Annotated in this window: 108 protein-coding genes and 3 tRNA genes (2 of these 111 only partly in view); 52 read left to right on the forward strand and 59 right to left on the reverse strand. The window is 71.9% G+C overall.

Translation table 11 applies throughout. The features are described from left to right. From ACZ7MY_RS24230 to ACZ7MY_RS24240, 3 genes are all read left to right on the forward strand, one after another. Positions 1-1514: the 3' portion of a transglycosylase domain-containing protein gene (locus tag ACZ7MY_RS24230; protein ID WP_499604651.1), read on the forward strand. The gene continues 1183 nt to the left of window position 1, outside the view; only the last 1514 of its 2697 coding nucleotides appear in the window; its start codon lies off the left edge, out of view; it ends in the stop codon at positions 1512-1514. Positions 1515-1647: 133 nt separating this feature from the next. Next, positions 1648-2109: a hypothetical protein gene (locus tag ACZ7MY_RS24235; RefSeq protein ID WP_499604652.1), complete on the forward strand. Its 462-nt coding sequence runs from the start codon at positions 1648-1650 to the stop codon at positions 2107-2109. A 96-nt stretch (positions 2110-2205) separates the two neighbouring features. Next, a complete protein-coding gene (locus ACZ7MY_RS24240) occupies positions 2206-3753 on the forward strand; it encodes a glycosyltransferase family 87 protein (protein ID WP_499604653.1) in 1548 nt (515 codons plus the stop codon). Positions 3754-3766: 13 nt separating this feature from the next. Here ACZ7MY_RS24240 and ACZ7MY_RS24245 read toward each other — a convergent pair whose 3' ends face one another. The 3 genes from ACZ7MY_RS24245 to ACZ7MY_RS24255 form a co-directional block, all read right to left on the reverse strand. Further along, a complete protein-coding gene (locus tag ACZ7MY_RS24245) occupies positions 3767-4798 on the reverse strand; it encodes an alanine racemase (RefSeq protein WP_499604654.1) in 1032 nt (343 codons plus the stop codon). Between the two features lie 51 nt (positions 4799-4849). Beyond that, complete coding sequence (locus tag ACZ7MY_RS24250; RefSeq protein WP_499604656.1) at positions 4850-5971, reverse strand: lipid II:glycine glycyltransferase FemX; 1122 nt, start codon at positions 5969-5971, stop codon at positions 4850-4852. Positions 5972-6118: 147 nt separating this feature from the next. Next, positions 6119-6451: a hypothetical protein gene (locus ACZ7MY_RS24255; RefSeq protein WP_499604658.1), complete on the reverse strand. Its 333-nt coding sequence runs from the start codon at positions 6449-6451 to the stop codon at positions 6119-6121. Between the two features lie 290 nt (positions 6452-6741). Here ACZ7MY_RS24255 and rpsF point away from each other — a divergent pair, with 290 nt between their 5' ends. From rpsF to rplI, 4 genes are all read left to right on the forward strand, one after another. Beyond that, positions 6742-7032: a 30S ribosomal protein S6 gene (gene rpsF, locus ACZ7MY_RS24260; protein ID WP_319131975.1), complete on the forward strand. Its 291-nt coding sequence runs from the start codon at positions 6742-6744 to the stop codon at positions 7030-7032. Positions 7033-7093: 61 nt separating this feature from the next. Next, positions 7094-7675: a single-stranded DNA-binding protein gene (locus ACZ7MY_RS24265; protein WP_499604660.1), complete on the forward strand. Its 582-nt coding sequence runs from the start codon at positions 7094-7096 to the stop codon at positions 7673-7675. 41 nt (positions 7676-7716) lie between these two features. Further along, a complete protein-coding gene (gene rpsR / locus ACZ7MY_RS24270) occupies positions 7717-7953 on the forward strand; it encodes a 30S ribosomal protein S18 (protein WP_026250812.1) in 237 nt (78 codons plus the stop codon). A 17-nt stretch (positions 7954-7970) separates the two neighbouring features. Next, the gene (gene rplI / locus ACZ7MY_RS24275) at positions 7971-8420 is read left to right on the forward strand and encodes a 50S ribosomal protein L9 (protein ID WP_089225418.1); all 450 of its coding nucleotides are present in this window, start codon (positions 7971-7973) and stop codon (positions 8418-8420) included. Positions 8421-8502: 82 nt separating this feature from the next. Here the strand turns inward: rplI and ACZ7MY_RS24280 are convergent, their stop codons facing one another. Then, positions 8503-9846: an MATE family efflux transporter gene (locus ACZ7MY_RS24280; protein WP_499604662.1), complete on the reverse strand. Its 1344-nt coding sequence runs from the start codon at positions 9844-9846 to the stop codon at positions 8503-8505. 438 nt (positions 9847-10284) lie between these two features. On the opposite strand from ACZ7MY_RS24280, the gene dnaB reads away from it, so the two are divergent. Beyond that, a complete protein-coding gene (dnaB, locus tag ACZ7MY_RS24285; protein WP_499604663.1) occupies positions 10285-11754 on the forward strand; it encodes a replicative DNA helicase in 1470 nt (489 codons plus the stop codon). 131 nt (positions 11755-11885) lie between these two features. Here dnaB and ACZ7MY_RS24290 read toward each other — a convergent pair whose 3' ends face one another. Beyond that, positions 11886-12788 (reverse strand): GNAT family N-acetyltransferase, encoded by a 903-nt coding sequence (locus ACZ7MY_RS24290; RefSeq protein WP_499604665.1) that lies wholly within the window; start codon positions 12786-12788, stop codon positions 11886-11888. A gap of 84 nt (positions 12789-12872) precedes the next feature. Between ACZ7MY_RS24290 and ACZ7MY_RS24295 the strand changes: the two genes are divergently transcribed. The 4 genes from ACZ7MY_RS24295 (at position 12873) to ACZ7MY_RS24310 (ending at position 16817) form a co-directional block, all read left to right on the forward strand. Further along, positions 12873-13826, forward strand: coding sequence for a LysR family transcriptional regulator (locus ACZ7MY_RS24295; RefSeq protein ID WP_499604667.1), 954 nt, complete (start codon positions 12873-12875; stop codon positions 13824-13826). Next, positions 13787-14419: an HAD family hydrolase gene (locus ACZ7MY_RS24300; RefSeq protein ID WP_499604669.1), complete on the forward strand. Its 633-nt coding sequence runs from the start codon at positions 13787-13789 to the stop codon at positions 14417-14419. The genes ACZ7MY_RS24295 and ACZ7MY_RS24300 overlap by 40 nt, the downstream gene beginning before the upstream one ends. Before the next feature lie 254 nt (positions 14420-14673). Next, on the forward strand, positions 14674-16113 hold the full coding sequence (locus ACZ7MY_RS24305; RefSeq protein ID WP_499605033.1) for a globin domain-containing protein: 1440 nt from the start codon (positions 14674-14676) through the stop codon (positions 16111-16113). A 44-nt stretch (positions 16114-16157) separates the two neighbouring features. Further along, on the forward strand, positions 16158-16817 hold the full coding sequence (locus tag ACZ7MY_RS24310) for a pyridoxamine 5'-phosphate oxidase family protein (protein WP_499604671.1): 660 nt from the start codon (positions 16158-16160) through the stop codon (positions 16815-16817). Between the two features lie 75 nt (positions 16818-16892). Here the strand turns inward: ACZ7MY_RS24310 and ACZ7MY_RS24315 are convergent, their stop codons facing one another. The 6 genes from ACZ7MY_RS24315 to ACZ7MY_RS24340 form a co-directional block, all read right to left on the reverse strand. Further along, a complete protein-coding gene (locus tag ACZ7MY_RS24315; protein WP_499604673.1) occupies positions 16893-17420 on the reverse strand; it encodes an NUDIX domain-containing protein in 528 nt (175 codons plus the stop codon). 101 nt (positions 17421-17521) lie between these two features. Further along, positions 17522-18418 carry a LysR family transcriptional regulator gene (locus tag ACZ7MY_RS24320; protein WP_499604675.1) on the reverse strand — a complete coding sequence of 299 codons (897 nt, stop codon included), beginning with the start codon at positions 18416-18418 and terminating at the stop codon, positions 17522-17524. Positions 18419-18644: 226 nt separating this feature from the next. Continuing rightward, a complete protein-coding gene (locus ACZ7MY_RS24325) occupies positions 18645-19781 on the reverse strand; it encodes a cystathionine gamma-lyase (protein WP_499604677.1) in 1137 nt (378 codons plus the stop codon). Positions 19782-19862: 81 nt separating this feature from the next. Then, the gene (locus tag ACZ7MY_RS24330; RefSeq protein ID WP_499604679.1) at positions 19863-20735 is read right to left on the reverse strand and encodes a fructosamine kinase family protein; all 873 of its coding nucleotides are present in this window, start codon (positions 20733-20735) and stop codon (positions 19863-19865) included. Beyond that, positions 20732-21271 (reverse strand): low molecular weight protein-tyrosine-phosphatase, encoded by a 540-nt coding sequence (locus tag ACZ7MY_RS24335; protein ID WP_499604680.1) that lies wholly within the window; start codon positions 21269-21271, stop codon positions 20732-20734. Before ACZ7MY_RS24335 ends, ACZ7MY_RS24330 begins: the two co-directional genes overlap by 4 nt. A gap of 24 nt (positions 21272-21295) precedes the next feature. Next, entirely contained in the window at positions 21296-21673 is a 378-nt protein-coding gene (locus tag ACZ7MY_RS24340; protein WP_499604681.1) for a phage holin family protein, read from the reverse strand. Between the two features lie 57 nt (positions 21674-21730). Here ACZ7MY_RS24340 and ACZ7MY_RS24345 point away from each other — a divergent pair, with 57 nt between their 5' ends. Then, complete coding sequence (locus ACZ7MY_RS24345) at positions 21731-22048, forward strand: cupin domain-containing protein (protein ID WP_499604683.1); 318 nt, start codon at positions 21731-21733, stop codon at positions 22046-22048. A 122-nt stretch (positions 22049-22170) separates the two neighbouring features. Beyond that, positions 22171-22383 carry a DUF5326 family protein gene (locus tag ACZ7MY_RS24350; protein WP_499604685.1) on the forward strand — a complete coding sequence of 71 codons (213 nt, stop codon included), beginning with the start codon at positions 22171-22173 and terminating at the stop codon, positions 22381-22383. Between the two features lie 43 nt (positions 22384-22426). Here ACZ7MY_RS24350 and ACZ7MY_RS24355 read toward each other — a convergent pair whose 3' ends face one another. The 3 genes from ACZ7MY_RS24355 to ACZ7MY_RS24365 form a co-directional block, all read right to left on the reverse strand. Beyond that, entirely contained in the window at positions 22427-23902 is a 1476-nt protein-coding gene (locus ACZ7MY_RS24355; RefSeq protein WP_499604687.1) for a flotillin family protein, read from the reverse strand. A 120-nt stretch (positions 23903-24022) separates the two neighbouring features. Continuing rightward, positions 24023-24223 (reverse strand): NfeD C-terminal domain-containing protein, encoded by a 201-nt coding sequence (locus ACZ7MY_RS24360; protein WP_499604689.1) that lies wholly within the window; start codon positions 24221-24223, stop codon positions 24023-24025. A gap of 19 nt (positions 24224-24242) precedes the next feature. Beyond that, positions 24243-25541 (reverse strand): YibE/F family protein, encoded by a 1299-nt coding sequence (locus ACZ7MY_RS24365; protein ID WP_499604690.1) that lies wholly within the window; start codon positions 25539-25541, stop codon positions 24243-24245. 180 nt (positions 25542-25721) lie between these two features. On the opposite strand from ACZ7MY_RS24365, the gene thiC reads away from it, so the two are divergent. Further along, positions 25722-27467 (forward strand): phosphomethylpyrimidine synthase ThiC, encoded by a 1746-nt coding sequence (gene thiC / locus ACZ7MY_RS24370; RefSeq protein ID WP_499604692.1) that lies wholly within the window; start codon positions 25722-25724, stop codon positions 27465-27467. 57 nt (positions 27468-27524) lie between these two features. Here thiC and ACZ7MY_RS24375 read toward each other — a convergent pair whose 3' ends face one another. From ACZ7MY_RS24375 to ACZ7MY_RS24390, 4 genes are all read right to left on the reverse strand, one after another. After that, positions 27525-28103, reverse strand: coding sequence for a DUF4240 domain-containing protein (locus ACZ7MY_RS24375; protein WP_499604694.1), 579 nt, complete (start codon positions 28101-28103; stop codon positions 27525-27527). A 47-nt stretch (positions 28104-28150) separates the two neighbouring features. Beyond that, the gene (locus ACZ7MY_RS24380) at positions 28151-29011 is read right to left on the reverse strand and encodes a hypothetical protein (RefSeq protein WP_499604696.1); all 861 of its coding nucleotides are present in this window, start codon (positions 29009-29011) and stop codon (positions 28151-28153) included. 161 nt (positions 29012-29172) lie between these two features. Next, a complete protein-coding gene (locus tag ACZ7MY_RS24385) occupies positions 29173-30210 on the reverse strand; it encodes a metallophosphoesterase (protein ID WP_499604698.1) in 1038 nt (345 codons plus the stop codon). 168 nt (positions 30211-30378) lie between these two features. Beyond that, the gene (locus ACZ7MY_RS24390; RefSeq protein WP_499604699.1) at positions 30379-31479 is read right to left on the reverse strand and encodes a LacI family DNA-binding transcriptional regulator; all 1101 of its coding nucleotides are present in this window, start codon (positions 31477-31479) and stop codon (positions 30379-30381) included. Positions 31480-31817: 338 nt separating this feature from the next. On the opposite strand from ACZ7MY_RS24390, the gene hisC reads away from it, so the two are divergent. From hisC to ACZ7MY_RS24415, 5 genes are all read left to right on the forward strand, one after another. Then, positions 31818-32891 (forward strand): histidinol-phosphate transaminase, encoded by a 1074-nt coding sequence (gene hisC / locus ACZ7MY_RS24395; protein ID WP_499604700.1) that lies wholly within the window; start codon positions 31818-31820, stop codon positions 32889-32891. Between the two features lie 154 nt (positions 32892-33045). Then, positions 33046-34551: a cytochrome ubiquinol oxidase subunit I gene (locus tag ACZ7MY_RS24400; protein ID WP_499604702.1), complete on the forward strand. Its 1506-nt coding sequence runs from the start codon at positions 33046-33048 to the stop codon at positions 34549-34551. An 11-nt stretch (positions 34552-34562) separates the two neighbouring features. After that, positions 34563-35564: a cytochrome d ubiquinol oxidase subunit II gene (gene cydB / locus ACZ7MY_RS24405; RefSeq protein WP_499604703.1), complete on the forward strand. Its 1002-nt coding sequence runs from the start codon at positions 34563-34565 to the stop codon at positions 35562-35564. Positions 35565-35577: 13 nt separating this feature from the next. Further along, on the forward strand, positions 35578-39045 hold the full coding sequence (gene cydD / locus ACZ7MY_RS24410) for a thiol reductant ABC exporter subunit CydD (RefSeq protein WP_499604705.1): 3468 nt from the start codon (positions 35578-35580) through the stop codon (positions 39043-39045). Between the two features lie 27 nt (positions 39046-39072). Then, positions 39073-40218, forward strand: a complete 1146-nt coding sequence (locus ACZ7MY_RS24415; protein WP_499604707.1) for a GAF domain-containing sensor histidine kinase — start codon at positions 39073-39075, stop codon at positions 40216-40218. Between the two features lie 15 nt (positions 40219-40233). Here the strand turns inward: ACZ7MY_RS24415 and ACZ7MY_RS24420 are convergent, their stop codons facing one another. Further along, positions 40234-41094, reverse strand: coding sequence for an HAD family hydrolase (locus tag ACZ7MY_RS24420; RefSeq protein WP_499604709.1), 861 nt, complete (start codon positions 41092-41094; stop codon positions 40234-40236). 109 nt (positions 41095-41203) lie between these two features. On the opposite strand from ACZ7MY_RS24420, the gene ACZ7MY_RS24425 reads away from it, so the two are divergent. After that, complete coding sequence (locus ACZ7MY_RS24425; RefSeq protein WP_499604711.1) at positions 41204-41620, forward strand: DUF6083 domain-containing protein; 417 nt, start codon at positions 41204-41206, stop codon at positions 41618-41620. Here ACZ7MY_RS24425 and ACZ7MY_RS24430 read toward each other — a convergent pair. Continuing rightward, the gene (locus tag ACZ7MY_RS24430; protein WP_499604713.1) at positions 41613-42503 is read right to left on the reverse strand and encodes an LLM class flavin-dependent oxidoreductase; all 891 of its coding nucleotides are present in this window, start codon (positions 42501-42503) and stop codon (positions 41613-41615) included. The genes ACZ7MY_RS24425 and ACZ7MY_RS24430 overlap by 8 nt on opposite strands. 382 nt (positions 42504-42885) lie before the next feature. Between ACZ7MY_RS24430 and ACZ7MY_RS24435 the strand changes: the two genes are divergently transcribed. The 8 genes from ACZ7MY_RS24435 (at position 42886) to ACZ7MY_RS24470 (ending at position 49094) form a co-directional block, all read left to right on the forward strand. Beyond that, entirely contained in the window at positions 42886-43575 is a 690-nt protein-coding gene (locus ACZ7MY_RS24435) for a DUF6344 domain-containing protein (protein ID WP_499604715.1), read from the forward strand. Positions 43576-44458: 883 nt separating this feature from the next. Beyond that, complete coding sequence (locus ACZ7MY_RS24440) at positions 44459-45373, forward strand: ABC transporter ATP-binding protein (RefSeq protein WP_089225385.1); 915 nt, start codon at positions 44459-44461, stop codon at positions 45371-45373. Next, the gene (locus ACZ7MY_RS24445; RefSeq protein WP_499604717.1) at positions 45360-46265 is read left to right on the forward strand and encodes an ABC-2 transporter permease; all 906 of its coding nucleotides are present in this window, start codon (positions 45360-45362) and stop codon (positions 46263-46265) included. Before ACZ7MY_RS24440 ends, ACZ7MY_RS24445 begins: the two co-directional genes overlap by 14 nt. Further along, the gene (locus ACZ7MY_RS24450; RefSeq protein WP_499604719.1) at positions 46262-47179 is read left to right on the forward strand and encodes an ABC transporter ATP-binding protein; all 918 of its coding nucleotides are present in this window, start codon (positions 46262-46264) and stop codon (positions 47177-47179) included. The genes ACZ7MY_RS24445 and ACZ7MY_RS24450 overlap by 4 nt, the downstream gene beginning before the upstream one ends. A gap of 22 nt (positions 47180-47201) precedes the next feature. Further along, on the forward strand, positions 47202-47921 hold the full coding sequence (locus ACZ7MY_RS24455; protein ID WP_499604721.1) for an ABC transporter permease subunit: 720 nt from the start codon (positions 47202-47204) through the stop codon (positions 47919-47921). Between the two features lie 108 nt (positions 47922-48029). Further along, positions 48030-48287: a hypothetical protein gene (locus ACZ7MY_RS24460; RefSeq protein WP_499604723.1), complete on the forward strand. Its 258-nt coding sequence runs from the start codon at positions 48030-48032 to the stop codon at positions 48285-48287. A 26-nt stretch (positions 48288-48313) separates the two neighbouring features. Next, complete coding sequence (locus ACZ7MY_RS24465; RefSeq protein WP_499604725.1) at positions 48314-48922, forward strand: YceI family protein; 609 nt, start codon at positions 48314-48316, stop codon at positions 48920-48922. Between the two features lie 40 nt (positions 48923-48962). After that, positions 48963-49094 (forward strand): hypothetical protein, encoded by a 132-nt coding sequence (locus tag ACZ7MY_RS24470; RefSeq protein ID WP_499604727.1) that lies wholly within the window; start codon positions 48963-48965, stop codon positions 49092-49094. Between the two features lie 348 nt (positions 49095-49442). Here the strand turns inward: ACZ7MY_RS24470 and ACZ7MY_RS24475 are convergent, their stop codons facing one another. The 9 genes from ACZ7MY_RS24475 to ACZ7MY_RS24515 all read right to left on the reverse strand — a co-directional run bounded on the left by ACZ7MY_RS24475 (position 49443) and on the right by ACZ7MY_RS24515 (position 59196). Continuing rightward, on the reverse strand, positions 49443-50258 hold the full coding sequence (locus ACZ7MY_RS24475; protein ID WP_499604728.1) for an HAD family hydrolase: 816 nt from the start codon (positions 50256-50258) through the stop codon (positions 49443-49445). Continuing rightward, positions 50255-51532: a serine--tRNA ligase gene (serS, locus tag ACZ7MY_RS24480; protein WP_499604730.1), complete on the reverse strand. Its 1278-nt coding sequence runs from the start codon at positions 51530-51532 to the stop codon at positions 50255-50257. Before serS ends, ACZ7MY_RS24475 begins: the two co-directional genes overlap by 4 nt. Positions 51533-52116: 584 nt before the next feature. Next, on the reverse strand, positions 52117-53046 hold the full coding sequence (gene pheA / locus ACZ7MY_RS24485) for a prephenate dehydratase (protein ID WP_499604732.1): 930 nt from the start codon (positions 53044-53046) through the stop codon (positions 52117-52119). A 228-nt stretch (positions 53047-53274) separates the two neighbouring features. Then, positions 53275-54510 (reverse strand): iron uptake transporter deferrochelatase/peroxidase subunit, encoded by a 1236-nt coding sequence (gene efeB / locus ACZ7MY_RS24490; protein WP_499604734.1) that lies wholly within the window; start codon positions 54508-54510, stop codon positions 53275-53277. Further along, positions 54507-56390: a copper resistance CopC/CopD family protein gene (locus ACZ7MY_RS24495; protein WP_499604736.1), complete on the reverse strand. Its 1884-nt coding sequence runs from the start codon at positions 56388-56390 to the stop codon at positions 54507-54509. The genes efeB and ACZ7MY_RS24495 overlap by 4 nt, the downstream gene beginning before the upstream one ends. A gap of 10 nt (positions 56391-56400) precedes the next feature. Continuing rightward, the gene (locus ACZ7MY_RS24500; RefSeq protein WP_499604738.1) at positions 56401-56853 is read right to left on the reverse strand and encodes a copper chaperone PCu(A)C; all 453 of its coding nucleotides are present in this window, start codon (positions 56851-56853) and stop codon (positions 56401-56403) included. Continuing rightward, on the reverse strand, positions 56850-57515 hold the full coding sequence (locus ACZ7MY_RS24505; RefSeq protein ID WP_499604740.1) for an SCO family protein: 666 nt from the start codon (positions 57513-57515) through the stop codon (positions 56850-56852). The genes ACZ7MY_RS24500 and ACZ7MY_RS24505 overlap by 4 nt, the downstream gene beginning before the upstream one ends. A 79-nt stretch (positions 57516-57594) precedes the next feature. Beyond that, entirely contained in the window at positions 57595-58356 is a 762-nt protein-coding gene (locus tag ACZ7MY_RS24510; RefSeq protein WP_499604742.1) for a YcnI family copper-binding membrane protein, read from the reverse strand. Positions 58357-58452: 96 nt separating this feature from the next. After that, positions 58453-59196: a hypothetical protein gene (locus tag ACZ7MY_RS24515; protein ID WP_499604743.1), complete on the reverse strand. Its 744-nt coding sequence runs from the start codon at positions 59194-59196 to the stop codon at positions 58453-58455. A 212-nt stretch (positions 59197-59408) separates the two neighbouring features. Between ACZ7MY_RS24515 and ACZ7MY_RS24520 the strand changes: the two genes are divergently transcribed. After that, positions 59409-59855: an ATP-binding protein gene (locus tag ACZ7MY_RS24520; protein WP_018558220.1), complete on the forward strand. Its 447-nt coding sequence runs from the start codon at positions 59409-59411 to the stop codon at positions 59853-59855. Positions 59856-59937: 82 nt separating this feature from the next. Here ACZ7MY_RS24520 and ACZ7MY_RS24525 read toward each other — a convergent pair whose 3' ends face one another. Together ACZ7MY_RS24525 and ACZ7MY_RS24530 are read right to left on the reverse strand one after the other, a co-directional pair. Further along, positions 59938-61395, reverse strand: a complete 1458-nt coding sequence (locus ACZ7MY_RS24525; RefSeq protein ID WP_499604745.1) for an aminopeptidase P family protein — start codon at positions 61393-61395, stop codon at positions 59938-59940. A gap of 75 nt (positions 61396-61470) precedes the next feature. Then, a complete protein-coding gene (locus ACZ7MY_RS24530) occupies positions 61471-62874 on the reverse strand; it encodes a PP2C family protein-serine/threonine phosphatase (protein ID WP_499604747.1) in 1404 nt (467 codons plus the stop codon). A gap of 589 nt (positions 62875-63463) precedes the next feature. Here ACZ7MY_RS24530 and ACZ7MY_RS24535 point away from each other — a divergent pair. After that, positions 63464-64117: a bifunctional DNA primase/polymerase gene (locus tag ACZ7MY_RS24535; protein ID WP_499604748.1), complete on the forward strand. Its 654-nt coding sequence runs from the start codon at positions 63464-63466 to the stop codon at positions 64115-64117. Between the two features lie 148 nt (positions 64118-64265). Next, the gene (locus tag ACZ7MY_RS24540) at positions 64266-64796 is read left to right on the forward strand and encodes a hypothetical protein (protein WP_499604750.1); all 531 of its coding nucleotides are present in this window, start codon (positions 64266-64268) and stop codon (positions 64794-64796) included. Between the two features lie 202 nt (positions 64797-64998). On the opposite strand, the gene ACZ7MY_RS24545 is transcribed toward ACZ7MY_RS24540, so the two are convergent. The 3 genes from ACZ7MY_RS24545 to ACZ7MY_RS24555 all read right to left on the reverse strand — a co-directional run bounded on the left by ACZ7MY_RS24545 (position 64999) and on the right by ACZ7MY_RS24555 (position 67636). Next, positions 64999-65970, reverse strand: a complete 972-nt coding sequence (locus ACZ7MY_RS24545; RefSeq protein ID WP_499604752.1) for a DUF5926 family protein — start codon at positions 65968-65970, stop codon at positions 64999-65001. A 110-nt stretch (positions 65971-66080) separates the two neighbouring features. Further along, positions 66081-66689 carry an ATP-binding protein gene (locus tag ACZ7MY_RS24550; protein ID WP_499604754.1) on the reverse strand — a complete coding sequence of 203 codons (609 nt, stop codon included), beginning with the start codon at positions 66687-66689 and terminating at the stop codon, positions 66081-66083. Positions 66690-66760: 71 nt separating this feature from the next. Next, positions 66761-67636, reverse strand: coding sequence for a glycerophosphodiester phosphodiesterase (locus ACZ7MY_RS24555; RefSeq protein ID WP_499604756.1), 876 nt, complete (start codon positions 67634-67636; stop codon positions 66761-66763). Between the two features lie 154 nt (positions 67637-67790). Here ACZ7MY_RS24555 and ACZ7MY_RS24560 point away from each other — a divergent pair, with 154 nt between their 5' ends. Then, positions 67791-69380 carry a S1C family serine protease gene (locus ACZ7MY_RS24560; protein WP_499604758.1) on the forward strand — a complete coding sequence of 530 codons (1590 nt, stop codon included), beginning with the start codon at positions 67791-67793 and terminating at the stop codon, positions 69378-69380. Between the two features lie 60 nt (positions 69381-69440). Continuing rightward, positions 69441-69527: transfer RNA gene (locus tag ACZ7MY_RS24565), tRNA-Ser, on the forward strand. A 147-nt stretch (positions 69528-69674) separates the two neighbouring features. Here ACZ7MY_RS24565 and ACZ7MY_RS24570 read toward each other — a convergent pair. Next, complete coding sequence (locus ACZ7MY_RS24570) at positions 69675-70160, reverse strand: DUF4265 domain-containing protein (RefSeq protein ID WP_499604760.1); 486 nt, start codon at positions 70158-70160, stop codon at positions 69675-69677. Between the two features lie 301 nt (positions 70161-70461). On the opposite strand from ACZ7MY_RS24570, the gene ACZ7MY_RS24575 reads away from it, so the two are divergent. The 3 genes from ACZ7MY_RS24575 to pip all read left to right on the forward strand — a co-directional run bounded on the left by ACZ7MY_RS24575 (position 70462) and on the right by pip (position 73672). Beyond that, positions 70462-71076, forward strand: a complete 615-nt coding sequence (locus ACZ7MY_RS24575; RefSeq protein ID WP_499604762.1) for a hypothetical protein — start codon at positions 70462-70464, stop codon at positions 71074-71076. A gap of 183 nt (positions 71077-71259) precedes the next feature. Beyond that, positions 71260-72627 carry an FtsK/SpoIIIE domain-containing protein gene (locus tag ACZ7MY_RS24580; RefSeq protein ID WP_499604764.1) on the forward strand — a complete coding sequence of 456 codons (1368 nt, stop codon included), beginning with the start codon at positions 71260-71262 and terminating at the stop codon, positions 72625-72627. An 88-nt stretch (positions 72628-72715) separates the two neighbouring features. Further along, complete coding sequence (gene pip, locus ACZ7MY_RS24585; RefSeq protein WP_499604766.1) at positions 72716-73672, forward strand: prolyl aminopeptidase; 957 nt, start codon at positions 72716-72718, stop codon at positions 73670-73672. A gap of 36 nt (positions 73673-73708) precedes the next feature. Here the strand turns inward: pip and ACZ7MY_RS24590 are convergent, their stop codons facing one another. Further along, positions 73709-75196, reverse strand: a complete 1488-nt coding sequence (locus ACZ7MY_RS24590; protein WP_499604767.1) for a multicopper oxidase family protein — start codon at positions 75194-75196, stop codon at positions 73709-73711. Positions 75197-75677: 481 nt separating this feature from the next. Here ACZ7MY_RS24590 and ACZ7MY_RS24595 point away from each other — a divergent pair, with 481 nt between their 5' ends. The 7 genes from ACZ7MY_RS24595 to ACZ7MY_RS24625 all read left to right on the forward strand — a co-directional run bounded on the left by ACZ7MY_RS24595 (position 75678) and on the right by ACZ7MY_RS24625 (position 82254). Further along, positions 75678-75983, forward strand: a complete 306-nt coding sequence (locus ACZ7MY_RS24595) for a hypothetical protein (RefSeq protein ID WP_499604769.1) — start codon at positions 75678-75680, stop codon at positions 75981-75983. A 198-nt stretch (positions 75984-76181) separates the two neighbouring features. Then, a complete protein-coding gene (locus ACZ7MY_RS24600; RefSeq protein ID WP_499604771.1) occupies positions 76182-77093 on the forward strand; it encodes a bifunctional MaoC family dehydratase N-terminal/OB-fold nucleic acid binding domain-containing protein in 912 nt (303 codons plus the stop codon). A 19-nt stretch (positions 77094-77112) separates the two neighbouring features. Continuing rightward, on the forward strand, positions 77113-77499 hold the full coding sequence (locus ACZ7MY_RS24605) for a MaoC/PaaZ C-terminal domain-containing protein (protein WP_499605035.1): 387 nt from the start codon (positions 77113-77115) through the stop codon (positions 77497-77499). Further along, positions 77496-78686, forward strand: coding sequence for a lipid-transfer protein (locus ACZ7MY_RS24610; RefSeq protein ID WP_499604773.1), 1191 nt, complete (start codon positions 77496-77498; stop codon positions 78684-78686). Before ACZ7MY_RS24605 ends, ACZ7MY_RS24610 begins: the two co-directional genes overlap by 4 nt. 129 nt (positions 78687-78815) lie before the next feature. Then, entirely contained in the window at positions 78816-79829 is a 1014-nt protein-coding gene (locus tag ACZ7MY_RS24615) for a DUF1906 domain-containing protein (protein ID WP_499604775.1), read from the forward strand. Positions 79830-80001: 172 nt separating this feature from the next. Beyond that, positions 80002-80526, forward strand: a complete 525-nt coding sequence (locus ACZ7MY_RS24620; protein WP_499604777.1) for a SigE family RNA polymerase sigma factor — start codon at positions 80002-80004, stop codon at positions 80524-80526. A gap of 78 nt (positions 80527-80604) precedes the next feature. Next, entirely contained in the window at positions 80605-82254 is a 1650-nt protein-coding gene (locus ACZ7MY_RS24625) for a long-chain fatty acid--CoA ligase (protein ID WP_499604779.1), read from the forward strand. A gap of 72 nt (positions 82255-82326) precedes the next feature. On the opposite strand, the gene ACZ7MY_RS24630 is transcribed toward ACZ7MY_RS24625, so the two are convergent. Both ACZ7MY_RS24630 and ACZ7MY_RS24635 read right to left on the reverse strand, forming a co-directional pair. Further along, positions 82327-85692, reverse strand: a complete 3366-nt coding sequence (locus ACZ7MY_RS24630) for a hybrid sensor histidine kinase/response regulator (protein ID WP_499604781.1) — start codon at positions 85690-85692, stop codon at positions 82327-82329. Between the two features lie 220 nt (positions 85693-85912). After that, the gene (locus ACZ7MY_RS24635; protein WP_499604783.1) at positions 85913-86356 is read right to left on the reverse strand and encodes an SSI family serine proteinase inhibitor; all 444 of its coding nucleotides are present in this window, start codon (positions 86354-86356) and stop codon (positions 85913-85915) included. Positions 86357-86542: 186 nt separating this feature from the next. Between ACZ7MY_RS24635 and ACZ7MY_RS24640 the strand changes: the two genes are divergently transcribed. After that, a tRNA-Ser gene (locus ACZ7MY_RS24640) sits at positions 86543-86633 on the forward strand. A gap of 181 nt (positions 86634-86814) precedes the next feature. Beyond that, positions 86815-86887, forward strand: a tRNA-Arg gene (locus ACZ7MY_RS24645). 80 nt (positions 86888-86967) lie between these two features. Here ACZ7MY_RS24645 and ACZ7MY_RS24650 read toward each other — a convergent pair. From ACZ7MY_RS24650 to ACZ7MY_RS24670, 5 genes are all read right to left on the reverse strand, one after another. Next, entirely contained in the window at positions 86968-88242 is a 1275-nt protein-coding gene (locus ACZ7MY_RS24650) for a site-specific integrase (RefSeq protein WP_499604784.1), read from the reverse strand. Then, positions 88242-88439 (reverse strand): helix-turn-helix domain-containing protein, encoded by a 198-nt coding sequence (locus tag ACZ7MY_RS24655; RefSeq protein ID WP_499604786.1) that lies wholly within the window; start codon positions 88437-88439, stop codon positions 88242-88244. Before ACZ7MY_RS24655 ends, ACZ7MY_RS24650 begins: the two co-directional genes overlap by 1 nt. 183 nt (positions 88440-88622) lie before the next feature. Beyond that, entirely contained in the window at positions 88623-89762 is a 1140-nt protein-coding gene (locus ACZ7MY_RS24660; protein ID WP_499605038.1) for a DUF3631 domain-containing protein, read from the reverse strand. 170 nt (positions 89763-89932) lie between these two features. Continuing rightward, a complete protein-coding gene (locus tag ACZ7MY_RS24665) occupies positions 89933-90838 on the reverse strand; it encodes a bifunctional DNA primase/polymerase (protein WP_499604788.1) in 906 nt (301 codons plus the stop codon). Positions 90839-90927: 89 nt separating this feature from the next. Further along, positions 90928-91323: a deazapurine DNA modification protein DpdA family protein gene (locus tag ACZ7MY_RS24670; protein ID WP_499604790.1), complete on the reverse strand. Its 396-nt coding sequence runs from the start codon at positions 91321-91323 to the stop codon at positions 90928-90930. A gap of 247 nt (positions 91324-91570) precedes the next feature. Between ACZ7MY_RS24670 and ACZ7MY_RS24675 the strand changes: the two genes are divergently transcribed. Further along, a complete protein-coding gene (locus tag ACZ7MY_RS24675) occupies positions 91571-91729 on the forward strand; it encodes a hypothetical protein (RefSeq protein ID WP_499604791.1) in 159 nt (52 codons plus the stop codon). A 190-nt stretch (positions 91730-91919) separates the two neighbouring features. Here ACZ7MY_RS24675 and ACZ7MY_RS24680 read toward each other — a convergent pair whose 3' ends face one another. The 6 genes from ACZ7MY_RS24680 to ACZ7MY_RS24705 all read right to left on the reverse strand — a co-directional run bounded on the left by ACZ7MY_RS24680 (position 91920) and on the right by ACZ7MY_RS24705 (position 96559). Further along, positions 91920-92387: a hypothetical protein gene (locus ACZ7MY_RS24680; protein WP_499604793.1), complete on the reverse strand. Its 468-nt coding sequence runs from the start codon at positions 92385-92387 to the stop codon at positions 91920-91922. A 204-nt stretch (positions 92388-92591) separates the two neighbouring features. After that, positions 92592-94703, reverse strand: a complete 2112-nt coding sequence (locus ACZ7MY_RS24685) for an ATP-binding protein (RefSeq protein ID WP_499604795.1) — start codon at positions 94701-94703, stop codon at positions 92592-92594. Positions 94704-94798: 95 nt separating this feature from the next. Continuing rightward, complete coding sequence (locus tag ACZ7MY_RS24690) at positions 94799-95026, reverse strand: hypothetical protein (protein WP_499604797.1); 228 nt, start codon at positions 95024-95026, stop codon at positions 94799-94801. Between the two features lie 17 nt (positions 95027-95043). Next, complete coding sequence (locus tag ACZ7MY_RS24695) at positions 95044-95430, reverse strand: RRQRL motif-containing zinc-binding protein (RefSeq protein ID WP_499604799.1); 387 nt, start codon at positions 95428-95430, stop codon at positions 95044-95046. Continuing rightward, the gene (locus ACZ7MY_RS24700) at positions 95430-96299 is read right to left on the reverse strand and encodes a DUF2637 domain-containing protein (protein WP_499604801.1); all 870 of its coding nucleotides are present in this window, start codon (positions 96297-96299) and stop codon (positions 95430-95432) included. The genes ACZ7MY_RS24695 and ACZ7MY_RS24700 overlap by 1 nt, the downstream gene beginning before the upstream one ends. Further along, positions 96296-96559, reverse strand: a complete 264-nt coding sequence (locus ACZ7MY_RS24705) for a DUF6284 family protein (protein ID WP_499604802.1) — start codon at positions 96557-96559, stop codon at positions 96296-96298. The genes ACZ7MY_RS24700 and ACZ7MY_RS24705 overlap by 4 nt, the downstream gene beginning before the upstream one ends. Positions 96560-97047: 488 nt before the next feature. On the opposite strand from ACZ7MY_RS24705, the gene ACZ7MY_RS24710 reads away from it, so the two are divergent. Together ACZ7MY_RS24710 and ACZ7MY_RS24715 are read left to right on the forward strand one after the other, a co-directional pair. Further along, positions 97048-97806, forward strand: coding sequence for a GntR family transcriptional regulator (locus tag ACZ7MY_RS24710; protein ID WP_499604803.1), 759 nt, complete (start codon positions 97048-97050; stop codon positions 97804-97806). A gap of 23 nt (positions 97807-97829) precedes the next feature. Continuing rightward, on the forward strand, positions 97830-98369 hold the full coding sequence (locus tag ACZ7MY_RS24715; protein WP_499605040.1) for a P-loop nucleotide/nucleoside kinase family protein: 540 nt from the start codon (positions 97830-97832) through the stop codon (positions 98367-98369). A 30-nt stretch (positions 98370-98399) separates the two neighbouring features. Here the strand turns inward: ACZ7MY_RS24715 and ACZ7MY_RS24720 are convergent, their stop codons facing one another. Next, the gene (locus ACZ7MY_RS24720; RefSeq protein WP_499605042.1) at positions 98400-99965 is read right to left on the reverse strand and encodes a PIN-like domain-containing protein; all 1566 of its coding nucleotides are present in this window, start codon (positions 99963-99965) and stop codon (positions 98400-98402) included. A 99-nt stretch (positions 99966-100064) separates the two neighbouring features. Next, positions 100065-101249, reverse strand: a complete 1185-nt coding sequence (locus ACZ7MY_RS24725) for an XRE family transcriptional regulator (protein ID WP_499604805.1) — start codon at positions 101247-101249, stop codon at positions 100065-100067. Between the two features lie 1284 nt (positions 101250-102533). Between ACZ7MY_RS24725 and ACZ7MY_RS24730 the strand changes: the two genes are divergently transcribed. Continuing rightward, positions 102534-102746, forward strand: a complete 213-nt coding sequence (locus ACZ7MY_RS24730) for an EF-hand domain-containing protein (protein WP_499604807.1) — start codon at positions 102534-102536, stop codon at positions 102744-102746. 15 nt (positions 102747-102761) lie between these two features. Here the strand turns inward: ACZ7MY_RS24730 and ACZ7MY_RS24735 are convergent, their stop codons facing one another. Together ACZ7MY_RS24735 and ACZ7MY_RS24740 are read right to left on the reverse strand one after the other, a co-directional pair. Beyond that, a complete protein-coding gene (locus tag ACZ7MY_RS24735; RefSeq protein WP_499604809.1) occupies positions 102762-103607 on the reverse strand; it encodes an MEDS domain-containing protein in 846 nt (281 codons plus the stop codon). A gap of 110 nt (positions 103608-103717) precedes the next feature. After that, complete coding sequence (locus ACZ7MY_RS24740) at positions 103718-104599, reverse strand: LLM class F420-dependent oxidoreductase (RefSeq protein ID WP_499604810.1); 882 nt, start codon at positions 104597-104599, stop codon at positions 103718-103720. Between the two features lie 206 nt (positions 104600-104805). Between ACZ7MY_RS24740 and ACZ7MY_RS24745 the strand changes: the two genes are divergently transcribed. After that, positions 104806-105546 carry a response regulator transcription factor gene (locus tag ACZ7MY_RS24745; protein ID WP_499604812.1) on the forward strand — a complete coding sequence of 247 codons (741 nt, stop codon included), beginning with the start codon at positions 104806-104808 and terminating at the stop codon, positions 105544-105546. Between the two features lie 125 nt (positions 105547-105671). On the opposite strand, the gene ACZ7MY_RS24750 is transcribed toward ACZ7MY_RS24745, so the two are convergent. From ACZ7MY_RS24750 to ACZ7MY_RS24770, 5 genes are all read right to left on the reverse strand, one after another. Further along, positions 105672-106136, reverse strand: coding sequence for a PPOX class F420-dependent oxidoreductase (locus ACZ7MY_RS24750; RefSeq protein ID WP_499604814.1), 465 nt, complete (start codon positions 106134-106136; stop codon positions 105672-105674). 25 nt (positions 106137-106161) lie between these two features. Next, the gene (locus ACZ7MY_RS24755) at positions 106162-106995 is read right to left on the reverse strand and encodes a YceI family protein (RefSeq protein WP_499604816.1); all 834 of its coding nucleotides are present in this window, start codon (positions 106993-106995) and stop codon (positions 106162-106164) included. 145 nt (positions 106996-107140) lie between these two features. Next, on the reverse strand, positions 107141-109546 hold the full coding sequence (locus ACZ7MY_RS24760; RefSeq protein ID WP_499604817.1) for an MFS transporter: 2406 nt from the start codon (positions 109544-109546) through the stop codon (positions 107141-107143). A gap of 77 nt (positions 109547-109623) precedes the next feature. Further along, positions 109624-110079, reverse strand: coding sequence for a MarR family winged helix-turn-helix transcriptional regulator (locus tag ACZ7MY_RS24765; RefSeq protein ID WP_499604819.1), 456 nt, complete (start codon positions 110077-110079; stop codon positions 109624-109626). 146 nt (positions 110080-110225) lie between these two features. After that, entirely contained in the window at positions 110226-111170 is a 945-nt protein-coding gene (locus tag ACZ7MY_RS24770) for an aldo/keto reductase (RefSeq protein ID WP_499604820.1), read from the reverse strand. 106 nt (positions 111171-111276) lie between these two features. Here ACZ7MY_RS24770 and ACZ7MY_RS24775 point away from each other — a divergent pair, with 106 nt between their 5' ends. Further along, complete coding sequence (locus tag ACZ7MY_RS24775; protein WP_499604821.1) at positions 111277-111456, forward strand: hypothetical protein; 180 nt, start codon at positions 111277-111279, stop codon at positions 111454-111456. 95 nt (positions 111457-111551) lie between these two features. Here ACZ7MY_RS24775 and ACZ7MY_RS24780 read toward each other — a convergent pair whose 3' ends face one another. Beyond that, positions 111552-111564, reverse strand: partial view of a helix-turn-helix transcriptional regulator gene (locus tag ACZ7MY_RS24780; RefSeq protein WP_499604822.1) — the 3' end only. Its footprint extends 2756 nt past the window's final position; only the last 13 of its 2769 coding nucleotides appear in the window; its start codon lies beyond the right edge, outside the window — the gene reads right to left on this strand; its stop codon occupies positions 111552-111554.

A 111564-nucleotide genomic window follows, 5' to 3' on the forward strand; every position in this document is an offset into this window, starting at 1 on the left:
AGTACCCGGAGCCGCAGGGCCTGAAGGCCACCAAGGGCATGACCGGCCAGATCAGCTACCTGGTCGACACCGCCCAGAACTACGTGCTGGCGCACTCCGACATAAGCCGCGCGGAGCTCGACCGGGGCGGTTACGAGATCCGCACGACCTTCGACAAGAAGAAGGTCGACGCCCTGGAGAAGGCCGTGCGGAAGGTCGAGAAGGCCAACATCAATCCGAAGAAGGAGAAGGACAAGCACGTCCAGTTCGGCGCCGCTTCGGTGAAGCCCAACGACGGGGCGATCGTCGCCCTCTACGGCGGTGCGGGCTTCGAGAACAACCACTTCACGAACAACGCCGACACCAAGGGTGTCCCCGTCGGTTCGACGTGGAAGCCGTTCGTCCTGGCCGCCGCCATGGAGTACGGCACGTACCGCTCCGACGGCGAGGGCGTCTCGCCGCTGAGCGAGTACAACGGCAACGACCACATCAAGATCAAGAACCAGGACGGGACCTACGTCCTGAAGAAGGACAACACGCCCTTCTTCCAGGAGAACGAGAGCCCGACGCCCTGGGGCTACATCACCCTGCGCAAGGCGATGGAGCAGTCCATCAACACGCCGTTCGTGCAGCTCGGCATGGACGTCGGCATGGAGAAGGTGGCCGACGTCGCCGAGAAGAGCGGGATCCTCAAGGCATCCATGGAGACCCGGAACGCGTCGTTCGCCCTCGGTACGTCCACCCCGAGCGCCATCCGCATGGCCGACGCCTACGCGACCTTCGCCGCCTCCGGCAAGCACGTGGACCCCTACTCGGTCGTGTCGGTGAAGAAGGACGGAGCCGAGGTCCCCGGCTTCGACAAGCCCAAGGTCACCCGGGTCATGCCGGCGGAGGTGGCCGACAACGTCACCGACGTCCTGGAGAACGTGATCCAGAACGGTACGGGTTTCCGCGCCAAGGAACTCGGCCGCAAGGCGGCCGGCAAGACCGGTACGACCGACAGCAACAAGTCGGCCTGGTTCGTGGGCTACACGCAGCAACTGGCCACGTCCGTGGCGATGTTCCGTGAGGACCCCAAGACCCACGGACTGCTGTCCATGAACGGCACCGCGGGCGTCGAGTCCATCCACGGTGGTGACATCCCGACCGAGATCTGGACCGCCTACATGAAGGGCGCCGTGACGGGGCCCGACACCGGCTTCCCCGACGCCCCGAAGATCGGTGACATCCACGACGGGCCGGGCGCCCCGTCGGCGAGCCCCTCGGTCTCGGCCACCCCGACCGAGTCGGCGACGGCGACGCCGACCCCGACCATCTCGCGGCCGCAGGCCCCGCCGACCCCGACCGAGTCGGAGACGTGCAAGCCCTGGCAGTGGGATTGCCAGCAGGGTGGCGGTGGGAACGACGGCGGAACCTCCGACGGAGGGACCGGCGGGACACCATCGGGGACCCCGTCCTCCAGCAGCACCGGAAAGGGCAACGGGGGCAACGGCAACGGCGGGCTCCTGGGGTCCGGAGGCAACGGGGGCAATTGACCGCCCCGCGTTGCGCAGAGCAGTGGATCCGCGGCCGCGGAGGGCTAGTGCCCTCCGCGGCCGCGGTGGTCTCACGTTCAAGCCGGTGCAGCCCCTGTACTTGCCGGAAGCACCATCGAAAGATTATGTGTACATGATAGAAACGATCATTGAACTCTGGTTGTTCTATGATTGGTTGGAGAAGATTCGTATGAGCATGCGAACTGTGGCGGCCCGTCTTGGAGTGATTGGCGTGACGGCTGCGGCTGCCTTGAACTTCGGGCTAGCACCGCAGGCTTCGGCTCTGGAGACCTGCGTGAGCACAACCGGGGCGCGGGTGTGTTTTGAGTCGTACGGAGACCACTTCTTCGTGTACGACACTGCCGGAGACGGACACCGCGCTGGCGTCGCCTTCTACTACGGATTCAGCGGGTGGTCTTACTGCGACAACGCGGGCGGCGCCAGCTCTACCCCGAAGGATTGCAACTACGACCTTCCTGAGTCCGAGACCGTGACCTTCCGGGCCGAGGTGTGCGAAGGGCCGTGTTCCAGTGCCGGAGGCGAGAGCGGGAACCTTATCCGATACTCCGGCTGGCAGAACGCTTTGACCTCCTGAGCGGAGCACGAGGATCCAGTCGGTCCGCGGGCGGACGGGCGGGCGCCATGGGGATCCGACGCTCCGCACGCGCGGATGTAGGGCAGGATGTGGCCCATGACGATCGTGCGCGAAGACCCCCACCACGAGGCCTCGGAGGCCGAGGCGGTCGTGCCCCCGACCCGCGAGGACCCGGTCGCGGTGGCGGGGAGCGAGGTCATCGGCGGTCCGCTCGGCCGCTTCGCGGCCGTGGGTCGGCGGGGCTGGTGGAACCCCCTGCGCGTGGTCGTGCTCGTGGCGATCGGGATGTTCGCGCTCGGCATGGTCCAGAAGGTGCCTTGCTACGACAGCGGCTGGTTCTTCGGGGCGAACGCCCAGTACAGCCACGCCTGCTACTCCGACATCCCGCACCTGTACTACGGCCGCGGCTTCGCCGACGACCTGGTGCCCTACTTCGACCGCATCCCGGACACGGTCTCCGGCGGCATGGGTTACCTGGAGTACCCGGTCCTGACCGGGCTCTTCATGGAGGTCGCCTCATGGCTGACCCCGCACGGCGGCACGATCCAGCACCGAGAGCAGGTCTACTGGCTGGTCAACGCCGGGATGCTGATGGTCTGCACGGCCGTCATCGCGGTCTGCGTGGCCCGTACCAACCGGCGCCGCCCCTGGGACGCGCTGCTGGTCGCGCTGGCGCCGGCGTTCGCGCTGACCGCGACCATCAACTGGGACCTCTTCGCGGTCGCCCTCGCGGCCGCCGGGATGATGCTGTGGTCGCGCAACCGTCCGCTGGCCGCGGGCATCCTGATCGGGCTGGCGACGGCCGCCAAGCTCTACCCCCTCCTGTTGCTCGGGCCGCTGTTCCTGCTGTGCCTGAGGGCCGGGAGGCTCAAGGCCTGGAGCGCGGCCCTGGGTGGTGCCGCGGGGGCGTGGGTCGTGGTGAACCTTCCGGTGATGCTGCTCGCCTGGGACGGCTGGGCGAAGTTCTACACCTTCAGCCAGGAGCGGGGCGTCGACTACGGCTCGGTCTGGCTGATCATCTCCCAGCAGACCGGCACGTCCCTCGACGGGGCGAACGCGTACGCGATCGCCCTCATGCTGCTGTTCTGCGCCGGCATGGCCGCGCTCACCCTGTACGCCCCGAGGCGCCCGCGCTTCGCGCAGCTGGCCTTCCTCGTCGTGGCCGCGTTCATCCTGACGAACAAGGTCTACTCGCCGCAGTACGTGCTGTGGCTGGTGCCGCTGGCGGCGCTCGCCCGGCCGCGCTGGCGGGACTTCCTGGTGTGGCAGGCCGCCGAGGTCATGTACTTCCTCGGGATCTGGTCGTACCTGGCGTACACGACGGGCGGCAACAGCAAGGGACTGCCGCAGGACGGCTACCACCTGGCCATCGCGGCGCACCTGATCGGGACGCTGTACCTGTGCGCGGTCGTCGTCCGCGACATCCTCTTCCCCGAGCGCGACGCGGTGCGCCAGGACGGCTCGGACGACCCCTCCGGGGGCGTGCTGGACGGCGCGGAGGACGTTTTCGTGCTGGGGAGGCCCTCGCACCGGCCGCGGCACGCCGCGTCGCTGCTGGGCGGCCCCGAGGACGGCCACGGCTACGGCGAGGCGCGCCCGGTGCAGTGGGGCGTGGACCCGGCGCCGCCGGCGCAGCCCCACTGACCCGGGGAGGGGCTCAGCGGTCGACGACGCGGTCGAACTGGGTCGTCGTGTGCCGCAGGTGCGCGACCAGCTCGTCGCCGACGGCCGGGGGCGCCACGTCGCCCGGCAGGAAGAGGATCGACACCTGCATGTGCGGGGGCTCGGCGAACCACCGCTGCTTGCCGGCCCACACGAAGGGCGACAGGTTGCGGTTGATGGTGGCCAGACCGGCCCGCGCGACGCCCTTGGCGCGCGGCATGACGCCGTGCATGGCCTTGGGGGCCTCCAGGCCCACCCCGTGCGACGTACCGCCCGCCACGACGACCAGGTGGCCGTCCTCGGAGGCCTTGTTCTGGCGGTAGCCGAAGCGTTCGCCCTTGGCGATGCGGGTGACGTCCAGGACGGCGCCCCGGTACTCGGTCGCCTCGTGGTCGCCCAGCCACAGCCGGGTGCCGATCCGGGCGCGGAAGCGGGTCTGCGGGAACTGGTTGCGCAGCTGGGTCAGCTCGCCCGCCTTCAGGTGGCTGACGAACATGGTGTGCAGCGGCAGCCGTGCCGCGCGCAGCCGCTCCATCCAGCCGAAGACCTCCTCCACCGCGTCGGACCCGTCGGTGCGGTCCAGCGGCAGGTGGATGGCGAAGCCCTCCAGGCGCACGTCGTCTATGGCCGAGTGCAGCTTGACCAGGTCGTCCTCGCTGACGCCGTGGCGCTTCATGCTGCTCATGACCTCGATGACGACCCGGGCCCCGACCAGGCCGCGCACGCCCTCCACGGAGGAGACCGAGCGGATGGCGCGGTCAGGCAGCGGCACCGGCTCCTCGCCCAGCCGGTACGGGGTCAGCACCAGCAGGTCCCCGCCGAACCAGTCCTTGATCCGGGCGGCCTCGTACGTCGTGCCCACCGCGAGGATGTCCGAGCCGAGCCGGATCGCCTCCTCGGCCAGGCGCTCGTGGCCGAAGCCGTACCCGTTGCCCTTGCAGACGGGTACCAGCCCGGGGAACTGCTCCGCCTCGGACTGCTGGTGCGCACGCCAGCGCGCGGTGTCGACGTACAGGGTGAGCGCCATGGCCGGAACGGGGACCTTTCTGCGGTGTCTGCGGTCAGTCGGGCACGCGGGTCAGCGACGGGACATGTAGATGTCGAGCGCCTTGTGCAGCAGCTTGTTGAGCGGGAAGTCCCACTCGCCCAGGTATTCGGCAGCCTGCCCACCGGTGCCCACCTTGAACTGGATGAGACCGAAGAGGTGGTCGCTCTCGTCCAGCGAGTCGCTGATGCCGCGCAGGTCGTACACGCTCGCGCCGAGGGCGTAGGCGTCCCGCAGCATCCGCCACTGCATGGCGTTGCTCGGCCGGACCTCGCGCTTGTGGTTGGCCGAGGCGCCGTACGAGTACCAGACGTGCCGGCCGACGACGAGCATCGTCGCGGCGGCGACCGCCTCGCCCTCGTGCTGCGCGAAGTACAGCCGCATGCGGTTGGGGTCCTCCGTGTTGAGGACCTGCCACATGCGCTGGAAGTAGGAGAGGGGCCGCGGGCGGAAGTGGTCGCGCTCGGCGGTGACCTCGTAGAGCTGCTGCCACACGGGGAGGTCGTCGTAGCCGCCCTGGACGACCTCGACGCCGGCCTTCTCGGCCTTCTTGATGTTGCGGCGCCACAGCTGGTTGAAGCCCTTCTGGACGTCGTCCAGGCTGCGGTTCTCCAGCGGGACCTGGAAGACGTAGCGGGGCTGCACGTCGCCGAAGCCGGCGCCGCCGTCCTCGCCCTGCTGCCAGCCCATGCGGCGCAGCCGGTCGGCCACCTCGAAGGCGCGGGGCTCGATGAACGTCGCCTCGACGTCGCGCAGGCGCTTGACGTCCGGGTCGGCGATGCCGGACTTGATGGCGGCCGCGTCCCAGCGGCGGATGACGACGGGCGGGCCCATCTTCACGGAGAACGCGCCCTGCTGCTTCAGGTGCGCCAGCATCGGGCGCAGCCACTCGTCCAGGTTGGGGGCGTACCAGTTGATGACCGGGCCCTCGGGGAGGTAGGCGAGGTAGCGCTTCACCTTGGGCAGCTGCCGGTAGAGCACCAGGCCGGCGCCGACCAGCTCACCGGTCTTGTCGTCGAACCAGCCGAGGCTCTCCGAGCGCCACTCGGTCTTGACGTCCGCCCAGGCGGGAACCTGGCAGTGGCTTGCCGAGGGCAGGCTCTGGATGTACGCCAGGTGCTGTTCCCGACTGATGGTCCTCAGGGTCAAGCTCATGCGGGGCGCTCCCCATCGCTGCGGCTACGGCATTGCTGACTGCATTACTGCGCCGAAGCCTACTGCGAACGGCGAACGCCCCCACGGGGGCTGTGGACAACTCGGTCCGCGGCTTCGCCCGGCGGGTGCCGGGTGGGGGACGGCCGGCTACACCACCCCGCCGAAGAGGCCGCCGTGGGCCATGCCGATGTAGAAGCCGATCGCGGCCAGCCCCATCCCGATGATGAAGAGGAAGCGCTCGGCCGTGGTGGCGGAGCGGTACTGCCCGAAGGCCCCCACGAGGATGCCCACCAGCCCCGCCCAGGAGCTCAGCAGGTGGAGGTGGTCCCAGATCGCCGCGATGGCGGCGAGCAGGCCGAGTACGAGCGTCACGACGGCCAGGGTGTTCTCGACCGGGTGGGGCCTGCCGTCGGAGTTGAGGGTGCTGAGGGCTCGCTGGTAGAGACGGCTGCCGGTCGTGGGTCGCACTGCCTGTGCCATGAGGCACCTCCGTGATGGAGAGGTGGCGCATCGTAGCGCCGGACACACCCGATGTGTACAGATTGAGGGCTTCCGGGGGCGGATTTCAACCGGAAGCCACGAGCCGGGTAGTGTGTACCGTCTGCACCGGTGTCTGTGCAGGTCCACACGAAGGTCCCACGGGGCCTGCGGGGAGTGATCCCCGGAACGCCCGGGCGTTGTCGGTGGGCCGCGATACCGTTGCGACGCGATGCAAACCCTCCTGCCACGGAAACGCCGTGGCCGCTGAGTCCAAAGGAGGTGGGTTCCACATGCGTCACTACGAGGTGATGGTGATCCTCGACCCCGATCTCGAGGAGCGCGCTGTCTCCCCGCTGATCGAGAACTTCCTCGGCGTCGTCCGCACCGCGGGCGGCAAGGTCGAGAAGGTCGACACCTGGGGCCGTCGTCGTCTTTCGTACGAGATCAAGAAGAAGCCCGAGGGCATCTACTCGGTCATCGACCTCAACGCCACTCCTGAGGTCGTCAAGGAGCTCGACCGTCAGATGAACCTGAACGAGTCGGTTCTCCGGACCAAGGTCCTCCGTCCCGAGACCCACTGAGCCTGCGGGCTCAGGCAGTCGGGAAACCGAGAAGCCAAGCAACGCCGAGAGGTCACTCACCATGGCAGGCGAGACCGTCATCACGGTCGTCGGCAATCTCGTCGACGACCCCGAGCTGCGCTTCACCGCATCTGGTGCGGCGGTCGCGAAGTTCCGTGTCGCGTCCACTCCCCGCACCTTCGACCGGCAGACCAACGAGTGGAAGGACGGCGAGAGCCTCTTCCTCACGTGCTCGGTCTGGCGGCAGGCGGCGGAGAACGTGGCCGAGTCGCTCCAGAAGGGCATGCGCGTCATCGTGCAGGGCCGTCTGAAGCAGCGCTCGTACGACGACCGCGAGGGCGTCAAGCGGACGGTCTACGAGCTGGACGTCGACGAGGTCGGCGCCAGCCTGCGCAGCGCGACCGCCAAGATCACCCGCGCCAGCGGTGGCGGCGGCGCCTCGCGCGGCGGCCAGGGCGGTTACGGCGGCGGTGGCGGCCAGGGCGGCGGCTGGGGCGGTGGCCCCGGTGGCGGTCAGGGCGGCGCGCCCGACGGCGACCCGTGGGCGACCGGCGCTCCGGCCGGTGGCGGCCAGGGCGGCGGTGGCGGCAGCTGGGGCGGTGGCTCCGGCGGCGGCGGTTTCTCGGAAGAGCCGCCCTTCTAAGGGCAGCGCACCAAACTTCTTGATCACACTGGAGAGAGACAATGGCGAAGCCGCCTGCTCGCAAGCCTAAGAAGAAGGTTTGCGTGTTCTGCAAGGACAAGATCACGTACGTCGACTACAAGGACACGAACCTGCTGCGGAAGTTCATCTCCGACCGCGGCAAGATCCGTGCCCGCCGGGTCACCGGCAACTGCACCCAGCACCAGCGCGACGTCGCCACGGCCGTGAAGAACAGCCGTGAGATGGCGCTGCTGCCCTACACCTCGACCGCTCGCTAAGGAAGGGTGACTGAGCAATGGCGAAGATCATCCTCACCAACGAGGTCAGCGGCCTCGGTGCCGCCGGCGATGTCGTCGAGGTCAAGAGCGGCTACGCCCGCAACTACCTGATCCCGCGCGGTTTCGCGATCGCGTGGACCAAGGGTGGCGAGAAGGACGTCGAGCAGATCCGCCGCGCGCGCCGGATCCGTGAGATCGCGACCGTCGAGCAGGCCAACTCCTTCAAGGCCCAGCTCGAGGGCGTCAAGGTCAAGCTGTCGACCCGCGCGGGCGACGCCGGCCGCCTCTTCGGCTCGGTGACCCCGGCCGACATCGCCGCCGCCGTCAAGGCCGCGGGCGGTCCGGACGTGGACAAGCGCCGGATCGAGATCGGTTCCCCGATCAAGACGCTGGGTTCGCACAAGGTGTCGGTGCGTCTGCACCCCGAGGTCGAGGCCGCTCTCGACGTCGAGGTCGTCGCTTCCTGACCCTCGCGCGCCGCGTGAACGCCGGGCCCGGAACCGCGAGGTTCCGGGCCCGGCGTCTTGCCGTCCGCGGCGGGGCCGCGGTTCAGGCGCGTACGGCGCCGGTGACGGCCCACTTCCCCGAACGGGCGCGCCAGTGCAGGCCGGCCAGCCGGGTGAGCATCATCAGCCCCATCGCCCACCACAGGGCGGTGAGCCCGCCGCCCAGGGCCGGTACGGCCAGGGCGACGGGGGCGAAGACGGCGAGGGTGACGACCATCGACCAGGCCAGGTAGGTGCCGTCGCCGGCGCCGATGAGGATTCCGTCGAGGACGAAGACCACGCCGCAGACGGGCTGGGAGAGCGCCGCCACCAGCAGGGCGGTCATCAGTGCGGAGCGTACGGCCGGGTCCGAGGTGAACAGCGGGGCGATCAGCGGCCGGGAGACGGCCAGGACGAGGCCGATGACCACGCCCGAGGCGATGCCCCACTGCACCATGCGGCGGCACGCGGCCCGGGCCCCGGCCACGTCGCCGGCGCCGAGGTACCGGCCGATGATGGCCTGGCCCGCGATGGCGATGGCGTCCAGCGCGAAGGCGGCCAGCGACCAGAGGGTGGTGGTGATCTGGTGGGCGGCGATCGAGGCGTCCCCGAGCCCGGCCGCGACCGCGGTGGCGATCAGCAGGACGGCCCGCAGGCTCAGTGTGCGGATCAGCAGCGGCGTCCCGGCCTGGGCGCAGGCGCGGATGCCGGCCAGGTCGGGCCGGAGGGAGGCACCGTGCCGTCGGGCGCCGCGAACCACGACGGTCAGGTAGACGGCGGCCATCGCGTTCTGGGCGATCACGGTGCCCCAGGCGGAGCCGGCGATGCCGAGACCGGCGCCGTACACCAGCGCCAGGTTGAGCACGCCGTTCACGGCGAAGCCGCCGACGGCGACGTAGAGCGGGGTACGGGTGTCCTGCAGCCCGCGGAGCACACCGGTGGCCGCGAGGACGACGAGCATCGCGGGGATGCCGAGGGCGCTGATCCGCAGGTAGGTGACGGCGTACGGCGCCGCGGTGCCCGAGGCGCCGAACAGTTCGGTGAGGGCGGGTGCCGCGGGGACCGCGACGGCGACCGCCGCGGCACTGATGAGGAGGGCGAGCCAGATGCCGTCCATGCCCTGGCGGATGGCGGCGGGCAGGTCGCCCGCGCCGACCCGGCGGGCGACGGCCGCGGTGGTGGCGTACGCGAGGAAGACGAAGACGCCGACGAGGGTGGTGAGCAGGGCGCCCGCGACGCCGAGGCCGGCGAGTTGCGAGGTGCCGAGGTGGCCGACGATCGCGCTGTCGGCCATGAGGAAGAGCGGTTCGGCGACGAGGGCGCCGAAGGCGGGCAGCGCGAGGGCGATGATCTCGCGGTCGTGGCGGCGTACGGCCTGCTGGGGGGAGAGTTCGGCGACCTGGGGCACCCGGCCAGGGTAATCATCCACATGTAAGGGACGCAAGGAGATACTGACTCTTACTCGTGGCTGCGTAGGGTGATCTCCTCCGTGCCGTTTGTCGTGATCTTGGGCCGAGCGGGCAAGTTTTTCTTGTCCACAGCGGGTGGATGAAGAAAGCGCAGGTCAGTGGCGTGATCATTGGGTGATTGTGTGCTTGTCCACCGCGCTGTCCCCCGCCCTGTACACAGCTGGAGCATGCTTCTCCACAGGTAGGGGCGGTTCATCAACAGGTCATCCCCAGCCCCTGTGGATAACCGTCTTGGCTGTGAGCCCCGTGGACCCCTACCGTGGGGCGTCGCCCGACGCGCCACAGGTGTGTCCGGGCGGCAGATTGTCAGAGCCGTGGCGTAGGAAAAGGGACACGACGCAGCGGTCAGCGCCGGACGGGGAGGAGGTGGCAGGGGGGTGAGCCAGCCCGAACCCGCGGACGACCACTGGGGGAGCGAACCGCCGTTCCCGCCGGACGGACCCGGTGACCGCCTGCCCGTCTCGCGCTTCCGCCGCAGGGACGAGCGGGACCGCGACCGCGACGAGGACCGCGGGGGGTCCGGCTTCGAGCGCGTACCGCCGCAGGACCTGGACGCCGAGATGTCGGTGCTCGGCGGCATGCTGCTGTCCAAGGACGCCATCGCCGACGTCGTCGAGGTGCTCAAGGGCGCCGACTTCTACCGGCCCGCCCACGAGACCGTCTACGCCGCGATCCTCGACCTCTACGCCCGCGGTGAGCCCGCCGACCCCATCACCGTCGCCGCCGAGCTGACCAAGCGCGGTGAGCTCGCCCGTGTCGGCGGGGCCCCCTACCTGCACAGCCTCGTCAACGCGGTGCCCACCGCCGCCAACGCCGAGTACTACGCGGAGATCGTGCACGAGCGCGCGGTCCTGCGCCGGCTCGTCGAGGCCGGCACGCGCATCACGCAGATGGGGTACGCCGCCGACGGCGACGTCGACGAGATCGTCAACTCCGCCCAGGCGGAGATCTACGCCGTCACCGAGCAGCGCACCAGCGAGGACTACCTCCCGCTCTCCGAGATCATGGAGGGCGCCCTCGACGAGATCGAGGCCATCGGCTCGCGCAGCGGCCAGATGTCCGGGGTGCCCACCGGCTTCGCCGACCTGGACTCCCTCACCAACGGCCTGCACCCGGGCCAGATGATCGTCATCGCCGCACGTCCCGCGATGGGCAAGTCCACGCTCGCGCTGGACTTCGCCCGCGCCTGCTCGGTCACCAACGGCATGCCCAGCGTCTTCTTCTCCCTCGAAATGGGCCGCAACGAGATCGCGATGCGCCTGCTGTCCGCCGAGGCCCGGGTCGCCCTGCACCACATGCGCTCCGGCAACATGACCGACGACGACTGGACGCGGCTGGCCCGCCGCATGCCCGACGTCTCGGCGGCCCCCCTCTACATCGACGACTCCCCGAACCTGTCGATGATGGAGATCCGTGCCAAGTGCCGCCGGCTCAAGCAGCGCAACGACCTCCGCCTGGTCGTCATCGACTACCTCCAGCTGATGCAGGCGGGCGGCTCGCGCCGGCCCGAGAGCCGTCAGCAGGAGGTCTCCGACATGTCCCGGAACCTCAAGCTCCTGGCGAAGGAGCTGGAGGTGCCGGTCATCGCGCTCTCCCAGCTGAACCGTGGTCCCGAGCAGCGCACGGACAAGAAGCCCATGGTCAGCGACCTGCGCGAGTCGGGCTCCATCGAGCAGGACGCGGACATGGTCATCCTGCTGCACCGCGAGGACGCCTACGAGAAGGAGTCCCCCCGCGCGGGCGAGGCCGACCTGATCGTCGCCAAGCACCGCAACGGCCCCACGGCCACCATCACCGTGGCCTTCCAGGGCCACTACTCGCGCTTCGTGGACATGGCCCAGACCTGAGCCATGGGGTGCGCGGAGCCGGCTCGGCACCGGACGCACCCGGTCGTGTCCTCGTGGCCGTCGTCCGGGACCGACAGCGGTCCGGCGCGGGCCCGTTCCGGGATTCCGCAGGTCGGCCGGCCGCCCCGCGGTCAGCCCAGGGCGACCATCAGGGGCGCGTGGCGGCGGTGTTCGTCGCCGGGGAGGTCGCGGTCGCCCAGGACCATCAGGGTGTTGGGGAAGAAGGGCGCCACGCCGTGCTCCGCGGCCCAGCCGTCGAGGGCGTCGGGGGTGCCGGTGCGCAGGTCGAGGCGGACCGGGGTGCCCGCGTCCCGGGCGACCGCGGTGACCAGGCGCCGGGCCGTGGCGGCGTCCCCGGCAACGACCGGGCCCACGACCAGGGTGTCCGCGTTCAGCCAGGCGGCGGCGTAGCCGGTCAGGACGCCGTCCTCCCCGGCGGCCACCACCACGCGCTCGGCGAACCGGGGCAGGTCGCGCAGCAGGGTTGAGCGGTCGGCGCCGAACACCTGGGCGTCCAGGGCGAGCAGGGCCGGCAGGTCGGTTTCGGTGAAGGGCCGCGGCTCCGGCGTACCGGAGGGGACGGCGGTCGCGGCGGTCGCGGCGGGCGCGGCGAAGTGGCCGCGGTGCGTGACGACGGTGCCGATCGCCCGGAAGCCGAGCTTCTCGTAGAGCGGGCGGCCGCGTTCGGTGGCGTGCAGGGTGACGGTGTCGTCGCCCGCCTCGGCCAGCACGTGGGTCATGACGCGCCGTCCGAGGCCCCGTCCCTCGTACCGGGCCGCGACCAGGACCATGCTGACCGCCGCCAGGCCGCCCTCGTAGCGGGTGAGGACGGTGGTGGCGGCCAGGCCGTCGCCGTCGGGGGCGTCGACGCCGTAGCCGGTGCCGTGGGTGAGCAGGAAGTGCCACTTGTGCTCCTCGGCGCCCCAGCCGCGGCTGACGGCCAGCGCGCTGCAGGCGGGGAGGTCGGCGGGGGTGAGGCGGCGCACGGGGGCCGAGGGGGGCGAGGGGGCCGCGGGGATCGTCGGGGAAGTCATGCGGGCAGCGTGCCGTGGCGGCGGCGGGCGGCGCCCATAGTTTTCCCCTATGGTCATCGGCCGGTGCCTGGCTATCCTCCCGGGGTGACGCTGACCCTGCCCGCCCTGCGGGCGTTCGTGGCCGTGGCGCGCACGGGCTCGTTCTCGGCGGCCGCGCGCCGGCTGGACGTACGGCAGCCGACGGTGAGCGAGTCGGTGCGCCGCCTGGAGGCCGCCGCGGGGCGGCCGTTGCTGGTCCGCACCCGTGAACGGGCCGAACTGACCGACCTGGGACGGCGGATCCTCGCCCACGCGGTGGCGGCGGTCGACGCCGCCGACGAGCTCGAGGGGCTGCTGGCCGGGACGTCGAGGCCGTTCACCGTGGGCTTCCTGGGCGAGGCGGCGGCCGGCCGCACCCGGGAGCTGCTGGACCTTGTCCAGGCCCGCGTACCGGGTGAGGTACGGCTGCGCCGCTACGACTTCGACGACCCCTCCTGCGGGCTGCTGGACGGGCACTCCGACCTGGCCATCGTGTGGCCCCCGCTGGACGCCCCGGGCCTGGGGACGGTGACCGTCTCCAGTGACCGGCGCTGCGTGGCGCTGCCCGCGACGGACCCGCTGGCCCGCCGGAGCGAGGTCGCGCCCGCCGAACTGGGCGGCAGGACCTGGGTGGTGCCGCGGACCGGGGACGCGGCCTACGCCGGTTTCCGGCACCCGTCGGCCGTGGGCGTCGTCCACGTGGCGGGGACGGTGGAGTCCGGCTCGCTGGAGGAGACGCTCGAACTCGTCGCGGCGGGCCGCGGCTGCGCGCTGGCGAGCACGGCGACCGACGAGCACTACGCGCGGTCCAACGTGGTGATCGTGCCGCTGGCCGGGGACGTGCGCTGCACGGTCGCGCTGGCCTGGCGGGCCGCCGACCGCCGGCCCGCGGTCCGGGGGGCGGCGGAGGACGCCGCCCGGCTGTACGGAGGGACGCCGCCGGGCACCGGCCGGGCGGCGGGCGACGAGGGAGGGACCGCGTGGGACGGCTGCACATCTTCGACATGGACGGGACGCTGATGCACGGCTCCTCGGCGAGCATGGAACTCGCCCGGGAACTGGGGCTGGTGGCGGAGTTCCGCGAGCTGGAGCACGCGCTCGGGCGGGGCGTCCTGGACTCGCCGGGCTACGCGGAGCGCGCGTACGACCTGTGGCGGGCGCTCACCCCGGCGCAGGTGGCCGCGGCCTTCGAGGGCGCCCCGTGGCTGGCCGGGATACGGGAGGTGTGGGCGGACATCGCGGACCGCGGGGAGCACTGCGCGGTGGTGTCGCTCTCCCCGGACTTCTTCGTGCGGCGGCTGCTGGAGTGGGGGGCGCACGCGGTCCGGGCGTCGGTCTTCCCCGAGGTCCCGTTCGGCCCGGCGGCGGGGCTGGACGTGGCGGGGATCCTGGTGCCGGAGACGAAGGTGACGGCGGCGGACGAGCTCTGCGCCCGCTACGGCGTCAGCCGCCGGGAGTGCGTGGCCTACGGGGACTCGCTGTCGGACACGGCGCTCTTCGCGGCGGTGCCGGTGTCGGTGGCGGTCAACGGGGACCACCATGTGAGCGGGCTGGCGAGCCACGCGTACACCGGGCGCGATTTGCGTGAAGCGTATGCGCTGGTCGTGGGCTGAATACGTGACGATTGAAGGGTGATGATCGTCAGGGAATTGAGTGACGGCTGTGAAAGCGGTGACTCGGGGTAGGGTCGACAGGGTTCCGCGGCAGCGGGGCTCCACATTCGGCTGAGCTTAACGGGATCGGTATCGCCGTTTCCCGTACTTCCGGCTATTTGTCCGGGCGGCGGGAAGCCCTGGCAGGCTTTCCGCGCAGGATGTGTGGCCGACGTACGGACACCGACCGGGAGAAGCTCGAGGCGAAGCTGACCATGGACGCTCTGACCACGAACGCGGCCGAACCGGGCAAGGGAGCGGGGGCTGGGTCCCCCCGATGGTTCACGCCGCACACACCCCCTGACGGGCCGAGACCCCACCACGAGGGCGACGGTGCCGCCGCGCCGAGCCGCCCGGTACGGCCGATAAGGCCGGTGGGCACGGGAGCCGGGCGGACCGCCGACCCGGGACCCGCGCTGCCGAGGCCTGGCCCCGCGCAGGACACGGCGGGGCCGCGGCACCATCCCGAGCCGCCGGCCCAGCAGCCCCCGCCCAGGGCGGAGGCCCGGCCGCGGTCGGCGCCGCAGAGCGCGGACGCGCAGCTGATCCGGCGCACGATGGAGGAAGTCGCGCCCGTCGCTGACAAGACGACGTCGTATTTCTATGCACTTTTGTTCATACGACATCCGGAGTTGCGCGAACTTTTTCCCGCCGCGATGGACTCGCAGCGCGACCGTTTGCTGAAAGCACTCCTGACCGCCGCGGAGCACATAGACGACGCCGAGATACTCACCGAATACCTGTCCCACCTGGGCCGCGGCCACCGCAAATACGGCACGCGCCCCGAGCACTATCCGGCCGTGGGGGAATGCCTGATCGGGGCGTTGACCCGGTACGCGTCGGCCGTCTGGAACGACCAGGTCGAGGCCGCCTGGGTGCGCGCCTACACGGTGATCTCGCAGATCATGATCGACGCGGCGGCGGCCGACGAGAAGCACGCGCCGCCGTGGTGGCAGGCCGAGATCGTCAGCCACGAACCGCGCACCTCCGACATCGCCGTGGTCAGCGTCCGCCCCGACCAGCCCTATCCCTTCCTCGCGGGCCAGTACACGACCCTGGAGACCCCCTGGTGGCCCCGGGTCTGGCGGCACTACTCCTTCGCCTGCGCCCCCCGCTCGGACGGCCTGCTGGTCTTCCACGTCAAGGCCGTCCCGGCCGGCTGGGTCAGCGGGGCGCTGGTGCACCGCGCCCGGCCGGGCGACGTCCTGCGGCTCGGCCCGCCGGCCGGCTCCATGGTCGTCGACCACAGCACCGACAACGGGCTGCTCTGCCTGGGCGGCGGCACCGGCATCGCCCCCATCAAGGCGCTGGTCGAGGACGTCGCCGAGCACGGCCGCCGCCGGGCCATGGACGTCTTCTACGGCGCCCGCAGCGACCACGACCTGTACGACCTGGACACCCTGCTGCGGCTCGCGCAGCGCCACCCCTGGCTCTCGGTGCGCCCCGTGGTCTCCCACGGCCGCGGCGAAGGGGGGCTGCACGGCCCGCTCCCCGAGATCGTGCAGCAGTACGGCCCCTGGCCCGAGTACGACGCGTACCTGAGCGGGCCGCCCGGGATGATCCGCAGCGGCGTCGACACCCTCGTGCGCGGCGGCATGCCGTCCCGGCGCATCCGGCACGACCTGATCGAGGAACTGGTCGCGGCGGGCCCTTGAGTCCGCCCCCACACGTCCCCACCCCACCCCCACGAGGAGAAACGTTGCCGCAGGAACGTCCCGGCAGTGCGGGCGAGCACCGTGTCCAGGAGGAGATGGGCACGGCCGACCGCGCGGACCGCTTCTACGCCGAGCAGGTGCTGGACCACCTCAACCCGCGGATGCGGGAGTTCACCGAGCGGCAGGAGATGTTCTTCCTGTCCACGGCGGACGCCCGGGGGGAGTGCGACAGCACGTTCAGGGCAGGTCCGCCCGGCTTCCTGACCGTCCTGGACGAGCGGACGCTGGTCTACCCCGAGTACCGGGGGAACGGCGTGATGGCGTCGGTCGGCAACCTGCGCGAGAACCCGCACGTGGGCATCCTGATGGTCGACTTCACCCGGGACCGGATCGGGCTGCACGTCAACGGCCGCGCCCGGCTGGTCCCGGACGGCGCCATGCGGGCCCTGTACCCCTCGCTCCCGGTGGACGCGGTGCCCGGCCGCAGGCCGCAGCTGTGGGTGCGGGTGAGCGTCGTCGAGGCGTACGTGCACTGCTCCAAGCACATCCCGCGGATGGCGAAGGTGCCCCTGCAGGGCGGCCGGGCCTGGGGCACCGACGACGTGCGGCGCAAGGGCGGCGACTACTTCGGGGCCGCGGCCGACGCCGCGCACACGCGTCCGGCCCGGCCCGGTGGCGGCCGCCCGGGCTGGTTCGGCGCCTGAGGGTGCCCGAGGGGCCCGAGGTGGGCCTGGCGGCGCCCGGGGACGTCCGACGCCGCCCGCGCGCCCGCCCGCGGGTCAGCCGAGGTCGGCCGAGAGCAGTCCCAGCACCCCTTCGATGTTGCCGTCGAGGTAGTGCCGCAGGGTCAGCGGCACGATCTCGACGGAGGCGAGCCCGACCCGGCTGAAGGGCACGCGGACCACGTCGTAGGTGCCCGAGGGTTCGTCCACCTCCGGGCCGTGCCGCCGCGAGGGGTCCATGGAGGCCAGCCGGCACACGAAGAAGTGCTGCACCTTCACGCCGTGCGAGCCGTCCTCGCCGATGTGCTCGACGGTGTCGACGAAGGCCGGGACCACATCGGTGACCTTGGCGCCCAGCTCCTCGTCCAGTTCTCTGTGGAGCGCCTCGACGATGGTGGCGTCCTCGGTCTCGACGCCGCCGCCGGGGGTGATCCAGTACGGGTTGAGCCCTGGCTTGGTGCGCTTGATGAGCACCAGGGCGTCGCCGTCGAGCAGGATGGCACGTGCGGTGCGCTTGACCACCGGCCGGGTGGCCGGGGCGGTCGCTGCACCGGGTGTGGCAGGTGCTTCGATGTCCGGGGGCATGCCAGAGATCTGCCGCGGCGCGGGAGGCGGCAAACGCCTCCGGGACGGCGAATCGGAACGTCCCGTTCTCACGGAGGCCACCCGCCGTACGCCGGGCGCGGTCACCAGGCCGCGGAGGAGCGCATCAGCTGCTCGTGCACCCGCGCGATGTGCGGCAGCGCGAGCGTCCCGGCGCGCACCGAGACGAAGTACGTGCGCAGGGGCGGCACCGGCGGCTCCAGGAGCGCACGCGCGGCGCCCGCCGTGATCGCCTCGCAGCACAGGTAGCGAGGCAGGACGGCCATGCCGACCCCGGCGACCACGCACTCCAGGACGGCCCTCAGGTCGGGCACGACCACGGCGGGGACGATGGCGGGGGTGGCGTCGAAGACCGCCGACCAGTAGTGGTCGATCAGCGGCATGCCCTCGTCGTAGGAGATCACGGGGACGTCGTCGAGGACCCGTGCCCCGTGGGTGCGTACCGCGAGCGGGCCGCCGATCCGCTCCTGCCAGGCGGGGGCGGCCACGAGTATCTGCTCCTCGTCCCACAGGGCGGTGGCGGTCAGCAGCCGGTCGCGCGGCCGGACGGTGCCGATGGACAGGTCGTGGTGGCCCGCGGCGAGGCCGGCCAGCGCCTCGTCCTCGCCGGCCAGCGCGATGCGCAGCTGCAGGCCCTCGGCGATCAGCGGGGCGAGGGCGGGGAGGGCGCGCAGGGAGGTGAAGGTGGGCGGCCCGGCGAGGTGCAGGGTGCGGTTGCCGGACTCCTCGTCGAGGTCCGCCTCGGTTATCTCCAGCAGGGCGTCGAGGTGCGGGGCCACCCGGTGGGCCAGGTCGTCGCCGACGGGGGTCGGGGCGACGCCGCGCGGCAGGCGCAGGAAGAGGGGGCGGCCGACCTGCCGTTCCAGGCTGCGGATCTGGCTGGTGACGGCGGGCTGCGACAGTCCCAGCAGCTGGGCGGCCCGGGTGAAGGAACCGGCTCGGTGCACGGTGACGAACGTGCGCAGCAGAGCCAGATCCATGGAACCGCTCCCTCCCAGCCACCGGTACGACCGCAACATATAAATATATCGATAGGTCTGTATCGCAACTGTGATTGGACACTGACGCAGAGTCAACTAGCCTTGTTCGGGCGGATCTCCGCGCGTAAAGCCAGGGTGGTCCGAGCCACGAGGGGGGAGGCTCGGACCACCCATTCTGCGTAGGGCCCTCTACGTAGATATATCTGTTCGAAATGAACGGACGGGGTCAGCGCGCCGCGGCGTCCAGTGCCTGCGTCACGTCCCGCACGATGTCGGCCGCGTCCTCGACGCCGACCGAGAAGCGGACGAAGCCCTCGGGAACGGCGTCGCCGCCCCACCGCGCCCTGCGCTCGGCGGTGCTGGTCACACTGCCGAAACTGGTGGCCTCTGTGGTCAGCAGCAGCGCCGACAGGAAGCGCTCGGCGTGCTCCTTGTCGGGCAGCGTGAAGGACACCACACTGCCGAACCGGCCCATCTGCGCGGTCGCGACGGGGTGCGCCGGGTCGTCCACCAGGCCGGGGTGACGTACGTCGGTCACCTCGGCACGCCGGAGCAGCGCGGCGGCCAGTTCCAGGGCGTTGGCGGCCTGCCGGTCCACCCGCAGCGCGAGCGTGGACAGCGAACGGTGCGCCAGCCAGGCCTCCATGGGGCCGGGGATCGCACCGACGGTCTTGCGCCACAGCCGCACCCCGGCGGCGAGTTCGGGCCGACGGGTGGTCACGTAGCCCAGCAGCAGGTCGCCGTGGCCGGACAGCGCCTTGGTGCCGCTCGCCACCGAGAAGTCCGCGCCCAGCTCCAGCGGGCGTTGGCCGAGCGGGGTGGCGAGGGTGTTGTCGACCGCCACGAGCGCGCCCGCGGCGTGCGCGGCGTCGGCGAGCCGGCGGATGTCGCACACGTCCAGGCCCGGGTTGGACGGCGTCTCGATCCACAGCAGCTGTGCGCCCTCCAGCGCCTCCAGTTGGCCGTCGCCCGCGGTGGGCGCCAGCCGCACCGCGATCCCGTAGTCCTCCAGGCGGCTCTGGAGCGAGCGGGTGGCCTGGTAGCTGTCGGAGGGCAGCACCACGGTGTCGCCGGAGCGCACCTGGGAGAACAGCACGGAGGAGACGGCGCCCATGCCGGAGGAGAAGACCAGCGTCTCGGCGGGGACGTCCGGGGACTCCAGCGCCGAGATCGCCTCCTCCAGCCGGGTCCAGGTGGGGTTCTCGTCACGGCCGTAGGTGTACGGGCCGGTGACGTCGCCCGGCAGGTGGAAGTGCGCGGCGAACACCGGGCCGGGCAGCGCCGGCTCGTGGGGCCGGGCCGGCGGCCGGCCCGCGTGCACGCTGCGGGTGCTGTCCCCCGGCCTGCTCTCGTACTCCGTCATCGCCCTCTCCTCGTTCTCCCCGTCGTCGCGAACGTACAGGCGGAAGATACCGGTGTACGGGCCAACGAACACGGGCGTCCGCTAGGCGGACGCCAGCACCGCCCGCGCGGCACGACCCGCGGCGGCCCCGTAGCCCGCGCCGAACAGGACGGCGTGCACCAGCAGGGGGTGCAACTGGTGCAGGGGCACGCGTTCCCGGCGCCCGGGCAGCGGCCGGACCTCCTCGTACGCGGCGAGCACCCGCTCCAGGTGCGGACAGCCGAACAGCTCCAGCATCGCCAGGTCGGCCTCGGGGTGCCCGCCCTGCGCCGCCGGGTCGACGACCCGGGCGCGGCCGTCGGCGGCGAACAGGACGTTGCCGGACCACAGATCGCCGTGGATCACCGCGGGCGGCCGGGCGGGGCCGCCGATCCGCGGCAGCAGTTCGCAGACCCGCTCCACCGCGCGGACGTCCGCCGGTGCCATGGCCCCGCCGTCGGCGGCCCGCCGCAGGAAGGGCAGCAGCCGGCCGGCGGCGTGGAAGGCCGCCCAGTCCCCTGAGCCGGGCGACGGCGACGGCAGGGGGAGCGGCCCGATGAAGGCGGGGTGCGCCGTCCCGAACCCCGGGGCGGGGACCCGGTGGAGCGCGGCGAGTTCACGGCCGAGGCGCTCCGCCGCGGCAGGAGTGGCCGGACCCGGCTCGACCCACTCCAGCACGAGCGTGCGGTCGTCGGCGGCCAGCACCTCCGGCACGGCCACCGTCCCCGTGCCGCCCAGCAGCCGCAGCCCCGCGGCCTCGGCGGCGAAGAAGCCCGGCGGCGCGTCCGGGAGGGTCTTGGCGAAGACCGGGCCGCCCGAGCGGCGCAGCAACCGGACGGAGTGGCAGACGGAACCTCCGCCCACCGGGCCGGCCTCGGTCACCGGCTCCCCCAGCAGGGCGGCGACCCGGTCCGCGAGCCCGGCCGGAGCGGTCACGGCGCGGGCGCGGGCTCGCTGCGGAGGGCGTCGCGCACGGCGTCCACGAGGCCGTCGGCGGCGGCCTCGCACATCTCCAGGCACTCCTCGAAGCCGCTCAGGTCCCCGTAGTACGGGTCGGGGACGTCCAGGCCCCCGCCGTCCGCGCCGCCGTCCGCGGCGGGGTCGTAGGAACGCAGCAGCCGCACCTTGGCGGCGTCCTGCGGGGTGGGCGCCAGCCGGCGCAGGTCCCGCAGGTGGCCCGAGTCGAGGGCGATCACCAGGTCGAGCCCGGCGAACCACTCGGGCTGGAACTGGCGCGCGATGTGCTCGTACCCGTAACCGGCCGCGCGGAGCACGGCCACCGTACGGTGGTCGGCGCCGTCACCCTCGTGCCAGGAGCCGGTGCCCGCGCTGTCGGCGACGACCAGGCCGCCGAGCCCGGCGTCCTCGGCGCGGGCGCGGAAGACGGACTCGGCCATCGGCGAACGGCAGATGTTGCCGGTGCAGACGAAGCACACCCGCAGCGGGTTGGTGCGGGAGGACGGAGCGCTCATGGGCTCCATGATGCAGCCCCCGGGTCAGTCCTCGTCGGGGAGGACCATGTTCAGGGCCCACGAGACGATGCTGATGATCAGGCCACCGAGGAACGCCGCCCAGAAGCCCTCGACGTGGAAGTCCAGGTCGAGCTTGCCGGAGATCCAGGAGGTCAGCAGCAACATCAGGGCGTTGACGACCAGCGTGAACAAGCCGAGCGTCAACACCAGCAGCGGCAGCGACAGCAGCTTCACCAGCGGCTTCACCAGCCAGTTCACCACGCCGAAGACCAGGGCGACGAGGATCAGGGTGAGGGCCCTGTGGCCGGTGTCGTCACCGGTGAGCGTGATGTTGCCCACGAGCCAGATGGCCACCAGCAGGGCTCCGGCGTTCGCGAGCGTCTTGACGACGAAGTTCATCATGGCTGAGATCGTCGCAGAAGTGATCCCGCAGGCACAGTGGTGAGAGGGAGCGGCCAAGTGAAGGTGTTCCGGCTGGACGACCTGGAGGCCGAGCGGGCCGCCAACGAGGGCGCGTACCTCAGCTTCCTGCGCGGGCGGAACATGTCCGCCGGGCTCTACGCCCTCCGGGCCGGCGAGCTCGACCCGCAGAAACCGCACGCCCAGGACGAGATCTACCTGGTCGTGAGCGGCCGGGCGCTGATCACCGTGGGGGAGGAGACGACCCACGTCGCGCGCGGCAGCGTGGTCTACGTCCCGGCGGGGGCGCCGCACCGCTTCCACCACGTCACCGAGGACCTGAAGGTGCTGGTGGTCTTCTCGCCCCCCGAGGCCTGAGCGCCGCCGCCCCCGGTTTCCCGTAGGGGGAGGGTCAGGGACGGATGGGGACCGCGGGGCCTCCGCACGGGGCCGTCGCGGCCCTAGCCTGGGAGCGGAAGGACGACAAGGAGGAGGAAACGGTGAAGCTCTTCGAGGGCCTGCCCTGGTGGGTCAAGCGGGTCGCGGTGCCGGTGATCGCGATCGTGGTCTTCGGCGGCATGATCGCCAGCGCGATCGGGTTCCTGTTCTGGCTGCTGTTCAAGGTGCTGGTGTTCGTGGCGCTGGTCGGCGGCCTGGTGTACGTGGTCAAGAAGTTCACCTCGTCCTCGTCCGACTCCCGCGACAAGTGGTGACCCCGTGGGGCCCGGTGGCCGGGCCCCACGGGAGGCGCGCCGCTCAGTCCTGGAGCCGGACGCGCTCGGGGCCCCGCGGCGCCGCACCGTTCGGTGGGGCGTCGCCGCCGGCGCCGGTCGCGCCGTTCATCTGGGCGAGCAGCTGACGGGCCAGACCCAGGCCCGTCCCGCCCATGGTGAGCGCCTTGGCGAACATCTCCGACATCCCGTCGGCGCCGTTGAGCAGCACCATGTGGTCGACGTTGCCGAAGGCCTCGGCGCCCGCCCGGACGATCTCCGGCCAGTTCTCGGCCAGCTGCTGGGCGACGACCGCCTCCTGGTTCTCCGCCAGGGCCGCGGCCCGCGCCTTGATCGCCTCGGCCTCCGCCAGGCCCCTGGCCTTCGCGGACTCGGCCTCCGCCAGACCCCGCGCCTGCGTCGCGGCGGCCTCCGCCTCACCCGTGGCCCGGGTGGCCGCGGCGGTCGCCTCACCGCTGACCCGCGTCTGCTCCGCCTGCGCGGCAGCGGCCGTCTTGACCCGGTTCGCCTCGGCGGCGGCGGCCAGTTCGGTCTCGCGGGCCTTCGCCTCGGCCGCCGAGATGCGCGCGTCGCGCTCGGCCTCGGCCAGCGTCCGCTTCTCGTACGCGGAGGCGTCCGCCGGCTTGCGGACGTCCGCCTGCAACTGCTGCTCGCGCCGCTGCGCCTCCAGCTCCGCGACCCGGGTCTCCTGCACGACGACCTCCTGCCGGGCCGCCGCCTCCGCGAGCGGGCCCGCCTGCCGGGAGGACGCGGTGGCCTTGTCCCGCTCGGCCATGTAACCGGCCTGCAGGATCTGGCTGTCCCGGGTCGCCTCGGCCATGCGGGCGGCGGCCTGCTGCTCGGCCTCGGTCGCCAGCCGGTCCGCCTCCGCCTGCGCGATGCGGGCGTCGCGCTGGACGGCCGCGGCGTGCGGCGCGGCCAGGTTGTTGATGTAGCCGGTCGGGTCGACGATCTCGTGGATCTGCAGCGAGTCGATGATCAGCCCGAGCTTCTCCATCTCCGAGCCCGACGCGGCCCGGGTCTCGGCGGTGAGCCGTTCCCGGTCCCGGATCATCTGCTCCACCGTCAGCCCGCCCACGATGGACCGCAGATGACCCGCGAAGACGTTGTGCACCCGCTCGGGCATGAACTTCTGCTGGTCCAGGAAACGCCGCGCGGCGTTGGCGATCGACACCATGTCGTCGCCGACCTTGAAGATGACCACGCCGTGCACCTTCAGCGGGATGCCCTGCTGGGTGACGCAGTCCACGTTCAGCTCGGCCTCGTTGAGGTCGAGCGAGAGCCTGCGCACCGCCTGGACGCCGGGCAGGACCAGGGTCCCGCGTCCCGTGACGATGCGGAACCCCATCCCCTCCCCCACCCCGTCCGTACGGTGCTTGGAACCGGAGATCACCAGTGCCTCGTTGGGCTCGGCGACCCGCCACATGAGCCGGAACAGGCCGACCAGAATGATGATCGCGACGAGCGCCCCGCCCGCCGCAACGCCGATCAGCATCGGCATACGCCCCCTTACGGATGGCCCCGTTCGGGGCCGCGTACGGGAGTGTGCGCCCGTGGTTGACGGTGCGGTAGGTCCTGGCGGATCCTTGTCGCTTTCTTGACGTGGAGTGGAGCGCTCCGCTCAGCCGTACGCGGGCGCCACGTACACGGTGCGCGGCGGCAGGTGTTCCACGACCACCACGACCGTGCCCTTCTCTATGCGCTCCCCCTCCGTCGCCGGGTACGCCAGGAACGCCTCCGCACCGCCCCGGACGGGCACGATCACCTCACCGACCAGCCCCGGCCCGACCGTTCCGGTCACCCGGCCCTGCAGTCCCACCACGTCCCCCGCCCCCCTGCGGTCACTTGGCGCGGCGCCGGTGCCCGCGACCGGAGCCCACGGGAACAGTGTCGCCGCTGCCGCGGTCCGCCGACACCACCAGGACGGCCAGCGCGGTCGTCAGCGGCACCGCCACCACCAGGCCGATGCTGCCCACCAGGGTCCGCACGATCTCCTCGGCGACCAGCTCGCTGCCCGCCACCGCCAGCACCCCGCGCTCCGCGATGGAGAAGAGCAGCAGCAACGGCAGCGCCGCGCCCGCGTAGGCCAGCACCAGCGTGTTGACGACCGAGGCGATGTGGTCCCGCCCGATCCGCATCGCCGCCGAGTACAGCCGCCGCCGGCTCGCCGCCGGGTCGGCCTCGCGCAGCTCCCACACCGCCGAGGTCTGGGTGACCGTCACGTCGTCCAGGACGCCCAGCGAACCGATGATGATGCCGGCCAGCAGCAGGCCGCGGATCTCGATGTCCGGGTACAGGGAGTGGATCAGCCCCGTCTCGTCGGAGGTGTTGCCGCTGAGCAGCGCCCAGTCGATGAACACCGAGCCCAGGACGCCGATCAGCAGCAGCGAGCAGAGCGTGCCCAGGACCGCCACCGAGGTGCGGGCGTTGAGGCCGTGGCACATGTAGAGCGCGATCAGCATGATGGCGCTGCCGCCGATCACCGCCACCAGCAGCGGATTGCTGCCGTGCAGGATCGCCGGGAGGATGAACTGCGTCAGCACCGCGAAGCTGATGACCAGCGCGACCAGCGCCAGCACCCCGCGCAGCCGGCCGACCACGACCACCACCAGGGCGAAGATCCCGGCCAGCAGCCACAACGGGAAGGCCCGGTCGACGTCGGTCACCGAGTACTGCAGTTCGCGCGGCGCCTGCGGCGCGTACGCCAGCAGCACCTTCTGGCCCTTGGTGTAGTGCCGCGTCTGGGTCGGCTGCACGATCTCGGTGAAGGTGCGGCCCGCGTCCTTGCCCGAGGTGACCTCGATGGTCGCGCGTTCGCAGATCGCCGGACCGGACGGCGCCTGCGCCGGCCCGGGGGAGGGCTCGGCGCCGGCGCCCGGTTCCGCGTTGACGTCGGCGCACTTGACGTCCTCGACCTTCACCACCCGCCCGGACTGCGTCTGCTGGTCGAAGCCGACACCGGTGCGCGCGTGCTCCGGCACACCGCCCGGCCACAGCACGACCAGACCGGCCACGACGGCGGCGACGAACGGGATCAGCACCGCGGCGATGACCTTGCGCAGGTGCCGGGAGACCGGCGGTACCGGGCCGTGGGCGTGGCCGTGACCGTGGGCGTGTGCGTGCGGCTGTTGGGAGTCCACGACCCGATCATCGCAACACCCTCTGGTGTGCGTCAGCGAGGACCCGCTAGCGTTGAGGCACCTTTGCAAACGCGGGAGCTCGGAGCACCGGGCTGAGAGGGCGCTGACCGGCCGAAGGGCCGCAGCTGCGCCGACCGCTGAACCTGTTACCGGGTAATGCCGGCGTAGGGAGTGGGTCTCATGACCATGCAGGATGCACGCGCGCGCGAAATCGGCTGGCACAAGGGCTACGTGACCGGGTCCCGCCCGGACATCGCGGTCCCCGTCCGCCGGGTGCACCTGACCAACGGCCGGGACGTGACGCTGTACGACACGTCCGGCCCGTACACCGACCCGAACGTGACCACCGACGTCCGCCGCGGCCTCCCGCCGCTGCGGGAGAACTGGATCGTCGCCCGCGGCGACACCGAGGAGTACCCCGGTCGCCCCGTCCGCCCCGAGGACGACGGCCTCAAGCACACCTCACCGCGCGGCGGCCTGCGCAACCTGGACGCCGTCTTCCCCGGCCGCCCCCGCCTGCCCCGGCGCGGCCGTCCCGGAGAACCGGTCACCCAGCTCGCGTACGCGCGGCGGGGCGAGATCACCCCGGAGATGGAGTACGTCGCCCTCCGCGAGGGCGTCTCCCCCGAGGTCGTCCGCGAGGAGATCGCGGCGGGACGCGCCGTCCTGCCGGCGAACGTCAACCACCCGGAGATCGAGCCGATGGTCATCGGCAAGCGGTTCCTGGTGAAGGTCAACGCCAACATCGGCAACTCGGCCGTCACCTCCTCCATCGAGGAGGAGGTCGACAAGATGACCTGGGCCACCCGCTGGGGCGCCGACACGGTCATGGACCTGTCCACCGGCCGCAACATCCACACCACGCGCGAGTGGGTGCTGCGCAACTCCCCCGTGCCGATCGGGACCGTCCCCCTCTACCAGGCCCTGGAGAAGGTGGACGGCAAGGCCGAGGAGCTGACCTGGGAGATCTACAAGGACACCGTCATCGAGCAGGCCGAGCAGGGCGTCGACTACATGACGGTCCACGCCGGCGTGCTGCTGCGCTACGTCCCGCTGACCGCCCGCCGCAAGACGGGCATCGTCTCCCGCGGCGGGTCGATCATGGCGGCCTGGTGCCTGGCCCACCACAAGGAGAGCTTCCTCTACGAGAACTTCGAGGAGCTCTGCGAGATCCTCGCCGCCTACGACGTCACCTACTCCCTGGGCGACGGCCTGCGCCCCGGGTCCATCGCGGACGCCAACGACGAGGCACAGTTCGCCGAGTTGCGCACGCTCGGCGAACTCAACTCCGTGGCCAAGCGGCACGGCGTGCAGACCATGATCGAGGGGCCGGGGCACGTCCCCATGCACAAGATCAAGGAGAACATCGACCTCCAGCAGGAGATCTGCGAGGAGGCGCCGTTCTACACCCTCGGCCCGCTCACCACCGACATCGCGCCCGCGTACGACCACATCACCTCCGGCATCGGCGCCGCGATGATCGCCTGGTGGGGCACGGCCATGCTCTGCTACGTCACCCCCAAGGAGCACCTGGGCCTGCCCGACCGCGACGACGTCAAGACCGGCGTCATCACCTACAAGATCGCCGCCCACGCCGCCGACCTGGCCAAGGGCCACCCCGGCGCCCAGGACTGGGACGACGCGCTCTCCGACGCCCGCTTCGAGTTCCGCTGGGAGGACCAGTTCAACCTGGCCCTCGACCCGGACACCGCACGGGCCTTCCACGACGAGACGCTCCCGGCGGAACCGGCCAAGACCGCGCACTTCTGCTCCATGTGCGGTCCGAAATTCTGTTCGATGAAGATCTCCCAGGACATCCGCCGCCAACACGGCGGCACCGCAGAGGAGATCGAGGCGGGCATGGCGGAGAAGTCCCGCGAGTTCGCCGCCTCCGGCAACCGGGTGTACCTGCCGCTGGCGGACTGATCCGGGGTGCTCCGGCGGCCCGCCCACCACGGGCCGCCGGAGCCACCGGTACGCCGGTCACCCGTGGGCGGTGTCCGGGCCCAGGAACAGGCGCGCCAGGCGGGGCAGGCGGCGGTGCATCTCGGCGTCGTCGTCGAAGTCGAAGTCCTCGCCCATGTCGGGCTCGGAGGGCGTGCCCGCACCGGTGGGGCGGTGGGCGGCCCAGGCGGTCCAGAAGGAGTTCCGGTCGCCCGTGAGCCGCTCGAACGCCTGGGCGGCCACGTAGTTCATGTCCTCGTCGAAGAGGGCGTGGTCGTCCCCGTTCCGGGCGGCCGCGACCACGGTGGGGTGACCGGCCAGGCTGTCCGGCTGGGCGGCGACGCGGTCGTACCACGCGCGGCCCTGGGCGATGACCCCGGCGCGGAAGTCCATGAAGGAGTCGTCGGAGCAACCGCCGCCCACCAGGTAGGCGGCGGCCCAGACGTCCCAGCGGTACAGGGCGTCGTGCACTGCGTCGAAGCGTTCCGCGTAGCCGAGGACCTCCCGGGCCGGGAACTCGGTGAGCAGGCCGGCCAGCACCTCGTCGACGGGCTCGCCGCTCGTCGCCGCGGTGGAGCGGGCGGATTCGATCAGGGACCAGAACCGGTCGATGTCCATGGTCCGTACTGTGGCACCGGGGTACGACAGCGCCTCGGCGCGGCGGGTCAGTCCGGGCCGTGGTCCGGGCCGCCGAAGTCGGGGCTGGAGAAGTCGGGGCTGGAGAAGTCCGGGCTGGTGAAGCGGTCGCCGGGTTCGGGGGAGGACTCGTGGCCGGGGCTGGAGAAGTCCGGGCGGGAGTAACCGAGCCGCGGCATCCGGGGGTTGGCGCCGCCGGTGGTCGCGGTGGGGGCGGTGGGGGCCGCGTCGGCGGCCTTGGCGAGGGCGTCGTCGAGGAAGGGCTGCAGCCCGCGCTCCACCAGCGCCCGGCGCCACACCTCGCGGGCGAGCGCGACGTCGCGGGGCTCGTCGCCCGGAGGGTCGTGGAGGGCGGTCGAGCCGTTGCGCAGCGCGGTGAGCAGCAGCCCGACCATTCCGATGACGATGCCGCAGACGGCGACGGCCGCGAAGAGCCAGCCGGCCTGCCGCAGCGGCGGGGCGATCGCCGGCTCTGGGTGCCCGAAACGCAGGGCGTACCCGAGCACGAGGAAGATGACGGCGGCCGTGCCCGCCAGGATCGGTGTGAGCACGGCGACGACGGCGAACAGCCCGGCGCCGGAGCCGTCCGCGGCGACCGGGGCCGCCGCGGCCGCGTAGCCGAGGCCCGGCACGGCCGCGGTGCGTGCCTCGCGGCGTTGTTCCGCGAAGGCCTCGCGGACCTTGACGAACTGCTCGTACTCGGGCGCGGCGCAGCCCGAGATGGACTCGGCCGCGTTGAGCGCCATGGTGCGCAACTGCTCGGCGTTCAGGCGGTTCCGCGTGCCGGCGAGGGCGGCCCGCGTGCCCTCCGAGTGCAGAGCCGTGTCGAGGGCTCGCTCGAACTCCGGGCGGTCCTCGGTCAGCAGGTGTGGAGCGCTGTTCATGTGCATCCCCCGATGCTCCGTCTCCGGTTCCTCCCGGGGTTCACGAAGGACGAAGGTCCGGTCCGGCTGGGCGGAAGCGGAGGAGAAGCTGCCTACGGATATCCCGATGGTAGAGCGCGGAGGTGACGCGGTGACAGAGTGTTTCCGGAAAATGGGGGTTTCGGGGTCTACAACGGCAGCTGTGCGACCAGGAGTTTGCCGTCCATGGTCACCCCGCCGTCCATGGCCACCGCCAGGTCCTCCGCGTACACGTGCGGTCCCTCGACGACCGCGGAGCGGTCCGGCTGTTCGGTGCCGGGCTCGGCCCCCGGTTCGCCGAGCAGGTACGGGATGGGGCTGTGGCCGTGGACGACGCGGTGGCCGCCGTAGGTGTCCAGCAGTTCGCGGGCGGCCTGCGGCCCGGCGTCGCCACGGAAGGCGAAGCGCCGGGTGAACTTGCGGAACAGCTCCCAGCACTCGTCGGCGTCGCCGCGCTGCAGGATGCCGGTGACGGCGTCGTTCATCGCGTCGATGGTGGTGCCGTACTCCAGGTACGCGGTCGTGTCGGAGTGCAGCAGCAGGTGGCCGTCGGTGAGGGCGGCGGCGTCCAGCCGGGACATCCAGGCGACGTGGTGGTCCTGCAGCCGCTCCATGTCGGTGGTCTGGCCGCCGTTGAGGCGCCAGGCGGCCAGGAAGGAGGCGGTGCCCGCGACGGAGTTCACGGGGGTGTCGCCGAAGCGGTGGGCGCCGAGCAGCAGCAGTTCGTGGTTGCCCATGAGGGCCCTGGCGTAGCCGCCGGCCGCGGCGGCCTCCGCGGACAGCTGCATGACCAGCTCGATCACGCCGATGCCGTCGGGGCCGCGGTCGGTGAAGTCACCGAGGAACCACAGGCGGGCGTTGCCGGCCGCCCAGTGGCCCTCGGAGTCGATCAGCCCGGTCGCGTACAGGGCCTCGCACAGCCGGTCCAGGTAGCCGTGGACGTCGCCGACCACGTAGAGCGGGCCCAGCGCCTGCGTGTCGGCCACCGTGACCACCGGGAGGTCACGCTGCGTGGGCGTGTACTCCGGCGGCATCATCTGCTCGTCGATCATGGTCGGTTCGTGCCCGGCCGGATGTCCCGGTGGGGCCCCGACGGCATCGGCGGGGTGCGCCGACGGCGTCATGGGCGCACCGTGCGCCACTGCCTCCGCGGGGTCCTGAGACCAGCCGTACGAGGTACCGGGCATGGGTCCCTGACCTGCCCCCTGAGTCATCGACCCCTCCACCGTCGCGCCACCATCCGCCCATCATAGGAATGACGATGTCGTGGCGTGACACACCTGCTGATAGCGATTTCATCCGGTGCGGACAAATCCCCCCGGGGCGGGCCGTTCTCGCCCCGGAAGTGTCCGTTCCTATTCTCCCGCGGGCCCGCGGGGCGGGCTGACGGTGGTGCGCGGCGAGCGTCGCTGCGAGGAGGTGCGGACGATCAGGTCGGTCGGCATGACCTGCTGCACGGGGCGTCCCGCGTCCACCCCCTCGATGGCGTCGATGAGCAGCTGGACGACGGCGGTGCCGATCCGGCCCGGTTTGAGGGAGAGCGTGGTGATCGGGGGCTCGGTCGTCGCGTAGACCGTGCTCTCGCTGCAGCAGACCAGCAGGAGGTCGTCGGGTACGCGCAGCCCGTAGCGGCGGGCGGCGGCGAGCAGGTCGGTGCCGTTGGGGTCGAAGAGGCCGTAGACCGCGTCGGGGCGGTCGGGCCGGGCGAGCAGGCGGTCCGCGGCGACGGCGCCCGCGCACGGGTCGTGGGCGGGGTAGGCCTCGACGACGGGTTCCTGGCCGATCCGCTCGCACCAGTCGAGGTAGGCGGTGGTGGACAGCCGGGTGTAGGTGTCGGTGCTGGTGCCGGTGAGCAGGCCGATCCTGCGCGCGCCGGCCTCGGCGAGGTGTTCCAGGATGCCGAGCACGGCGGCCTCGTGGTCGTTGTCGACCCAGGCCTGGACGGGCAGGCTGCCGGTCGGGCGGCCGTCGCTGACCACGGGGATGCCCTGCCGCACCAGTTCGGTGACCATCGGGTCGTGGTCGGAGGGGTCGATCACGACCGTGCCGTCCAGTGCGACGTTGCTCCACACGTCGTGCCGGGAGGAGGCCGGCAGGATGACCAGGGCGTAGCCGCGGGCGAGCGCGGCGGAGGTGGCGGCCCGGGCCATCTCGGCGAAGTAGGCGAACTCCGTGAAGGTGAAGGGCTCTTCCCCGTACGTCGTGACGGTCAGGCCGATCAGCCCCGAGCGCCCGGTGCGCAGCGTGCGGGCGGCGGCGGAGGGGCGGTACCCCAGCCGGTCGGCGACCTCACGGACGTGACGGCGGGTGGCGTCGGGCAGTCGGCCCTTGCCGTTGAGCGCGTCGGAGACGGTGGTGATCGATACCCCGGCCGCGGCGGCCACGTCCCTGATGCCGGCCCGCTCCAGCCGGCGTCCGACGGGCCGGCTCGCCTGGTGCTTCCCTGCTGCTGTCATGGCGTGGTGATAGTAGGGGTCGGGTGGTCCGTTCGCGGGGTGCCGGACAGGGCGTTGACAGATACGTTTCCCCGCCAGCGGTCCCTGGTGCGGCAGGGAAAGCGCAGGTGACGGTGGGTGCCTACCGGGGGTTACGGCTCCGTCACGGGGTGCGGCCGGGGCCGTGCCCCGCGCTGCGCGCGGCCATCAACTCACCCCTACGAGGGATGCGCGCCACCGCGTGCGCCACCGGCGCGCAGGGTGCGACACCACCTGCTCCGTTCGCCGTGAGCCCCTGCCTCACGCCCGTGTGCCGCAAGGCCTCCCCCGGCCGGGCGGGCGCTCGTATGGTGTGGGGCATGAGCCCCAAACTGCGCCGCGAACTGGACGGCATCCCCACGTACAAGCCGGGCAGACCCCCGGCCGTGGAAGAGGGAGTGACGGCTTACAAGCTGTCCTCCAACGAGAACCCCTACGCGCCGCTGCCGGGTGTCCTGGAGGCGGCCACCGCCGCCGCGGAGAACTTCAACCGCTACCCGGACATGGCGTGCACGGCCCTCCACGCCGAGCTGGCGCACCGCTTCGGCGTGCCGGTGGAGCACATCGCGACGGGCACCGGCTCGGTCGGTGTCGCACAGCAGTTGCTGCAGTCGACCGCGGGGCCGGGCGACGAGGTGATCTACGCCTGGCGGTCCTTCGAGGCCTATCCGATCATCACGCAGATCAGCGGGGCGGCCTCGGTGCGGGTGCCGCTGGACGCGGACGACGTCCACGACCTGGACGCGATGGCCGAGGCGATCACCGACCGGACGCGGCTGGTCTTCGTCTGCAACCCCAACAACCCCACCGGCACGGTGGTGCGCCGGGCCGCGCTGGAGCGCTTCCTGGACCGCGTCCCGCAGGACGTGCTGGTCGTGCTGGACGAGGCGTACAAGGAGTTCATCCGCGACCCCGAGGTCCCGGACGGCGTCGAGGTCTACCGCGACCGCCCCAACGTGGCGGTGCTGCGCACCTTCTCCAAGGCGTACGGGCTCGCCGGACTGCGCGTGGGGTTCGCGATCGCGCACGAGCCGGTCGCCGCGGCGCTGCGCAAGACGGCCGTCCCCTTCGGCGTGAGCCAGCTCGCCCAGGACGCGGCGGTGGCCTCGCTGCGCGCGGAGGCGGCGCTGCTGGAGCGGGTGGAGGCGCTGGTCACCGAGCGGACCCGGGTGTTCGACGGGCTGACCGCGCAGGGCTGGACGGTGCCGGAGACGCACGCCAACTTCGTGTGGCTGCGGCTGGGGGAGCGCACGACCGACTTCGCCGCGGCCTGCGAGCGGGCCGGCGTCACCGTCCGTCCGTTCGCGGGGGAGGGCGTGCGGATCACGGTCGGCGAGGAGCCCGCCAACGACGTCCTGCTCCGTACCGCGGAGGCCTTCCGGAAGGAGCTGTGACCGTCCTGGCGCAGTGTTCCGGGTACCACCGGGTGTCGTAGGACGCGCCTTTTCGCCCCCTCCCACCCCCCGGTGTGAGGGGGCGAAAACGTGTGCGGCATACTGAGCTTGTGAATGCGTTCACTTTCACAAGCTCGATGTAAGGAGGCGTGACGTGGACCTGGCACTGGACTCCGTGGCCGTCGCGCGATGGCAATTCGGCATCACGACCGTCTACCACTACCTCTTCGTCCCCCTCACGATCTCCCTCGCCGCGCTGACTGCGGGCCTCCAGACGGCCTGGGTGCGCACGGGCAAGGAGAAGTACCTCCGGGCGACCAAGTTCTGGGGCAAGCTCTTCCTGATCAACATCGCCATGGGCGTCGCCACCGGCCTGGTCCAGGAGTTCCAGTTCGGCATGAACTGGTCGGACTACTCGCGCTTCGTCGGCGACGTGTTCGGTGCCCCGCTCGCCTTCGAGTCGCTGATCGCCTTCTTCTTCGAGTCCACCTTCATCGGCCTGTGGATCTTCGGCTGGGACAAGCTCCCGCAGAAGCTCCACCTGGCCTGCATCTGGCTGGTCTCGCTGGGCACGATCCTGTCCGCGTACTTCATCCTCGCCGCGAACTCCTGGATGCAGCACCCGGTCGGCTACCGCTACAACAAGGTCACCGGCCGCGCGGAGCTCACCGACTTCTGGGCGGTGCTCAGCCAGAACACCACCCTCGTCGTGGTCTTCCACACGCTCGCCGCGGCCTTCCTGACCGGCGCCGCGTTCATGATCGGCATATCGGCCTACCACCTGGCCCGCCGCAAGCACGTCGCCGTCATGCGGACATCGCTGCGCCTCGCCCTGGTCACCGCCGTCGTCGCCGGCCTGCTCACCGCGATCAGCGGCGACCGGCTGGGCAAGGTCATGTACGAGCAGCAGCCCATGAAGATGGCCGCCGCCGAGGCCCTGTGGGACGGCGAGTCCCCGGCCCCCTTCTCGATCTTCGCCTACGGCGACGTCGAGAAGGGCCACAACACCGTGGCCGTCGAGGTCCCCGGCCTGCTGTCCTTCCTCGCCCACGACGACTTCGACTCGTACGTCCCGGGCATCAACGACGTCAACAAGGCCGAACAGGAGAAGTACGGCCCGGGCGACTACCGGCCCAACATCCCGGTCGCCTACTGGGGCTTCCGCTGGATGATCGGCTTCGGCATGACCTCCTTCGCGGTCGGCCTGGCGGGACTGTGGCTCACCCGCCGCAGGTTCTGGCTCGCCGAGGAGCGGCGCACCGCCGACGACGAGCCGCCGCACCTGATGCTCACCAGGAACGCCGCCCTCTCCCCGGCGCTGTCCCGCTGGTACTGGCGGATCGGCCTGCTCACCATGGGCTTCCCGCTGATCGCCAACTCCTGGGGCTGGATCTTCACCGAGAACGGCCGCCAGCCGTGGGTGGTGTACGGGCTGCTGCGCACCGAGGACGCGGTCTCCCCCGGTGTCTCCACCGCCGAGATGCTGACCTCGCTGATCGTCCTCACCACGCTCTACGCCGTCCTCGCCGTCGTCGAGGTGAAGCTGCTGGTCAAGTACGCCAAGGCCGGGCCACCCGAGCTCACCGAGGCGGACCTCAACCCCCCCACGAAGATCGGCGGCGACGCCGACGCCGACCGCCCGATGGCCTTCTCGTACTAGGGAGAGACGGCATGCACCTCCACGACGTCTGGTTCGTCCTCATCGCGGTCCTGTGGACCGGCTACTTCTTCCTCGAGGGCTTCGACTTCGGCATCGGCGTCCTCACCCGGCTGCTCGCCCGCGACCGGCCCGAGCGGCGGGTGCTGATCAACACCATCGGCCCGGTCTGGGACGGCAACGAGGTCTGGCTGATCACCGCCGGCGGCGCCACCTTCGCCGCCTTCCCCGAGTGGTACGCCACCCTCTTCTCCGGCTTCTACCTGCCGCTGCTGGTGATCCTGCTCTGCCTGATCATCCGGGTCGTCGCCTTCGAGTACCGCGCCAAGCGCCCGTCCGAACGCTGGCAGACGGCCTGGGAGCAGGCCATCTTCTGGACCTCCCTGCTCCCCGCGTTCCTCTGGGGCGTGGCGTTCGCCAACATCGTGCACGGGGTGGAGATCGACGCCTCCGGCGAGTACACCGGCGGGGTCCGGGAGCTGTTCGGCCCCTACGCCCTGCTCGGCGGGCTCGTGACGCTCAGCCTCTTCACCTTCCACGGCGCGGTCTTCGCGGCACTGAAGACCCTCGGCGACATCCGCGCCCGCGCCCGCCGCTTCGCCACCCGGGCCGGAGCGCTCACCGCGGTGCTCGCACTCGCCTTCCTGGCCTGGACGCAGGGGCACGGCGGCGACGCCTGGAGCCTAGCGGCCGCGGCGGTCGCCGTGCTCGCGCTGCTCGCCGCGCTGTGCGCCAACCTGCGGGGCCGCGAGGGCTGGGCCTTCACCTTCTCCGGAGTCACCGTCGTCGCCGCGGTGGCGATGCTCTTCCTGGTGCTCTTCCCGGAGGTCATGCCCTCCACGCTCGACCCGGCGTGGAGCCTGACGGTGGAGAACGCCTCCTCGACCCCGTACACGCTGAAGATCATGACCTGGTGCGCCGCGATCGCGGCCCCGCTGGTCGTGCTCTACCAGGCCTGGACGTACTGGGTGTTCCGCAAGCGGATCGGCACCCAGCACATCGCCGAAGCGCACTGAGGAGCTGTTTCACGTGAAACCCGTCGACCCCCGGCTGCTGAGGTACGCCCGCGCGACCCGTGTGTTCCTCGCCGTCTCCGTCTTGCTCGGGCTGGCCGGCGCGGGCCTGGTCATCGCGCAGGCGATGATCGTCGCGGAGATCGTCGTCGGGGGCTTCGAGGACGGTCTCGACGCCGGGGCGTTGCGTATCCCGCTGCTGCTGCTGCTCGCCGGCGTCGCGGCCGGCCGGGCGGCCGTCTCCTGGCTCACCGAGCTGTGCGCGCACCGCGCCTCCGCCGCCGTCAAGTCCCAGCTGCGCACACGACTGCTGGAGCACGTCACCGCCCTGGGCCCGGCGGGGCTCACCGAGCGGCGGACCGGCGAGCTCACCACGCTCGCCACCCGGGGCGTCGACGCCCTCGACGGCTACTTCGCCCGCTACCTGCCCCAACTGGGCCTGGCCGTCGTGGTGCCCGCCGCGGTCCTCGCCCGCATCGTCACCGAGGACTGGATCTCGGCGCTCACCATCGCCCTGACCCTCCCCCTCATCCCGGTCTTCATGGTCCTCATCGGCTGGGCCACCCAGGCCCGCATGGACCGTCAGTGGCAGCTGCTCACCCGGCTGTCCGGCCACTTCCTCGACGTCGTCGCGGGCCTGCCCACCCTCAAGGTCTTCGGCCGGGCCAAGGCCCAGGCCGAGTCCATCCGCGCCATCACCGCCGACCACCGGCGCGCCACGATGCGGACGCTGCGCATCACCTTCCTCTCCTCCTTCGCCCTGGAACTGCTCTCCACCATCTCCGTCGCCCTGGTCGCCGTCGGCGTCGGCATGCGGCTGGTCCACGGCGAACTCGACCTCTACACCGGGCTGGTCATCCTCGTCCTGGCACCCGAGGCGTACTTCCCGCTGCGCCAGGTGGGAGCGCACTACCACGCGGCCGCCGAGGGGCTCTCCGCCGCCGACGAGGTCTTCGCCGTCCTGGAGACCGCCCCGCCCCGCCGCGGCACGACCCCGGCCCCCGACCTGCGGACCGCCGTCCTCGAACTGGACGGGGTCGCGGTCGAGGGCCGCCTCGGCCCGGTCTCCCTGCGGGTCTCCCCCGGCGAGACGATCGCCCTCACCGGACCCAGCGGGATCGGCAAGAGCACCCTGCTCTCCGTGCTGCTGGGCTTCACCGAGCCGACCGCGGGACGGGTGCTGGCCGACGGCACCGACCTCGCCGCCCACGACCCGGCCGGCTGGCACCGGCAGATCGCCTGGGTCCCCCAGCGGCCGCACCTGTTCGCCGGCACCATCGCCGACAACGTACGGCTGGCCCGGCCGGACGCGGGCCCGGCCGAGGTCCGTGCCGCGCTCCTGGACGCCGGCGCCCCCGACCTCGACCCCGCGACGGCCGTCGGCGAGGGCGGGGCCGGGCTCTCCGCCGGGCAGCGCCAACGCGTCGCCCTCGCCCGGGCGTTCCTCGCCGACCGCCCGCTGCTGCTGCTCGACGAGCCCACCGCGGCCCTGGACGGCGAGACCGAGGCGGCCGTCGTCGACGCCGTCCGGCGGCTCGCGGCCGGCCGTACGGTGCTCCTCGTCGTCCACCGCCCCGCGCTGCTCGCCGTGGCGGACCGCACGCTACGGTTCGACGGCCCCCCGCAGCGGGCCGTACCGGCCGTCGCGGAGCGCCCTGCCCGGGCCGCGGCACCCGCACTTGCGCCCGAACCCCTCGGCGCCGGTCTCGCCGTCGCCCCCGCCGCGTCCGTCCCCTCCGCCGCCCCGCTGACCCGGGTGCGCCGGACCGCCTCGCCGCTGCGGCCGCGGTTCGCCCTCGCGCTGCTGCTCGGCGCCCTCGCCCTGCTGAGCGCCGTCGGCCTGATGGCGACCTCGGCCTGGCTGATATCCCGGGCCTCCCAGCAGCCGCCGGTGCTGTACCTGATGGTCGCGGTCACCGCGACCCGGGCCTTCGGCATCGGCCGGGCGGTCTTCCGCTACGCCGAGCGCCTGGTCTCGCACGATGCCGTCTTCCGCGCCCTCGCCGACCTCAGGGTCGCGGTGTACGGCCGGCTGGAGCGGCTCGCCCCCGCCGCGCTGCGCGACGCCCGGCGCGGCGACCTGCTCTCCCGCCTGGTCGCCGACGTGGACGGCCTCCAGGACTACTTCCTGCGCTGGCTGCTCCCGGCCGGTGCCGCCGCGCTCACCGGAACCGCGGCGGCCGGGTTCACCGCGTGGCTGCTGCCCGGGGCCGGAGCGGCCCTGGCGGTGGGCCTGCTCACGGCCGGCGTGGCCGTACCGGCCGCTTCCGCGGCACTCGCCCGGCGTGCCGAGCGCGCCCTCGCCCCCGCCCGCGGCGAACTCGCGGCCCAGGTGGCCGAGGTGCTCACCGGCACCGCGGAACTGACGGTCGCCGGGGCGCTGCCCGGACGCCGCGCCCGGGCGGCCGGGGCGGACCGCGTGCTCACCGGGATCGCCGCCCGCTCCGCGTCCGGCGCGGCCCTCGGCGCCGGACTCGGCGCCCTGGTCAGCGGACTCACCGTCACCGTCTGCGCCTGGGCGGGCGTACGGGCGGTGGCCGCCGGCGAACTGTCCGGGGTGGCGCTCGCCGTCGTGGTGCTGACCCCGCTCGCGGCCTTCGAGGCGGTGGCGGCCCTGCCGCTCGCGGCGCAGTACCGGCAGCGCAGCGGGCAGGCGGCGCGGCGCGTGTACGACGTGCTCGACACCCCCGCGCCCGTACGGGAGCCCGAGCACCCGGCCCCCGCGCCCGCCGGGCCCCACCCCCTGGTGCTGCGCGGGCTCACCGCCCGCCACCCGGGGCAGCCCCGGCCCGCGCTGGACGGCGTCGGCCTGGAACTGACGCCCGGACGCCGGATCGCCGTCGTCGGCCCCTCCGGGTCGGGCAAGACGACCCTCGCCCATGTGCTGCTGCGCTTCCTGGACGTCGAGGAGGGCACGTACACCCTCGCGGGCACCGACGCCACGGCCCTCGACGGCGACGCCGTGCGCCGTATGGTCGGCCTGTGCGCTCAGGACGCGCACGCCTTCGACAGCACGGTCCGGGAGAACCTGCGCCTGGCCCGCCCCGGCGCGGACGACGCGCGGCTGCGCGAGGCGCTCGCCGCCGCCCGGCTCGACCTGGACCTCGACCTCCCGGTCGGCGAGCACGGCACGCGCCTGTCCGGCGGCCAGCGCCAGCGGATGGCGCTGGCCCGCGCGCTGCTCGCCGACTTCCCCGTGCTGGTGCTCGACGAGCCCGCCGAACACCTCGACCTGGCCACCGCCGACGCCCTGACCGCCGATCTGCTGGCCGCGACCACGGGCCGGACGACCGTGCTGATCACCCATCGCCTCACCGGTCTGGAGGAGGTCGACGAGATCCTCGTCCTCGACCGCGGCCGGATCGTCCAGCGCGGGACGCACCGTGCGCTGTCCGCGGCCGACGGCCCGTACCGCCGGGGCCTGGAGCGCGAGCGCGCGGCCGACGCACTGGGCGCGCCGGAGCCGGAGTCGATCACGGCGTAGGACGCGGCACCGTCCTAGGCTCGCCGTATGGCAGAACCACTGGCCAGACTGCTGGACGCCGTCGGCTCGGTCACCACCGCGCTGCTGGCCGACGAACAACCGGGCGACGAGCAACCGGGCGACGACGCGCTCGACGTCGTCGCCGAGCAGGCCCGCGCGCTCGTGGGGGCCGACGCGGGGCTGCTTCTGCTGCCGACCGTCGAGGGCGGCCTCGAGGTGGTCGCGGTCTCGGCCGAACAGCCCGCGGGCCTGGTCGGCACGGTGCTCGAGGCGAACAGCCCGCCCGTGGTGCCGCTGATGGCGGGCGAGCCGGTGTTCGTGGAGGACGCGTCGACCGACGAACGGATGTCCTCGGCGATCGCCCCCCGCTTCGGCGCCTGCATGATGCTGCCGCTGCAGAGCAGCGGCCACGTGATGGGCGCGCTCGCGCTGCCCAGGACCCACGGCGCGCCGGGCTTCACCGAGGACGAGCGCTTCGTGGCCACCCAGTTCGCCGCGCAGGCGGCGCTGGCCCTGCTCATCGCCGACGCCCAGCGCGACCGCAACCGGCTGGCCGTCTACGAGGAGCGCGACCGGATCGCCCGCGACCTGCACGACCTGGTCATCCAGCGGCTCTTCGCGACGGGCCTGATGCTCCAGGGGGCCCGGCGCAAGGCGCTGCCGCCCGACGCCGAGGAGGGCATCGCGCACGCGGTCGAGGAGCTGGACGCCACCATCCAGGAGGTACGGACGGCGATCTTCGCGCTGCAGCAGGAGCCGCGGGACGACGCGCCGTCGGGACTACGCGCCCAGGTGCTCCGCGAGACCGGCTCCGCCGCCCGCGGCCTGGGCTTCCCGCCCTCCGTCCGCTTCGTCGGACCCGTCGACCACCGGGTCGGCGCGCTCAGCGCCCGCAACCTCGTGGCGGCGCTGCGCGAGGCGCTGTCCAACGTGCAGCGGCACGCCGACGCCACGTGGGTGGAGGTGGTGCTCGACGCCACCGCCGTCCTCGCCGACGGCCGCGAGGGGGTGCGGCTCATCGTCTCCGACGACGGCGTCGGCATCCCCGAGACCGGGCGGCGCAGCGGCCTGCGCAACCTCGCCCGCCGCGCGGAGTCGCTGGGCGGCGAGTCCACCTTCGGGCCGGGGCCGGACGGCAAGGGCACCACGCTCGCCTGGGAGGCGCCGTTGTGAGCCGCCCGGCCGACGTCAGCGGGCGGCGAGGATCCGCTCGATGACGCGGGCCACGCCGTCCTCCTCGTTCGCCCCGGTGCGGTGCGTCGTGGCGGCCAGCACGTCGGGGTGAGCGTTGGCGACGGCGTAGGAGGTGCCCGCCCACGACAGCATGGCGAGGTCGTTGGGCATGTCCCCGAAGGCCACCACCTCCTGGGCGGAGATGCCGAGGTCCGCGCAGCAGCGCGCGAGCGTCGTCGCCTTGCTGACGCCCGTGCCGCTGATCTCCAGCAGCGCCGAGGCGCTGGACCGGGTGATCTCGGCGTGCTCCCCGGCCACCGCCCGCGCGGCGCGCAGGAAGACGTCCGGGTCGATGGAGGGGTGCTTGGCCAGCAGCTTCAGCACGGGCTGGCCCTGCCGCGCGGTGTCCAGCAGCTCCTCCACCGGGGCGACCACCGCGTCGGGGGCGGGGGCGTACGGCGGGTACTCCGGCTCGTAGGCGAAACCGCCGGTCAGCTCGACGGCGAAGGTCGTGCCGGGGACGGCGGTGCGCAGGGCCGCGACGACCGCGAGGGCGTCCCGCGGGTCGAGGGGGTAGGCCGCCAGTAGCCGCCTGCCGCGGTGCAGGTCGTAGACGGCGGCGCCGTTGGCGCAGATCGCCATGCCGTGGCCGGCGGTGTGCGCGGCGACGACGTCCATCCACCGCGCGGGACGCCCGGTGACGAAGAAGACCTCGATGCCCGCGGCCTCCGCGTCCGCCAGCGCGGCGATCGTCCGGGCCGAGACGGTCTTGTCGTCGCGCAGCAGCGTGCCGTCCAGGTCGGTGGCGATCAGCCGCGGCGCGGGGGCCGCGAGGGTGGCGTCCGGGGTCCGGGGATGCTGGGTGGCTGAGGTCACCGACCCATGGTCCCCCATGTGCCTGCATATGACAGCAGGCGGGTGCGGAGTGCGAGCACCGCCACACTCTGCGCAGCCGGTTGTCAGTGCCGGGTGCCACGATCTCGCCATGGCCCTTGTGCGTTGTGAAGAACGGCCCGACCGGGAACCGGTGCTCCTGGCCGACGCTTTGCCGACCGTCGTGGACGGCATCCGCCTGGCCGCGCGCACCGCGATACCCGTCGCCGACCCGTCGGCCGGCACCCCCACGACCTGCGGCCGGTGCGCCTGCGCCGCGTACCGCCACCGCACCGCGGGCGGTCACTGGATCCTGGTGGAGCCCGGTGAGTGGCCGCCGGCCGCCGTCCCGGCCGGCCGCCGCTGGCGCGTCGCGGGCGACGGCACGGCGGTCAACCTGCGTGCCACCGTGCCCTCCGACACCTGCCGGATCAGCCACGTCGACGTCTGCCCGGCGGGCCCGCCGCCCGTGGCGTCGCCCGCGCTGCTCGTCCAGTGGCGGCGCAACGCCCGCCGCCGGCTCAACTGAGCTGGGCCGGCGCCTCGGTCGCGATGCGCTCGAAGACCTTCTCGTCCGCCGCGTAGACGGAGTCCGGCACCGGCCAGTGGAGCACGATCTCCGTGATGCCGGCCTCCGCGTAGCGGCCCGCGAAGTCGACGAACGCGTCGAGCGACTCCAGCGGGCGCTCGGCCGTCGAGCCGGTCAGTAGGACGCGGTCGAGCTCGCCCGGGTCGCGGTCGATCTCGGCGCAGGCGATCTCCAGCTGGTCGTACTGGCGCGAGACGACCTCGGGGCACTTGTCCACCGGCACGTCCGCCGGGCCCTTCGGGTCGCCGTAGGTCACCCAGGCCTGGCCGTAGCGTGCCGCCAGCCGCAGCCCGCGCGGGCCCGTCGCCGCCACCGCGAAGGGCAGCCGCGGCCGCTGCAGGCAGCCGGGGATGTTCCGCACCTCGTGCGCCGAGTAGAACTCGCCCTCGTAGCTCACCACCGGCTCCGTCAGCAGCCGGTCCAGCACGTCGACGAACTCGCCGAAGCGGTCGGCCCGTTCGCGCGGCGACCACGCCACCTGGCCCAGCGCCGTCGCGTCGAAGCCCACCCCGCCGGCGCCGATGCCGAGCGTCACCCGTCCGCCGCTGACGTCGTCGAGGGTGATCAGCTCCTTGGCGAGCGTCACCGGGTGCCGGAAGTTCGGCGAGGTCACGAGCGTGCCCAGCCGGATCCGCTCCGTCGTCGCGGCCGCCGCCGTCAGCGTCGGCACCGCCCCGAACCACGGGAGGTCCCGGAAGCTCCGCCACGACAGGTGGTCGTAGGTGTAGGCGGTGTGGAAGCCGAGCTCCTCGGCCCGGTGCCAGACCTTCCGCCCCTGCTCGTGCCAGCGGTAGATCGGCAGAATCACAGTGCTCAGGCGCATGTTCCCCACCCTACGGGGTGGCTCCGCGCCGGCCGGCCCGGTGCGGTCCGATGATCGGGACGGCAGCCGCCGTCCGGTGGAAACCCTTCGGCGAGCCGTGCCCGTCCGACCGGTGGCCCCGCACGCCACGGGAACCTGGGAGCGCCCCGCAGGGCGCCCCGGCCGGTTCACAGGGCCGCTACCCCGGGAGGGGGAGGGCCGCAACTCGGGGCGGCGCGGGCCGGAAGACCGGCGCCGGAGGGGCCGGCCGGGGCACGGCTGGGCCACCCGGGTGGTGTTGATCGGAATATCGGCACCCTCGGGGTGCGGCACCGAGGATTTCGTGCTCACTTCCGCATCATCGGATTAGTCGCTCCCGACTCACCGAAGGAAGTGAGAGGTCATGGCTGCCAACAACCGCGTCAGGACGTTCTGGGACGTCTTCGTGACGCTCCTGCTCAAGATGGTCGCGTACTTCGGGTTCGCCGTCCCGGTCTCGCGTAACACGGCTCCGGCCGCGCCGCGACCGGAGACCGTCCCCGGCACCCGGTTCCTCCCGACCGCCGAGGCGGTGCGCCACTGGGCGCCGGCTCCGCGTACGGAACCGGCACCACAACCGGTGGCCGTGGGAGCCGCCGCATCCGGATCGGGACTCCGTGCCGAACCGGGCGGCCGCACACCCGAGGTCCCGTCGTCGCGCAGTTTGTCCCGCCGGTCGTCGCTCACACCCACGCGCAGTTCGTCCCGCCGGTCGTCGCTCACACCCACGCGCAGTGCCTCCAGCCGGTCCTCCCTCACGCCCTCGCGCGGCTCGTCCAGCGGGTCGTCCCTCAGGCCGTACCGCGACGAGCCCGCCGTGGCCGAGCCGTCCGTTCCGTTCGAGTCCGCGCCCTGCCTCGCGGCGACCGGTTCCGGTGGACTGTCCCTGCCGCCGACGATGAAGCAGCGCATCCGCGCCGAGGCGCACGGCGCCTCGCCCGTGGCCCGTGTGCGCACCCGTCCGATCGGCGACGCGGGTCTCGACCCCGTGCTGAGCGACGCGACCGCCGCCCCGGCCCGTACCCCCCGCCGCGAGTGGGCGCTCTGCGCATGACCGCCGCGGACGCGCGTGACCAGTCCGTACGGCGTGCCGCACGGCCCCCGTTGACGGAACGTCAAGCCGCCCCGACCCCGCAGGCCGCGGAGGACCGCGACGAGCGGAACCCCCGAGGCGCAGCGCACCGGCACCACCACGGCGCCGGACACGGCACCCGCTCCAGCGGAACCGTCCGGACCCCCAGGACGACGGGCGCGCACGAGGGCCCGGGCCGGAGCACGGCGCAGAGCACGACTCCGAGCACCACCCCGAGCAGGAACCCAAGCACGAACCCAAGCACGAACCCGAGCACGACCGCGAGGACGAGGACGACGATGCCGGAGACGACCCGCACCCCCGAGGTTGTGCCGGTCACCGCCGGCTCGAACCGGCCCCACCCGTGGGCCACGTACCCTCCGGTCGCCGGCCCGCCCGAGCACGACGGCGGCCGACACCGCCGCATCCGCGCGTACGGCGGAGCAGGCGCGCCCCCGCCCCGCACGGCTGAGCACCGCACAGCCGAGCACCGCAACGCCGAACACCGCACAGCCGAACACCGCACACCCACGAACCCCCCACGCGGGCCCCGCACACGCGCATCCGCACGCCCGCACCCGCACCCGTATCCCCACCCCCACCCGCACCCGCACGCGCACCGCACGACCCGGCGCAGCGCCACGCAGCACCCCCGCGGGGTCCGGCCCGTCGAGGTCGACCGGTGGAGCCGACCGTGCTCCCGGACGACGCCCCGGCACGGCTGAACCGTGCGACCCGCAGGAGGAACCCCGGCAAGACGGACGCACCGCACCACCTCCCCTACGGGAAGGTCAACCCCAAGGACTACGCACAACCGCCCCCCAGACTGACGACGGGGTGTGGCCCGCGCCACTAGGTTCGTGGCGTGACTGTGATCGCTACCGAAAGCCTGACGAAGCGGTACCCGAGGGTGACCGCTCTGGACCGGCTCACCGTCGACATCGCACCCGGCGTGACCGGGTTGGTCGGTGCCAACGGAGCCGGCAAGTCGACCCTGATCAAGATCCTCCTCGGGTTGGCGCCGGCCACGGAAGGCCGGGCCGCCGTCCTGGGCATGGATGTGGCGACAGAGGGCGCGGCGATCCGCGCCCATGTGGGCTACATGCCGGAGCACGACTGCCTGCCCCCTGACGTGTCGGCGACCGAGTTCGTCGTCCACATGGCCCGTATCTCGGGGCTGCCGCCGTCCGCCGCGCGTGAGCGCACCGCGGACACGCTCCGCCACGTCGGCCTGTACGAGGAGCGGTACCGCCCCATGGGCGGGTACTCCACGGGCATGAAGCAGCGGGTGAAGCTGGCCCAGGCACTGGTCCACGACCCGCGGCTGGTGCTGCTCGACGAGCCGACGAACGGGCTGGACCCCGTCGGCCGCGACGACATGCTCGAGCTGATCCGGCGCGTCCACACCGAGTTCGGCATCTCCGTGCTGGTCACCTCCCACCTGCTGGGTGAACTGGAGCGCACCAGCGACCACATCGTCGTCATCGACGGCGGCTCCCTCCTGCGCTCCTCCTCGACCAGCGACTTCACGCAGGCGACCGCCTCGCTCACCGTCGAGGTCACCGAGCACGAGGACGAACTGGTGGAGAAGCTGACCGCCGCCGGGCTCAACGCGCACGCGGACGGCCGGCTGATCATGGTCGACATCGACGGGGACGAGACGTACGACGCGGTCCGCGACGCGGTCGCGGAGCTCGGCACGGGCCTGGTGCGCATGGAGCAGCACCGGCACCGCATCGCCGAGATCTTCCGGGGAGGGGACGAGCATGACGCAGCTTGAGGGCAGGCCGCCCGCCGCCGACGTCATCCATGACATCGGCTACCGGCACTACGACGGCCCGCGGCTGGGCCGGGGCTACGCGCGCACGTCGCTGTACGTCCAGAGCCTGCGCAGCGCGTACGGGCTCGGCCGCTCGGCGAAGTCCAAGGTGCTGCCGATGATCCTGCTGGCCGTGATGTGCGTGCCGGCCGGGATCATGGTCGCGGTGGCGATCGGCACCAAGGCGACCAAGCTGCCGATCGAGTACACCCAGTACGCGATCATCATGCAGGCGGTCATCGGCCTCTACCTGGCGGCCCAGGCCCCGCAGTCCGTCTCGCTGGACCTGCGGTTCAAGACGACGCCGCTGTACTTCTCCCGCCCGATCGAGGCGGTCGACTACGTCGCGTCGAAGTTCGCGGCGCTGACCACCGCGCTGTTCATCCTCACCGCGACGCCGCTGCTGATCATGTACGTCGGGGCGCTGCTGGCCAAGTTCGACGTGGGCGACCAGAGCGCGGGCTTCGCCAAGGCGATGCTGGCCGCCCTGCTGCTGTCGCTGCTGTTCTCGGGCATCGGCCTGGTGATCGCGGCGCTGACGCCGCGCCGGGGCTTCGGCGTCGCCGCGGTCATCGCGGTCTTCACGCTCTCGTACGGTGCGGTGACCAGCGTTCAGGGCGTGGCCTCGATCAACGGCAACGCCGACGTGATCGGCTGGCTGGGCCTGTTCTCGCCGATCACGCTGATCGACGGCGCGCAGACCTGGTGGCTGGGCGCGACCTCCAGCTTCCCCGAGGGCGCGGGTCCGAAGGACGCGGTCGTCGGTACGGTCTACCTCCTCGTCCTCCTCGCCGTGATCGCCGGCTCCTTCGGCCTGCTGATGCGCCGCTACCGAAAGGCCGTACTGTCGTGACCACCCTGTCCATCGACCACGTGTCCCGCTGGTTCGGCAACGTCGTCGCCGTCAACGACGTGACGATGACGATCGGCCCCGGCGTCACCGGCCTGCTCGGCCCCAACGGCGCGGGCAAGTCCACCCTGATCAACATGATGGGCGGCTTCCTGGCCCCCTCGGCCGGCACCGTCACCCTCGACGGCGCCACGGTCTGGCGCAACGAGCAGGTGTACCGGCACATCGGCATCGTCCCCGAGCGCGAGGCGATGTACGACTTCCTGACGGCCCGCGAGTTCGTGGTCGCCAACGCCGAGCTGCACGGGCTGCCGGACGCGGGGGCGGCGGCGCAGCGCGCCCTGGCCACGGTCGAGATGGAGTTCGCGCAGGACCGCCCGGTCTCCACGTACAGCAAGGGCATGCGGCAGCGCGCCAAGATGGCCTCCGCGCTGGTGCACGACCCGTCGGTGCTGCTGCTGGACGAGCCGTTCAACGGCATGGACCCCCGGCAGCGGCTGCACCTGATGGAGCTGCTGCGGCGGATGGGGGCCGAGGGCCGCACGGTGCTGTTCTCCTCGCACATCCTGGAGGAGGTCGAGCAGCTGGCGAGCCACATCGAGGTGGTCGTCGCCGGCCGGCACGCCGCCTCGGGCGACTTCCGCAAGATCCGCCGGCTCATGACGGACCGGCCGCACCGCTACCTGGTGCGCTCCAGCGACGACCGGGCGCTCGCCGCCGCGCTGATCGCGGACGGCTCCACGGCCGCCATCGAGCTGGACTGGAAGGAGCGGGCGCTGCGCGTCCAGGCGATCGACTTCGCCGGCTTCACCGAGCTGCTGCCGCGCGTCGCGCGGGAGCGGGGCATCCGGCTCTACACGGTCTCGCCGTCCGACGAGTCCCTGGAGAGCGTCTTCTCCTACCTGGTCACGGCGTAGGCAACGGCTGCAAGGAGTTCCGATGTTCAATCCCACCGTGGCCAGGCTGACCTACCGGGGGCTGCTGGGCCGCCGCCGGGCCCTGGTCCTGTTCGCCCTTCCCGCGCTGCTGATCCTGATCTCCGTGGCGGTGCGGGTGCTGGTCGGCGCCGACGACTCCATCGCGAGTTCGGTGCTCGGCGGCTTCGCGCTGGCGACGATGGTGCCGCTGGTCGGCGTGATCGCCGGCACCGGCGCCATCGGCCCGGAGATCGACGACGGCTCGATCATCTACCTGCTGGCCAAGCCGGTGCGGCGGCCGACGATCATCGTCACGAAGCTGCTGGTCGCCATCGCGGTGTCGGCGGTCTTCTCGGCCGTGCCGACGCTGATCGCCGGGTTCATCCTCAACGGCAACAGCCAGGGCATCGCGGTCGCGTTCACCGTCGCGGCGGCGGTCGCCTCCGTCACGTACGCGGCGATCTTCCTGCTGCTGGGCGTGGTGACCCGGCAGGCCGTGGTGTTCGGCCTGGTCTACGCCCTGATCTGGGAGTCGCTGATCGGCAGCCTGGTGCCGGGGGCGCGCACGTTGAGCGTGCAGCAGTGGGCCCTGGCGCTCGCCCAGAGGATCGCCGGCGAGGGCATGGTGACCTCCGACGTGGGCCTGCCGCTCGCGGTGGTGCTGCTGGTCGGTGTCACCCTCGCCGCGACGGCGTTCGCGGGGCAGCGGATGCGGTCGCTGACGCTGGCCGGCGAGGAGTGATCGTTCCGGCCTAGGGCCCGTTGCCTCGTAAGCCGCCCGGGTGGTCTTCTGCCGCCCGGGCGGCCCTGCTCCCCCGACGTCCGCACATCGGATTGTCAGATTTGCGGCGTGATGTCCGAGACTCCGCTGCTCTTCGCCGTGGGCGTGTTCCTGGCCGCCCTCGGCCTGCTCATCGCGCTGTTCAGCCCGGAGCTGGCCCACCACATCGACGCGCTCGCCGCGCTCTCCGTCGCCGGGCTCCGCCGCCTGTGGTCCCTCGACAAGGGTCCCCGGCGCTTCGTCCCCGTCCCCCGGAAGTGGGCTACGTCACAGGACTCATTGAAAATTCAAGGGAATGCGGTTACGGTGCATGAGGTTGAATCGTAAACCAACACGTCCCCAAGGAGTTCATCATGGGCCTCTTCAACCGTAAGAGCGACGCCGCCGAGACCGCTGCCGTCACCACCGCGGCGTCCGCCGACCTGGCGCACCTGACCGGTGAGTACACCATCGACCCGACCCACAGCGAGGTCGGCTTCGCCGTGCGCCACGCGATGGTCACCACCGTGCGCGGCCAGTTCGCGGAGTACGAGGGCAAGCTGCAGCTGGACGGCGGCAAGCCGGCCAACTCCTCCGCCGAGGTCACCATCAAGGTCGTCAGCATCGACACCAACCAGGCCCAGCGCGACGAGCACCTGCGCACCGGCGACTTCTTCGACGCCGCCACCTACCCGGAGATCAGCTTCCGCAGCACCTCCGCCGAGCAGGTCGACGACGAGACCTACCGCATGCACGGTGACCTCACGATCAAGGACACCACCAAGCCGGTCTCCATCGACTTCACCTACAACGGCTCCGCCACCGACCCGTACGGCAACCTCCGTGTCGGCTTCGAGGGTGCCACGACCGTCAACCGCGGCGACTGGGGCCTGACCTACAACGCGGCCCTCGAGGGCGGCGGCGTCCTGATCAGCGACAAGGTCAAGCTGACCTTCGACATCTCCGCGATCAAGGCGGCCTGAACCCGCTGAATACGCCGTCCCCTGCCGCACGACGGAGGGGATGGCAGTGGACGAGACGGCCGGCACCGCCGGCACCGGGCGCCGCCGCTCCGCACCACGCGGCGCGGCGGCCCGGGTCGTCCTCCCCGGCGTGGGCGCCTGGGTGCGCTCCACCCCCGGGACCCACCTCTGACTGAGCCGGGCTCCCGGCCGGTGCGCGCGCTGGCAGCGCGCTGTGGACCGAGTCCCCGGCGGCCTTCGGGCTCTACGCGCTCTGCTTCGAGGCCGTCCACGCCCCGGCCGAACGCCGGCTGGGCACCCGCCGCCTGCCGGCCTCGCTCTCTCGTACCGTCGACGTCGGCGTCAGCTACGGGCTCGCCGGGGTTTCCGGCGTGCTCACCACCGCGTACGACCGCCCCGGCGGCTGCCCTGCCTGCTCGCGGCGGCGGCTTCCTCGGCTACCCCCTGGTGGCCGAGGGCCGCACCTACACCGATCTCGGGCACGTCATCGCCCTGCTGACCGGCCTCGCCTGCCGCGGGCTCACGCCCCGGGGAAGAGCCGCTCCAGGACCAGCGCGATCCCGTCCTCGCCGTTGGAGGCCGTGACCTCGTCGGCGGCCGCCTTCAGCAGCGGGTGGGCGTTGCCCATCGCGACGCCGTGCGCCGCCCACTCGAACATCGGCAGGTCGTTGGGCATGTCGCCGAAGGCGATGGTCTGCGCGGCCGTCACGCCCAGCCGGCGCGCGGCCAGCGACAGCCCCCGGGCCTTGGACAGGCCCAGCGGCAGCAGCTCCACGATGCCCTCACCGGACATCACGGCGCTGACCAGGCCGCCGGCGGCCGCGGTCGCGGCCTGCGCGAGCTCGTCGTCCCCCGTGCCCGGGCGCTGGATGTAGAGCTTGCTGACGGGCGACGCCCACAGCCCGTCGACATCGTCCACCATGCCGCCCACCGGCAGCTCGGAGTCGAACAGCCGGTAGCCGGGGCCGAGCACGATGTCGCCGTCCACGCCGTCGAGCGCCGCCGCCACGGCCAGCGGGCCGGTCTCCGCCTCGATCGCGGCCAGCGCCGCCCGGGCGGTCTGCCGGTCCAGGGTGACCGAGGTCAGCAGCCGCCGCTCGCCCGCGTGGTAGACCTGCGCGCCCTGCATGCAGACGGCCAGGCCCTCGTAGCCGAGGTCGTCCAGGACGTGCACCGTACGGGCCACCGGGCGCCCGGTGACGACGATGTGGCCGGCACCTGCCGCGGTGGCCGCGGCGAGCGCCTTGCGGGAGCGTTCGGAGACGGTGTGGTCGGGGCCGAGCAGCGTGCCGTCGAGATCCGTCGCGACGAGGCGGTAGGGGAGCGGAGAGGTCACTTGGCGACCGGCTCCAGCACCTCACGGCCGCCCAGGTACGGGCGCAGCGCCTCGGGGACGCGGACCGAGCCGTCGGCCTGCTGGTGGTTCTCCAGGATGGCGACGATGGTGCGCGGGATGGCGCACAGCGTGCCGTTGAGGGTGGCCAGCGGGCGGGTGCCGTTCTCGTCCCGCAGGCGCACCGAGAGCCGGCGGGCCTGGAACTCGGTGGTGTTCGAGGTCGAGGTCAGCTCGCGGTACTTGCCCTGGGTGGGGATCCACGCCTCGCAGTCGAACTTGCGCGCGGCCGAGGAGCCGAGGTCGCCGGAGGCCAGCTCGATCACCCGGAAGGGCAGCTCGAGCGAGGTCAGCCACTGCTTCTCCCACTCGACCAGCCGCGCGTGCTCGGCCTCGGCGTCCTCGGGGCGGGTGAAGACGAACATCTCCACCTTGTCGAACTGGTGGACGCGGATGATGCCGCGGGTGTCCTTGCCGTACGAGCCCGCCTCGCGCCGGTAGCAGGGCGAGAAGCCCGCGTAGCGCAGCGGCAGCTTCGACGCCTCGATGATCTCGTCCATGTGGTACGCGGCGAGCGGGACCTCGGAGGTGCCGACCAGGTAGAGGCCGTCCTTCTCCAGGTAGTACACGTCGTCCTCGACCTGGCCGAGGTAGCCGGTGCCGGCCATGGCCTCCGGCTTGACCAGCGTCGGGGTCAGCATCGGGGTGAAGCCGGCCGCGGTGGCCTGCGCGATGGCCGCGTTGACCAGGGCCAGCTCCAGCAGGGCGCCGACGCCGGTCAGGTAGTAGAAGCGCGAGCCGGAGACCTTGGCGCCGCGGTCGACGTCGATGGCGCCGAGCAGCTCGCCGAGGTCGATGTGGTCCCGGGGCTCGAAGCCCTCGGCGGCGAAGTCGCGCGGGCTGCCGACGACCTCCTTGACGACGAAGTCCTCCTCGCCGCCGACGGGGGCGTCGGGGTGGACGATGTTGCCGAGCTGCAGCAGCAGGCGCTGCGCCTCCTCGGCCGCCTCGTGCTGCTCGGCGTCCGCGGCCTTGACGGCGGCGGAGAGCTCGCCGGCCCTCTTGAGCAGCCCGGCCTTCTCGTCGCCCTGCGCCTTGCCGATGAGCTTGCCCATCGCCTTCTGCTCCGCGCGCAGCTCGTCGAAGCGGGTACTGGACGACCTGCGCCGCTCGTCGGCGGAGAGGAGGGCGTCGACGAGCTCGACGTCCTCTCCACGGGCGCGCTGGGAGGCGCGCACACGGTCGGGGTCCTCACGAAGCAGGCGAAGGTCAATCACGGGAACAGGCTACCGGTGCGCCGGGTGCCGACGCGACAAGTTAAGTGCTTTATGGGGCGTTATGTCCGCTTCGAAAGGGGGGTGTGGGAAATGCCGCGCCGCCGATAATGGCGGGTCGGTTACCGTCAACCGAATTCTTCGCGTCCCTCCGGGGAGGGCATGTGCCCTGTGGACAACGGCAGTTGGGGCAGGTCCGGAGCGGAGAGTTATCCACAGGGGGAGGGGTTTCCCCCTCACTTGTCCACAGCCCGTGTGGATGGGCTGTGGAAGATGGACTTGATCATTCCGTGGGGTGGGTGCCGGGGCATGGATTCCCGCTCCAAACCCTCCCAACACTCCCTTTCGAGTGAGAACTCTTCCCTCTATCGAGTTGTTCGAAGGTATTGGGATGACGAATGATGACCTGTGGGCCTGCGGGCCCACTTGGTGCGAGTGTGCCGATTTGTCGATCTGGCGGTTCCTTGGGCGACTTGTTCTGTCGACTTATCCCCAGCCTTCGGCAAGGGCCTGTGGATAACGCGGTGGACAACCGAAGGGGCCACCGGTTGTTCACCGGAGGCCCCGTGAAGCGGTGCGCGAAGCGCTCAGACCCGCCCGTCCAGGGCGCGGCCCAGCCAGTCCGCCGCGGCCGTGAACTCCTCGTCGGTCGTCCCCTTGCGCTGCTGCGGCGGCACCTCGTCCGCGCGCGGGTAGGAGCCCAGGAAACGCACCTGCGGGCAGATCCGCTTCAGGCCCATCAGTGCCTCGCCGACCCGGCGCTCGGTGATGTGCCCCTCGCAGTCCACCGAGAAGCAGTACCGGCCGATCCCCTCACCCGTCGGCCGCGACTCGATGCGGATCAGGTTCACCCCGCGCACCGCGTACTCCTGCAGCAGCTCCAGCAGCGCACCGGGGTGGTCGTCGCCCAGCCAGAACACCGCGGAGGTCTTGTCGGCGCCGGTCGGCGCGACCGGCCGGGCCGGACGGCCGACCAGGACGAAGCGCGTCTCGGCGTTCGCCGCGTCGTGGATCTCGGTGGCCAGCGGCTCCAGCCCGTACGTCGGCGCCGCGAACTCGCCCGCGAACGCCGCGTCGTGGCGGCCCTCCGCCACCAGCCGGGCGCCGTCGGCGTTCGACGCGGCCGACTCCCATGCGGCGTCGGGCAGGTGCGCCGACAGCCAGTTGCGGACCTGCACCTGGGCCGCCGGGTGACCGGTCACGGTCTTGACGTCGCCGAGCCCCGTACCCGGGCGCACCAGCAGCGCGAACGCGATGGGGAGCAGCACCTCGCGGTAGATCATCAGCGGGGAGCCCGCCGCCAGTTCGTCCAGGGTCGCGGTGATGCCGCCCTCCATCGAGTTCTCGATGGGGACCAGGGCGGCCGCCGCCTCCCCGCAGCGCACCGCGTCGAGCGCGGCCTGCACCGAGACCATCGGCACCAGCTCCCGGGTGGCGGCCTCCGGCAGCGTCCGGAGCGCGGCCTCGGTGAACGTGCCCTCAGGGCCGAGATAGGTGTAACGGCTCGCCGGCGACATGCCAGCAGCCTAGGCCCTGTCGTCACAGTCCCTCCTGCCCCGCGCCGCCTGGCACGTCCCCCAGCTCCGCTGGGAGGTGCCCCCACACTGCGTTGTCGAACCGTCCGAGTAGCCCACTACGAGGACGATCCTCCGCCTTGCGATGCACCGCGCCAGACGACGCGGGGCCCGCCCTCCGGGCGGCCGGAGCTACTGTGACGACACGGCCCAGGCCCTGACGCGGCGCCCTCAGGACTCCAGCAGCCGCTGGCCGACGTACTCACCCGGTGCCGCCCCGCCCGGGACCGCGAAGAGCCCGCTCGCCTCGTGGCGCAGGAAGCGCGACAGGCCGTCGCCCCGGTCGAGCTTGCGCTGCACCGGCACGAACCCCTTGAGCGGGTCGGCCTGCCAGGCCACGAAGAGCAGCCCGGCGTCCGGCGCGCCGTCCTCGCGGTAGCCGTCGTGGTACGAGTAGCCGCGCCGCAGCATCGCCGCGCCGCCGTTGGAGGCCGGGGCGGCGACGCGGACGTGCGCGTCGGCGGCGATCGCGAACGCACGGCCGTCCGGGCCGATCCTGTCGAGGTCGGGCTTGCTCGACTCGGCGCCGCCTGACAGCGGGGCGCCGTCGGACTTGCGGCGCCCGATCACCTTCTCCTGACGCTCCAGGGGGAGGTTGTCCCAGGTGTCCAGCAGCATGCGGATGCGCCGGACGACCGCGTAGGAGCCGTTCGCCATCCACTGCGGCGAGCCGCCGGCGGGGACGAAGACGCGTGCGTCGAAGTCGGGGTCGGTGGGCCGGGGGTTGTTGGAGCCGTCGACCTGGCCCATCAGGTTGCGGGCGGTACGCGGCTCGGCCGTCGTGCCCGGGGTGCGGTTGAAGCCGTTCATCTGCCAGCGCAGGGAGGCCGTGCCCGCGGCCTCCTTCTGCAGCACGCGCAGCGCGTGGAAGGCGACCAGGGCGTCGTCCGCGCCGATCTGGATCCACAGGTCGCCCTCGCTGCGCCCCCGGTCGAGCGCGTCGGAGGCGAAGTCCGGCAGCGGGGCGAGGGCCTGCGGCATCCGTCCGCCCAACCCCGTCCTGGCGAAGAAGCCGCGGCCGAAGCCGAAGGTGACGGTGAGCGAGGACGGCCCGGCGTCCAGGGCGACCTGGTTGTCGCCCGCGGGCGCCCGGCCCTCCGTCATCGCCTCGGCCGCCGCCGACCAGCGGCGCAGCAGGGCCGCGGCGCCCTTGCGGCCGGCCCCCGCGGCCAGGTCGAAGGCGACCAGGTGGCCGCGGGCCTGCAGCGGGGTGGTGATGCCTGCCTGGTGGGTGCCGTGGAAGGGGACGGCCGTCGCGCCGACCGAGGTCAGCGCGGTGGCCTCGTCGCGCGTCGCGTGCGCGGTGACGGCGCCCGAGGCGCCGCCCACGAGCAGTCCGGCGGCGCCCGTCGCGCCCGCGGCGCCGAGCAGACGGCGCCGCGAGAGGTCCTGGGGACGGTCGTTCATGAGCCGATCTTCACTACCTTGGTGCGGGTGACCTGGTCGATGTCCGAGGTCCGGACGGTGACGGAGACCGTCCACTCCCCGGGGACGGGGATCTGGACGTTCTCGGCGCTCCAGTGACCGGTGTCGATCTTCCCGAGCGTCACCGGGATGGGCCCGATCTTCTTGGCCTTCAGCGTGAAGGAGACCTGCACCTCGGGGACGTCGAAGGCGCGGCCGTCGGGGGCGGTGACCAGCAGGTGGAGCTCGTTCTCGGCGATGCCGCCCGGGTCCAGGGTCACCTCCGCCTCGCCCTTGCCGTCGGGGCCGCCGGTGTCGAAGGGGATCCTCACGTCCAGCGGCTCGGGCACCTCGGAGACCGGCGCCGTCGCCTGCTGGGCGGCGCCCTCCTCGGCGGCCCTGCCCGGCTGGGTGCCGGTCAGCAGCGTCGTGACGGCCAGCACCACGATCGCGACGGCCACCTCCGCCAGCACCGACTTGCGCAGGCCCGTGCGCTCGGCGTCGGCGTCGCGCTCCTTGCGGGCGCGCTCCTTGGCGAGCGCCGCCTCCTGCCGGGCCAGCTGCCCGGCGCGCTCGGAGGCGTCACCGTGGCCGCCCGCGCCCTTGCGTCCCACCGCGACCGGCTGGGCGACGGCGGTCCTGCCGCGTACGGCGGCCGCCTCGCCGAGCCGCCTCGTCCAGCGGCGGGACAGCCAGGCCAGCTCCACCAGCACGATGACCAGGCCGACCTTGACCAGCAGCAGCTGCCCGTAGCCGGTGGACACCAGCGCGTCCCAGGAGCCGAGCTGACGCCAGGACTGGTAGACGCCGGTGACGACCAGGGTCACCACGGCCCCGAAGGCGATCTTCGAGAAGCGCTGCACCGTGGCCCGCTCCACGCGCTGCCCGCTCCACAGGGCGACCAGCAGCGCGGTGAGACCGCCGAGCCAGACGGCCATGGCCAGCAGGTGCACGATGTCGACGGGCATCGCCACCGACGCCTGGATGCCGACCGAGGCGTGCTCGGCCATGGCCCACGTCGCGGCGAGACCGACCGACACGACCGTGCCGCCGATAGCCAGCCCCCAGGCCAGGTCCTGGCGTTCGACCGGGTCCCTGCGTTTGGCCCAGCTGCCGAAGAGGACGGCGATGAACACCGCGCCCGCGGCGAGCAGCAGCAGCCGGGACAGCAGTGCCGCGCCGGGCCGGGTGTCCAGGACGTCGCGTACGCCGCCGAGGTCGAAGGCGTCGCCGAGGCCGCCGCCGTTCGCGTAGGGGGCGCGCAGCATCAGCAGCAGTATCGTCGCGGCGACCATCGCCGCCCAGCCGGTGGCCACCAGCCGCCGCATCGAGCGGGTGCGGGCGCCCTCCGGCCAGCACACGCCGATGAAGAAGGCGGCGCCGACCAGCAGCGCGAAGCCGAGGTAGGCGGCGTAGCGGGCGATGTCGTACAGGGTGCCGACGACACCGCCGCCCACCTCCTCGGTGGGCAGCGCGACCGAGGTCTTCGAGGGCGCGCCGATGGAGAAGGTGAAGGCGCCCGCCACCGGGTGGCTGTCGGCCGAGACGGCCTTCCAGGCGACGGTGTACGTACCGTCGCCGAGTCCCGGGCGCAGGGCGACGGCCGCGGTGGTGTTCCCACGGCCGCCGTCGTTCGCGTCACCGGTCTCGGCGCGTCTGCCGTCCGGGCCGAGGACACGGATGGCGTCCCTGGACAGCAGCACGCCCTCGGAGAAGGTCAGCCGCACCTGCGCCGGGGCGGTCTTCACCACCGACCCCTGGGCCGGGTCGGAGCCGATCAGCGCGGCGTGCGCGGACGCCGGCACGGCGGTGCCGAGCAGCAGGCCCAGCACCGCGAGCGGCAGGGCCAGCAGGCGCAGCACGGACTTCGTCATCACCCTCATGGCGCTCTCCTCAGTCCCCCGGACGGTAGCCCGCGGGCTCGACCGGGACGCGTACGTCGATGGTTCCGGCGTCGTCGAAGTGCAGCCGCAGCGCTATCCGCTCACCGGCCACGGGCTTGTGCTCGAGGTCCGTCAGCATCAGGTGGTTGCCGCCGAGCGCGAGCGTGAGCCGCCCGCCCGCGGGGACGGTGAAGGAGGTCACCCGGCGCATCCGGTTGTCGTCGGTGCTGTGCAGGGTGATGTCGCCGGACAGGTCGCTGGTGACGGAGGTCAGCCGGGCGTCCCGGTCCCCGGTGTTGGTGACGGTGAAGTACCCGGCCGCCATGTCCGCCAGCGCGGGCTGCGGGATGTAGGCGCCGCTCACCTTCAGTTCGGGGCCGTCCGGTGTTCCGGAGCAGGCCGTGGCGCCGAGCAGCACCAGGGCGGTCGCCGCCGTGACGCGCAGCAGGGAGCGGTGGGTCACGGCGTCCGTCCAGCGATGATCTTCGGCAGGTCGGCGCCGAACTCCTCGGACGTGGTGCCCGACATGTACAGCGCGTGTGCCTTGTCGTCCTTCGGCGAGTACGCGATCACCTGGGCGCCGTGCGTCACGGTGATGCTGCCGTCCTTCTCCTTCACCGGCTTCTCCACGTCCACGCCGAGCGTGCGCGCGCCCGCCTGGATGGTGGCGAAGTCACCGGTGAGGCCGACGAACGCCTTGTCCTGCGCGCCCAGCCACTCGCCGAGCCGCTGCGGTGTGTCCCGCTCGGGGTCGGTCGTCACGAAGACCACGACGAGCTTGTCCTGCTCCGCCTTCGGCAGCTTCGACTTGGCGATGGCGATGTCGCTCATCGTCGTCGGGCAGACGTCCGGGCAGTGGGTGTAGCCGAAGAAGAGCAGGGTCGGCCGGCCCTTGGTCCGCTCGACGAAGTCGTACCTCGCGCCGTGCGTGTCCTTGAGGATCATGTCCGGCTTCTCGAACGGCGTGTCGAGGACGGTGGCCGCCTTGGGCGTGGCGTCGATGGAGACGGCCGGCTCGGCGCCGGAGGCGTCGGCCCCGCCGTCCGGGCCGCCGCAGGCGGCGAGGGTCAGGGCGAGTGCGGCGACGGCGGCGGCCGAGGCTGCCGCCCTGAGGGTGGTACGCATCAGGGGTTCCCCAGGAATTCGTTGCGGCGCCGGGGCGGCCGCGGTGCGTGCGCGGTGCGGCCGCCCCGGCGATGGTGCGTCAGGCGGACGGCGTGCCCGTGCCGCGGCGACGGCCGGCCAGCACACCGAAGGCGACACCGGCCACGCCCACGACGATGCCGACGATGCCCAGCGCGCGTGCGGTGGTGTCGCTGGCGTCGGCCGAGGCGGCCTTCTCCGTGGCGGCGTCGCCGCTCGCCGAGACGGGCTCGGCCTTGGCGTCGTCCTTCTTGTCGTCCGCGGTGGAGGCGTCGTGGTGACCGTCGTCCGCCGCGTCGGCGAGGGTCAGCACGGGAGCGGGGTGCTCCGGCTCCTCCTCGCCCTTTTGCTGCTCCTCGATCCAGCGCACGACCTGCTTGTCGTCGTACGTCTGGAGGGCCTTGAAGACCAGCTGGTCGGTGTCCTCGGGCAGCGGCCCCAGGGAGACCGGGAACTGCTGGAACTCGCCGGGCTTGATCTCCCCGCCGCTCCAGGTGATCTTCGTGACGGCCTCGGTGATGTCACCGTGCCCGGTCTTCAGCGGGGTCGGGAGCTTGCTCTTGGTGATCTTCACCGTCCAGCCGGGCACCGGCTGGGTGGAGACGGAGGCGATGGGGTGGTCGATCGGCAGGTTGACCTCGACCTTGATCGTCGCAGCCTTGTCGTCCTCGTTGGGGACCTTGAACGCGACCGTGCTGTAGCCGCCCTTGGCGGCGTTGCCGGGCTGGACGCTCACGTGCGCGAAGGCGGGAACGGCGGTGGCGAGCACGGCCGCCCCGGTGACGGCGGCGAGGGCGGTGGCGCGGCGCATGACGGTGTTCATGATGCGGAGACTCCACGGTGACGGAGGGAAGGTGTCGGATGGCACGCGTGCGGCGCGCGCGATTCCGCCCTCATACGTCGGTTGAGCGGATCGCGTTCAGGCCGCGGGGGCGTACGCCGGCGGCCCCCGCCGGGCCAGGCTGTGCCGCAGCAGCACCGTGCGCGGTGCGCGGTCGGGGCCGTCGGCGCGGCCCGCGCCGGGGACGGCGCAGGGCGCCGCCGGGTTCCCGGACAGCAGCAGGCGCACCAGCGCGACCGCGTGGCGCAGGGCGGCGCCGGACAGCTCGGCCAGCCCGCGGGCCGACAGCGCGAGCAGCCGCCACAGCGCGGCCTCGCCGCGACGCAGCAGCCAGCCGGCGGTCACCGCGGCGACCACGTGCGCGAGCAGCATGGGAAGGCTGTAGGAGAGCATCGTGCTCTCGGTGACCGCGGGGGGCATCCCGGGCATTCCCGTCATCCCGGGCATGTCCGCCATGTGGCCCGTCCCGGTGACGGCGTGCGCGTGGGCGGGCAGCGCCGCCGCCCGCTCGTCGCAGAGCAACCGCCCGGCGATCGCGGCCACGCCGCCGCCACCGCAGATCCCGCCCACGTTGAACAGCACGTGCAGGACGAGCTGTCCGCCCGCGAGACCCGTCGAGATGGCGGGCATCGAGCGCTCCCGCCCGGCGAGCGGGGCGACGAACGCGAAGACGACGAGCCAGCCCGCCGCCAGCGTCCAGCCGGGCACCCCGTGCCCCGACGCCAGCATGTGCGCGCCCGCGGACAACACGACGCAGACCGCGGTGAACACCGCGGCCCGCAGCAGTCGCAGATCGGCGCCGGCGCGCACGGGGGAAGACATGACGGGCGTCATCCTCTCACCGAGTGCCCCTCCTGCGAACGGCGGGGCCCGGAACACGCCGGTCTGTGCTATGGCGTCCGGTGCCGTTCCTACACCCGCCTACGGACCGAGGGCATCCGCCGTATGGCTGGCATCACGTCAACGCCACGCTTACCGACCGTGTTTCGGGGCAATACGTATCGGTATGTCGAGCCGCAGCCAGGAGGCTGAGCATGAGCATCTGGTGGTCCCTCCACTTGCGGCGCGAGGCTGCGAGCGTTCCGCTCGCCCGCCGGCTCCTGCTGGGGACGATGGAGACGGCCGGGGTGGACCCGGACATCTCCTACGACCTGTCCGTCGCCCTCACCGAGGCCTGTGCCAACGCCGTTGAGCACGCGGCCCACGGCGAGTACCGGGTCACGGCCCGCATCGAGGGCGACCGCTGCCGCATCGAGGTGGCGGACTCCGGCCCGGGTTTCGCCCCGGACCTGCGCCGCACGCACCACTCCGTACGCCCGCTGGCGAAGAAGGACCAGCACGCCGAGCACGGGCGCGGGCTCTTCCTGATCGAGGCGCTCGTGGACCACGTCCACTTCCACAACCGTCCCGGGCACGGGGCGGTGGTCAGTTTCGACAAGATCCTCAAGTGGCGGGACGACTCGCTGCTCAAGGTCTCCTGACGCACGCGGTCCCCTGACGCACGGAGGCCGGGGCCCCACGGAGGTCCGTGCGGCCCCGGCCGTCCGTCAGGGTGGCGGGGGGTCAGCCCTTGAGCTCCGCCATCCAGCGCTCGACCTCGTCGGAGCGGCGCGGCAGGCCGCCGCTGAGGTTCCGGTTGCCGTCCTCGGTGACGAGGATGTCGTCCTCGATGCGGACGCCGACGCCCCGGTACTCCTCCGGCACGGTCAGGTCGTCGGCCTGGAAGTACAGGCCCGGCTCGACGGTGAGGACCACGCCCGGCTCCAGCGTGCCGTCGACGTAGGTCTCCGTGCGGGCGGCGGCGCAGTCGTGGACGTCCAGGCCCAGCATGTGGCCGGTGCCGTGGAGGGTCCAGCGGCGCTGCAGGCCGAGCTCGAGGACGCGCTCGACCGGGCCCTCGACCAGGCCCCACTCGACGAGCTTCTCGGTGAGCACCCGCTGGGCGGCGTCGTGGAAGTCACGGTAGGCCGCGCCGGGGCGGACGGCGGCGATGCCGGCCTCCTGGGCCTCGTACACGGCGTCGTAGACCTTCCGCTGGACGTCGCTGTACGTGCCGTTCACCGGCAGCGTGCGCGTGACGTCGGCGGTGTAGAGGGTGTGCGTCTCCACGCCGGCGTCGAGCAGCAGCAGGTCGCCGGAGCGGACCGGGCCGTCGTTGCGGACCCAGTGCAGGGTGCAGGCGTGCGGGCCCGCCGCGCAGATGGAGCCGTAGCCGACGTCGTTGCCCTCGACGCGGGCGCGCAGGAAGAACGTTCCCTCGATGTAGCGCTCGGAGGTCGCCTCGGCCTTGTCCAGCACCCGGACGACGTCCTCGAAGCCCCGGGCGGTGGAGTCGCAGGCCTTCTGCAGCTCGCCGATCTCCCACTCGTCCTTGACCAGCCGCAGCTCGGACAGGAACTCCTTCAGCTCGGCGTCGCGCTCCGCGGTGACCTTGTCGGTCAGCGCGGCCTCGACGCCGGCGTCGTAGCCGCGGACGACCCGGACCGGGCCGGTGGCCTCGCGGAGCGCGTCGGCGACCTTGCGGACGTCGGCGCACGGCAGGCCCAGCACGACCTCGGCCTCGGCCAGGCTGTGGCGGCGGCCGGTCCACAGCTCGCCCTGGCCGTCCAGCCAGAACTCGCCGTTCTCCCGGGAGGAGCGGGGGAGCAGGTAGGCGGTGGCGTCGTGAGATCCGTCACCGTTGGGCTCCAGGACCAGGACGGCGTCCTGGGTCTGGTCGCCCGTGAGGTGGACGTACTCGCTGGCGGCACGGAACGGGTAGTCCGTGTCGTTGGCGCGGGTGCGCAGGTTGCCGGCCGGGACCACCAGCCGCTCGCCGGGGAACCGCGCGGACAGCGCGGCACGCCGCTTGGCCGCGTACGGTGCCTGCTCGACCGGCTGCAGGTCGTGCAGTTCGGTGTCCGCCCAGCCGGACTTCATCACCTCGGTGAGCTCGTCGGAGACGGCCGGATACAGGCCGTTCTTCCGCTGCTTGATGGGCTCGTCGCCTTCCGGGGTCTCCGGAGCGCGGTCCTCGACCACGTCGTGCCTCCTCGCTGTAGACCACCCCATCGTAAGTGGGCGCGGAAGACGGCCGGCGGCGGTCCCCGCCCGGGCTCAGTCGAAGCGGGCGGCGAGCAGGACGACGTCCTCGGTCGGGTGGGGGTCCTCCCGGTCGCCGGGGAGCATGGCGTGCAGGACGTGCTCCACCAGCTGCGCCGGGTCGTCCCGGGCGGTCCGCGGGGCGGACGCCGCGGCCGCGTGCAGGCGGGCGGAGGCACGGTCGACGGGATCGCCGGTGCGGTGCAGCAGGCCGTCGGTGTAGAGCAGCACGGTCTCCCCGGCCAGCGGCCGGAACTCGACGCTGGGCGCCTCCCAGCAGCTGAGCATGCCCAGCGGCGCGGACAGCGAGGTCTCCACGTACTCGACCCGGTGCCCGCCCACGACCAGCGGCGGGCAGTGCCCCGCCCCGGCGACCACGACCTTCCGGGAGGCCGGCTCGGCGTACGCGAACAGGGCCGTGGCCGACCTGGCGGGCTCGGTCAGCCGCAGCAGCAGCTCCAGGTCGGACAGGACGGCGACCGGGTCCTCGCCCTCCATCACCGCGTACGCCCGCAGCGAGGCCCGCATCCGGCCCATCGCGGCGACCGCGCTCATGCCGCCGCCGCTCACCCCGCCGACCGACAGCCCCAGCGCCCCCTCGGGCAGCGGGAGGGCGTCGTACCAGTCGCCCCCGCCGCCGGCGGCCGGGAGGTGCCGCACGGCCAGCCGGACCCCGGGGACCCGCGGCAGCCGGGTCGGCAGCAGCTCCTGGCGGAGCGTGGCGACGGTGGCCCGGCTGCGGTCCAGTTCCAGCAGCCGGGCCAGGTGCTCGGCGGCGTGGCGGCAGTACAGGCCGATGAGGTGGCGCCGGCGCTCGGTGGGTTCGGCCGGCTCGTCGTAGAACCACAGGGCGGAGCCCAGCCGGCCGGTGGACTCCGCGGACAACCGCAGGGCGTAGCTGGCGCCGAAACCGAGCCGCAGGGCAACCTCGCGGTGGCGCGGGTCGATCCCGGGCCCGCGGCACAGGTCGGTGTGGATCTCCTCCGCGGGCACCGCCTCCGGTGCCGCGGGCAGCGGGACGGTCTCCAGCGCGCCGAGCTCGGCCGGGCCGAGGCCGAGGCCGACGACGGTGGCCGGACCCAGCCGGTCGGCGGGGGAGACGGCGGCCAGGCCGCGCCGGGCGCCGACCAAGGCGCCGCCGGCGCGCAGCAGTTCGCGCAGCGCGTCCTGCAGGGTCGCGGTCCCGGCCAGCCGCTCGGTGAGTTCGTGCAGGGTGGTCAGGTCGGAGACCCAGGAGGCCAGCCTGTCCTGGGTGGTGGTGAGCCGGCCGACCGGATCCGCCGTCCCGGGACGTGCGTCCGGATCGTCGGGATGGGGTTCCGGATGGGATTGCTGTTCGACCACGGGGGAGGCAGTGTGCGCCGGTGTCGGAATGGGTGGGTCGATTCCGGCCACTTTCGGAAGGCGCGCGGCGCTCATGGCCGCCGGCTTTCACGATCTTCGTCGTGCCGCGGCGACGGCTCCGCAGAGCAGCGCATTTCCGTCAATAGCATCGCAAACCCCCAAGCTCGTGCTGCGCCGCTATCAATGGTTTCCCTTCTACCGCCTACTCGTGGGTGTGTCCAGGATTGCCCAGGTGGAAGGGCTGGTGTCGGCGGGTCCGTGGAGATGCAGGACTATGGCCGAAAAAGGGCACCGCGTGCCACAATTAGTTGTCGACTGAAGGGGTTCGACAGCGCGTCATATCCATCGCAGTGGGTACGTACGGGATGGGAGTTGGCGGCCTCAGGAACCCGGCGCCCTGCCGGGGCGTCATAGACCGAGACGGCCGACCCTCCCCCCATGGCGGGGTTCTTGCACAGCCGGCGGGACCGCACACAGCAGCACACGCAAGCACACGCAGCAGTTCCCAGCACTCCGCAGGACGAACAAGCGCCAGTGTGCGCCACCCCCCGCCATGTTCCACGCTCGGCTCGAGACGTGATGCGCTGACTCGTAAGCGGTGTGCTCCAGATTACGTTGTGTCATGGGCAGATCCCTGAGCGCTAACGGAAAGGAACGAGCGCAGATGCGCGAGATCCTCGGAAGGCGACGCAAGAGCAGTCCCGGGCTGCTGCGTGCGGCGCTCACCTGCGCCGAGCGGTGGCACTGGCCCGTGGTACCCGGAGCCGGTACGGACGCACGCGGCGGATGCGCCTGTCTGCGGCCCGACTGTCCGGTGCCGGGCGCCCATCCGCACGACCCGGGCCTCCTCGCGGCGACCCGCGATCCGCGGATGGTCCGCTGGTGGTGGACGCGGCGGCCGGACCAGCCGCTCGTGCTCGCCACCGGCGACCGGGTCTCGGCGGTGAGCCTGCCGGCCGTCGCGGGGGCGCTGGCGCTGGGCGTCTTCGACAAGCTGGGGGTGCGCACCGGCCCGGTCGTGGCCACCCCCACGCGCTACGCCCTCCTGGTGGAGCCGTACTCCCTCGAGGAACTGGGCGAGTTGCTCGTCCGGCACGAGCGGGTGCCGACCTCGCTGCGGTACCACGGCCAGGGCGGCTACCTCCTGCTGCCGCCCTCCCCGGTCGGGTCCGGCGGCACCGCGGGGGCGCGCTGGGTGAGGCCGCCGGTGGTGGACCGGGGCGACCGGGCGCCGTGGCTGCCCAGCGTGCGGGTGATCGTCGACACCCTCGTGCAGGCCGGGCGTACGGCACCGGACGGCAGCCGGCTCTCGTACTGACGCCGGCTTCCCGGCGGGGCCCGTGGGAGGCGTGTGAGGGCGGCAGTCGCCCTCGGCCGTCACTCGTTCGGGTAGGAGCGGGGGCCGTTGCCCGGCGAACGGGCAACGGCCCCCGCTCCATGTCCGTTTCTCCCGCTATGTTCTGTGCATGATGCGTGCGCCGAACCTGCGGATGGCCGCCCTCGCCACGGTCGTGGCGGTCGCCGCGATGCTGCCCCTGACCGGTGCCACCGCCGGGCCCGTGCTCCCCGCCGTGCCCGTGGACGTGACGACCGCGCTCACCGACGACAAGCCGCTGTCAAGCGGGTCCGGTGTCTTCGACAGCCTGCCGAAGCTGGCCGGATCCAAGCCCCAGACCGCCTCCTGCGGTCCCCAACTCACCTCGCCCGAAGGCCTGCGGGCGCAGACCTGCACCATCGGCGAGGACGGCGACACCTGGGCGCGCACGTACTACAGCAACACCACGGGCCGGCCGCTGGACGGCGTGCTGACCCTCATGGGGCCCGACGGCCGGACGGTGCAGACGCGGTGCGCCATCACCGCGGACGGCGGGAGCGGGAGCTGCGAGACGCCGCGCGAACCGACGGTGGCGGGGGCGGCGGAACCGTACATGGCGGTGGCGGAGATCGCCGAGCGGGGCGGGGAACGCCCGTTGCTGCGCAGCGGATCCGCGCTCTGACCCGGACATGGAAACGTCCGGTCGCTGGCGACGGGGGATGCACCAGCGACCGGACTGTTTAAACGGTAACAAGACTTCGCCCGTACGCAAATCCGGGGTACGGGTTCAGGCCCGGGTTCCGGGCCCGGCCGGCAGCGGCTGTGACCAGGATCACCCGGAGGCGATCATGGCCCGAACTGCGGCCGCCGGCGCGGGACACCGGTCAGCTCAGGGTGATCTGCCGGTTGGTGAAGCCGCTGCGCGCCCGCCGCTCCTCCGCGGTCAGCGGGGACGTGCGCTCCAGCGCCTCGGCCAGCCGCTCGCCGAAGGCCGCCGCCGGCTTCTCCACCTCGTCCGCGGTGACGCCGCTCGGCAGGTCCCACACCGGGACGACCAGCCCGTGCGCCCGGAAGGAGCCCACCAGCCGGGTGTCGTCGCCCAGCGACGAGGCGCCCGCGGCGTGCAGCCGGGCCAGCGCGTCCAGCAACTGCTCCTCGGGGTGCGGCATGACCCAGCGCAGGTGGTTCTTCTCCGGCGTCTCGCACCAGTACGCCGCGTCGACACCGGTCAGCCGCACGGTCGGGATCACGGCCGCGTTCGCCCGCTCCAGGGAGGCGGCGACCTCGCCGGTGGCGGACTCCGCGTCCTCCAGCCAGAACTCGAAGCCGGTGTGGACCACGGGCTCGAACGCGGCGCCCAGGTCCAGCAGGTCCTGCAGCCGGGGGCCGTCGGGCGCCGGGCGCTCCCCGGCCACCGGGTTCCCGGGCTCCGCCCGCAGCGCGCGCAGCAGGGTGTCGGCCAGGTCCCGGCTGATGTCCCCGGACGCGGTGTCGTTCTGCAGGCCCAGCAGCACCGCGCCGGTGTCCCGGCGCAGCCCCGGCCACGCCATCGGCAGCACCGTCGCCAGCGTGACGGACGGCACGCCCTCCGGCAGCGGGTCCTTGAGCGTCAACCCGGCGGTGGCGGCGGGCACCAGCTCGCGCAGCGCCACCCAGTCGCACTCGCCCGGCAGGCCCTCGAACGGCCGCCGCACCAGCTCCGTCACCGCGTGCGCCGCCTCACGGCCGTGGCACGCCTTGTAACGCCGTCCAGAGCCGCACGGGCAGGGTTCCCGGGCGCCGACGGCGGGGATCTCCCCGTCGGTGATCTGCGGGCGGGCGGGGGCCTTCGTCTTCGTCGGGCGCTTCTTCGCCATGGCTCGATCTCTCCCGGTAACGGCGGTGTTCCGGCCGTGAGCCTAGCGCCACGCCGTCCGCCCCCATCGGAGGTCGCGCCCGTCGAGGCCGGGCAACCGCCCCGCGGGGCCTACGCGAGCTCGTCGAAGGGGTCCGCGAAGTCGATCGGGACGTCGAGCCCGGGCACGAGGTCGTCGCGCCGTGCGTGCCGGCTGCGCACCGCGAGCACGGCCCACACCGTGACCTCGCCCGGGGCGTCGCGCACGCCCCAGCGCAGCGACAGGTTCCGTACGATGCCCAGCCCGCGGCCGCCGCGGGCGGTGAGGGAGGGACTGGCCGGGAGCGGCCGGGTGGGCCCGCCGCCGTCGGTGACCTCCACCGTCAGCAGCCCGTCCTCGTCGATCCGCCAGGCGGCCCTGATGCCGCTGCCGCCCGAGCACGGCGCGGCCTCGCCCAGCGGCCGGGCGTGCCGGCAGGAGTTGCTGAGCAGTTCCGACAGGATGAGCACCGCGTCGTCGACGACCGGCTCGGCGACCCCGTACGCGTACAGTTCCTTGCGCAGCCTGCGCCGCGCCTCGGCCACGCCCGCCGGACCATGAGGCAGGGCCATGGTCGAGGACGTCGGCACCTCCTGGGCCACCACCAACGCCACCCCCGAGACCTCCTTCACCCCACGCCACGGGATGGATGCCCTCTCGTTCTGGGCCGGAAACCGGCCAACTGCGATCTCTTGGGGCACACACAACGATCGAACAGGTTCCGAACGCGCCGGTGCACACCGCCCGTGGAGGACGATCGTCCGTATTCCCTTCAGGAGCGCCCGAGTTGGGCCAGCACCTGCCGCGGACGGTTGGTGATGACCGCGTCGACGCCCAGCCGCACGCAGAGTTCGACGTCCTCGGGTTCGTTCACCGTCCACACGTGGACCCGGTGCCCCGCCTCGTGCAGCCGCTCCACGTAACCCGGGTTGGCGCGCAGGATGCGGATGCCGGGACCGGCGATCCCCACCCCGGCCGGCAACCGGCCGTCGCGGTGCCGGGGCAGTACGTACTGCATCAGGAAGACCGTCGGCAGGTGGCGCGAGGCCATCCGGATCCGGCGCAGGGAACGCGAGGAGAAGCTCATGACGCGGACCCGGGACGGCTCGCCGGGCTCGGGCCACAGCATCCCGAACCGGTCCAGCAGCTCCACCAGCCGCTCCTCGACCTGGCCCGCCCAGCGCGTGGGGTGCTTGGTCTCGATCGCCAGCTCCACCCGGCGCCCGGTGTCCGCGACCAGTTCCAGCAGCCGTTCCAGGGTCAGCACCCGGCTGAGCTCGTCCGGGTCGCCGTCGAAGCGGTCGGGGGCCTCGGCGTCCGCGTCGAGCAGGGAGCGCAGCTCCGCGGAGGGGTGCCGCCGCGTCCCGCCGGCCCGTCCGTTGCCGGCCTCCGCCTTCCAGCTGCCGAAGTCCAGCGTCCTGAGGTCGGCCAGCTCCAGGGCGGAGACCGCGCCCCGTCCGTTGGAGGTGCGGTTCACCCGGCGGTCGTGCACGCAGACCAGCGTGCCGTCCGCGGTGAGGCGCACGTCGCACTCCAGGGCGTCCGCGCCGTCCTCGATGGCCTTCTTGTAGGCGGCGAGCGTGTGCTCCGGGGCGTCCTCGGACGCTCCCCGGTGAGCCACGACCTGGATCGCGCGGAGATCGGTCACCGGGCTATCGTGCCATCCGCCGGGCCGGGAACGGCCGCTGCTTACGGTGGTCTGACACCCGGTGGGAAAAGCTGTGTCCATCAAGACGGTCGTCGTACGTACCGTAGCCGTAACCGTACGCACGGCATACAACGCATATCCGAGGAGAACAGCCGTGAGCACCGAGAACGAGGCCGGTCCGGTCCCGGCGGCGCTGCCGACGCAGCCGCCCGCTGACGCTGGGTCCGCCGCTCCCGCTGCGCCTCCCGCGCCCGCCGCCGCGTCCTCCGCTCCCCCGGCCGAGGCGCAGGTGCCGTCACCGGGTCCGGCCGCCCCCGCGGCCGCGGAGGCTCCCGCGGCGCCCGTCGCGGCGGAGTCCCCGGCCCCGGCGGCGCCCGCCGCCGCCACGCCTCCGGCCGGTCCTCCGGCCGGTCCTCCGGCCGGTCCCCCCGCCGGGCCGTCCGCCGCGCCGCAGGCCGCTCCCCCGGCCGCCCCCGTGGCACCGCCCGCCGAGGTGCACACCACGCCCCTGCCGCCGTTCGCGCCGCCGCCCACCCAGCCGTACGGCGGTCCCGCCGGGCCCGGCGGCCCGATGGGCCCGTCCGGTCCCGTGGGCCCGGTCTGGGGGACGCCGGTGCCGGCCGCCCCCGCGCCCAAGAAGCGCGGCAACGGCGGCCTGGTGGCGGCCGTCCTCGTCGCCGCGCTCGTCGCGGGCGGCATCGGCGGCGGGGTCGGCTTCTGGGCCGCGGACCGCAACGACAACTCCTCCTCGACCACCGTCTCCTCGGTCGGCAACCCCAAGGACCTCAGCCGCGCCACCGACTCGGTCGCGGGCATCGCCAAGCAGGCCCTCCCCAGCGTCGTCACGATCGAGGCCAGCGGCCGCCAGGAGAGCGGCACCGGCACCGGCTTCGTGTACGACAAGGAAGGCCACATCCTCACCAACAACCACGTCGTCGCCCCCGCCGCCGACGGCGGCAAGCTCACCGCCACGTTCTCCGACGGCAAGAAGTACGAGGCCGAGGTCATCGGCCGCGCCCAGGGCTATGACGTCGCCGTCATCAAGCTCAAGGGGGTCACCCCCGACAAGCTCAGCCCGCTCGCCCTCGGCGACTCCGACAAGGTGGCCGTCGGCGACTCCACCATCGCCATCGGCGCCCCCTTCGGGCTCTCCGGCACCGTCACCACCGGCATCGTCAGCGCCCTGCACCGTCCCATCGCCTCCAGCGACGGCGAGGGTTCCAACGCCTCCTACATGAGCGCCATACAGACCGACGCCTCGATCAACCCCGGCAACTCCGGCGGTCCCCTCCTCAACTCCGAGGGCGCGGTCATCGGCATCAACTCCGCCATCCAGTCCACCGGCGGCAACGACGGGGCCGCCCAGTCCGGCAGCGTGGGCCTGGGCTTCGCCATCCCCATCGACCAGGCCCGCCGCGTCGCCGAGACGTTGATCAAGACCGGCGAGCCCGTGTACGCCGTCATCGGCGTCCACGTCGACTCCAGCTACAGCGGCGAGGGCGCGAAGATCGCCACGGGCGCCGACGCGGTCACCGCGGGGGGCCCCGCCGACCAGGCGGGCCTGCGCTCCGGCGACGTCATCACCAAGTTCGACGACACCGTGGTCGACTCCAGCCCCACCCTCATCGGCGAGATCTGGCAGCACCAGCCCGGCGAGAAGGTGGACCTCACCTACACCCGCGGCGGCCAGACCCGCACCGCCACCGTCACCCTCGGCGAACGCAAGGGCGACAGCACCAGCTGAGCCGACCCGTTAGGCTGTCCCCCGCGCCGCCCGGCCCACCCGCCGGACCCCGCGGCGCGGGGAGAGTTGCCCGAGCGGCCTAAGGGAACGGTCTTGAAAACCGTCGTGGCAGCGATGTCACCGTGGGTTCAAATCCCACACTCTCCGCAATGGCCGGCGAAGGCGCTGGACAGAAGGGGTGCCCCAAGACACGGGGGCACCCCTTCTTCGTGTTCGTCGTGCCCGGGCGGCACCGTCGTTCCCCTGGGTTCCTCGTCCGGACGGGCGCGCCGGGTGCACGGGTGGCCTCGAGTGTCACCCGGCCGCGGTGGTCCGCCAGGCGTCCGTGACGCAGCCTTCCTCCATGTCCCACCACTCCTGATCGACGCCGTGTCGAAGGAGACGCTTGATCCTGCCGAGATTCGCCTCCGGCGGGATGTCGAGGGCGACCATGCGGAACTGCTCGATGCCCTCGCCGCCGGCGCCCAACTCCTGGAAGGCGTTGATCACGCTCTGCCGGGCCGCCGCCGAGCCGCTGTCGCGGAACACGATCAAGCGGATGGTGCAGCAGTCCGAGGGCCGGACCACTCTTCCTGCCCACCTGCGACCCTCGTCGTCCACGGACGTCTCGACGATGTCACCGTTGGCGACTCCCCGGACGAAGAAGGGCGTGTTCGCCAGTTCGACCCTTCCGTCGCCGCGGTCGACGGCCCAGAGGCTCTCCACCCCCGCCGGGGGCCAGTCGTCCTCGACCTCCAGGCGAAAGTGCACCTTCACGTGCTCGGGACCGGGTCCAGTCATGCCCGACAGTGTGCACGAACGCGGCGGCTGCCTGGACGTCGGCGGCGTGAACTCCGGCGCCGGGAGCGGAAGCGCGGCGGGCTGCTCGGCGACGGGCGGCGGTCTTATCGGTCGCCTACACGCCGGGGGAAGGTATGGAGAGCCGCCACGACAGCGATGCCACCAGGGGTTCACATCCAAGGCGCTGGACGGAAGGGGTGCCTCAAGACACGGGGGCACCCCTTCTTCATGCCTCCCCGGTTCCGCGGGGGATGTCGGTACCCCCTGCGATGCTTCTGTGGTCACCTTGGTGGGAGGGATCATGGGCTTCGGTTACAAGACGTCATGGCTCGCTGTGCGGTCAGCAACGCCGGAGGAGGTGGCCGACGCCCTCGACCTGCGTCACCGGCGGATCGCGGGATGGACGGACGGCACCGAAGCCGCGTACCGGCAGGGGGTCTTCGTGGCCCGGCCCGTCGCCGACTGGACGGTTGCCCACGGCCGGATCCATCTGACTCCCGAGGCCACGGAGCCAGGCTTCACCGCCTGGCTCGAGACCCTCGGCAAGCAACTCGGGGACCTGCAGTTCTTCGCCACTGACCGGATCGGCGAGTACCACGCCTGGGCCAAGGTCGAGTCCGGTGAGCTGACCCGCGCCTACTGCTACGTCGGTATGCGCGGTGAAGTGCCCCTGCACGTCGGTGAACCCACGGCCATCGAGCGGGAACTCGGTGTCGGGCAGCGCCGGCTGGAAGACGGCTGGCGGGACTGGCAGGAAGCCGAGTGGGACGCCTGGCACGCCGCCATGCCGGTGGAGTTCGACGTCATGCGCATCGCGCGGAACTGGGGCCTGTGCCCCCTCGACATACCCGACGACGCCGTCGCCCCGGGCATCCACGGCTTCCCCTCCGGCGTCGAGCCCCGCGACCAGCCCTGATGCGGCGTCGGCCGGACGGGGCGCGGCCCCATGGGTGGAACCCCGGTGTCGGTGACCGGGAGGCCGGGGCGGGGCTGGGAGAATACGCTTAACGGTCAAACCGGTCATGGGATGTGCTCGCGTGCCGCGGGCGGTCGCCGGGCCGGTGCCGGCCGCCGTCCCGAACGGCAAGGGCTGATCACCATGACGGGTGTCGCGCTCCTGGGTGTGCTGCTGGCCGCCGCCGGTGGTCTGGCCTACGCCCGTGAACGGTTCCCGGTCGCGTTCTGGCTGCTGTTCGGGCTGCCGCTGGCCTGGGGGCGGTTCCTGTCGACCTACGGCTCCACCATGGCGGCCTGCGGGCTGGCCGTACCGCCGTCGCGGGTGCGGGTGTTGGCGGGGTGGGCGATGGGGCGCCGGGAGGCACGGCCCGTGCCGCCGAGGATCCGCCGGCTGGGCGGCTCGCTGACCGGGATGCGGGTACGGCTGCGGCTGCCGGGCGGGCTGGAGCCCGCCGACGTCGTCGCCGCGTCCAGCCGGCTGCGCCACGCCTGGGGCGTGCACGCGGTGCACGTGGCCGAGCTCGGGCCCGGGGTCGTGGAGTTGCGGATGACCGGCTACGACGTGCTCCGCGAGGTGCGGATGCCGCGCCGCCTGCCGTCCGGGCCGATGGTGGTGCCGGTGGCGCTGCGGGACGACGGGACCGCCTTTGTGCGCGACTACCGGGAGGTCCCGCACGCGCTCACCCTCGGGGCGAACCAGTCGGGCAAGTCGACGTACCAGCGCAACCTGATCATGAACCTGGCCAGGCTGCCCGTGGCCCTGGTGGGGATCGACTGCAAGGGCGGCGTGGAGCAGACCCCGTACGCGGCGCGGCTGTCGGCCCTGGCGACCGACCGGGCGCAGGCGGCGGAGCTGCTGGACGCGCTGGTGGCGGAGATGGAGCACCGGTTCGCGCTCCTCAAGGAGTGCCAGCGGACGGCCCTGGACAGCCCGGACGAGGAGGTGGCCTCCGACATCTGGGGGCTGCCCGCGTACGTGCGGCCGGTGCCGGTCGTCGTGCTGGTCGACGAGGTCGCCGAGCTCTTCCTCAGCGCGACGAAGAAGGACGAGGAACGCCGGGACCGCACGGTGGCGAACCTGATCCGGCTGGCCCAGCGGGCCCGCGCGGTCGGCATCTACCTGGAGATCTGCGGGCAGCGCTTCGGGGTGGAGCTCGGCAAGGGCGCGGCCGCGCTGCGGTCACAGCTCTCCGGGCGCGTCGTGCACCGCGTCAACAAGCAGACCGCCGAGGTGGGCCTGGGCGACATCTCGTCCGAGGCGATGGCCGCCGCGACCGCCATCGCCCGGGACCGGGTGGGCGTCGCGGTGGCGGGCGACGCCTCCGGCGGCTGGTCCCACATCCGCAGCCCGCGGGTGTCGATCGCCGAGACCGCTGCCGTCTGCCGGGCCCACGCCCACCTGGTGCCCGAGCTGCCGGCCCTGGACCGCTACCGTCCCTCCACCCGCGGCGAGGACGACGGGCCGCAGGAGCCCGGCCCCTTCCCCCGGCCCCGCTCGGGCCCGGAGTGATGGCGCGGCCGCGGCCGGGCGGGTGAACGGCTAGCCTCGCGGGGTCGTTCGCCGGGGCATGGGCGCCGGTGCGGAGGAGGGGATCGTGATGGCGGGGTTTCCGTCGACCGAGCCGTACGCGTCGGGGCTGCTCGACGTCGGGGACGGGCAGCGCGTCTACTGGGAGACCAGCGGGAACCCGGAGGGCAAGCCGGTCCTGTGCGTGCACGGCGGCCCGGGCTCCGGGGGCAAGCGGGGCAGCCGGAAGACCTTCGACCCGGAGGTGTACCGGATCGTGCTCTTCGACCAGCGGGGGTCCGGGCAGAGCCTGCCGCACGCCTCGGACCCGGCGGTGTCGCTCGAGCACAACACCACCGGGCACCTGATCGCCGACATGGAGCGGCTGCGCGAACACCTGGGCGTCGAGCGGTGGATGCTGTACGGCGGCTCGTGGGGCTCGACGCTGATCCTGGCGTACGCGCAGCGGTACCCGGAGCGGGTGTCGGAGATCGTGATCGTCGGGGTGACCACGACCCGGCGGGAGGAGATCGACTGGCTCTACCGCGGTGTGGCCCGGCTGGTGCCCGGGCCGTGGGAGGCGTTCCGGGACGGGGTGCCGCCCGCGGAGCGGGACGGGAACCTCCCCGCCGCCTACGACCGGCTGCTGAACAGCCCGGACGCCGCCGTGCGGGAGAAGGCCGTACGCGACTGGGTCACCTGGGAGGACGCGGTCATCGCCCACGAGACCAACGGCAAGCCGGGGGCGTACGGCGACCGGCCGGACGCCGACCTGGTCGCCTTCGTGCGGATCTGCGCGCACTACTTCGCCAACGGCGCCTGGCTGGAGGAGGGGCAGTTGCTGCGGGACGCGCACCGCCTCGCCGGGATCCCGGGCGTGCTGATCCACGGGCGGCTGGACCTGGGCGGCCCGCTGACCACGGCGTGGGAGCTGGCCAAGGCGTGGCCGGGGGCGGAGCTGCAGGTGATCGACGACTCCGGCCACACGGGCAGCCCCGCCATGGGGGAGGCGGTCGTGGCCGCGGCGCGGCGCTTCGGAACGCGCTGACGCGGCAAGCCGTGCCGGGGGAGTGCCTCGGCACGGTCACTTGCCGCGGGGGCGGGGCGGGACGATGTCCAGGATCGCCATCATGCCCATGTCCTCGTGGTTGAGGATGTGGCAGTGCAGCACGGTCCGGCCGGTGAAGTCCGTGAAGGGGACGCGGATGACGACGTTGCCGCGGGCGGGCACGTTGACCGTGTCGAACCAGCGGTGGCCGGAGTCGCTGGGCTTCCCGTCGGTGCTCATCAGCTGGAACTGGTTGGTGTGGACGTGGAAGGAGTGTTCCTCGTCGGAGTCGTTGCGGACCGTCCATTCCTCGACGGTGCCGAGCACGGAGGTGAAGTCCACCCGGCCCGGTGCGTACGTGCGGCCGTTGACGTAGAACACGTCGCCCGCCGCGTTCTCGGTGAACACCACCGTCTTGCGGTCCGCGACCGTGACGTGTGCCAGGTCCTCGTTGGGCGCGAAGTCCGTCGGGATCCGCGCGGGGGTCACGGGGGCGCCGGCGGTCACGACGGTCGCCAGGTCGGTGCGCGGGAAGCGGTTGCCGGCCTTGCCGGTGTCGTAGGCGAGGGTCTCCAGTGTGGTGGTGCCGGGCCGGGGAGCGCCCTGCACCAGGACGTCGAAGCGCGCGCCGGCGGCGATGACCAGGGTCTGCGCCGCGTAGACCCGCCGGACCGGGTAGCCGTCCTGGGCGATCACGTGGAAGCGGCCGCCCTTCAGGTGCAGCCGGTAGTAGATGTTGGCGCCGATGTTGGCCAGCCGCCACAGTTGGGTCTCGCCGGGCCGCAGGGAGATCACCGGGTTCTGCTGACCGTTGACCGTGCGGTTGGTGCGTGCGCCGATCTTCAGCCCGTGGGTCCTGATCGCGTCCCCGTGGACCTGGAAGTCCTTGAGCGCGACGACGTGTTCGGTGATGCCGCGCAGCGCCGAGGGCAGGTACCGCCGCAGGCCGTCGACGACGATGACGCCCGACTCCCCGCCCGCGACCTGGGCGGCGGACATCATGTCGGCGTGCGAGTGGTACCAGTACGTGCCGGGCGTGACGGTGCGCGGCAGCCGGTAGGTGTAGTGGTGGCTCCTGCCGTACTCGATGGCGACGAAGATGTCGTCGGCGGGGCTGCGCGGTGAGACGTGGAGTCCGTGCACGTGGACGTTGGTGTCCTCGCGCACCCGGTTGGTCATGGTGAGGTCGATGCGGTCGCCGGGCCGCACGCGCAGCGTCGGCGGCATGTACCTCCCGTTGTAGGTGAGGGCGTACAGCCGGTGGTCGCCGACCCGCACCTTGCGGCGTTCGACGACGACGCCGGCTTTGAGGACGCCGTCGCGGCTGACCACTTCCGGGGGGTCCTGCAGCCGCGGGCCGGCGGGTTCCACCGGGGGTGCCCGGCGGTCCTGCGGGGCGGGCCGGTCGGCGCCGTGGGGGTGCCCGGACGGGGCGTGCCCCGCGCAGCCGGCGAGCCAGGCCGCGGCCAGGAGCAGCAGGGCGACCAGCCGGGCCGGCGCGGTTCGGGTACGGGACCGGGTCACATCTCTCCCCAGGGGAAGCGGCACGGCCGGGCGGTGGGCGTCCGGGCGCGGGGGCGCGACGGGCGGCGGGGTCCGTCAGCCGGAGCGTAGGAAGCGGACGGCTTCCTTCCGCCGCGCCACGCGCCACCGGGGGCGGCAGCCGCTCGAACGGCAGCACGGTGGGCGCTCGCGGGCGGTGCCCGGTCCGGGCAGGGCGGGCGCGTCCCGGAGGGCGGGTCACCGGGATTGGCCGAAAGTCGTGCCGTAACGATTCCCCGCCCGTGGGGCCCGGGTCGTGGCGCCCGGGACGGGGGTGGCCGGGTCAGTCGCGGCGGTTGTGGAGGTTTGTCGACAGATCGTCACGCTTGCGAGCGAAAGGGATCAAGGCCCGGCTTGTCCGCCGCGGTGCTGGGCAACTCTGGTTGCGGCGACGTCGCAGAGCCGGCGGAGCGGTCGGCCGGCCGCGCCGCGCACCTCGTATCCACTCCTCGGAGGGAAACACATGGCAAGCATCCGTACCGCCCGAGTCATGGCCACCCTGGCCGCACTGCCGCTGGCGGCGGCCCTGTTCGCCGGCACGGCGGTGGCCGACAACGGCGCCGTGGCGGGTGGCACCTCCAACGCGACCGTGGTGAGCAACAGCGGTGGCAACGTGGGCCGCGACAACTTCGGGACGGTGACGACCACGCAGCAGGCGGCGACCGGGGCGGGGGCCTCCAACCAGAACAGCACGGCCAGCGTGGTCGGTTCGGCCTTCACCACCATCAACCAGCCCACGCTGAACATCCACTTCGGGCCCATGTGGTGAGCGGACCGGCCCGCCGCCGGGGCGGGCCGGGGGGCTGAAGGGTCGACTGCGCGACGGCAACCTCACTGCCGTCGCGCAGTCACGTCCGGCGCTGTCCACAGCCTGTGGACAGCGTTTTCCGACCGGGCGTCTTGACAGCGGCGCCACCCCCTGGCCAATCTGACGATCAGTCAGAAAACAGGGGCGGTGACGGCGACCATGACGACCGACGACGACCTGTACGAGCGGCTGCGGACGTACGAGGGACGCCCCGCCGCCCTCGCGGGCGAGGGCAGGGACCCCGTCAACACACCGATGATCAGGCACTGGTGCGAGGCGATGGGCCACCCCCTCCCGCCGGACGGAACGGCACCCGCCCCCATGCTCCAGGTGTGGACCATGCGCGGCCTGCCCGCGCTCCCCGGCGGCCCGGACGCCGCCGGGGGCGGCTCCCGCGCCGGCGCCTACGACGAACTCCTCGCGCTGCTCGACGGCGCCGGCTGCACCGCGGTCGTCGCCACCGACTGCGAGCAGGAGTACCTGCGGCCGCTGCGCCCGGGCGACCGGATCACCTTCGACGCGGTGATCGAGTCCGTCTCCCCGCGCAAGACCACCCGACTCGGCAGCGGCCACTTCGTCACCACGCGCACGGACGTACGGGCGGACGGCGAACCCGCCGGCCGCCACCGCTTCTGCATCCTCAAGTACGCCCCCGCGCGGGCGCCGGGCGAACGGCCGCGGCGGCCCCGCCCCGTCGTCAACCGCGACAACGCCGGGTACTGGGAGGGCGTCGAGCGGCACGAGTTGCTCATCCAGCGCTGTTTCTCCTGCGGCACCCTGAGGCTGCCGTGGCTCCCCGGCTGCAACAGCTGCGGCTCCGGCGCCTGGGACACGCTACCGGCCTGCGGGCGCGGCACGGTCTTCAGCCGCGTCGTCGTGCACCACCCGCCGTTCCCCGCCTTCGACCCGCCGTACGCGGTCGCCCTGGTCGAACTGGCCGAAGGAGTCCGCCTGCTGGGCGGCGTCGTCGGCGTGCCGTACGAGAAGGTGCGCATCGGCATGCCGGTGACGCTCGCGTTCCGGCACGCCGAGGGGGAGCCGGTCGTGCCCGTCTTCCGCGCGGAGGTGTGAGGTGACCGGATCGACGCAGGTGCGGGCCGGCGACGTCCTGCCGGAGCTGCGGATCCCCGTCACACGGACGCTGGTCGTCGCCGGGGCGATCGCCACCCGCGACTTCCAGGACGTCCACCACGACCCCGACGCGGCGCGGGCCAAGGGCTCGCCGGACGTCTTCCTGAACATCCTCACCACGGGCGGGCTCGTCGGCCGTTACCTCGCCGGGCACTTCGGCCCCTCGGCGGTGCTCCGCTCGCTGCGCGTGCGCCTGGGCACGCCGGCCCACCCCGGCGACGAGCTGGTGTTCACCGGCAGCGTCACGACGGTGCGCGGCACGGCGGCGACCGTGGAGGTCGTCGGCGCGGTCGGGCGGGGGAACCACGTCACGGGCACCGCGGTGGTGGAGGTGGGCGGCGGATGAGCGTACGGCGGCGCGACGGACTGGGCGGCCGGGCCGCGATCGCGGGGATCGGCGCCACGGAGTTCTCCAAGGACTCCGGCCGCAGCGAGCTGCAACTGGCCGTGGAGGCCGTGCGGGCGGCGGTCGAGGACGCCGGGCTGACGCCGTCCGACGTCGACGGCATGGTCACCTTCACGATGGACACCAGCCCGGAGATCACCGTCGCCCAGGCCGCCGGCATCGGCGAACTCGGCTTCTTCTCCCGGATCCACTACGGGGGCGGTGCCGCCTGCGCCACCGTGCAGCAGGCCGCGATGGCCGTCGCGACCGGCGTCGCGGACGTCGTCGTCTGTTACCGGGCGTTCAACGAGCGCTCGGGCCGCCGTTTCGGCTCCGGCGTCCAGCGGCGCGAACCCTCGGCGGAGGGCGCGGCGCTCGGCGTCAACCTGCCGTCGGGGCTGCTCACCCCCGCGTCCTGGGTCGCCATGTCGGCAGAGCGCTATCTCCACACGTACGGGCTCGAACCGGAGGTTTTCGGCCATGTCGCCGTCGCCGGGCGCCGGCACGCCGCGACCAACCCGGCCGCCTGGTTCCACGGCCGGCCCATCACCCTGGCCGACCACGCCGCCTCGCGGTGGATCGTCGAGCCGCTGCGGCTGCTCGACTGCTGCCAGGAGACCGACGGCGGCCAGGCGCTGGTCGTCACCTCCGCCGAACGCGCCCGCGACCTGCGGCACCCGCCGGCGGTGGTCAGGGCCGCGGCGCAGGGCGCGGGGCGCGGCCAGGAGCAGATGACCGGCTACTACCGGCCGGAGCAGGACCTGTGCGGGCTGCCCGAGTCGGCCGTCGTGGCCCACCAGCTGTGGCGCACCTCCGGCCTCGGGCCGGCGGACGTCGACACCGCCGTCCTCTACGACCACTTCACCCCCTTCGTCCTGATGCAGCTGGAGGAGTACGGGTTCTGCGGGCGCGGGGAGGCGGCCGCCTTCGCCGCCGACGGCGGCCTGGAACGGGGCGGGAGGCTGCCCGTCAACACCCATGGCGGCCAGCTCGGCGAGGCGTACCTGCACGGCATGAACGGCATCGCCGAGGGGGTACGGCAGTTGCGCGGCACCAGCGTCAACCAGGTCCCGGGCGCGGCCCACGTCCTCGTCACGGCCGGTACGGGAGTCCCCACCTCGGGACTGCTGCTGGGCGCGGCGGACTGAGCGTTCCCGCCGCCCACCGCCCGCCACCCGCCGCCCGGCGGCCCATACGGGGCCGGGTGTTGCTGCGTACGGCTGACAACGGGGCGTGGCTCCGCCGTCAGGGGGAAGGCGCCTGCGTTCACTCGACGCATGCGCGAACACAAGCCGATCATCCGACACGGGGCGATCGTGGCGATGGTGCTTGCCTGCCTCCTGGCCGGGCCCACCGCGGCCGAGGCCGTCGTGCCGCGTCCCGCCGCGTCGGTCGCCGAGCGGGCCCAGGCGACGGCTTCCGCGCCGGACACGGCGCCCGCCGGAGGACCGGCCCGAACACCCGGCGACGGCGGTGACGACGGCCCGTTCGGCTTCGCCGACACCGGCCTCCTCGACGGCCTGGACCTCCCCTACGGCCTCGGCGGCGGGGGCGCCCCCGAGAGTGCCCCGGCGCGGGTCTACCGCGGCTACGGCTTCGACACCTGCCGCACACCGCCGCTGTCCACGATGCGCGCCTGGCTGCGCTCCAAGTACCGCGCCATCGGCGTCTACTACGGCGGCCGCGCCCGCGCCTGCACCACGCAGCGCCATCTGAACCGCAACTGGGTGCGCTCGGTGCACCGGATGGGCTGGCGCATCCTGCCGATCTACGTGGGCTCGCAGTCGCCCTGCGTACGCGGCAGGCACCTGCGCGGCCACCGGATGAGCACCGACGACCCCTGGGGCCAGGGCGCGAGCGAGGGCTGGGACGCCGTGCGCAGGGCCGCCGCCCTCGGCTTCGAGCCCGGCAGCGCGCTCTACCTCGACATGGAGGCGTACAACGTCAAACGGTCCCGCTGCGCCGACCAGACCCTCGATTTCATCCGGGGCTGGGACCGCGAGGTCGACGACGCCGGCTACCTGCCGGGCCTCTACAGCAGTTCGGAGTCCGGCATCCGGCACATCGAACGGGCCCGCCGGGAGGGCTACGACGACCTGCCGCGCGCCGTCTGGTTCGCCCGCTGGCAGGGGAAGCCCGCGGTGGGCAGCGAACCGGTCCTCGAACGGGACGCCTGGCATCCGCACGGCCGCATCCACCAGTACTCGGGCAGCGTGCGCGAGAAGCACGGCGGACGGCGGCTGGCGATAGACCGCAACCGGCTGGACGGGCCGGTGGCCGTCGTCGGATGACGCGGCGGGCGACCGCCGGGACGCGGCCCCTGCGGGGTGACCCGTAGGGGCGGCGGGTCCGGCCTCAGCCCTCCGGAGGTGGGGCGGGCCCCCGCCCTACGACTTCAGGGTGACCCCGCTTCGGCACCTGCGGCGGATCCCCCGCGGCCGGACCGGCTCCTAGCGTGGAGCCATGACCACGCCCGTGTGCACAAGCGCCGCGCAGGCCCAGTTCACCCGCTACGTCCGGGCCAAGGGCCCGGCGCTGCTGCGGACCGCGCGCTCGCTCACCGCCAACCCCTGCGACGCCGAGGACCTGCTGCAGACCGCCCTCACCAAGACCTACCTGGCGTGGGACCGGATAGACGACCACCGGGCGCTGGACGGCTACGTGCGCCGCACGCTGGTCAACACCCGTACCTCGCAGTGGCGCAGGCGCCGCGTCGAGGAGTACGCCACCGAAGAGATCCCCGAGCCGCACGGCCACGCCGTGACCGGCCCCGACGCGGCCGAGCAGCAGGCCCAGCGCGACGCGCTGTTGCGCGCGATCTCCCGGCTCCCCGCCCGCCAGCGGGCGATGGTCGTCCTCAGGTACTACGAGGACATGAGCGAGGTGCAGACCGCCGAGGTGCTCGGGGTGTCCGTGGGCACGGTCAAGAGCGCGGTGTCGCGCGCCCTCGGCAAACTCCGCGAGGACCCCGAATTGCGCCTGGGGTAGTGACATACCGCTCGGTATGCCAGCAGAATCTCAGCACCCACCTACCCACGCGTAGCCGCTTCAACGAGGAGGCGACCGGTGCTGAGCACAATGCAGGACGTTCCCCTGCTGGTGTCCCGGATCCTGACCCACGGCTCGACGGTGCACGGCCGGTCGCAGGTCACGACCTGGACCGGCGAAGGCGAGCCGCACCGCCGGTCGTTCGCCGAGATCGGGGCCCGCGCCGCCCGCCTCGCGCACGCGCTGCGCGACGGACTCGGCGTCGAGCGCGACGACCGCATTGCCACGCTGATGTGGAACAACGCGGAGCACGTCGAGGCGTACTTCGCGATCCCCTCCATGGGGGCCGTCCTCCACACGCTCAACCTCCGGCTCCCCGCCGATCAGTTGGTCTTCATCGCCAACCACGCCGCCGACCGCGTGGTCCTGGTCAACGGCACCCTGATCCCACTGCTGGCACCGCTGCTGCCCGCCATGGAGACGGTCGAGCACGTGGTCGTCGTCGGTCCCGGCGACACCTCGCCGCTGGAGGGCTGCCGCCCCACCCTGCACGCCTACGAGTCCCTCATCGAGGGCCGCCCCGAGAGCTACGACTGGCCCGAGCTGGACGAGCGTTCCGCGGCCGCCATGTGCTACACCTCGGGCACCACCGGCGACCCCAAGGGCGTGCTGTTCTCGCACCGTTCCATCTACCTGCACTCCCTGCAGGTCAACATGGCCGAGTCGATGGGCCTGACCGACTCCGACACCACCCTGGTCGTCGTGCCCCAGTTCCACGTCAACGCCTGGGGCCTGCCGCACGCCACCTTCATGACCGGCATCAACATGCTGATGCCGGACCGCTTCCTGCAGCCCGGCCCGCTCGCCGCGATGATCGAGGCCGAGCGCCCCACGCACGCCGCGGCCGTCCCCACCATCTGGCAGGGCCTGCTCGCCGAACTCGCCGCCACTCCGCGGGACATCGGCAGCATGCGCCACGTCACCATCGGCGGCTCCGCCTGCCCGCCCTCCCTGATGGAGGCGTACGACAAGCTCGGCGTCCGCCTCCTGCACGCGTGGGGCATGACCGAGACCTCCCCGCTGGGCACCATGGCCCACCCGCCGGCCGGCCTCACCGAGGAGGAGGAGTGGCCGTACCGGATCACCCAGGGCCGCTTCCCCGCCTCCGTGGAGGCCCGCCTGGTCGGCCCCGCCGGCGAGGTGCTGCCCTGGGACGGTGCGTCCGCGGGCGAACTGGAGGTCCGCGGCGCGTGGATCGCCGCGGCCTACTACGGCGGCGCCGACGCCGAACCGCTGCGCCCCGAGGACAAGTTCAGCCCCGACGGCTGGCTGCGCACCGGGGACGTCGGCACCATCACCCACGACGGCTACCTGACGCTGACCGACCGCGCCAAGGACGTCATCAAGTCCGGCGGCGAGTGGATCTCCTCCGTCGAGCTGGAGAACGCCATCATGGCCCACCCGGCCGTCGCCGAGGCCGCGGTCGTGGCCGTGCCCGACGACCGCTGGGGCGAACGGCCGCTCGCCACGGTCGTCCTCAAGGACGGCAGCACGGTCGGCTACGAGGAGCTGCGGACCTTCCTCGGCGAGAGCATCGCGCGCTGGCAGCTGCCCGAGCGCTGGGCGGTCATCCCGGCGGTGCCGAAGACCTCGGTCGGCAAGTTCGACAAGAAGGTGATCCGGCGCCAGTACGCGGAGGGGGAGCTGGAGGTCACCAAGCTCGTCTGACGACCCGGCACGCGTGCGCCGGGCCCCGGGGGACGTGCCCCCGGGGCCGGGCGCACGTCGTGCGGAGGGCCCTCAGGAGCCGATCTTGCCGAGCATGTCGACGATGCGGCCCTGGACGTCCGCGCTGGTCGAGCGCTCCGCGAGGAAGAGCACCGTCTCGCCGGACGCCAGCCGCGGCAGCTCCGCCGGGTCGATGTCGACCGCGGTGTAGACGACCATCGGCGTGCGCTCCAGCCGGCCGTTCGACCGCAGCCAGTCGACGATCCCCTGCCGCCTGCGGCGGATGAGCATCAGGTCCATCACCACGAGGTTCGGGTGCACCTGAGCGGCCAGCGTCATCGCGTCCGCCTCGGACTGGGCGTGCGCGACGTGCATCCCGCGCCGCTCCAGCGTCGCGGCGAAGGCCTGGGCGATCGGCGCGTGGGCCTCGATCAGCAGCACCCGCGGCGGGTGCTGCTCGCTGTCCCGCGGCGCCAGGGCCTTGAGGAGCACGGCGGGGTCGGCCCCGTACGCGGCCTCCCGCGTCGCCTGCCCGAGGCCGGCCGTGACGAGCACCGGCACCTCGGCCTGCGCCGCCGCCTGACGGAGCGACTGCAGGGCGGTCCGGGTGATGGGCCCGGTGAGCGGGTCCACGAAGAGCGCGGCGGGCGGATCGGCGACCTGCGCGTCGACCTCCTCGCGGGAGCGGACGATGACCGGGCGGTAGCCGCGGTCGGTGAGCGCCTGACGGGTGGCGACGTCCGGCTCGGGCCAGACCAGCAGCCTGCGCGGCTCGTCCAGGACGGCCCCGGGCTCCTGGCCGTTCTCCTCCGTGACGTCGACGGCGCCGTTGGGGCCGTCGAGCGGCTCGGGGCCCTCGGTGTCCTCCGTGGGGGCGCCTATGGCGTACGCCCGGCCGGGGGTCTCCGTGCCGTTGACGACGGCGGGCACGGCGGGCGCGGCGGGTGCGATGGGCGTCGCGGGGGTCGCGGTCTGCGCCGGCTCGGGCTCCGCGGGGGTGGCCAGCTTGCGGCGCCGCCCTGAGCCGCTGGACGGCTGCGCGATCTGCTCGTTGATCTGCTGGGCGAAGGCGACGCCCTGGCCGAGGGTCCGCACGCTGATGGCCCGGCCGTGCGTACCGCCGCCGCCGTTCTGCGCGGCCTGCGCCTCGGGTTGTGCCTGCGGCGGCGCGGGGGCGGGGGCCGGGGCAGGAGCCAGTGCCTGGGGCGGGACCATGGGCTGCGGCTGCGGCGGGGCGACGGGTTGAGGCTGCGCCACGGGCTGCGGTTCCGGGCTGCGCTGCGTCTGCTCGGGGATCATCGGCGGCTCGAGGGCCAGGGGTTCCGGCCGTGCCGCCGGGGTGGGCGGCGGGAGCCGCCGCGGGTCGACGATCGCCGACGGGCGCGGGGTGCTCTCGACGATGCCGCGCGGACGGCGGGCCGACCCCTGGGCCTCCGGCCACTCGGTCGCCGGCGTGGCGGGGACGGAGGGGGCCGACGGGGCGGGCGGCAGCGCGGGCAGCTCCGGCGGGGCCGGTGCCTCCGCGACGGCGGCCCGGCGCGCGCGGCGGCCGTTGCCCGGTGCGCCCTGCTCCGGCGCGGGTGCCTCCGGCAGCGCGGGCTGCAACCCGGGCTGCGGCTCCTGCGGGGTGGCACGGCGGGCCCGGCGGCCGGTGGGCTGCTCCTCCGCATCGGCCGGAGCCGGCGGGAGCGCGGGCTGTGCCTGGGGTTGCGCCTGGGACTGCGGCTCCTCGGGACGGCGCAGGGCACGGCGCCGTCCGGTGGGGGTCGGGGCGTCGGTGGTGGGCGCGGCGGGCAGCGCGAGCGCGGCACCGGGCGCCGGGGTCGCCGCCGGCGTGGCCGGCCGGGCCGGCTGCGGGACCGGGACGGCCAGGGGCGCCGGGGACGGCGCCGGCGGAAGGGCGGCGGGGGCCGTACCGCGCACCGGCTCGGCCGGCACCGGCATCACGGTCGTCTCCGACTCCCGCCGGGCCTCCTTGACCGCCGTCTTCGTCCCGCCCTTGCCGACCGGCACCTCCATCACGTAGGCGCTGCCCTGCCCGGGCACCTCGTGCGTCTGGAGCACACCGCCGTGCTTCTCGACGATGCCGCGCGCGATCGGCACGTGGACCGGGTTGTCGCCCGCGTGCGGGCCGCGCACCTCGATGCGGACGGAGTCGCCGCGCTGCGCCGCCGCCACCACGATCGTGGAGTCGACGCCGCCGACCACGACCGGCACGTTGCCGGCCGCGTCGACGCCCGCCACGTCCGCGATCAGGTGGGACAGCGCCTGCGACATCCGCTCCGGGTCCACGGTCGCCTCTATCGGCGGGGCGTGCACCGCGTACTGGGCCCGCCCGGGACCGATCAGCTCGACGGCCGCCTCGACACCGGACGCCACGACCTTGTCCATCGAGGTCGTCTCGCGCTGCAGCTTCTCCTCGCCCCGGTCGAGCCGCTGGAAGGAGAGCACGCTGTCGATGAGCGTGGTGATCCGCGCGTAGCCCGCGGTGAGGTGGTGCAGGATCTGGTTGGCCTCCGGCCACAGCTGCCCGGCCGGGTCGTTGGCCAGCCCGGCGAGCTCGGCCCGCAGTTCGTCCAGCGGCCCGCGCAGGGCGTCGCCGAGCAGCGACTGCAGTTGCGCGTTGCGCGCCGCGAGCGCGTCGAAGCGCGTGCGGTCGGTGAAGGTCATCACCGCGCCGACCAGCTGGTCGCCCTCCCGCACCGGCGCCGTGATCAGGTCGACCGGCACCGAACGCCCGTCCTTGCGCCACAGCACCTGGCCGCGGACCCGGTGCTTCAGCCCGGAGCGCAGCGTCTCGGACAGCGGCGTCTCCTCGACGGGCAGCGGGGTGCCGTCCGGACGGGAGTGGTGCACCAGCGGGTGCAGCTCCTGACCGCCGAGGTCGGTGGCCCGGAAGCCCAGGATCTGCGCGGCCGAGGGGTTGACCAGGACGATCTTGCCGTCGGTGTCGACGCCGATCACGCCCTCGCTGGCGGCGCGCAGGATCATCTCGGTCTGGCGCTGCTGGCGGGCGAGTTCGGCCTCGGTGTCCAGCGTCCCGGTCAGGTCCCGGACGACCAGCATCAGCAGCTCGTCGCCGGTGTAGCTGTAGGTCTCGGCGAAGGGTGTGCGGGCGTCGTCGAGGTTCGCGCTCGTGACCTCCACCGGAATTTCACTGCCGTCGGTCCGCCGGGCGACCATCCGGGTCGGCTTGGTACGGCCCTCGTCGTCGTCGGGGCGGCGCATCGAACCGGGGATGCGACGCGCGTCGAACGACGGCAGGAGGTCGAGCAGCCCGCGGCCCACGAGGGCGGTGCCCGGCGACTCGAAGGTCTCCAGGGCGATGGAATTGGCGTTGACGACGGTCCCGTTGGCGTTCACCAGCAGCAGGGCGTCGGGCAGCGCGTCGAGTATTGCCGCGAGGCGAGCAGCGCCTCGGGATGGCCTGCTGCTCACGAGACGCGTCCTCCCTGAAAACCGCACTTGCTGCCGCGCCACCACCCGCGAAGGGGGCTTCCACCGGTGGTGGCCCATCTTGCCGCCGACCGGGGGGCATGTCACTAGAGCGAGTGTACGGGCAGAGGTTGGCGGCGAGGCTCCGGATGCCCATGTCCCTTACGCGTGAGTAGCGTTCGTGGCCGGGCCGTGCGGATGTGGTGTCGGTCACCCTCGCAGGTCACACACCCCGGCCGGCGGGCCCGTCGTGGGCCGGGGGTGCGGGCAGCACGGGGGCCATCCGCCGCCAGCGGGCCGTCTCGCAGCCGTTGCTGCGGTCGTAGCGGGCGTCCACGGGCCGGCCGCGCCAGCTGCCGCGTACGGTCGCGCGCTGCGGGCCGCTGTAGATCATCGTGCACATCGTGCCCGCGGGTGAGGGCCCCACGGGACCGCCCAGCCGCTCCAGGTGGGCGCACGCCTCCGACGCCTCGGGGTGGGTCCCGCCGGCGGGGCCGCAGCGCAGGTCGTACTCCGTCACGTGGCCGCCCCCGTCGTCCACGGTCACCCGCAGCACGTCGGGCGGCCCACCCGGCGGCCCCGGAGGGCAGGCCAGGGCCGGTGCGGCCACCGTCAGTGGCAGGCCGAGCGCGAGCGCGGCGGTCATGGGCACACGAGCCAATCGCATGCTCCGTCCCTACCTCCCCGCCGCCGCCCGCGCCCGCCAATCCACCCGATCGTGGGCGCGTCGCCACGGCGCCCGCCGCAACGCCTTTGCCCTGGCCGCACGCGGCCTAGTAATCTGGTCAGCGATTGGTCCCAGCCCGGTGGGCTGTGCCATCATCTGCACACACCCGCTCGCGCGGGCGCACCAGGAGGCGTCGCCTAGTCCGGTCTATGGCGCCGCACTGCTAATGCGGTTTGGGCTTTACCGTCCATCGAGGGTTCAAATCCCTCCGCCTCCGCTCCACGGAAGCCCCGGCCAACCGGCCGGGGCTTCTGCCGTTCCCGGGACCCCTGCTGGGCCGCCGTTGGGTTGTTTCCGCAGGTCAGAACGGGTGTGGCTAATGGATTTCACCTCACGGCGCGGGTCATGTAATGTTGTTCCCGCAACGCCGACCGGCAAGAAAACGCCGGGAAGCACAAGCACTCGTAGCTCAACGGATAGAGCATCTGACTACGGATCAGAAGGTTGCAGGTTCGAATCCTGCCGAGTGCACACAGCTCAGAAGGCCCCCGGGATCATCCCGGGGGCCTTCTGACATCAGCGGCTGACATCAACGTGGTTCGGCCGATGTCTCAGCCGGCCGCGAGGCCCACCGCGTCGCCGTCCTCCTCGTCGTCCAGCCCGAGGGCGTCGTCCATGCGATCGGCCGCGGCTCGCAGGGTCGTGTGCATGACGTGCGCGTAGGTGTCTAGCGTCATCGTGATCGTGCTGTGCCCGAGCGTCTCCATGATGGTCCGGGCGTCGACCCCCTGAGCAAGGAGCAGCGACGCGCACGTGTGTCGGAGGTCGTGCACCCGGACCCTACGGATCTTGGCGTTGCGGCAGAGAACCGTGAGCATCCTGTTGAGGCTTCGGGGATCCGTTGCGCGCCCCGTGGCGGTGGTGAAGATCAGCCCGCTCGGCTGCTGCGGGAGGGGCTGCCACTTGCTGCCGGCCACGGCCCGCTCCTGGGCCTGCGTGACCTTGTGGGATGTGAGTGCGGCGACGCAGCGCTTCGGAAGCGAGACGGTCCGCACCGAGCGCATCGTCTTCGGCGTTCCGAAGATCAGCTCACGCTTGATGCGTTGGAGGTTGCGCCGGACCCTTAGCTGACCGTTGGTGAGGTCGACATCGGCCCACGTGAGGCCCAGCACCTCGCCCCGACGTAGGCCGGTAGAGACCAGCAGTAGCCACAGCGCATAGAGCCGGTGGTCGCGTGCGGCCTTGAGCAGCATCTTGGCTTCGGCGCCGTCCAATGGGCGGACTTCCTGTCGGGTGACCGTGGGGGTCTCCACGATCTTGGCGACGTTGCGGGCGATGAGTTCTTCTCGGACCGCCTGCTGGAGAGCGGAGCGCAGGACGGCGTGGACGTACTGGACCGTCCTCGCGGACGGGTGCCGCTTGCAGCACTTTCCGACCGCACAGCACGTCTGGTCGCCCTTCTCCCTGGCGGCGTCGACCCCTCGGAGGCAGCAGAGGCAACCGTTCTTGAACTCGGCCAGGAACAGGCGGACATCGGTCGGGGAGAGGCGGTTGAGCCTCTTCTTGCCGAGTGCCGGGGTGATGTAGAGCCGGCTCAGTCCCTCGTAGCTGTTGAGCGTGGCGGGCTTGAGCCGAACGGACGCGATGGTGGCAAGCCAGTACGTGAGGTAGTCGCCGAACGCCATGGCGGAGGTGGCGGCCGGGATGCCCTGCCGGGTCTTCTCCTGGAGTTCGGTGAGCTTGTGGCCTACCTCCTCCCGCGTCTTGCCGTAGACGAACTTCCTCACGCGCGTTCCGTCGGGGCGGTAGACGTATGCAGCGGCGTGATAGCGCCCGTCCTTGCGCTTGGTGATGGTGCCTTCGCCGTTGGCGCGGCGCTTGGCCATTACGCGGCCTCCTCAATGCTCTGCTGGATGTAGGTGCGGACGGCGTCGACCGGGATGCGGCGTGAACGGCCGGCGGTGAAGCTCTGGAGCTGCCGAGAGCGGATGAGGTCGTAGACCTTGCTGCGGCTGAGTCGCAGGGCGGTCATGACCTCGGGGACGGTGAGGGCTTCGGGTGCTGCGGGCGTGGCGGAGCGCACGTCGAACCTCCGGGATGCTGTGGGGCTCCTGGCCCCCCTCTGGGAAGTCCGCTACTTCCGCTACCGCCGCTACCTCGCAGGTCAGGAGCCTGTTCGGGGGTAGCGGGAGAGGTAGCGGTAGCGGATAGAGCGGGGTCCGGTAGCGGGAAGTGAGGGCGGTTCCCGCTACCGGATCAGTGCAGGTCAGGCTGTGTTTTCGCACCCCGGTAGCGGAGGTAGCGGACTTTCCGGGGGTGGGGGGCAGTAGCGCTGCCACGCGTCGTGCAGATCGGTGGCGTAGTAGCCCTTGAGGACACCCCCACCGGTCTTGATGTTGCGAGAGGCGACCGGTTCGCCGTCGGCGGTGACGTACTCGCTGAGCATCCGGGACAGCCGGCGGGAGTCGAGCGGGCGCCCGTTGAGGTCAGCCCACGGGGCGTCGTCCAGGGCGTTGAGCCGGTCCAGGATGGCCACGGTGGGCAGGCGGTCGATGCCACTGAGCACGTGGTCGCGCAGGTCGGTCAGCAGCCTCACGCCGACGCTGCCTTTGTCGTTACTGCGGGAGGCTTTGACCAGGGCCAGGCAGGCTTCCCGGGCCCGGCGGGGCCAGTCGCCTCCGACGGCGTCGGCGATGGCGATCAGGGGTTCCCACACGTCCGCGGGCCGGTCGGTGATCCCCTCGGGCATCTCCGGGAACGCGTCCGTGACCTGCTCCTGTACGGTCTCGGCCCACTTGGCGAGCCGGTCGCGCAGGGCGTTGCCCTCACGGACATGGATGCGGGTACGGAACTGTTCGGCCTTCTCGTTCCGGGCCCTGCGGCGCATGCGGATGATGACGGAGCGGGTCAGGATCGTGTCCGGCAGCGACCCGAGTCCCGCCACTGCCACGGCGCAGAACGACGGGAAGCCCTGCACTTGCTGGTTGGAGCCATCCCCGACGCACCGGTACATGACCCGGCCGCGGGTGTGGCCGGCGTTGATGAACCCCCGAAGCTGCTCGTTCTCCCCTGCTTTCGGGCCGAAGATGGTGTCGATCTCATCGAACAGGATCGTGGGACGGCCGCCGTCGATGCCGGACACCGACCGGAACAGGGCCGATGCGGAGGCGTCCACGGCCGCCATGGCGCGCGGCACCAGCGATTCGACCACTTCCAGCGCCCGCGACTTTCCCGACCCCGGCTCCGGGGACAGAAATGCCAGGCGGGGCGTGGAGTCGAACGCGTCCAGCAGGTGCGCGTGCGCGTCCCACAGCGTCACCGCGACGTAGGCCGCTTCCTGCGGGAAGACGTTGAAGCGTCGGTGGAAGGCTTCCACCTCGTTCAGCAGTGCTGCGCCGTCGGTCATGGGGGCTGTCCTCCGGTCGGTTTGCTGCGGGTCAGGGAGAGGAGCTGACAGGACGCCCTCACGGGCGGCGACTTTCGGCGCACCACCCGCCGCGAGGGCGTGGGTCGGCGTGGCGGGGCCGGGGCCGTTGGTGGCGGTGATGCTCTTCAGTGGAGAGCGGGTGGAGGTGGTCATGCCGTGTCCCGGCGTCGCGGGTTGTGGGCGATGGACCAGTTCAGTGCGCTGCGCAGGGTGGAGCGGCACTGTGCTGCCGGCAGTCCGGCCGTCTCGCCAGCTTCCTGAAGAGCCTGTTCAACCACATGGCGGGGGAGGTCGCCCCATGCGACGAACCGCCCCACGGCGCGGGCGGCCCGGAACAACGTCGCCTCACGCGCGCCCTGTTGGGAGCCGGCGACGGTCCGTGTCTCGTTGGCGAGCGCTATGTCTGCGTATCGGCGTGATTTCCCTGCTACGGCCATTGAGGGGGCCTGTGCGGGCTTGGGGGCGGGTTGAAGGATGCTTTGCAGCCATCGGGGCAGCGAGGCGACCACGGGGCCGCCTACGGCCTCATACGGTCCGGCGGCTGTTTCGGAGCCGGCGGCGACGACGTACCCGCCCCACCCGCGGGTGTCGACCAACGGGCCCACGGTGCCGGCAGTGTTGGTCAGCCGGATGCCGGGTGGGGCGGTGAAGTACAGGTGCTCTCCACCGCTCGCGGTCCGAGTCCGGTAGGTGTCGGGGACGGCCTGTCCGGCGCGCTCGCAGAGCGCCCTGAAGGTCGCCGCGCCGTCAGGCGCGTCTGCACTGCTCTTGTCCTTGGACACGTCCAGGTCGACAACCAGCAGCCCCGAGGGGCCCGTGGCGATACCGACGTTGAACGGACCGTGCGACCAGGTCGCGCGGATACGCTCGGGGTCGGCGGTGGCGCGCTGCTCCCACTTCCGATGCCCCGCCGCGCAGGGCCCCGTGCGGGGGCAGGTGGCTTCCCCGTGCAGAGCGGGCCGCTTACTGCCGGGACGGAGCGGGAACACGTGCCATCCGCGTTCCGCCGCGCGTAACGCTGCCGACAGCAGCGCGGATCGTGCGTCATGGGTCATGCTGAATGTCTCCAGTTCTCTTGCTGGGTGCTGGATTGCCGGGGCGACCGCAGTTCTTTGGCGAGATGCGGCGGTCGCCCCGGGCGTCGTTAGGCCGCGTTCAGGGCGGGTTGTTGCCAGGCAGGCACGTGGGCCAGGACTCGGGTGCGCCAGTTCATCGCGTTAGGCAGGCAGTTTGCGCAGTTCATGTGGATGTGACCGGGCATCGTGGGGCGGTGGCGGGCATGGGTGGACCAGGCCAGCGAGTCCTCGGAGGTCAGCAGGTGGCCGGCCTTCTCTAACCCGAGGGTTTTGAAGCCGAAGCCGTGCAGGCGAGCCCATGCCCGGCAGGGGTCGTGACGATCGCCGCAGCCTCCCGGGGTGGCCTGCCGACGGCAGACCGAACCGAGACCGACGGTCAGTTCTCGGGTGGGCCGACACCCCGCTGTCGCTGTAGCCAGGAACCTTGGTCTCCCGAGGACTTCAAGATCAACACGGAGGGTCACCCGAGACCGCAACAATTACGAAAAGGGCAACATCGGTGCCCACTCGCATACCTCGAAGAAATCGGACCGAACAAGGCTCTGAGCTGGGACAAGAGCGTGGAACTATGCACAAGAGGCGAGCGAATGAGGCTTTTTGCGGCATCGAGTGCCACCATGTGGCCTCAACGACGTCACCGAGTGCACGCGATCACAGGGGTACTGCCAGAATGATCCTCAACACCCGCTAGATGAAGGGGAGAGGAGAAATATGGCTGCTTCGAAAGAGATCGGCAGAACGGTCCGGTTAGCCATTGTTGAGAAGCACCGGACCGCCCGCCTTGTCTGCATCCTGCTGGCGGTGGGCGCCATTGCAGGTGCATTCCTTCTGATCATCAACGGCGTTGCCGTCTCGGTGATGATCGGTTAAGGCGTCCCTGAGGGCGTCTTGGCAAGCTAGCTAAGCACGACAGAGGGGTCTGGTCGACTTCAGGGTCGACTAGGCCCCTCTCATGGCCTCACGCCGCCCAAGGGCGAACGAGCAACACACCCCAGATCCATTCCGGATCGGTGACGTACCAGCAAGGGGCGCGGGTACGGCGGCGGGCCCGAGGGCCCGCTTATCCATGGAAGTGGTTGCGCTTGAAGACGGCCTTACGGATATTGACCGTGGTCCCGCGGTCGCCCTTGTCACTGCGCAGGACTTGGACGGCGATCCATCCGCCGAAGATGACCGCGGCCAGGATGATGAGCTGGTGGACCAGGGCCGCGAGTGCGGCGATGAACGTCGTCAGCAGCACCAGCCCGCCGCACACGGCGGCGAAGCCGACGCCCCCGAGCGCGATGTTGACCGCGGTCCGGGAGACGGCCGGCCGTGCCTCGGTCGACGCGGGTACCGGGGCGGGGGTGAGGGTGTAGCCGGTGACCACGCGCCCGTCGGGCAGGACCACGCTCGCCACGGCCGCGGCCGGGTTCGGCTGGACGGGTATCAGTGGGGCCGCGTAGGGCTGGACAGGGACGAACGGCGGCGGCTGGTGGATGGTCATGGCCTGCTCGGTGGCCGCAGCGGGGGTGCTGTCGGGGAACATGCGGAATCCCTTCTCGGCATGGCGCAGGGAGGCTGAGGCACCCCCCGCTGGGGTGCCTCTGGAGGGGGTGTTGGGGGTGCTGACCTGCGGTCCTCCCTGACTCCCTGATGGATCATTCGTCCTGGTCAGGGGCAGGGAGGCGGGTCAGGGAGGGATTCAGGGAGTTCTCCCTGCCTCCCTGACCCGCGCCGGGTACGGCTCCCTCTACTCGCCGGCAGAAGCGGAACCATCCGTGTCGCGGTTTGCGAGGACCCGGGCGAGGCGGTCGCGTCCGATGACCATGCGGCCGTCGGACTTGTACGGCTCAGCGCCGGTGCCGTCCAGGACGCGCTTGAGGTCGATGAACGACCAGCCGCCGTAGGCGTCCGCGTTCAACGTCGCCAGCCGCTTCAGCACGTCCTGCGTCAGCACCCGCGGCGCGTCCCCGAGCACGCCGGCGATGTCGGCGAGCGGGTCACGGTCCTGCCCGCGCTCGATGACGTGCAGCGTCGTCACGCCGTCGCGCAGGGCCTTGGCCCGGGTCGCGATCGTCTCGGCGTCCTCGGTGCTGATGTAGTGCGTCCGCACCGTGATGGACGACTGTCCCTTGGGGATCTCGATCCCGTCGGAAGCGACGACCAGCGTTCCCTTGTCCAGACCCGGCCGCAGCAGGTTCGGCGCGGCACCGCCGTCGACGGCCTTGTCCCCCAGCGCCATACGGGCCTGCGACTCCGTACCGAGCGCGAGTGAGGCGCGGGTATGGGCACCCTCGCGGACGAGCTTGGGGAGGTTCTGGTCGGTGGGGTCCTGCGTGCCCTGCCACAGCAGCACGTTCACGGCCCGACCCTGGTTGTGGATCTTCCGTGCGGCCATGAAGTACCGGCTGGTGGAGGAAGAGCCGCCGTAGGGGCGCTTGTCCTCGTCCTTGACCGGGCACATGAACGCGACCTGCGCCTCGTCCACGATGACGATGAGCGGCGGGAACACCGTTCCCGGGGGCGCCTGGATGCGGCGGTTCATCTCCTCGACCGCGTCTTCGACCATCTCGGTGACCTGGATGACGTGGTCATCGGTCGGTCCCTGGATGAGCCGGGAGGCGAGGCCGTCGAACATGGCCCAGTCGCCGACGCCCTTGAGGTCGCCCATCCAGAACTCCACCGACCGGTCCAGGGCTAGCCACAGGGCGAGCGCCCGCAGGGCTGCGGTCTTGCCCTGGTTGGACAGGCCCGTGATGAGGAGGTGCCGCTGATAGACGCTCAGGGCTGCGGCGTCGCCGCGCAGGTCCTGGCCCCACGGGGCGCGGCCCTTGGCGTAGTCGGCCCGAAGGGTCTCGTCCGTGGTGAGCGGGGACGGGCCGATCGGCTCATCCAACGCGCCGGAGTCGGCGATCCACAGCCGCACGGTGCGGGCCGCGGTCGGGATGGTGATGAACACCTCGTGCTCGTGCCGGGTCAGGTTCTCGGCGAGCTTGCGGCGCCGGTTCTGCACCTCGATCGTGGACACCCCCGAGGGGAGGGTGACGTCGACCTCGACACCGCAGCCGGCGATCCGGATCGGACCCAGCATCGACGCTCCGGCGTCGCCCATCTCCTTGATGGCGTTCCGCAGCGCAGGCACCCCCAGGTCACGCAGGGCCTTGACCACGATCGACGGCGTGATCGGCTCCCCCTCACCCGACCGCACGTGGGCGGGCATCGTCCACTGCGGGGCCGCCTGCTGGTGCCGACCCACCGCCCACAGGGCCAGCAGAGTGAGGAACGGGCCGATCTGGACCAGCGGGCCCCACACCACCTGCACGATCGTGATCACCAGGTTGATGAACTTGATCACGGCCATGATCGGCGTGACGACGTCCGTGACGTCCTTGGTCGCGATCGCCATCACGATGCCGAGGGCGACCAGGCCACCGATGCCGACGCCGGTCCCGACCACGATGCCCTTGGCTGCGGCGACGGGTGAGTAGAGCAGGTCCATGCGGCGGCGGTGCCGGGCGGCGCGGAAGCGCTGCCCGCGCTCCTCCCACTGCATCGCCTCATCAAACTGCCCCGCAGCTTCCGCCGCGCGCAGCATCCGCTCGTAGCGGGCCGCCGTGCGGCCCTCCCAGGTGCGGCGGACCACGATCCGCGTACCTCCGAGGACGTACATGCCGTGCCGGATCACCGCACGCGCCACGGTCTTCGTCCGCTCGTGCGTCGCCGCCGTCTTGATGGCCCGGCCGGACCGGGCCCAACGCCGCGTGAGCTGCGGCTTGTCGGCGGCCGGTATGGGCTTGGGGTCGACCGCGGGCGCGGTGTCGGTGTCGGGGTGCTTGAACAGTCGAACGACGTTGTCACTCATGCTTCGGGATCTCCAGACTGCCCCGCTCCCGGGGCACACAAGGGAAGGCCCGGGACAGTCCTTCTGTCCCGGGCGGTGCGCTTCGGGTGGTGCAGTCAGGCGGGGTGGGGCAGGGCGCGGCACTTGGCGGAGTGCGTCTGGGCCCAGTCCTGCGTCTTGCGGACCGTGTCGGGCAGGGTGGCGGCGTCGCAGCCTCCGCAGGTGGCCACGTAGTAGTCACCGGACTTGGTGACGTCGACCGTGGCGCCGAACAGGGTCAGGTAGCGGTAGAGCACGCCCGCCGGCCAGGGAGCGGACAGCAGAGCGGAAAGGTTGCTGGTCACGCGGTTCTCCTCGCGGGTCAGGCCGTGCACGGCTGGTCGGGATAAGCGCAGGGCACGCACATGCCGAGCGACGTCGGGATGCAGTAACCCGCGTCTGTACGGCAGGCGGGGCAGAGCCGACGGGCCGTCATCGCCGCGGCGAGAGCGGCCCGCTTCCCGGGGGTCATCGGCCGCACGGGCTTCGCCCGGTCGACGCGGTAGAGGTAGGCGACCAGCACCCCGGACTTCCGCCGGCGTGCCTGACGCATGAGCTGAGCCGCAACCGGCTGACCACCAGGGCGCAGACCGCGGGCCCGCAGTTGCCGGCGGGTCGCGTAGCCGTCGGGGGCCAGGCGCCACGGGAAGGTGGGGATCCCCCAGGTGGCGCCGGACGGGTCGTAGCACTTCCCGAACGCCGGCGACATCACGCAACGACCTCAACGTCACCAGGGCCGTCGGTGCGCTCCGCCCGCAGGGTCTCCCGCAGTACACGGGCCTTGGCGGGCGAGGTACGCACGGCGCGGCGGATGCCCTCCGCCGTCAGGTCCTCGATCGGCCAACCCTCGGTCGCCTTACGGGCCTCGATCAGCAGCTCATCGGCCGTGCGGACCGGTCGGGGCGTGCGGGCCGCATCGGGGACCCGACCGGTCGCCCCACGCGGGCGGGTCGACTCCGCCGCGGCAACCGCGACCGGAGCCGACTCGATCGACCCGACCGGCTCCACCACAGTGGGCAGGACCGGGACGGGAAGCGCGACCGGAGCAGGCGTCGTATCGGGTGTCGCGGGGGTCGACTCTTCCAGGTCAGCCGTAGACCGATTCCTCTCGGTCTCGGTTGATTCCTCCGCATTCGTGTGCGGAGTCGACTGGTGGTGCAGCACCTTGGCCACGAGGTCGGAGCCGAAGTAGATCGACCCGACCGGAAGCGAGGTGGCCAGTAGCACCAGGGCCCAGTTCGCCGGGTCCCAGTCGGCCAGACGACCCCAGTCGACCGACCCGCCGTGCAACTCCGGCACGAGCCCGTGCACGTAGTTCAGCAGCAGCGACGCGACGGTGTACGTGGCCAGGACCCGCAGTGCGAAGCGGCGGTCCCGATCGGTCAGGACCAGGGTCGCGATCAGGGCCAGGGCCATCAGGCCGTCGACCACGAACGGATACAGCGTCGCGGCCGTACTGTCGGCGCCGATCGTCTCGGCAACGTCGCGCAGCGCGTTCCAGGAGACCCGGAACGCCATGCCGACGACACCGACCAGAGCCAGCACCAGGGCGGCCCGCCCCTTGCGCTTGAGATTCACGCGGCACCGCCGGACTTCCCGGCGGGCCGGTTGGCCACTGCCCGCCGGGCGGCGAGTACCCGCCGGCGGGCCCGACGCAGCCGCCGGGCGTCCACCTCGGTGGGCGTGCGGTCGAGCGTCATGATCTGCGCGTCCAGCAACTCGACTTCCGCCAGGACGACGGGCATCTCACGCTCGACCGCAAACAGCTCGCCGTCCGACGGTTCACCATCGGACAGGACGCCGGTAACAACCGGCTGACGTGCAGCGATGTTGCTCATGGGTCGTGTTCTCCCTAGTAGAAGGAACGGCCCGAACAGCACCCCCGGAGCTGCAACTCCGGGGGTGCGCGCCGTTGTGTTGATGCGCCACGTCAGTCGCGCGGCACGGCCGCTGGGAGCGGCCAGAGTGCCCCGGGCGAGATTCGATCCCGCGCCCTTCACGGCTGAATGCCGGGGCGATGTTTATGTCTCCTTCGGGGTTCCGCGCCCGTGTCAGGTAGCGCGGCAGGGCCCGTTGTAGGCGTATGGAGACGTGACCTTTCGGTCTAAGCCGTCCGGAGTGACAAGGGTCCGGTCCGCCCTCGGCCCGCTCTGTCCCGGGCCCCTTGACCCCGAATGCGCCCTAAATCAGGGCGTATTGAGGTCCGGCACCCACCAACCGGCCGAACCGACCAGCGAGCACATCCCTAAGGTTCCCTAGGGTTCCCTGTGGTGTCAAGCGGTAAGCTAAGGAACCTCAGGGAAGTGACGACAAGGAGCGAGGCAACATGGCAGGCCAGGCCGACAACCGGGCGCCGTACGCGAAGATTGCCGCTCACTACACGGAGCTGATCGAGTCCGGTCAGCTAGAGCCGGGAACGCTCTTGCCGAGCATCAAGAACATCTCGGAAGAGTGGAAGGTGAGCACCGCAACGGCAGAGAAAGCCCTGCGCAAGTTGCGCAACGAGGGGCTTGTCCGAGGTATTCATGGCATCGGCACTGAAGTCTTGGACCGGCCGGCTCCGATGTCTTCAGGTTCCCAGCGGCAGGACCGGGGACGCCGTACGGGGTCGAGCTGGGGGGCAGGCGAGAGGTCTGACTCGCATCAAGCGGGCATGGTGCCCGCACCTGCTGAAGTGGCACGAGCACTGGACATTGAGCCTGGCGCAGAAGTCGTGCGCCGTAGCCGGGTGTACAGGGACCGGCACGGCATCGTGGCGCACAGCACGTCGTGGATTCCCGCTCGGTACGTAAAGCTGATCCCGCAGCTATCAGCGAGTGAGCGTCTGACGGGCGGAACCTCGCTCCAGCTCATCGCCCAGGCGACTGGCCACCCGATCAGCCATCGCATCGACACAGCCTCCGCCCATCCGCTGACGCCGGAGTACGCACAGCTCTTGGAGCTGGACTCTGACAATGTGCCGGCGGAACCGGTGGTCGTGATGACGGCGAAATTCGTCGACAGCGAGGGCTACGTCGTCGAGTACGGCGTGGACCTCGGCGGGCCCGGTCGGACATGGCGTACAGAATCGGAGGTCACCCCGTGACGGTCGGGGGAGACACGCTTGCGATGTCCCCACACCCGCCGTTCTGCGTCCTGATGGCTGGACTCCCCGGCTCCGGCAAGACCACCCTTTCCCGTGCTCTCACCGCTCGCGGGTTCGTACGGCTGTGCCCAGATGAAGAGATGTACCGCCGGCATGGGGTATATGGAGTGGACTTCCCCCGGGGGACCTTCCCCGCGCTTGAGCGGCCGGTCCTTGAAGACGTGGTGGTCGACCTCTGGGAACAGCTCGCGGCGGGGCACGATGTCGTCGTAGATCACGGCTTCTGGACCCCAGAGGACCGAGCCAGATGGCGCGCCGTCGCCGCCGACGCCGGCGCGACCCCTGTACTCGTTTATCTCGCTGCCAGTCATGACGAACTGTGGGCAAGGATCAGCAAGAGGAACGATTACCACGCGGACGATCCCAACTCGATCTACTTCTCCGAGAGCGATCTACAGCGGTACCGCAGCCGGTTCATCCCCCCCACAGCAGACGAACCGCACATGCTGTACGACGGTGACCCGGGTGCTGTGATCGCAGCATTGGAAGCGTCTACTCTTTGACGTTGGAACGAAGGTCGCAGTAAGGCTTACTTACGACGTGAGCAGTGGCAACTCTTCGTGGTAATTCCAGTCGATCTCTCCATCGCTCCCCAAAAAATCCACCGTTCCCCAACGAGCGCTATGAAGTCCGGAGTCGTAATCGGCGACGAATGCAACTATCAGAATCTGTGTAGCGTGGTCCAAACCCTCAAATGCGTGACGTGCTGACGTCGTGGAACCCATATCGTCGTTCAACTCGAACAGCCCTTGCGCCCCTGTCCCATAGGCACTCATGGCCCCGCGTGTCCGGCGAATGCGAACCTTGAGTGCCTTGTCCCTTGGGCCGTACCTCAATGGAATTAGTAGATAGCCATTCAATGCCGAGTAAGTTACGCCTTCAAAGATGTAGGTCCGACCCCCCAGAGATACCACCTCCTCGGCAATCTCCTCCGACACCATTCGCGTAATGAGTTCCCCGTACAGCTTTTGAGGAGACTGGACATGCACGGCTTCGGCCGCAGCGCTTGCCCGGTAGTGCGCTCTTGTCAGGCGCGTTCCAATAGCTCTGGCGACACCTGGATGCAGGTTGATACCAGTGGATCCCGTTTCGCTCGCGGCCAGGTCGCTCACCGAGCGTTCATCAACCCTCAGATCAAAAATTTCTTCAGCTCGGCTGAGGAGTTGGCTGGGGGTGAGCATGAATAGAGCACCCCCTGTCCGATGCTGCAGCTCGACGACGAGCTCATTTCTAGGGCGCGCCGGCATTTGCCGATCCCCAGAGATCCACCAGTCTTCTTTCACGTCTCCCGTGACGAGCAAAACATCACAGCGGCGACGCTCGGCTTCAACGAGAACCTGTTCCCAGAGAAGGTAATCTCCTGCCGCCTGCTCGGGGGGCTTGGACTCAAAGTCCTTGTATCCCGGCGGAATGCTATCGCCAGCCCGCTCCTGAGCCTTCTTGACTGACTCGCGAAATTCAGATTCAGTAAAGGGCTCACCGATGCGCCCCGCCAGCAAGTCTGCAAGAGCCATTAGAACGGGATCCGTATGAGTCGCGGTCGTTCCCTCTAGAGCGTCTTTCTCTGCCTGCTCTTGTATGAACCCCTTGAGACTGCTTAGGGTTTCAGTGAGGGAATCCTTCGCTATCGCGATGCGTTGCGTCGCGCCATTGTCGCTATTTAGGTGAACATCCTTAAGCCAGCGATCTAGAACATCACCCAGAGACTTAGATGCCTTGTCCAAGGCGCTGCAGACATCTCGTGCTTTGGTGCGATGATGGCCGCGAACTGAGGGGAGATCCCGATTGCGCCAGAATTCTGATAGCACTTGATGAGGGATCCAAAGGCGGTTGCGAAGTCTCTCCAACACTGACAAGGTGTCAGTTCGCGTGCGTTCATTGGATCGGTACAAGTTCAGCAATACGTTAGCATCGAGAACCACTAATCCAGTTTCAAACAGGCGCTCATAGTCGCTTCGGACGGGAGTACGGTAAGCAACATCGCAATCGAAGAGTCCACGCTTGGGTGGCTCCGCGTTCTTGCTCTCCGTTCCAGTCGCTCCCTCTGGCAAGGTTCCCCCTCTGGTCAGTCGCCGCCCGCCAGTACATGAGTCTTCCATGCCCACGCACGTGGCGTCAGGCGCATCCGAATTTTGTTGTGTAAGGGGGTCACCTCTGCGCCACTCATGGCCGGCAGCCGCGGCCGATAGCGGGCTTTTCTACTCCGCTCCTGGAAACAAGGGGATCACGCCGTCAACTGCCGCCACTCTCAGGCGCTCGTCGATTCCTGTGCTCTGGAGTAGTTCCTCGCTGACCGGGACGCGTGCCGTTACGGTTCGGAATAGCCCAGGCGTCACCCGAGATTCCCGTGCCAGAGCCGCGGGTTCAACTCCCACCTTGGCTAGAATTTCTACTGCGCGTGGGTATAGCGAAGGTTGCTCCACTGGAGGCATTTCCCCGGGCTCCCGCCTACGCCACCCCTTAGAAGAGAGATACGTAATGGCGTTTCTGTAACTTACTTCGCTCATGATCCCAAGGGATCTTGAGCGGTAAAGTAGAGCCTGCAAACTTACGCCCCAGGTTTCCTTCAAAATCGCGAGTGTGCGCCAATCGGATTTCGCCGGCAGGATGTCTCTCAGTTCGTTAGCGGGAAGCAAGAACTCTGCGGCGAACCTGTGAGCTTGATTCTCAACGACCTTGCTACCCGGTTCGGCGTCCACATGCATTACTAGATGACCTAGTTCATGAGCCAGATCGAAGCGCTGCCGGTAGTAATCCTCTTTCGCGGGGTTGAGTACGACGGTTGGCCTGTAGCCGTCGTCAAATGAGTAGGCATCTACTGCCGCTGTCTGCAATGGACTGAAGACAACTACTACGCCGTTATTCTCGGCCAGCCGCACCAGGTGTCCGACGGGGCCCTGCCCGAGGCCCCAATTCTGGCGCAGCAGCGCCGCTGCTTCCTCAGGGAGGTTGCTAACTTCGTCATCGACGTCGACGCTCAACCGTGGCATGTTGGGCTCAGGAAACTCGACGTGCCGTTCCAGCGTGGCCCCAACGTCGCCAGTAACCATGCCGTAAGCGAATGCCTGGTCACGTGCAATCTGCGTGGTCGAGCGTAGCGAACGAAAATGAGGCACTGCGTCTACTGCGGATGGCTGATGGGGGCCGGGGAGAAAGAAACTCGGGTCAACTCCAAGCGTCAGACACAACTGAGCGACCGTTGCCGGCGCCGGGCGCTTGGAATTGTTCTCGTACGCTGCCACGGCAGTCGGGCTTTTTTCGATCTTGGACGCAAGGGCGTTCTTGCGCAGACCTGCCAACTGCCGTGCCAGCGTCAAACGTCGTCCGTCGAATAGGCGAGAGGCGTCACCCACCTGCACTTCGGTGCGACGGGAGGAGTCCATGACCATCTACTCGTTTCATTACGTGCCGTTCCCCTCTCGCGCGGGACGGCGGAGGCGAACGACGGCGTCGGCGACAGCGGGGGCTCCAGGCCAAGGGGTGGGGGCGGCCGGAAGCGGGCCGGTGCTCAGCGTTCCAGGATTTGCGCTAAGTAGATCATGCTTCCAGTGCCACGCGGATCCGCCCCCCTTGTTCAAACGGGAGCGCCCCAGCAAAAGTTCTCTGATACCCAACTCCCGTTCCACGCTGTGCGCGAGGATGAGTGTCGTTACTTCGGATTCATCCGATTCCGCAAGCAGCGCGTGAACGGTTGCTGGAAGTGAATCTTGTGACCAATCGTCCAGGGGGAGCATAGGTTGATCTGGACTGGGGTGGGATGCGACGCGCTGCTTTGTCTCACTCTTGCGGGGCCAAGGGATTCGGTTGCTTTCCCCGAAAGCGAATGAGGCCAGGAGCCACCGCCACTCTCCGCACCGCCATCCAGGGGAACCGTTAACGTTTGACCGCGTCACGACGCCTGGAGCGATGACCGGCATCTTCCGGAACTCGCCCGGGGCCAATCCGCCGGCGACTACGTCAAGGCCAGTCATTGCCGTTGCGGAATCGGTCGCGAACCTACCCGTCGAGAAGACGCGGTCCAACCGGTCGCACATGAGGTTGTGGGCGAGCGTCCCGACCACCGCCTGATCGTGACCCGTCTCGGGGTCGAAGTCCTCCATCGTGCGTCGGTAGGCCGACGCACTTGCCCAGAGCATGCCAGGCACTGCCCCGGCAGCCTCAAGGTCCTCAAGCGCATCCTGCTGCTCGCTCATGATGCTGACTGTACCTCAAGTCAGTATCAGGTGTCGAAAAATGAACCGCCCGGAGTGCTGGGTGCCAACAAGTAAACCGAACATGTGATCTATTCATGCTGGGAACCTACCACTCAGGGGCGTTAGCGGCAGCAGCAAGCGCCTTGTGTCGCTTGGGGACCTGTCTGGGCTGACATCAACAGGTGACACCAACGGCAGCACACGCGGACGGACAGCCGCAGACGTCGGATCGCCTCGTGTACCCCACTTAACCTGCCCACCTCCCCATGTAGTTGGGGGACACGCGCCTACGGATCAGAAGGTTGCAGGTTCGAATCCTGCCGAGTGCACAGCACGCCAGAGGCCCCCGGGATCACCCGGGGGCCTCTGGCGTTGTGATGGCGTAGATGGGTCCGCCCGCCCGCTGTGGGGGGTGCCGCGGCGGCTAGGGTGTGCGCAGTCAGGACCGGGTTCACACAAGGAGGGGTGGTCGCGATGGCGGACATCGAGGCGGCCAAGAAGGCGTTCACGCGATTCGATGTCGACGGGGACGGGCTCATCACGGCGAACGAGTACAAGAGCGTGATGGCGCAGCTCGGGGACTTCAACGTGACCGAGACGGTGGCGCAGAGCGTGATCAGGGCCGTCGACGCCAACGGCGACGGCAAGATCTCGTGGGACGAGTTCTGGGCGGCCCAGCAGGCCTGACGCCGGGCCGGGGGCTCAGGCCCGGGTCTCCTCGAGGAGGAGCTGGGGGACCTCGGTCGCGCCGCACAGCCGCAGGGTGCGCGCGTGCAGTCGCGGGCAGCGGATGGTGACGCGGTCGGCGGGGCCGAGGGACGCCACGTGGCGGATCAGGACGACCGCGCAGCGGGCGTCGATGAAGGAGAGCCGGGTGAGGTCGACCCGGGACGGCGGTCCGCCGGGCGCCGCGAAGGCGTGACGGACGGCCAGTTCGAAGTCGTTGCGGGTGGCGAGGTCGGCGTCGCCGCGCAGGGCGAGGGTGCCCCCGGAGCGCTCCGCGCGCAGGGGGTCCTGGCGGGGGCGTACGCAGACCGGGTGGGCGGCCCGGAGCCGGTCGAGGAGCGGGGCGGCGAAGCGCCGCTGGTCGTACTCGCAGATGGCGGTGAGACCGAGGCCCGCGAGGACCGCGGTCATGGCGGTCTCGTGGCCGAGCAGGCGGTCGCGGTCGAGGCCGGGACCCAGCGCCCAGGACATGTCGCCGGCGACGCGGAGCCCGGAGAAGCCCTGCCGGTGTGCGGTGTTCGTCAGTGCGGCCCAGGCCCCGGCGGCGTCGTAGCCGGGGACCTCGGGGGTGATGACGAGCGCGCTGTGGCACACCGCCTCGGCGGCGCCTACCCCGTGGGCGGTGAGGCGGCCGACGGCTTCGGCCGGGGACGTCCCGGGGCCGGTGGAGAGCAGGACGCGTTCGCCGCGGGCCAGGCCGATCGCGGTGAAGGCGGCGCGGATCTCCCAGCGGTCGTCCTCGTCCTGGAAACCGAGGCAGGCGTGGTCGCCGGACGCCATGCGGTCGACCGGGACGGTGCGGGGGACGGTGCCGCTGTCCATGGGGCCGAACATACGCCCGGCCCCGCGGCGGGGCCGGGCGCTGAACGCCTTTGAGCGGAGGGTTCCGTTCCTGTTCGGCGGGTTGCCCCCGACTGATCCCCAGCCGACCTTCAGTGATCGCCGGGCCGGAGCACGGCGGCCAGCCGGCGCCACTGCTCGCGCGGCAGCCCGGACCCGCCCCCGCCCGGGACCAGCACCTGGACGGCGACGTGGTCGGCGCCCGCGTCGAGGTGGGCGTCGATCCGCCGCCGCACCCGTTCCTCGTCGCCCCAGCCGAAGAGCGCGTCGACCAGGCGGTCGCTGCCCCCGCCGGCGAGGTCCTCCTCGCCGAAGCCCAGGCGCAGCCAGTTGCCGGTGTAGTTGGGGAGCGTCAGGTAGAACGCCAGCATTTCCCGGGCGGTCTCGCGGGCCCGGGCCGGGTCGGTCTCCAGGACGACGGTGAACTCCGGGGCCAGCAGCGGCCCTTCGCCCAGCGTGGCGCGCGCCTGCGCGGTGTGCTCGACGGTGCCCAGGTACGGGTGGGCGCCCGCCGAGCGGTCGCCAGCGAGCTCCAGCATCCTCGGGCCCAGCGCGGCGAGCACCCGGTTCGCGGCCGGTGCGCCGGCGGCGTCCAGTTCGTCGAGGTAGCGGGTCATCGCCGCGTACGGGCGCTTGTACTGCGCGGCGAGTCGGGCGTGGCTGACACCCAGGCCCAGCAGGAACCGCCCGGGGTGGGCGGCCTCCAGCGTGGCCTGGCGGGCGGCGGTGTCCTCGGCGCCGTACTGCCAGATGCTGAGGATGCCGGTCGCGACGGTGATCGAGGAGGTGGCCGCGATCAGGGGGGCCGCGTGCTCGACGCCGCTGCTGCCGCCGAGCCACAGCGCCCCGTACCCCAGTTCCTCCAGTTCGGCCGCGGTCTCGGCGAGTTCGGCCGCGCGGGCCGGGTGGGGGTCGCGCAGGCCGCCGTTCCACAGGCCGTAGCGTCCGATCGCCGGCGTCCGGCTGTCGCTCATGGGTCTTCTCCCGCCACGAAGTCCGTGTGAAGCCGATGGAATGTCGTCCTTCGTACCAAAACGGGGTCCGCGGCCCGGGCATTCCCCGCCCGGCGGCGCGTCCGGGCGCCGGGCCGTCCCGCGCGGTGGGGCCGCGACCGGCGATTCTCAGGGAAATCACAGACAGCGGAAAGGGTCTTCTCAGGGGCGGCTCACAGGATGCGGCCATGACCGCGTCTCCTTCTCCCGCCGTCGGTTTCACGCGTCCCGACGGCACACCCGTCCTGGTACTCGTCGTGGACGACGAGAACGCCCTCGCCGACCTGCTCTCCATGGCCCTGCGCTACGAGGGCTGGGTCGTCCGCACCGAGAGCACCGGCGCCGACGCGCTGCGCACCGCGCGCGAGCAGCACCCGGACGCCGTGGTCCTCGACGTGATGCTGCCCGACATGGACGGGCTGGAGGTGCTGGCCCGGCTGCGCCGCGAACTGCCCGACGTGCCGGTGCTGTTCCTCACCGCCAAGGACGCCGTCGAGGACCGCATCGCGGGGCTCACCGCGGGCGGCGACGACTACGTCACCAAGCCGTTCAGCCTGGAGGAGGTCGTGGCCCGGCTGCGCGGGCTGCTGCGCCGGGCCGGGGCGGCCGCCGTGCGCCAGGACTCGCTGCTGGTCGTGGGCGACCTCGTGCTCAACGAGGACAGCCACGAGGTCAGCCGCGACGGCCAGGGCATCCACCTCACGGCCACCGAGTTCGAACTGCTGCGGTACCTGATGCGCAATCCGCGCCGGGTGCTGAGCAAGGCGCAGATCCTCGACCGCGTCTGGTCCTACGACTTCGGCGGCCAGGCCAACGTCGTCGAGCTGTACATCTCCTACCTGCGCAAGAAGATCGACGCGGGCCGTACACCGATGATCCACACGCGGCGCGGTGCCGGCTACCTGATCAAACCGGGCGAGGCGGCGTAGGCCCCGGGGGGCGGGTGGGTGGGCCGGTCGGTCGGCTTTCCCGGCGTCTCGCGCCCGCAGGGCGCGAACCGGTGCGACAGCCGAAGGACCCACCGGCACCACCGCGCCCGCACGCCCCCCTACGGTTACGGCGCCAGCCGTGCCGGGAAGCCGCCCGTGGCGATCGGGCCCCAGCGCTCGGGGGTCACGCGCACCAGGGACTTGCCCTGCCGGACCATGGCGGCGCGGTACTCGTCCCAGTTCGGGTGCTCGCCCGCGATGTTGCGGTAGTACTCCACGAGCGGTTCGACCGAGTCGGGGGTGTCGATGACCTCGGCGGTGCCGTCGACCTGCACCCAGGGGCCGTCCCAGTCGTCCGACAGGACGATCACCGAGACCCGCGTGTCCCGGCGGGCGTTGCGGGCCTTGGCCCGCTCGGGGTAGGTGGAGACGACCAGGCGCCCCGCGTCGTCGACCCCGCAGGTGACGGGGGAGCCCTGGGGGCGGCCGTCGGCGCGGGTGGTCAGCAGCAGGGCGCGGTGGCGCGGTCGTACGAACTCCAGCAACTGGTCGAGCTCGACGTCGGTGTTGGTCGCGATGTTGGCAGCCATGGACGGCAGCCTATGCGGCCCGCGGTCACCCGGCGGGGAGGGCCGTCCCCTGGACCGCCTGCATGTCGAGGGTGATCCTCAGCGTCGTCCCCATCGTGGCGATGCCGGCCCGGACGACCTGGTTCCAGTTCATCGCGAAGTCCTCGCGGCGCAGTTCGGCCGTCGCGCGGAAGGCGGCGCGCACGCCGCCCCAGGGGTCCGGTCCGGTGCCCAGGTAGGCGAGGTCCAGGTCGACGGGACGGGTGATCCCGCGCATCGTCAGCTCGCCGTGGACGGTCCACCGGTCGCCGGCGGCCGGCTCCAGCGAAGTGCTGCGGTAGGTGACGGTCGGGTGCTCGGCGACGTGGAGGAAGTCGGCGGAGCGCAGGTGCTCGTCACGGGTGCCGTTGCCCGTGTCGATCGACGCGGCGTCGATCACCGCCTCGACGGACGACGCGAGCGGCTGCTCCGCGACGTCGATCCGGCCGGCGAAGGCCGTGAAGCGGCCGTGCACGCTGGACAGGCCCAGGTGCTGGGCGACCGCGCCCACCTCGGAGTGCGCCGGGTCGATCGTCCACGGCCCGGGCGGCGGCAGTTCGAGGCCGCCCGCACGGGCCAGCAGCAGGTTCCCCAGGTCGGCCGAGCCGGAGGCGGTCACCAGTGCCGTCGCGGCGGCCGGGCGGTAGCCCACGGCGGTCACGATCACGGTGTACGCCCCGGGGGCCAGCGCCGCGGTGCGCACGGCGCCCTCGGCGTCCGCGGCCTCCCGCGCGATCTGCTGCCCGGTCATGTCGGTGACGGTGACGACCGCGTGCGGTACCGCCCAACCGTCCTTCGTCCGGATCCGCCCGCGCAGACCGGCTCCTGCCGTCGTGTCCATGTCCCTCGCTCGCCTTCGGTGTGTTCCCCCGGCCGGGTCCGGTCCTGACGGCCACGGCCGTCCCCTGCCCGGCGGTCAGGACCGGACCCGCTTTCCCCCGTCCGCCGGTCCGTGCGTCTCCGCGGCGCACGGACCGGCCGGTGGTTCACCCCTCGGGGTGGTTCAGCTGGACGTCGAAGCCGTCCTCGTGGCCGGCCGCGGCGCCGTTGCCGACGGTGACCTGGGTGGCGACCGGCGGGTAGCCGCTCGCGACCAGCGAGTACTCGCCGGCGTCCAGGTCGCCGAAGGCGTACGCCCCGTCGGTGCCGGTGGTGGCGGTCGCCACCACGTTCCCGGCCGCGTCGATCAGCGTGACGCGGGCCTCCGGGAGCGGCGTCCGCGCGGTGCCGCCGAGCACGGAGCCGTGCAGGCGTGCTCCGGGACGGAGCGGGACCTCGACGTGGGTGGGCCCGTTGCCCGCCACCTCGACCGGCAGCGCGGCCGGCCGGTAGCCGGCGGCGTTGACCGCCAGGGTGAAGTCGCCGGCGGGCAGGTCCTCGAAGCCGAAGGCGCCGTCGGCTCCCGTGCCACCGCTGGCCAGGACCTCGCCGCGGACGTCGGTCACCACGACCATGGCGCCCGCGACGGGGATGCCGGTCGTCTCGGCGACGACCGTGCCGGTGAGCCCGCTGGTGCCGGCCAGGACCACGTCGTACGGGACGGGCTCCTCGCCGGCCACGACGGTCGACGCCTGCGGCTGGTGGCCGTCGGCGGCGGCGATGAGCACGTACGAGCCGGCGCCGGGCGCCGTCAGTTCGTACCCGCCGTCCGCGCGGGTCGAGGCGCGGCCGAGCTGCCGGCCGGTGAGCGAGATCAGGGTGAGGGTCGCCCGCTCGACGCCCGTGCCGTCGGAGTTGCGCACCTGGCCGTGGATCGTGGTGCCCTCGGCCGGCGGGGGTGTCACGGGCGCGGTCACGGCGGCCGCCTCGGCGGCCGTCGCGGCGACGGCCTGGACGGCGGAGGCCTGGGCCGGTACGACCGGGGTCTGCTCGGCGTCGCCGGTGACACCGGCGGCCTGCTGCAGACCGCTCGCGGTCTTCAGCGGCACCTCCTTGATGAAGAGCACCAGCAGCAGCGCGAGGAACGCCACCGGGGCCGCGACCAGGAAGACGTCCCCGGCGCCGTGCCCGTACGCGCCCTCCACGACGTGGCGGATCGGCGCGGGCAGCGTGGCCAGGTCCGGGATGGCGCCGTCGGACTGGCCGGTGGACTTCACGCCCAGCGCGGTCAGGCCGTCCTTGACGTAGTGGGTCACGCGGTTGCCGAGCACCGCGCCCAGCGCGGAGACGCCGATCGCGCCGCCGAGCGTGCGGAAGAAGGTGACGACGGAACTGGCGGCACCGAGGTCGGCCGCGCCCACCTGGTTCTGCACGGCGAGGACCAGGTTCTGCATCATCATGCCGACGCCGAGGCCCAGCAGCGCCATGAAGAGCGCCAGGTGCCAGTACGTGGTGTCGGCGCGCAGGGAGCCCAGCAGGGCGAGGCCGCCGGTGAGCAGCACGCCGCCGGAGACCAGGAACGCCTTCCAGCGCCCGGTGCGGGTGATGATGAGCCCGGAGGCGGTGGAGGAGACGAACAGACCGGCGATCAGCGGGATGGTCATGACGCCGGACATGGTCGGCGACTCGCCGCGGGCCAGCTGGAAGTACTGGCTGAGGAAGACCGTGGCGCCGAACATCGCGGTGCCGACGAAGAGCGAGGCGACCGAGGTCAGGCTGATGGTCTTGTTGCGGAACAGCCGCAGCGGCATGATCGGCTCGCTCGCCCGGGACTCGACCAGGACGAAGACCAGGACCAGCAGCAGCGCGCCCGCGACCATCGCGTAGGTCTGCCAGGAGATCCAGTCGTACTTGTCGCCGGCGAAGGTGACCCAGACCAGCAGCAGGCTGACGGCGGCGGTGACGAAGAAGGCACCCGCCCAGTCGACCTTGACCCGGCGCTTGACGACCGGCAGGTGCAGGGTCTTCTGCAGCACGATCAGCGCGAGGACCGCGAAGGGCACGCCGACGTAGAAGCACCAGCGCCAGCCGAGCCAGTCGGTGTCGACGATGACGCCGCCGAGCAGCGGGCCGCCGACGGTGCCGAGGGCGAAGGCCGCGCCGAGGTAGCCGCTGTAGCGGCCGCGCTCGCGCGGGGAGATCATCGCGGCCATGATGACCTGGGTCAGCGCGGTCAGGCCGCCGGCGCCGATGCCCTGGACGACGCGGCAGGCGATCAGCATCCCGGCGTTCTGCGACAGGCCCGCGACCAGCGAGCCCACCACGTAGATCACCAGCGCCAGCTGGACCAGCAGCTTCTTGCTGAACAGGTCCGAGAGCTTGCCCCACAGCGGGGTCGTGGCGGTGGTGGAGAGCAGTGCGGCGGTGACGACCCAGGTGTAGGCGCTCTGTCCGCCGTGCAGATCGGAGATGATCTTCGGCAGGGCGTTGGAGACGATCGTGGACGAGAGGATCGCCACGAACAAGCCGAGTATCAGGCCGGTCAGGGCCTCCATGATCTGCCGGTGCGACATGGGGGCCGCGTGTCCTGCGTGGGCGTCGGTCCCCCGCACACCGGCCGGTGATGCGGTTGTTGCCATCGTCATCCTCTTCACGTCGTGGAATGCGTACGGGGGCGGCAGTCGGCCGCGAAGTCCCTGCGCAGCCGGTCCAGCAGCCGGGAGAACTCGCTGACGTCCTCGTCCGGCCAGTCCCGCATGTGGTGGGCCAGCGCCTCGGCGACCCGGTCCTGGGCGGCGCGCAGCATGTCCGCGCCGCCGGGGGTCAGGCGCAGCAACCGTGACCGCTTGTCGTGGGGGTCGGGCAGCCGGTCGATCCAGCCGCGCTCGGCGAGGTGGGCCACGTGTCTGCTGGTGACGGACATGTCGATCTCCAGCAGCTCGGCCAGCCGGCTCATCCGCGTCTCGCCGTGGCGGCTGATCACCGAGAGCACGCCGAGTGACGACGGCGGGCACTCCGGGGGACAGGCCCGGCTGAGTTCGCGGGCGACCACCGGGATCGCGCGCAGTTGGCTCGCGAGTTCCGCGAACTGCTCCTGCGTCGCCATGGCGCCTCGCCTCCGACTCTTGTTGGTTGCCTCAAGCAACCTTAGGAAACGTTGGTTGCTGCAGGCAAATTCTTTCGGGTAAAAACCTCCAAAAGGAACGGCCCGCCTCCGGTCAAGGAGACGGGCCGTGGGACGGGAGTCGCAGGTCAGGCGGATGCGTCCGTGAGCCGCTGCAGCTGCGCCGGGGTCAGCTCCAGGGGCACGGAGGCGAGCAGCGCGGTCAGCTGCTGCGGCGTACGGGCGCTGGCGATCGGCGCCACGACGGTCGGGCGGGAGCGCAGCCAGGCCAGCGCGACGCTCGCCGGCTCCGCGCCGTGCGCCGCCGCGACCTCGTCCAGCGCCGCCAGCACCCGCGGTCCGCGCTCGGAGTCCAGGTAGGCGCCCGCACCTGCCGCCCGGGCGCTGTCCACCGTGACGCCGGGCCGGTACTTGCCGGTGAGGAAGCCCCGCGCCAGACCGAAGTAGGGCACGGAGCCGAGGCCGTGCGCCTCGACGACCTCGCGCAGCGGGACCGCGCCGGCCTCGTACTGCTCCCGCTCCACCAGGTTGTAGTGCTGCTGCAGCGCCACGTACTTCGTCAGGCCCTCGCGCTCGGCGAACTCCAGCGAGGCCGCAAGCCGCTCGGGGGTGATGTTGGAGGCCGCGACGTGGCGGACCTTGCCCTCGCGGACCAGCGCGTCCAGGGCGGTGACGATCTCCTCGACCGGGGTCTCGGGGTCGTCGTAGTGCGTGTAGTAGAGGTCGATCCGGTCGGTGCCCAGCCGGCGCAGCGACTCCTCCGCGGCGGCCTTGACCGTGGCGGCCTTGAGGCCTTTGAAGTCGGGGTGGGAGCCGACCTTGGTCGCGACGACGACGTCGTCGCGGCGGCCGCGCTTGGCGAGCCAGGAGCCGATCACGGTCTCGGACTCCCCTCCGGTGTGGCCGGGGACCCACGCCGAGTAGACGTCAGCGGTGTCGACGAAGTTTCCGCCCGCCTCCGCGTAGGCGTCCAGGACCTCGAACGAGGTCGCCTCGTCCGCGGTCCAGCCGAAGACGTTGCCGCCGAGGCAGAGAGGGAAGACGTCGAGATCGGAGTTGCCGATGAGTGCCATGTGGTCTTGGACGCGGCGGGGACGAGCGGTATTCCCCGGCTGTTCCCCTCGTCAACGGCGGACCGGGGGTGACCCTCGCCGTGGGACTTCGCTAGGGTCCTGCCCCATGACTACCCCTGACAACAACAACTACGACCCGGCCGGCAACACCCAGATGTTCCGCGCCTTCGTCGACGAGGAGCCCGCCCAGGTCCAGGCCTCGGGCGGCAACAAGACCGGGCTGATCGTCGGCGTCATCGCGGCCGTCGTCGTGATCGCCGCCGTGGTGTGGTTCGCGGTCGCCTGACCGGCGCGCCCCACCACCCCCACCGGCACAGGACGCCGGCGGTCGCCGGCCGTCCGGCGGCCGTCGCGCGCCCGTGTCCGGCGCCTCCGTCCCGCTCAGCGGAACAGC

It is taken from the genome of Streptomyces sp. NPDC111520 (assembly GCF_055635295.1).

Bases quoted from the DNA above. Each gene is read 5' to 3' on its own strand.
- ACZ7MY_RS24535 (WP_499604748.1), top strand. From the start codon at position 63,464: ATGCGCGAGATCCTCGGAAGGCGACGCAAGAGCAGTCCCGGGCTGCTG.
- ACZ7MY_RS24385 (WP_499604698.1), bottom strand. From the start codon at position 30,210: ATGCCCGGTACCTCGTACGGCTGGTCTCAGGACCCCGCGGAGGCAGTG.
- ACZ7MY_RS24730 (WP_499604807.1), top strand. From the start codon at position 102,534: ATGGCGGACATCGAGGCGGCCAAGAAGGCGTTCACGCGATTCGATGTC.
- ACZ7MY_RS24770 (WP_499604820.1), bottom strand. From the start codon at position 111,170: ATGGCACTCATCGGCAACTCCGATCTCGACGTCTTCCCTCTCTGCCTC.
- ACZ7MY_RS24305 (WP_499605033.1), top strand. From the start codon at position 14,674: ATGGACGCTCTGACCACGAACGCGGCCGAACCGGGCAAGGGAGCGGGG.
- efeB (WP_499604734.1), bottom strand. From the start codon at position 54,510: ATGAACGACCGTCCCCAGGACCTCTCGCGGCGCCGTCTGCTCGGCGCC.
- ACZ7MY_RS24715 (WP_499605040.1), top strand. From the start codon at position 97,830: ATGTCCCCACACCCGCCGTTCTGCGTCCTGATGGCTGGACTCCCCGGC.
- ACZ7MY_RS24710 (WP_499604803.1), top strand. From the start codon at position 97,048: ATGGCAGGCCAGGCCGACAACCGGGCGCCGTACGCGAAGATTGCCGCT.
- ACZ7MY_RS24735 (WP_499604809.1), bottom strand. From the start codon at position 103,607: ATGGACAGCGGCACCGTCCCCCGCACCGTCCCGGTCGACCGCATGGCG.
- ACZ7MY_RS24675 (WP_499604791.1), top strand. From the start codon at position 91,571: ATGGCTGCTTCGAAAGAGATCGGCAGAACGGTCCGGTTAGCCATTGTT.
- ACZ7MY_RS24505 (WP_499604740.1), bottom strand. From the start codon at position 57,515: ATGCGTACCACCCTCAGGGCGGCAGCCTCGGCCGCCGCCGTCGCCGCA.
- ACZ7MY_RS24435 (WP_499604715.1), top strand. From the start codon at position 42,886: ATGGCTGCCAACAACCGCGTCAGGACGTTCTGGGACGTCTTCGTGACG.
- ACZ7MY_RS24740 (WP_499604810.1), bottom strand. From the start codon at position 104,599: ATGAGCGACAGCCGGACGCCGGCGATCGGACGCTACGGCCTGTGGAAC.
- ACZ7MY_RS24705 (WP_499604802.1), bottom strand. From the start codon at position 96,559: ATGAGCAACATCGCTGCACGTCAGCCGGTTGTTACCGGCGTCCTGTCC.
- ACZ7MY_RS24515 (WP_499604743.1), bottom strand. From the start codon at position 59,196: ATGTCTTCCCCCGTGCGCGCCGGCGCCGATCTGCGACTGCTGCGGGCC.
- ACZ7MY_RS24545 (WP_499604752.1), bottom strand. From the start codon at position 65,970: ATGGCGAAGAAGCGCCCGACGAAGACGAAGGCCCCCGCCCGCCCGCAG.
- ACZ7MY_RS24340 (WP_499604681.1), bottom strand. From the start codon at position 21,673: ATGATGAACTTCGTCGTCAAGACGCTCGCGAACGCCGGAGCCCTGCTG.
- ACZ7MY_RS24615 (WP_499604775.1), top strand. From the start codon at position 78,816: ATGCGCGAACACAAGCCGATCATCCGACACGGGGCGATCGTGGCGATG.
- pheA (WP_499604732.1), bottom strand. From the start codon at position 53,046: ATGTCGCCGGCGAGCCGTTACACCTATCTCGGCCCTGAGGGCACGTTC.
- ACZ7MY_RS24665 (WP_499604788.1), bottom strand. From the start codon at position 90,838: ATGACCCATGACGCACGATCCGCGCTGCTGTCGGCAGCGTTACGCGCG.
- ACZ7MY_RS24315 (WP_499604673.1), bottom strand. From the start codon at position 17,420: ATGCCCCCGGACATCGAAGCACCTGCCACACCCGGTGCAGCGACCGCC.
- ACZ7MY_RS24375 (WP_499604694.1), bottom strand. From the start codon at position 28,103: ATGGACATCGACCGGTTCTGGTCCCTGATCGAATCCGCCCGCTCCACC.
- ACZ7MY_RS24520 (WP_018558220.1), top strand. From the start codon at position 59,409: ATGAGCATCTGGTGGTCCCTCCACTTGCGGCGCGAGGCTGCGAGCGTT.
- ACZ7MY_RS24250 (WP_499604656.1), bottom strand. From the start codon at position 5,971: ATGAGCTTGACCCTGAGGACCATCAGTCGGGAACAGCACCTGGCGTAC.
- ACZ7MY_RS24425 (WP_499604711.1), top strand. From the start codon at position 41,204: ATGGCCCTTGTGCGTTGTGAAGAACGGCCCGACCGGGAACCGGTGCTC.
- ACZ7MY_RS24580 (WP_499604764.1), top strand. From the start codon at position 71,260: ATGACGGGTGTCGCGCTCCTGGGTGTGCTGCTGGCCGCCGCCGGTGGT.
- ACZ7MY_RS24320 (WP_499604675.1), bottom strand. From the start codon at position 18,418: ATGGATCTGGCTCTGCTGCGCACGTTCGTCACCGTGCACCGAGCCGGT.
- thiC (WP_499604692.1), top strand. From the start codon at position 25,722: ATGACCATGCAGGATGCACGCGCGCGCGAAATCGGCTGGCACAAGGGC.
- ACZ7MY_RS24390 (WP_499604699.1), bottom strand. From the start codon at position 31,479: ATGACAGCAGCAGGGAAGCACCAGGCGAGCCGGCCCGTCGGACGCCGG.
- ACZ7MY_RS24685 (WP_499604795.1), bottom strand. From the start codon at position 94,703: ATGAGTGACAACGTCGTTCGACTGTTCAAGCACCCCGACACCGACACC.
- ACZ7MY_RS24455 (WP_499604721.1), top strand. From the start codon at position 47,202: ATGTTCAATCCCACCGTGGCCAGGCTGACCTACCGGGGGCTGCTGGGC.
- ACZ7MY_RS24725 (WP_499604805.1), bottom strand. From the start codon at position 101,249: ATGGACTCCTCCCGTCGCACCGAAGTGCAGGTGGGTGACGCCTCTCGC.
- ACZ7MY_RS24720 (WP_499605042.1), bottom strand. From the start codon at position 99,965: ATGGAAGACTCATGTACTGGCGGGCGGCGACTGACCAGAGGGGGAACC.
- ACZ7MY_RS24235 (WP_499604652.1), top strand. From the start codon at position 1,648: ATGATAGAAACGATCATTGAACTCTGGTTGTTCTATGATTGGTTGGAG.
- ACZ7MY_RS24510 (WP_499604742.1), bottom strand. From the start codon at position 58,356: ATGAACACCGTCATGCGCCGCGCCACCGCCCTCGCCGCCGTCACCGGG.
- ACZ7MY_RS24415 (WP_499604707.1), top strand. From the start codon at position 39,073: ATGGCAGAACCACTGGCCAGACTGCTGGACGCCGTCGGCTCGGTCACC.
- ACZ7MY_RS24355 (WP_499604687.1), bottom strand. From the start codon at position 23,902: ATGCCGATGCTGATCGGCGTTGCGGCGGGCGGGGCGCTCGTCGCGATC.
- ACZ7MY_RS24335 (WP_499604680.1), bottom strand. From the start codon at position 21,271: ATGAGCGCTCCGTCCTCCCGCACCAACCCGCTGCGGGTGTGCTTCGTC.
- ACZ7MY_RS24570 (WP_499604760.1), bottom strand. From the start codon at position 70,160: ATGACTGGACCCGGTCCCGAGCACGTGAAGGTGCACTTTCGCCTGGAG.
- ACZ7MY_RS24470 (WP_499604727.1), top strand. From the start codon at position 48,963: ATGGCAGTGGACGAGACGGCCGGCACCGCCGGCACCGGGCGCCGCCGC.
- rplI (WP_089225418.1), top strand. From the start codon at position 7,971: ATGGCGAAGATCATCCTCACCAACGAGGTCAGCGGCCTCGGTGCCGCC.
- ACZ7MY_RS24650 (WP_499604784.1), bottom strand. From the start codon at position 88,242: ATGGCCAAGCGCCGCGCCAACGGCGAAGGCACCATCACCAAGCGCAAG.
- ACZ7MY_RS24245 (WP_499604654.1), bottom strand. From the start codon at position 4,798: ATGGCGCTCACCCTGTACGTCGACACCGCGCGCTGGCGTGCGCACCAG.
- ACZ7MY_RS24755 (WP_499604816.1), bottom strand. From the start codon at position 106,995: ATGGACACGACGGCAGGAGCCGGTCTGCGCGGGCGGATCCGGACGAAG.
- ACZ7MY_RS24530 (WP_499604747.1), bottom strand. From the start codon at position 62,874: ATGAGCGCCGCGCGCCTTCCGAAAGTGGCCGGAATCGACCCACCCATT.
- ACZ7MY_RS24325 (WP_499604677.1), bottom strand. From the start codon at position 19,781: ATGACGGAGTACGAGAGCAGGCCGGGGGACAGCACCCGCAGCGTGCAC.
- ACZ7MY_RS24750 (WP_499604814.1), bottom strand. From the start codon at position 106,136: ATGGCTGCCAACATCGCGACCAACACCGACGTCGAGCTCGACCAGTTG.
- ACZ7MY_RS24760 (WP_499604817.1), bottom strand. From the start codon at position 109,546: ATGTCGCACCGGCAGATCATGGAGGCCCTGACCGGCCTGATACTCGGC.
- ACZ7MY_RS24380 (WP_499604696.1), bottom strand. From the start codon at position 29,011: ATGCACATGAACAGCGCTCCACACCTGCTGACCGAGGACCGCCCGGAG.
- ACZ7MY_RS24240 (WP_499604653.1), top strand. From the start codon at position 2,206: ATGACGATCGTGCGCGAAGACCCCCACCACGAGGCCTCGGAGGCCGAG.
- ACZ7MY_RS24595 (WP_499604769.1), top strand. From the start codon at position 75,678: ATGGCAAGCATCCGTACCGCCCGAGTCATGGCCACCCTGGCCGCACTG.
- ACZ7MY_RS24620 (WP_499604777.1), top strand. From the start codon at position 80,002: ATGACCACGCCCGTGTGCACAAGCGCCGCGCAGGCCCAGTTCACCCGC.
- ACZ7MY_RS24495 (WP_499604736.1), bottom strand. From the start codon at position 56,390: ATGAGGGTGATGACGAAGTCCGTGCTGCGCCTGCTGGCCCTGCCGCTC.
- ACZ7MY_RS24635 (WP_499604783.1), bottom strand. From the start codon at position 86,356: ATGCGATTGGCTCGTGTGCCCATGACCGCCGCGCTCGCGCTCGGCCTG.
- pip (WP_499604766.1), top strand. From the start codon at position 72,716: ATGGCGGGGTTTCCGTCGACCGAGCCGTACGCGTCGGGGCTGCTCGAC.
- ACZ7MY_RS24695 (WP_499604799.1), bottom strand. From the start codon at position 95,430: ATGTCGCCGGCGTTCGGGAAGTGCTACGACCCGTCCGGCGCCACCTGG.
- ACZ7MY_RS24265 (WP_499604660.1), top strand. From the start codon at position 7,094: ATGGCAGGCGAGACCGTCATCACGGTCGTCGGCAATCTCGTCGACGAC.
- ACZ7MY_RS24445 (WP_499604717.1), top strand. From the start codon at position 45,360: ATGACGCAGCTTGAGGGCAGGCCGCCCGCCGCCGACGTCATCCATGAC.
- cydB (WP_499604703.1), top strand. From the start codon at position 34,563: ATGCACCTCCACGACGTCTGGTTCGTCCTCATCGCGGTCCTGTGGACC.
- ACZ7MY_RS24765 (WP_499604819.1), bottom strand. From the start codon at position 110,079: ATGGCGACGCAGGAGCAGTTCGCGGAACTCGCGAGCCAACTGCGCGCG.
- ACZ7MY_RS24600 (WP_499604771.1), top strand. From the start codon at position 76,182: ATGACGACCGACGACGACCTGTACGAGCGGCTGCGGACGTACGAGGGA.
- ACZ7MY_RS24465 (WP_499604725.1), top strand. From the start codon at position 48,314: ATGGGCCTCTTCAACCGTAAGAGCGACGCCGCCGAGACCGCTGCCGTC.
- hisC (WP_499604700.1), top strand. From the start codon at position 31,818: ATGAGCCCCAAACTGCGCCGCGAACTGGACGGCATCCCCACGTACAAG.
- ACZ7MY_RS24430 (WP_499604713.1), bottom strand. From the start codon at position 42,503: ATGCGCCTGAGCACTGTGATTCTGCCGATCTACCGCTGGCACGAGCAG.
- ACZ7MY_RS24660 (WP_499605038.1), bottom strand. From the start codon at position 89,762: ATGACCGACGGCGCAGCACTGCTGAACGAGGTGGAAGCCTTCCACCGA.
- rpsF (WP_319131975.1), top strand. From the start codon at position 6,742: ATGCGTCACTACGAGGTGATGGTGATCCTCGACCCCGATCTCGAGGAG.
- ACZ7MY_RS24680 (WP_499604793.1), bottom strand. From the start codon at position 92,387: ATGTTCCCCGACAGCACCCCCGCTGCGGCCACCGAGCAGGCCATGACC.
- rpsR (WP_026250812.1), top strand. From the start codon at position 7,717: ATGGCGAAGCCGCCTGCTCGCAAGCCTAAGAAGAAGGTTTGCGTGTTC.
- ACZ7MY_RS24290 (WP_499604665.1), bottom strand. From the start codon at position 12,788: ATGACTTCCCCGACGATCCCCGCGGCCCCCTCGCCCCCCTCGGCCCCC.
- ACZ7MY_RS24540 (WP_499604750.1), top strand. From the start codon at position 64,266: ATGATGCGTGCGCCGAACCTGCGGATGGCCGCCCTCGCCACGGTCGTG.
- ACZ7MY_RS24610 (WP_499604773.1), top strand. From the start codon at position 77,496: ATGAGCGTACGGCGGCGCGACGGACTGGGCGGCCGGGCCGCGATCGCG.
- ACZ7MY_RS24575 (WP_499604762.1), top strand. From the start codon at position 70,462: ATGGGCTTCGGTTACAAGACGTCATGGCTCGCTGTGCGGTCAGCAACG.
- ACZ7MY_RS24775 (WP_499604821.1), top strand. From the start codon at position 111,277: ATGACTACCCCTGACAACAACAACTACGACCCGGCCGGCAACACCCAG.
- ACZ7MY_RS24255 (WP_499604658.1), bottom strand. From the start codon at position 6,451: ATGGCACAGGCAGTGCGACCCACGACCGGCAGCCGTCTCTACCAGCGA.
- ACZ7MY_RS24745 (WP_499604812.1), top strand. From the start codon at position 104,806: ATGACCGCGTCTCCTTCTCCCGCCGTCGGTTTCACGCGTCCCGACGGC.